Source organism: Chromobacterium sp. S0633 (genome assembly GCF_024158805.1).
GTDB lineage: Bacteria > Pseudomonadota > Gammaproteobacteria > Burkholderiales > Chromobacteriaceae > Chromobacterium.
In genome coordinates this window covers 56,426-167,988 of the sequence record NZ_JAMZGH010000004.1, presented here as the reverse complement: position 1 = coordinate 167,988, position 111,563 = coordinate 56,426, and the positions used below count along the sequence as shown (strand labels likewise).

The following is a 111,563-nucleotide window of genomic DNA, read 5'->3' as shown; positions in this document are numbered from 1 at the left end:
ATGCCCTTGCGGAAGCCGGCTTCGCCCAGCAAGGTGTGATACATGCGCACCACTTCCGCGCCTTTTTCATACACCGTCATGGTGTAGAAATTATTCATCTCGATATAGCTGTCCGGGCGGATGGGATGGGAGGTGGGGCCCGCGTCCTCCGGGAACTGATGAGCGCGCAGGCCCTTGACGTCCTCGATGCGCTTGACCGCGCGGCTGCTCATGTCCGCGCCGAACTCCTGGTCGCGGAACACGGTCAGGCCTTCCTTCAGCGACAGCTGGAACCAGTCGCGGCAGGTGACGCGGTTGCCGGTCCAGTTGTGGAAGTATTCATGGCCGATCACCCGCTCCACGCCCTGGAAGTCGGCGTCGGTGGCGGTGTCCTTGCGCGCCAGCACGTACTTGGTGTTGAAGACGTTGAGGCCCTTGTTCTCCATCGCGCCCATATTGAAGTCGCCGACGGCGACGATCATATAGATGTCCAGATCGTATTCCAGGCCGAAGCGCTGCTCGTCCCACTTCATCGAGTGCTTCAGGGACTCCATCGCGTGCTGGGTCTTGTCCTGATCGGCCGGTTCGGTCCAGATCTCCAGCGCCACTTCGCGGCCGCGCATGGTGACGAACTTGTCCTTCAGCGCCGTCAGCTTGCCGGCCACCAAGGCGAACAGATAAGACGGCTTCTTGTACGGGTCCACCCACTTCACCCAGTGGCGCTTCTTGTCCACCATGCCCTCGCCCACCTTGTTGCCGTTGGAGAGCAGCACCGGGAATTTGTGCTTGTCCGCCATGATGGTGGTGGTGAACTTGGCCATCACGTCGGGACGGTCCAGGTAATAGGTGATTTTGCGGAAGCCTTCCGGCTCGCATTGGGTGAACAGATTGCCGTTGGACGCGTACAAGCCCATCAGACTGGTGTTGGCCGCCGGATCGATCTCGGTTTCCACTTCCAGGATGAAGCTGTCCGGCACTCCGCGCACGGTCAGTTGATCGTCGGCCAGCGCGTAGCCGCCTTCGCCCAGGCGTTCGCCGTCCAGCGTCACCGCCACCAATGCGGCGCTGCCGTCCAGCACCAGATCGTCCTGGCGCGCGGCCTTGTCGTTGCGGGTCACCACCAGACGCGCGTGCACGCGGGTGGCGTCGTCTTCGATGTCGAAGCTCAGATCGACGCGGTCGATCAGAAAAGCGGGGGCTGCGTAGTCGTTGCGGTACTTGACTTGCGGCTGTTGAGCCATGTCTACGTCTCCTTCGATGCCGGCTGCGCCGGTCTTGGCTGGAGGGGGACGACGCCGGGCAGCGGCGCCGACCCGATGAATATTAGCGGCGCAGCCACTGCGCGCCGCCGTCCTGCAACAGCAGGCGGCAGGCGTCGGCAGGAGCGGCTTGCAATTCCACTTGCGCGCTGATCAGTTCGTCGCGGCGGAACCAGTGCAGTTTCAGCTTATCGCCGGGCTGGTAGCGCGCCAGCGCCTTGTCCAGGTCCACGGCCTTGAGCTTGTCTATGGCCACGATCACGTCGCCGCCGGACAGGCCGGCGCCTTGCGCCGCGCCGCCGTCGTAGACATTGAGCACGCGCACGCCCTGGGCCTCGGCCACGGCCTTGACCCCCAGGCTGGCCGGCGCAGGCTTGCCGCTCAACGCCAGGCCGCCGCGGTCGCCGGCGTTGGCCGCCGGCTCGAAGCGCAGCTCCACGCCCTGGGCCGCCAACAGTTCGGCCAGCGGCAGGGACTCAACGCCGCGCAGCGCGCGATCGAAAAAGGCCTTGAGGTCCAGGCCGGTGACGGCCTGCGCCTGGCTTTCCCACTCGTCCTCGGCCAGGCCCTTGCCGTCGTCCAGCCATTTGCGCCACAGCGCGCGCATCACGTCGTCCAGCGACTGACGGCCCTGGCTGTCGCTGCGTATGGTCAGGTCCAGCGCCAGCGCGGCCAGCGCGCCCTTGGTGTAATAGCTGACGATGCTGTTGGGGCTGTTTTCGTCTTGCCGATAGTACTTGGTCCACGCTTCGAAGCTGGATTGCTCCAGCGTCTGCTTCAAGCGGCCGGCGCCGCGCTCGACGCCGCTGATGGTTTCCGCCAGCAGGCCCAGATAGCGCTTCTCGTCTATCAGGCCGCAACGCACCAGGCTCAAGTCGTCGTAATAGGAAGTGATGCCCTCGAAGGCCCACAGCAGACGGGTATAGCCTTCCTGGTTCAGATCGTAGGGAGTGAACGCCGCCGGCTTCATCCGCTTGACGTTCCAGCTGTGGAAATATTCGTGGCTGATCAGACCCAGCAGCTTCAGATAGCCGTCGCCGATCTCCTCGACGCCCTGCTGCGGCAAGTCGTCGCGATTGGCCACCAGCGCGGTGGAGGCGCGATGCTCCAGGCCGCCGTAGATGTCCTTGCCGACGAAAAGCATGAACACGTAGCGCTCGAAGGGCGCCGGCTCGCCGAACAGCTTGATCTGGTATTCGCAGATTTTCTTGGCGTCGCGCGCCAGGCGCTTGAGGTCGGCGCGGAAGCGGCCGGAGACGACGAATTCGTGCGGCACGCCGCAGGCTTTGAAGCTGACGCGTTCGAAAGCGCCCAGTTCCACCGGGTGGTCGATCAACTCGTCGTAAGAGGCGGCCTGATAGCCGCCGAAGCCGGTTTTCTTGTCCGCGCCGCGCGCCGGCAAGCTGGTCGCCACCTTCCAATCGGCGTAGGCCTTGCCTTCCGGCGGCAGGATCTCCACCTCGCAAGCCTCGTTCTCGTAGCCGTCCGCCGCCAGGAAAACGCTGCTGCCGTTATAGAAGCCGCGCTGCGCGTCCAGATAAGCGCCGCGCACCGACAGATCAAACGCATAAACTTTATAGCGTAGAACCAACGAGCCCTTGACTGGCGCGGCTTGCCAACTGTTTTTTGTCAGCTGGACCAGCCGCACCGCTTTTCCCGCGGATTCCGCGCGAATTTCCACAATATGTTTGGAGAACTCCCGGATCATGTAACTGCCGGGAATCCACGCCGGCAATGAGAAAATCTGGCCATTCTTGGCGGGCCGGGAAACGGTCAGGACGACCTCGAAAAGGTGCGCCTCCGGGGCGCTCGGACATAGGGTGTAGCGGACGGAAACGGTCATGATCTGCCTGCAATCGTTGCAAAACCTTCTGATTTTAGCACTTGCCGCGGGTAAACGCTGCGTTTTATGACATCTTGATCCAGGTCAAGAAGGCTGGGCCGCCAGACAATACAATCTCGGTCAGTAGCAACAGTATTTGCAAGAACTGTCACGCTCGCTTGAGACATAAATAAAGACAAATGGGAAAGCGACATCCCCCGGCCGTCCAAACTGGCCCGATATGGGTAATTGATTTAGAATGCCGGGTTAACTAAATGGGGAAATTGCGCTGTCGCAATACGGGATGAACTGCTAATACAGACATCAGTACCGCTGCGATCTGGGTCAAGCGCTTGATTTTAATAAAAGTCGTTTTCCCTGCGGCATCGTCTGGATACAGTCACATCGGTACAGATGGGGACAGTTTCCCGGACTTCAAGCCGCCGATTAGATATGTCACGTTCTGAGTTAGCAACCTTGGAGAAAACCCTAAATGGAAACGCAATCCACTTATAACTATAAGGTGGTGCGCCAATTTGCCATCATGACCGTCGTGTGGGGCATTGTCGGCATGTTGGTGGGCGTCATCATTGCGGCCCAACTGGTCTGGCCCGAATTGAACTTCGGCCCCTGGTTCCACTTTGGCCGCCTGCGTCCTCTGCACACCAATGCGGTCATCTTCGCCTTTGGCGGTTGCGGCCTGTTCGCCACCTCCTATTACGTGGTGCAGCGTACCTGTAACGTCCGGCTGATCTCCGACAAGCTCGCCGCCTTCACCTTCTGGGGCTGGCAGCTGGTGATCGTGCTGGCCGCCATCACCTTGCCGCTGGGCCTGACCACCAGCAAGGAATACGCCGAGCTGGAATGGCCGATCAAACTGCTGATCGCGGTGATCTGGGTTGTTTACGCCATCGTTTTCTTCGGCACCATCGCCATCCGCAAGGTCAAGCACATCTACGTGGCCAACTGGTTCTACGGCGCCTTCATCCTGGCCGTGGCCCTGCTGCACATCGTCAACTCCGCCTTCGTGCCGGTGTCGCTGTGGAAATCCTACTCCGCCTACTCCGGCGCCGTGGACGCCATGGTGCAATGGTGGTACGGCCACAACGCCGTGGGCTTCTTCCTGACCGCCGCCTTCCTGGGCATGATGTACTACTTCATCCCGAAACAGGCCGGCCGTCCGGTTTACTCCTACCGCCTGTCCGTGGTGCACTTCTGGGCGCTGATCTTCACCTATATGTGGGCCGGTCCTCACCACCTGCATTACACCAGCCTGCCTGACTGGACCCAGTCCGTAGGCATGGTGTTCTCCCTGGTGCTGCTGGCTCCGAGCTGGGGCGGCATGATCAACGGCATCATGACGCTGTCCGGCGCCTGGCATAAGCTGCGCACCGATCCGGTGTTGAAATTCCTGGTGGTTTCGCTGTCCTTCTACGGCATGTCCACCTTCGAAGGCCCGATGATGTCGATCAAGACCGTCAACGCCTTGTCCCACTATACCGACTGGACCATCGGCCACGTGCACTCCGGCGCGCTGGGCTGGGTGGGCTTCATCACCATCGGTTCCATGTACTACCTGATTCCGCGCCTGTTCGGCCGCGAATCCATGTTCAGCCTGAAGCTGGTTGAAGCCCATTTCTGGCTCGCCACCGTCGGCGTGGTGCTGTACATCGCCGCGCTGTGGATCTCCGGCGTGACCCAGGGCCTGATGTGGCGCGCGCTGAACCCGGACGGCACCCTGACCTACGCCTTCGTAGAGGCGGTCAAGGCCACCTATCCGTACCACTTCGTGCGTCTGCTCGGCGGCTTCCTGTACCTGCTCGGCATGTTCCTGATGGCCTACAACACCTTCCGCACCGTAACCGCGGGCCGTGCCGTAGACGCCAAGATCCCGGCCATCACCGCCCACGCTCATTGAGGCGCAAGGAAACATCATGGATAAGATACAAAAACTGATCGAAGAACACGTCGGCTATCTGATCGTGTTTACCCTGCTGGTCGTCAGCGTGGCCGGTCTGGTGGAAATTCTGCCGCTGGCCTTCCAGAAATCGACCACTCAGCCGGTGGCCGGCGTCAAGCCCTACACCGCCGTGCAGCTGGCCGGCCGCGACATCTACATCCGCGAAGGCTGCCATACCTGCCACACGCAGATGATCCGTCCGTTCCGCGCTGAAACCGAGCGCTACGGCCACTACTCCGTGGCCGGCGAATCGGTGTACGACCACCCCTTCCTGTGGGGCTCCAAGCGCACCGGTCCGGACCTGGCCCGCGTGGGCGCCCGTTACTCCGACGAATGGCACCGCGTGCACCTGATCAACCCGCGCGACGTGGTTCCCGAGTCCAATATGCCGGCCTTCCCGTGGCTGGCCAAGAATCTGGCCGACGCCGACATTGTGCCGACCAAGATGAAGGCGCTGCGCCTGGTGGGCGTTCCCTATACCGACAAGGACATCGCCGAGGCCAAGGCCCAGGTGGAGGGCAAGTCGGAAATGGACGTGCTGGTCGCTTACCTGCAAGGCCTGGGCCTTGCCTTGAAGAACGTTCGTTAAGCCATGGACTGGGTAACCATCGGACGCTCGCTGTTCACGGTAGTGTGCTTTGCATTCTTCATCGTGGTGCTGGGCATCGCCTACAGCAAGCGCTCCAAGAACCGGTATGAGGACGCGGCCAACCTGCCCTTCCTCGACGACGACAAGGTGCAGGAAGCGGAACAAGACCAAGCTTCCAACGGAGCAAGAAAATGAGTGATTTCGTGAGCGAATTCTGGAACATCTGGATCACCGCGATCGTGCTGGGCGGCCTCGTCTGGCTGACCTATCTGGTGTTTTCGCAATCCAAGATCAAGGTGCAAAAGGGCGAACAGGTGGAGATCACCGGCCACGTGTGGGACGGCGACCTCTCCGAGTACAACCACCCGCTGCCGCGCTGGTGGATGCTGATGTTCTACGTGACCCTGGCCTTCGCCGTGGTCTATCTGATCCTGTATCCCGGCCTCGGCACCTGGAAAGGCGTGTTCGGCTGGACCTCGGTAGACCAGTACAAGAAGGAACGCGCGCAGGCGGAAGCCAAGTATCAGCCGCTGTACGACCAGTTCCTGAAGCAGGACGTCAAGGCCGTGGCCGCGGATCCCAAGGCTCAGGAAATGGGCAAGCGCCTGTTCCAGACCTACTGCGTGCAATGCCACGGTTCCGACGCCCGCGGCGCCAAGGGCTTCCCCAACCTGACCGACAACAAGTGGCTGTGGGGCGGCGACATCAAGACCATCCACACCACCATCTCCGAAGGCCGTCACGGCCAGATGCCGGCCTGGGGCGCGGCGTTCGGCGAGGAAAAGGTCAAGGACGTGGCCAACTACGTGCTCTCCCTGTCCAAGCGCAAGCATGACGCGGAGCGCGCGGTGCGCGGCAAGGAAACCTTCGCCACAGTCTGTATCGCCTGCCACGGCGCGGACGGCAAGGGCAACCCGCAGCTGGGCGCGCCCAACCTGACCGACAACAACTGGCTGTACGGCGGCAGCGAGAAAACCATCATCGAAACCATCACCAACGGTCGCAACAACCAGATGCCGGCCTGGAAAGACTTCCTGGGTGAAGGCAAGGTGCATCTGTTGACCGCTTACGTCTGGGGCTTGTCCAACAACCCCAAAGCGCCGCAATAACCGGTGCCGACCTACTGCCCGCTCACGCGGGCAGTATTCTTTCGCGAGGATGTTATATGATTTCATATAACATCTCCGCTCCGACGCAGCCGCGCATTTCGCCAAGTCCATGCCGCGCATGGCTTTGGCCAAATCCGCAGAGAAGGAAACGCCCATGTCCGATTCGCTCAAGGAAATTCCGATCAAGGTCGAACCGCCGCGCCAGGCCGGCCAGCAGCCCGACGCCACCGAGACCGTTTCTCTGTACGAGTCGCATACCAAGATTTATCCGCGCGCCGTCAAAGGCCTGTTCAACAATCTGCGCGTGCTCTTCGTCATAGGCACCCAGCTGGTCTTCCTCGGCCTGCCCTGGCTGAGCTGGAACGGACGCCAGGCGCTGCATTTCGACCTGATCGAACGCAAATTCCACCTGTTCGGCCTCACCATCTGGCCGCAGGACTTCGTCTATCTGGCCGCGCTGCTGATGTGCTGCGCCTTCGCCCTGTTCACCTGGACCACCATCGCCGGCCGGCTGTGGTGCGGTTATTCCTGTCCGCAGACGGTCTACACCGAAATCATGCTGTGGATAGAGCAATGGGTGGAAGGCGACCGCAACAAGCGCATCAAGCTGGACAAGTCGCCGATGAGCTTGCGCAAATTCCGCCTCAAATTCACCAAGCACGCCTTGATGATCCTGTTCTCGCTGTGGACCGGCTTCACCCTGGTGGGCTACTTCACGCCGATCCGCGATCTGGTGGCCGCCGCGCCGCGCTTCGACTACGGGCCCTGGGAAGCGTTCTGGATGTTCTTCTACGCCGGCTTCACCTATCTGCTGGCCAACTTCATGCGCGAGCAGGTCTGCAAATACATGTGCCCGTACGCGCGCTTCCAGAGCGTGATGTTCGACGCCGACACTCTGATCATTTCCTATGACGAAAAGCGCGGCGAACCGCGCGGCGCGCGCAAGAAAGGCAGCGACCCGAAGGAACAGGGTCTGGGCGCCTGCATCAACTGCAGCATCTGCGTTCAAGTCTGCCCGGTGGGCATAGACATCCGCAACGGCCTGCAATACGAGTGCATAGGCTGCGCGGCCTGCATCGACGCCTGCGACGAGGTGATGGATAAAATGGCCTATCCGCGCGGCCTGATCCGTTACACCACGGAAAACGCGCTGGAAGGCAAATACCCGGAAAAGGCCATCGCCTCCCGGCTCAAGCGCCCGCGCGTGATACTGTATACGCTGGTGCTCAGCGTCGTCATCGCCACCTCCATCGGCTCCATGCTGATGCGCAAGCCCTTCAAGGTGGACGTGCTGCGCGACCGCGCCTCGCTGGTGCGCGAAACCGATGCCGGCTGGCTGGAAAACACCTATATCATTAAAATTATCAATACTACGGAACAGAATCAGCATTTCAGGATCACAGCATCGGGCTTGCCCGGCCTGAAAGTGCAGGCCGACCGCAAGGACATCGCCGTCGCGGCCACCGGCAACACCGACGTCACCGTCCACGTCCAGGCCGATCCGCAGTACGCGACCAAGGGCAGCCACGAGATCCGCTTCCTGATCGAGTCCATCAACAACCCTTCCCTGCAAGTGGAAGAGAAGTCCAGCTTCATCGGAGAGTAATACATGCAGCACACCCACCCTGCTCCGCGCCCCTGGTACCGCGAGCCCTGGCCCTGGATTCTGTTCGGCCTGCCGCTGATTTCCGTCATCGTCGGCGTGATGTTCCTCGCCACCGCGATCCGCACCGACGACGGCCTGGTCACCGACGACTATTACAAAAAGGGCAAGGCCATCAATATGGAGCTGCGCCGCGACAAGCAAGCCTTCAATATGGGCCTGAGCGCGCAGCTGATGGTGGGCTCGGATCAGCGCACGCTGCGGCTGATCACCACCAGCAAGGTGGCGCTGCCCGCCACCATCACCATGCGCATGGTGCACCCGGCTCAGGACGACTTCGACCAACAAGTGGATATGCGCCAAGTCGGCTCCAATCTCTACCAGGCCACGCTGCCGACGGTTCCGGTCAAGGCCAACCACTGGTACATCCTGCTGGAAGACCAGGCCAAGCAATGGCGGCTGCAGGGCGAGTGGAAGCCGGCTGAAGGCCAGACCGTCTCGCTGGGCCACCCCAACCTGGAGCCGGCGGACTGATGATGACGCGATGGTTCCGCGCCCTGTGCGCGCTGACTCTGGGCCTGGCCATGAGCGCCGCCCACGCCGGCGGCTTCGTGCCCGCCTACCTGACCGGCAATATCGCGCCGCAGCAGAGCGCGACGCTGTCCCAGGCCAAGGACGTGCTGGTCAAGGTTCGCCTGCTGGATCAAAGCCGTCAGGACGCGCCGCCGCAGCTGCTGGCCGAGCAAATCCTGGAAAAGCCGCGCAGCATCCCGGCGGACTTCTCCCTGTGCTACGACAAGCAGGCGATCAAACCCGACGGCCGCTACGTGGTGGAAGGCCAGATCTTCGTTGACGGCGAACTGCGCTACAACAGCAGCCGCCAGACCGAGGTGCTGCGCGCCGGCGCCGACGAACACCCGCAGCTGAGGCTGGACACCGTCGGCGGCAATTAAACGCCGAAGCGCTCCGCCTCCCGGCCCTGCTTCCCACAGGGCTTTTTCTTTGTCCGCCGCCCCCGGCGCCCGATCAAGTGTTGCTGTTTTGCCTCAGCGCCGGCGAGCCCGGCCCTCAGCCTCCCCTCCAAGGCCGGCAGCGCCGCAAACACGCTTAAGCCCTTCTCCCGCCGGGATTTTCGACAATAGCCCGAATGTGAAGCCTCACAGCACCCATGTCATTTTGCTTACAAATAAATATGACAAATAAAGACAGTTAGTGACGCATTTACTCTATAAACACTGATTGTATGGCAACAAATATTAAAAAATTTTCACATCCAAACATTTCCTAGTTATTATCAAAAATTGCCTACAAAATCCAAGGCAAGTAAAAACTACAACAACACCTCACTCGATCTTGCTCGTTCAAGTGGTGTCACTCAAGTCACACAAGGAAATAATCTATGTCGACCACTTCGCATCCCAAAGGGCTCTATCTGCTTTTTGTGACCGAAATGTGGGAGCGCTTCAGCTATTACGGCATGCGCGCCATTTTCGTGCTGTTCATGATCAAGGCTCTGATGTTCGACAAGGCTCACGCCGCCGACATCTACGGCACTTATACCGGCCTGGTCTACCTGACTCCGCTGATCGGCGGTTATATCGCCGACCGCTACTGGGGCAACCGCCGTTCCATCCTGGTGGGCGGCGTGCTGATGGCCATTGGCCAGTTCATGCTGTTCTTCTCCGGATCGCTGCACGACAGCAATGTGCAAAGCGCCTCCTGGCTGCTGTACGGCGGCCTGGGCATGCTGATTGCCGGCAACGGCCTGTTCAAGCCGAACATTTCCTCGATGGTGGGCCAGCTCTATCCTGAGGGCGACAAGCGCGTCGACTCCGCCTTCACCATCTTCTACATGGGCATCAACGCCGGCTCGCTGATCGCGCCGCTGGTCTGCGGCACCCTGGGCGACACCGGCCACCCGGCCGACTTCAAATGGGGCTTCATGGCCGCCGGCTTCGGCATGCTGCTGAGCCTGGTCGTGTTCTCGCTGTTCAAGAACAAATACCTGGTGACCCCGGAAGGCAAGCCCATCGGCATGGCGCCCAAGCGCCACCACGACAGCGGCGAAAAAGTGGTTCACGCCCCGCTGACCCGCATAGAAAAAGAGCGCCTGGCGGTGATCCTGATCGTGTCCGCCTTCGTGATCTTCTTCTGGTCCGCCTTTGAGCAAGCCGGCGCCTCGCTGACCTTCTTCGCCGAAGAGCAGACCAACCGCAACCTGCTCGGCTTCACCGTGCCGGCCTCCTACTTCCAGTCCATCAACCCGATTTCGGTGGTGATCTTCGCGCCCATCTTCGCCCTCATCTGGACCAAGCTGGGCCACAACAACCGCGAGCCGAACTCCCCGGTGAAAATGGCGCTGGGCCTGTTCTTCCTGGCGCTGGGCTATCTGGTGATCGCCTTCGGCGTGGAAGGCCTGGAACCGGGCGTCAAGGTCAGCATGCTGTGGCTGGTCAGCCTGTACGTGCTGCACACCTTCGGCGAACTGTGCCTGTCCCCGATCGGCCTGTCCCTGGTAGTGAAACTGTCCCCGGCCCGCTTCACCGGTCTGATGATGGGCATCTGGTTCCTGTCCAACGCCGCCGCCAACAAGTTCGCCGGCACCCTGTCTGAACTGTACCCGGACCCGAGCAAGCCGGTGCCGCACTTCCTCGGCTACGCCATCAGCAATCTGCACGACTTCTTCATGCTGTTCGTGGCCATGGCCGGCGTCAGCTCGCTGGTGCTGTTCGCGCTGTCCTACAAACTGAAAAAAATGATGCACGGCCTGCAATAAGGCCAAGCGTCGCCGGCCGGGCTCCCAGCCCGGCCCCGCAAGCAGCCGGCGGACGCCGGCTTTTTTTGCGCCGTCCCCGGCCAACACAGACCGGAGAAAAGGCTTTATCATACGGGGCTTCCAGATTCCGGCCCTTATTCGCCGCCGCGCCCGCGCGCGCCGACGGCCCTCCACCCCGAATGAAAAGATCAAGTCTCTCCTGGCAGCAAGGCGCCGTCGCCGTCCTGCTGCTGCTATTGCTGCTCCGCCTCGCCGGCATGTGGGCGATTCCGCTCACCGACACCACCGAGGCGCGCTACGGCGAAATCGCCCGCAAGATGCTGGAAACCGGCAACTGGGTGACCCTGTGGCACGATTACGGCATTCCGTTCTGGGCCAAACCGCCGCTGTCCAGCTGGCTGTCCGCCGCCGGCATGGGCCTGTTCGGCGTCAATGAAATCGCCGCGCGCCTGCCCTCGCTGCTACTGGCCGTCGCCACCCTGGGCCTCAGCGCCCACCTGATGCGCTGCCGCAGCGGCGGAGACGCCGCCATGGCCGCCGCGCTGATCCTGGCCAGCGGCCTGCTCTTCCTCGGCGCCGCCGGCACGGTGATGACCGATCCGGCGCTGCTCTTCTGCGTGACCCTGAGCCAGGTCGCCTTCTGGCACGCTCTGGCGCGCGACAGCCGCCGCTGGGGCTATGTCTTCTTTGTCGGCCTGGGACTCGGCCTGCTGGCCAAGGGCCCGCTGGCCGTGGTGCTGGTGGGCATGCCCATCTTCTTCTGGGTCTTGCTGCGCAATCAATGGCTGGCGCTGTGGCGCAAGCTGCCGTGGATCGGCGGCGTCTTGCTGATGTTCGCCGTCGCCGCGCCCTGGTACGCGCTGGCGGAACAACGCACCCCGGGCTTCCTCGATTACTTCATCATGGGCGAACACGTCAGCCGCTTCCTGGATTCCGGCTGGAAAGGCGACAAATACGGCTTCGCCCACGCCACACCGCGCGGCATGATCTGGCTGTACGCGCTGGGCGCCATCTTTCCCTGGTCCGTCGCCATGCTGGCCTGGCTGGTCCGCCACGGCGCCAAGCTGCCGCGGCTCTGCCGCGACGACGATGGCTGGCTGCTTTATCTCTCGCTGTGGACGCTGATGACGCTGCTGTTCTTCACGATGTCCGGCAACATCATCTTCCCCTACTCCCTGCCCATGCTGCCGGGCTGCGCGCTGCTGTTCGCCGAGCTCTGGCGTCGCGCGCGCGCCGACGACGCGAAGCGCAGCGCGCTGCCCTGGATCGCCGCGATCGGCGGCGTGGTGCTGTTGGCGCTGCTGGCCTTCAACCACTACGACGGCAACCGCTACCTGCGCACCCAGAAACAGGTGATCGCCGCTTGGCGCGCGCAAAACCCGAGCGCGGACAGCGCCTTGGTCTATTGGGCCGGCCGCCGCGAATTCTCCGCCGAGTTCTACTCCCACGGCCGCGCGCGCACCACGCAGGACCCGCAGCAACTGCGCGCCTGGCTGGCGGGCAAACCCGGCAGCTTCATCGTGGCCGACGAAAACGAGCTGGCGCGGCTGCCGGCCGACATCCGCGCCCGCTTCGCGCCGCTGGGCCGCTTCCAGGTCATGAACGACACCATGCTGCTGCTCGGCGACGCCCCGGGCGCGCGGCAAGCCCACCACGAGGACGCTCAGCATGACTGAGGCTTTTGTGCCGCCCTATCTATTGGCCCAACGCGCCAAGGAGCGCCCGGCCGATCCGCTGGTCAGCTGCGTGGTGCCGGCCTACAACGAATCCGCCAACATCGTGCCGATGCTGCAAACCCTGCATCAGTTGCTCGCCGACGCCGGCTACCGCCACGAACTGGTGGTGGTGGACGACGGCAGCCGCGACGACACCGTGGAACAGGTGCTGACCCATGCCGCCGGCCTGCCGGTGACGCTGATCCAGCTGTCCCGCAACTTCGGCAAGGAGATCGCGCTCACCGCCGGCGTCGACCACGTTCAGGGCGACGTGGCCGTGCTGATAGACAGCGATTTCCAGCATCCGCCGGAAATGGTGCCGGTGTTCCTGCAGGAATGGCGCCAAGGCTACGACATGGTCTACAGCGTGCGCAGCAGCCGCGAGGACGAGCCGCTGGCCAAGCGCCTGTTCACCCGAGCCTTCTACCAACTGGCCAATAGCGGCAGCCGCCACAAGATGCCGGCCGACACCCAGGACTTCCGCGTGCTGGACCGCTGCGTGGTGGAAGCGCTGCGCCAGATGCCGGAGCGCAACCGCTTCATGAAGGGCTTGTACCACTGGGTGGGCTTCACCCAGCGCCCGATGCCGACCCAGACCCGCGAGCGCCGCGCCGGCCAGAGCAGCTTCAACTACCGCCGGCTGCTGGACCTGGGCATCACCGGCCTCACCGCCTTCTCCAATATGCCGCTGCGCATCTGGACCGTGGTCGGCTGCCTGATTTCGCTGTGCTCCATCGGCTACGCCGCCTGGGAGCTGACCCACACCCTGCTGTTCGGCAACCCGGTCAGCGGCTGGCCCACGCTGGCGGTGGCGATCAGCTTCCTCGGCGGCGTGCAGCTGCTGTCCATCGGCATACTGGGCGAATACGTGGGCCGTATTTTCGACGAGGTCAAACAGCGCCCCACCTATCTGGTCAGCCGCATCAGCGGCCGCGGGCGGCCGGACGCCGGAGACGCAGGAGAATGAGCCGGGAGCTGTTCTGGTTCGGCGTGGTCGGCGTGTCCGCCATGCTGGTGCATTTCGGCGTGGTGGCCTGGCTGCTGGTGCCGCTGGGCATGGCGCCGCTGCAAGCCAATGTGCTGGGTTTTCTGATCGCTTTCCAGGTCAGCTACTGGGGCCACCGGCTGCAGACCTTCCAAGCCGCCCACATCCCCCACCGCCAGGCCTTGCCGCGCTTCTTCGGCGTCGCCTGCCTGAGCTTTCTCGTCAACGAGGCGATGTACGCGCTCTTGCTGCGCTTCACCCCGCTGAATTATCGCGCGGCCCTGTTGCTGGTGCTCGTCGTCGTCGCGGCGCTGACCTTCGCGCTCAGCAAGCTATGGGCCTTCCGTGAGCCGCCGTCGACACAGAAACTACACAGAAGCCCTTAATTTTCAGCACAAAGGGATATAAAACTTTACCCGCTTGTCGCGGTCACACTCCCATGACAAAACGACTGACACTCTGCGCCGACGACTTCGCCCAGTCCGACGCCATCAGCGCCGGCATTCTGGAACTGCTGGCCGCCGGCCGCCTGTCCGCCACCAGCGTGATGAGCCAGGCGCCCAGCTGGGCCAGCCGCGCTGCCGAGCTAAAAACCTTCGACGGCAAAGCCGACATCGGCCTGCATTTCAATTTGACTCACCCCTTTGGCGAGCAGGCGCGTCCCTTATCGCATTGGCTGATGAAGAGTCAATTGCGCCAGCTGTCGCGCCCGACGCTGCGTGATGCCGCCATCATGCAAATCGATCTGTTCTGCCAGCATTTCGGCCGGCTGCCGGACTTCATCGACGGCCACCAGCATGTGCATGCGCTGCCGGTGGTCCGCGACGCCTTGTTCGAAGCCGTTGCCCAGCGCTGGCAGGGCCAGACGCTGCCCTATTTGCGCTCTCCGGACCGCCTGGGCCACCCCGGCGACAACCGGCTCAAGGCGCTGGTGCTACGCAGCGTCAGCACCGGTTTCGACGACGGCGCTCGCGAACTGGGATTCAACACCACGCCCTGGTTCGGCGGCATGTACTCGCTGACGCCGCAAGCCGACTTCGCCGGCCTGATGCAGCAATGGCTGGCCCGCACGCCGGACCGCGGGCTGATCATGTGCCACCCCGGCCACCCGGCTCAAGACAAGGAAGACCCGATCGCCGCGACGCGGGACAAGGAATTCCGCTTCCTCTCCAGCCAGGCCTTCGTCGAACTCTGCGGACAATACGGCGTGGAATTGGCTCGCTTCGACCAGGCCGCGCCCGCTCCCGCGCCGATGGCGGCCTGAAAGCCGGACCCCGGCCCAGCCTAGCCGCTCACGCCGCCGGCCAGCCCAAATCCCAGGGTTGGCCCAAGTCCCGCAACGCCGCGAGGCAGGTCTCGGACAAGAAGGCCTCGCCTCGGCTCGGCGGGCAGACAAAGCTGAAACTTTCGCCCTCCAGTTCGAAGCGCAGCGCATAGGCGTGCAGATAGCCGCGATCCGCCGGCGTTCCGCCGTATAGCAGATCCCCCAGTATCGGCGCGGACTGCGACTTCAAGGCCACCCTCAGCTGATGGGTCTTGCCGCTGCGCGGCCGCAGCAGGAACAAGCGCAGACCCGGCTGCAGCGAATAGCTGAAGAACTGCGTCACCGCCGGGTTCTGCTGGCTGTTCAGCAAGCGCCAGGCGCCGCCTCGGCCCTTGGCCATATCGCCGGCCACCTTGCCCTGTTTCTTGCCCGGCTTGCGGTCCGACAAGGCCAGATAATATTTCTCTATCTCTCGCCCGGCGAAGGCTTCGCCCAGCCGCGCCGCCGTCTCGGCCGAGCGCGCCACCAGGATCAGGCCGGAAGTGATGCGGTCCAGCCGGTGCACCGGCCACAGCGCCTCGTCGCTCAAGCCGGCGCGCAAGGCCTCCATCAGGCCGGCCTCCTCGCCCTCGCGGTGGAAGCTGACGCCGGGCGCCTTGTCCACCAGATAAAAGCGGGGATCGCTATGCAATAGAGTGAACGCCGCCTCAGGCATCGGCGCCGTCCTGCTTGGAGGCCTGGCGCATGCGCTGTTCGGTTTCCATCCTCATCTTCTTGCGGATTTCCGCGTCGCGGAAACGGTGTTGCTGCTCCGTCGTTTCCAGCGTCAGCGGCGGCACCGGCACCGCCTTGCCGTTTTCGAACGCCACCATGGTGAAATAGCAGCTATTGGTGTGGCGCACCGTGCGCTTCTGAATATCCTCGGCCACCACCTTGATGCCCACCTCCATCGAGGTGCGGCCCACATGATTGACGCAGGCGAGAAAAGTCACCAGTTCGCCCACGTGGATGGCCTGCTTGAACAGCACCTGATCCACCGACAAGGTCACTACGTAACAGCCGGCGTAACGGCTGGCGCAGGCGTAAGCCACCTGGTCCAGCAGCTTCAACAGCACTCCGCCGTGGACATTGCCGGAAAAATTGGCCATGTCCGGCGTCATCAACACCGACATCACCAGTTCGCGCTGGCTCGCCTGATCCACCTGTTGCCCCATGCCATACTCCCAAAAGCGGACCTCGCCCGACGCCGGCCGGCGTGGTCCCGCAAAGATTCGAAACCGCGTATTCTGCGCCCTTAAGCTTGTTTTAAACAGTTTTTAGCGGAATTTCCGCCCCTGTCGCCGCCGCAACAGCTTTTGGACAAAAACCCCACATAGCGGCTAAACTGGAAATATCAAGCTAAGACGATGAATTCATGAGCATTTCCGGGATATCCAGCTACGGCGGCTATGGCGGCTACGCCTTGCAAGCCAGCCATGGCGCCAACTGCCAGTGCCCGGCCTGCCAGCAAAACCTGGCCAGCGCCGCGGCGCCGGCGGCGCCTGCCTCTGCGCCCGGAAACAACGCGGCCGATCCTAGCGCCGCCGATCAAAAAGAGCCAGCCCGGCCCAATGCCACGCTAGGCGCCGACGGCAAGCCCCTGGACGAGCCGCAGCAAAAACAAGTGGAAGCGCTCAAGGCGAGAGACAGCGAAGTGCGCCAGCATGAGCAAGCCCATCTGACCAGCGGCGGCGCGCTGGCCGGCGGCGGCGCCACCTACACTTATCAGCAAGGCCCGGACGGCAAGCAATACGCGATAGGCGGCGAGGTGGGCATCCGCCTGGCTCGGGGCAGCACGCCGCAGGAAACCATCTCCAACGCCCAAACCGTGCAAAGGGCCGCGCTGGCGCCGGCCGACCCCTCCGGCCAGGATCGCGCGGTGGCCGCGGCGGCCGCGCAGATGGAACAGCAGGCCCGCATCGAGCTGATGCAGCAACAGGCCGGCAAGCAAGGGATGAGTCCGCTGCAGGCGCGCCAACACGTCAACAGCCCCGAGCGGCAAGGCCCGGGGCTGGGGTCCAACATCGATACCTACGCCTGAGAACCTGTTCAAAATCCGCTGCGCTTCGGCGATACGGCGTTGAACAGGCCCTGAGAACCAGGCGCCGTTTCTATCACTCCGCCTTGCGCACGCCGCGCGCCAGCCTCAGGCCGTTGGCGATCACCACCAGACTGGTGCCCACGTCGGCGAACACCGCCATCCACAAGCTGGCCATGCCCAGCATCGCCAACACGAAGAACACCAGCTTGGTGAGCAGGGCCACCGCGATATTCACCTTCAACACCCGCGAGGTGCGCCGCGCGTGGCTGAGCATATCGGCCAGCTTGGCCAGCTTGTCGTCCATCAGCGCCACGCCGGCGGTTTCCAGCGCGCTGTCGGAGCCTGCCGCGCCCATGGCGATGCCCAGATCGGCGCGGGCCAGCGCCGGCGCGTCGTTGACGCCGTCGCCCACCATCGCCACCGTCTTGCCGGAGGCCTGCAAGCGGACAATGCGTTCCAGCTTGTCTTCCGGCAGCAAGCCGCCGTGCGCCTCGACAATGCCGGTCTGCGCCGCCACCGCCTGCGCCACCTGCTGGTTGTCGCCGCTCAACATCACGGTCGCCACGCCCAGCTTGGCCAATTGCCTCAAGGCCGCCGGCGCTTCCGGACGAATCCGGTCGGCCACCGCGATCACGCCCAGCGCGCGCTCGCCCTCCAGCAACACCAGCGCGCCCTGACCGGCCAGCTCCAACCGCGACAGCTCGGCTTGCAAGGCCTCGTTCAAAGCGCCCTGCTCCCGCGCCAGCCGGCTGCTGCCCAAGGCCAGCTTCCTGCCGTCCGCCAGGCCGCTGACGCCGCGCCCGGCCTGTTCGCTGACTTGCTCCGCCTCCGGCCAGGACAGGCCGCGGGCGCTAGCCGCCGCCAGCACCGCCTTGGCCAGCGGGTGGGTGGAATGCGCGTCCAGGGCCGCGGCCCAGCGCAGCAGCTGATCCTGATCCGCGTCGGCCAGCGCCACCACCTCGGTCACCTGCGGTTCGCCCTCGGTCAAGGTACCGGTCTTGTCGAAACACACCGCGTCTATCCTGGCCGCCGTTTCCAGCGGCGCGCCGCCCTTGATCAGCAAACCATGCTTGGCGGCGGAGGCCAGCGCGCTGACCACGGTCACCGGCGTGGCGATCACCAGCGCGCACGGGCAGGCGATCACCAGCATCACCAGCGCGTTGTAAACCGCCTCGCCCCAGCTCAGCCAGCCCAGCAAGGGCGTGGCCACGGCGAATAGCAGCGCGGCGACCAGCACGACCGGGGTGTAGATCTCGGCGAAGCGGTCGATGAAGCGCTGCGTCGGCGCCTTGCTGGCCTGGGCGTTGCGCACGGTATCGATGATGCGCGCCAGCACGCTGCCGTTGGCCGCCGCCGTGGTCAGCACTTCCACCACGCCGCTGCCGTTGATGCTGCCGGCGAACACCGCGTCGCCCGGCGATTTGTCCACCGGCAGGCTCTCGCCGGTGATCGGCGCCTCGTTGAAGGCGCTATGGCCCTGGTCGATGCGGCCGTCCAGCGGCACACGCTCGCCCGGACGCACCCGCACTCGGCTGCCCGGCGCCACTTCGGCGGCCGGACGCTCCACCCATTCCCCGCCGCTTTGCAACCAGGCGGTTTCCGGCGCCAGCGACATCAAGGCCTTCACCGCCTCGCCGGCGCGCGCCAGCGACATCGCCTCCAGGCGCTCGGCGATGGCGAACAGAAACAGCACCATCGCCGCCTCCGGCCACTGACCGATCAGCATCGCGCCTATCACCGCCACCGACATCAGGAAATGAATGTTGAGCGTGCGCGTGGACAAGGCGATCCAGCCCTTTTTCAAGGTGGGAATGCCGCCCAGCAAGATGGAGGCCAGAGCCAGCGCCGCGCTGCCCCAGCCCTGATCCGCGCCGCTGAGCCAGGCCACGCCTTCCGAACCCGCCGCAGCCAAACCGGACAAGGCCAGCAGCCAATTGCCGCGGCGCGAGGATTTGGGCTGCTCCACCGGCGCCGAGGCGTCCGTCAGCTCCACCGCCTTCATGCCCACCTTGGCGATGGCCTGTTTGACTCCGTCCAGATTGGGCAGATCGTGACGCACCAGCAGCACGCGTTCGATGAAGTTGAACTCCAGCGCGGCCACCCCCGTCATACCGCCCAGGGCTTTTTCAATCAGCTTGGCCTCGGTCGGGCAGTCCATCGCCTGGATGTGCAAGCGCGCCTGCTGCCGGCCGCCCTCGCCCAAGGACACCGCGCGCGGCGCTTCCGCGCCGTGGTCGTGGCCCGAGCAGGCCTTGCCCGCAGCGTCGTGGCTGTGATCGTGGTCATGCGCGGCGGCGGGCCGTTGGGCCGGCATCGCCGCCTCCAATTTATGGCCGCAGCAATCGTCCGCCGGGCGCGGATCGGGCTTGCCCTCTCCGCCGCGGCAAGAAGCATGGCCGGCATGCGGAGCAAGCTTGTTTCGCCTTCTTTGCGCTGGATGGAACATGGTGGCCTCCCTTGATCGGATTGATATAGCTTCATTGCAAACCCTATAGTCGCTACAAGGTCAAGCTTTTTTGCTAAAATATCCTCACCCGGCGGCACATCGTCGCCATCGCCCAACGGGGCGTCTTGCGGGAGAACTGAGATGCTGATTGGAGAACTGGCGCGCCAGACCGGCTGCGAAGTAGAAACCATCCGTTATTACGAGCGCGAAGGCCTGCTGTCCGCGCCGCTGCGCAGCGCCTCCGGCTACCGACGCTACAACGCCGAGCAATTGGGCGAACTGAATTTCATCCTGCACTGCCGCTCGCTGGGCATGTCGCTGGCCGACATCCGCCAGCTGGCCGCGTTCAAGGCCGACTCCTCGCTGGCCTGCGACGATATCAATCAATTGATAGACCGCCAGGTGAGCAAGGTCCATCAGCAAGTGGAAAGCCTGCGCCTGCTGGAACAACAGCTGCTGGCGCTGCGCGACCGCTGCCACGACCATCACACCGTGGCGGAATGCGGCATTCTGCAAACCCTGGTGGAGGCGTCCGAAGGCGAGCCCTGCGTCTGCCACACGCCCTTCGGCCAGGACCCGCACCCCCATCACCCTTCAGTGGAGAAGCAATGACCCGTTTGTTCAAGCCCGCCACCGCCGCCGCGACCCTGATCGCGCTGGCTCTGTCCGCCTGCACCACCAACCCGCAAACCGGCCAGACCGAGATCAGCAAGACCGCTCTCTACGGCCTGGGCGGCGCGGCGGCCTGCGGCCTGGTGGGCGCGCTGACTCATGGCGGCAAAGGCGCCCGCAATTCGGCGCTGGCCTGCGGCGCGATCGGCGCCGGCATCGGCGGCTATATGGATTACCAGGAAAAACAATTGCGCGAGAAGCTGAAGAACAGCCAGATCGCCGTCGAGCGCATCGGCGACCAGCTCAAGCTGTCCCTGCCCGACAACATCACCTTCCCCACCAACGGCTATCAGCTGAACGCCAGGGCGCAAAAACCGCTGGGCGACATCGCCGGCGTGCTGGTGCAGTTCCCGGACACCTCGATCACCGTGGCCGGCCACACCGACAGCAGCGGCGCCGCCGCCTACAATCAGACCTTGTCGGAAAAACGCGCCCAATCGGTGACCGAATACCTGCAAGGCCAGGGCGTCAACTCGGTGCGGGTGCGCACCATGGGTTACGGCGCGGCCCAGCCGGTGGCCAGCAACGCCAGCGACAGCGGCAAGGCGCGCAACCGCCGCGTGGAGATCATGATCACCCCGCAGCAAATGGGCTGAACGATCTTGATGCCCAACCCGGCTCCGGCCGGGTTTTTTATCGTCCATGCGCAGGGGAATAGGCAAAAAAAGGGGCCGACCCACTGGGTCGGCCCTAACAACGCTCGTTTGGGGAGATGAGGAGAAACCACCGCACGCCACCCCACGGGAATGCGGGTCACAACAAGTACACACACAAACTACAATAACAAACCTATCAGCGGCGCGGCGAACACCGTCGCCAAACCGCCCAGCATCATGGTCAGGCTGGCCACCACGCCTTCTTCGGCGCCCAGCTCGCTGGCCTTGGCGGTGCCGGCCGCGTGGGCGGCGGCGCCGAACAGAGCCCCGCGCGCCAGGCTGGAGCGCAGCGGCATCCAGGTCAGCATCACTTCGCCCAGCAACATGCCGCACACCCCGGTCATCACCACGAACACCGCGGTCAGATCCGGCGAGGCGCCGATGCCCGAGGCCGTGGCCAGGGCGAACGGGGTGCTGATCGAACGCGGCGCCAGGCTGCGCTGCAAGAGCTCGGACAAACCCAGCAGGCGCGCCAGCCAGATCGAGCTGAACACCGCCACCGGCATGCCCACCAGCACGCCGCAGCTCAGCGACAGCCAGTGACGGCGTATCATCGCCCGGTGCTCGTAGATTGGCACCGCGAAGGCCACCGTGGCCGGGCCCAGCATCCAGGTCAGCCAGCGGGTGTCTTCGAAATACACCCGGTACGGCACCTTGGCCAGGACCACCAGCGCAATCACCAACAGCGGCACCGCCAGAATCGGGGCGCTCCACCAATTGCGCTTTTTCAGATAAAACTTTTTGACCAGTCCGTACAAGACAACGGTAATCAGCAGACTGGCCAGTGCGATTTCATGCTCCATGCGTCTTCACCTGTTTCTGGCGGCCATGCCAGCGCAGGGCCACTTCCAAGCGGTAACATTTGTCCACCACCCAGGAGGTCGCCGCCATCACCAGCAAGGTGGACAGCACGATTACCGCCACGATCCGCAGCCCGGCGGCCAGGATCACGTCCGGGTACTGGATCACCGCCACCACGGCGGGGATGAAGAACAACAACATTTCGGCCAGCAACCAGCGGGCGCCGCTGCGGCACCAATCCAGCGGCAACCAGCCCAGCCAGAGCGCCGCCAGCACCAGGAACATCCCCAGCACGCCGGCAGGCACCACAGGCAGGAAATGGCTGCTCAACTGGCTGGCCGCTATCCACACCACGCTCAGCAAGGCCACCTGACCAACGGTCAGCGCCACTTGCTTGAATGCGGGAAGGTTCGGGTTTGCCATGATTGAGCCACTACACAACACAGGGAGTGTTTCGAGTATAGAGCGCCGACATGCATTCAAAAAATGAATTAAAATTATTTCACGCATTCCAATCTGGAATACATGATCCGGACAAGCACACATGGACATCCGCGCGCTGCGCTATTTCATCGAGGTGGTCAAACGCCAAAGCTTCACCAAGGCGGCCGAAGCCCTCTATGTGACCCAGCCCACCATCAGCAAGATGGTGCGCCAGCTGGAGGAGGAGCTGGGCTGCCCGCTGATCCTGCGCGAAGGCCGCAGCTTCCGCCTCACCGATGCCGGCCGGGCCACTTACGAGCGCGGCCTGGACGTGCTGTCGGCGATGAACCAGTTGAAAACCGAGCTGTCCGACTTGTCTGCGCTCAAGTGCGGCGAACTGGTGGTCGGCCTGCCGCCCATGGTAGGCGTGGCCTTCTTCGCGCCGGTGGTCAGCAGCTTCCGTCAACGCTATCCGCAGATCGAACTGAAGATGGTGGAGGACGGCGCGCTGGCCATCGAGAGCAGCGTGCGCAGCGGCGAACTGGAAATCGGCGTGGCGGTGCTGCCGGTGGACAATCAGGCTTTCGATCAATTCGCCGTGGTGCGCGACCCGCTGTGCCTGGTGGCGCCGGCCGGCTCGGAGTGGCGGGGCCAGAGCGTGGTGAGGCTGGAACAGATCGCCGGCCAGCCCTTCGTGCTCTACCCGCAGGATTTCACGCTGGCGCGCCGGGTCAGCGACGCCTTCCGCGAGCTGGGCCGCCCGCTGCACGTGGTGGGACGCAGCGCGCACTGGGACTTCATTGTGGAACTGGTCTCCGCCCATATGGGCGTCACCCTGCTGCCGCGCTCCATCGTGGAGCGGCTGGACCGCGCCGCCTACGACGTGATTCCGCTGGCCGAACCCAAGCTGGTCTGGCATCTGGCGCTGATCTGGCAAAAGAACGGATACTTGTCGCACGCCGCGCGCGCCTGGCTGGCGGTGACGCGCGATGTGCTGGGCGGTTTGGAATAAAGCCAGTCAACCCTAGGAAAACCGAATATGAAACGATATCTGAGCATCTCCCTGTTCGCCCTGCTGTTAAGCGGCTGCGCAGCGCTGAACTATCAGAAACCGCAGATCAGCATCGCCGACGTCAAACCCGGCAAGACCACGCTGTTCGAGCAAAGTTTCGAAGTCAGCCTGCGGGTCAGCAATCCCAATAATCTGGCCTTGAACGCCAAGGGCATAACGCTGGAGCTGAACGTGGCCGGAGAAAAGCTGGCCACCGGGCTCAGCAATCAAGCCATCGCGGTGCCGGCGCTGGGCGAAGGCATGGTCACCCTGCAATTGCACACCTCGCTGGCCGGCTGGCTGAAACAGATCGGCAAGGCGATGGAGGCCGGCAACGGCGGCAAGCTGGAATACCAGCTGAACGGCACGCTGGAGGACCTCAACGGCATGGGCCGGGTGCCTTTCCGCAGCAAGGGGGAATGGAAGCTGCCCGGCCAATAAGAACCGGTTACGATCCGCGGCGCGAGCCGTCGAGATCGTGAACATGCTCTACATGTCCGCAGCCCCGCCGTCCGGCGGGGCCGGAACTCACTGCCGCGGCACCGCCACGCAGTTGTTGCCGTCGAAGCTGACGGTCTCCACCAGCTGGCTCTTGGGATTGACCACGAAATTAGTGGTGCAGCTGTAATGGGTGGAACCGCCGCCTATCATGCCGGTGTTGACCCAGCGTCCCGGCGTTTCTATGGTCTTGGTCTGGCCGTTCTCGTTGTAAGTCACCTTGGCGCCCGGCTCGTACACGCGGTTCTCGCGCAGCGGCTCGCGCTGGGTGAATTCCTTGCTGTAGGTGTAGAGCATGTTGCCGTTCGGCATCTTCAGGGTTTTCTGCGGCGCGCCCCACTCCGCCAGCAATTGATTCACATCGCGCCCCTGCCAGTAATACGCCTTCTGCGCATAGCCTTCCTGGGTCGGAAAGGTGCCGCAGGCGGTCAGCAGCAGCGCCGACATCATCATCAGTCTTTTCATCCGAAATCCTTCAATCCCCGTTTCACTATCCATAGCATAACAAAACGCCGGCCCCTGAACGGAGCCGGCGTTGTATGACTGACCATGCGAAAGCGCGAGAGTTTCCTTACGCGGACAATCGCTGAGTCGGTTTAGAGCCGGAAGCGGTTGAAGGTGCTCTGCATGCCGCGGGCCAGGTCGTTCAAGGAGCCCAGGGTCTGCATCGCCGATTGCAGCGCGGAGTCGGAGTCGATGATCTGGTTGTTGATCGACTCGGTGCTCTGCGCCATCGCCGTGGTGGCGTTGTGCTGCTCGCTAGTGGACAAGGCCACGTCGCCGATCTTGTCCACCACCTGCTGCATCGCCTCGCTGATCGCGGTCAGGCGCGCGCGCGCCTGGGCGGTCAGGTCCACGCTGTTGTCCACCGCGCCGACGGTGCTGTTCATGTTCTGCACCGCCTTGCCGGTTTCGCCCAGAATGTTTTCCACCATCTGGCTGATTTCCACCGTGGCCTGGCCGGTGCGCTCGGCCAGCTTGCGCACTTCGTCGGCCACCACGGCGAAGCCGCGGCCCTGCTCGCCGGCGCGCGCGGCTTCGATCGCCGCGTTCAAGGCCAGCAGATTGGTCTGGTCGGCGATGTCGCGGATCACATTGGTGATCTTGGAGATTTCCTGCGAACGCTGTTCCAAGGACGCCAGCAGGCCGGACAGTTCGCCCACCGATTCGCTGGTGCGCGACATCTCGCTGCTGATGCGCTGCATATCGTTGGCGCTCTCGCGCGAATGCTCGCCGGTATTGCGCGCCAGGCTGTCGGTCTCGCGGGTGGCGTCGGCGATGTGGGAGATGCTCACCGTCACTTCTTCGATCGCCGCGGCGTTGGAGCTGGAGATGTCCGCCAACACGTGGGAATCGTCGGCCAGACGCTTCACCGCGCCGCTGACTTCGATCACGCCCTGAGTCAGTTGCCCGGCTTCGTCGCGCAGTTCGCGGAACATGCCGTTCAACCGCTGCACGAACTGGTTGAAGGCCTGCGCGGTCTGCGCCACCTCGTCTTCGCCGGCCACTTCGATGCGACGGGTCAGATCGCCTTCGCCCTGGGAGATTTCGCGCATCGCGTCGCGCACCTGGAACAGGCCCTTGAGCAGGCGGCCCAGATAGGCGGAGCTGAAGGTCAGCATCACCGCCAGCACGATGGCGACGGCGCCGGCGATCAGCCAGATGATGCCGTTGACCTGGGAGGAGATCACGTCTTCGTCCGCGGCCACGCCCATCACCCAGTCGGAACCCGCGATCGGACGCAAGGCCACCATATAGGCGCCGCCGTCTATGTCCACGCTCTTGGCCTGGTCGCTTTGCAACAGGCTGGCGAAGGCGGCTTCGTCCAAGGCCGGAATCACGCTGCCGATGGGCTTGAGTTCATTGCCCGGCTTGGGATAGGCGATGATCTTGCCCTGCTTGGTCAGCAGGAAGGCATGGCCCTTGCCGGCCAGCTTGATGTCCAGCACCGACTTGACCAGCTTGTCGATCAGGATGTCGCCGCCCACCACGATCTCCTGGCCCTTGACCTTGTCGGCGATGGTGATCACCAGCTTGTCCTTGGTTTCCGGCTCGGAATCCTTGTAGGGATCGGTGACGATCAGGCCGTCCTGGGCCTTGGACTGCTGGAACCACGGACGCTGGGCCGGCTGGTAGTCGGCGCTGGGCTTGGGACGCCCCGGCACCGAGTACTTCATGTCGCCGGTGACGCCGTTGCCGGCGTAGATCACATTGAAGCCGCCGCCCTTGGCCAGCTGCTGCAGATAGTAGCTGACCTGAGCGTCGTCGGCGTGGCTGAGGCTGGCGCTGATCAGATTCTTGCGGACCGACAGCCATTCGGACACGAAGCCGCCCTGTAGCTGGGCGACCTGATTGATCTCGCGCTCGGCCTCTTGGTAGGCATGGGAACGGATATTCAGGCAGGCGGTGATGGTGATGCTGAGCGTGGCGACCAGAATGGACACCGCTGTCAGCAGCGTGAGCTTGTGACGGATGGAGCGCATGATAAGCCGTTGCTGATAAAAGCGTTATTATCCGTCATACGAGATGTCATGCATTGTTAAAAATAACAATGTCTTTAAATATTTGCGCATGTTTTAAATCAAATTACCAGCTCAATCATGCATTTCAAATACTCGTAACGCCTGCGAAGCTTATCTTGCCGACGCTTGCGTCACAAAATGTCGACAATTTGCCCTAACCACGACAATTTCACCCCAATTTGAGCGATACTTGCGCCTGGGCGCGGCCACGGCAATGGGCGGCGCCCGGTTATTAGACAGAAAGGGGCCAAGATGAGTAAAAGCGGCGAACGGTCGCAAACCTTTCAGAACATCGTTGACGCCAGCTTGCAGCTGTTCAATCAGGAGGGCGAGCGCGTCATCACCACCAACCATATCGCCGAGCGGATGAATATCAGCACCGGCAAGCTCTACTATCACTTCCGCAACAAGGAAGAGATCATCAGCGAGCTCTACCAGCGCTACGTCAAGGGCATGGCCGAGCAGCTGTCCGCCGCGCTCCGGCACAGCAACTCGATAGAGGCGATGGTGGGGGCGATGGAAAAAACGCTGCGGCACATCTGGAGCTTCCGCTTCCTGCCCAAGAGCATGCCCAGCCTGTACTACCTACACCCGGAACTGGCGGAAAACCACCAGCAGCTGTCGCGCGGCCAATTGGCCGGCAAGCTGGCCCAGCTGTTCTCACGGCTGCGCGAAGAGGGCGTGCTGCTGGGCGACGACAAGCAGTTGGCGCACCTGGTCCAGCACTTTCAGATGGTGCAGACCGGCTGGGTGACCACGCTCAAGCACTCCGCCACGCCCAGCGAGCTGGAGCGCATGGTGAAAGACGGCTGTCGCAGCCTGCTCTATCTGCTGACGCCTTACGTCGATCCGCGCTACCGGCCGCCGTTCGACCGCGTCTGCGCGCGCTACGCCTGAACGGCGACGCATAAAAAAAACACCCCTGGCTGGCCAGGGGTGTTTTGTTTGCGGCTTGCTTGTAAGCGCTTAGATCATGCCCTTGCTTTTCAGCAGTTCAAACATGGTCTTGCCGATTTCCGCCGGGCTGCGGGTGTAGGCGATGCCGGCCTTCTCGAAGGCCTTGAACTTCTCTTCCGCCGTGCCCTTGCCGCCGGAGATGATGGCGCCCGCGTGGCCCATGCGCTTGCCCTTGGGAGCGGTCACGCCGGCGATGTAGCCGACCACCGGCTTGGTCACGTAGGACTTGGCGAACTCGGCCGCCTCTTCCTCGGCGGAACCGCCGATTTCGCCGATCATCACGATGGCGTCGGTGTCCGGATCATCCTGGAACAGCTTCAGCGCGTCGATGTGGCTGGTGCCCGGGATGGGGTCGCCGCCGATGCCGATGCAAGTGGACTGGCCAAGGCCCAGAGCGGTGGTTTGCGCCACGGCTTCATAGGTCAGGGTGCCGGAACGGGACACGATGCCGATGCGGCCCGGGTTGTGGATGTGCCACGGCATGATGCCGATCTTGCACTCGCCCGGGGTGATGATGCCGGGGCAGTTCGGGCCGATCAGGCGGATGCCGGCTTCGTCCACGGCCTTCTTCACGTAGAGCATGTCCAGGGTGGGCACGCCTTCGGTGATGCAGACAATCAGCTTCACGCCGCTGTCGATGGCTTCCAGGATGGAGTCCTTGGCGAAGGCTGCGGGCACGTAGATCACCGAGGCGTCGGCCTGGGTCTGACGCACGGCGTCCTTCATGGTGTTGAACACCGGCAGGCCCAGATGCTCGGAACCGCCCTTGCCCGGGGTTACGCCGCCTACGACCTTGGTGCCCACTTTCAGCGCCTGCTCGGCGTGGAAAGTGCCGTTCTTGCCGGTGAAGCCTTGCACCAGCACTTTGGTGTCTTTATTTACCAATACGCTCATTTTGTATTCCTCAGCTCAGTGCGGGTCTCAGGCAGCGGCCTTGACGGCGGCGACGATCTTCTCGGCAGCGTCGTTCAGACCCTGGGCGGAAGTCAGTTTCAGACCGGAATCGTCCAGGATCTTGGCGCCCAGTTCGGCGTTGTTGCCTTCCAGACGCACTACGACCGGCACGGTCACGTTCACTTCCTTCACCGCGGCGATGATGGCTTCGGCGATCATGTCGCAACGCACGATGCCGCCGAAGATGTTGATCAGCACGCCCTGCACCGAGGTGTCGGCCAGGATCAGCTTGAACGCTTCGATCACGCGCTCCTTGGTGGCGCCGCCGCCCACGTCCAGGAAGTTGGCCGGCTGGCCGCCCTTCAGCTTGATGATGTCCATGGTGGCCATCGCCAGGCCGGCGCCGTTCACCATGCAGCCGATATTGCCTTCCAGCGCCACATAGTTCAGATCGAACTCGGAAGCCTTCACTTCGCGTTCGTTTTCCTGGCTCTTGTCGCGTTGCGCCAGCAGTTCCGGGTGACGGTACAGGGCGTTGGAGTCCAGGTTGATCTTGCCGTCCACGCAGGCCAGCTGGCCGTTTTCGCGCAGCGCCAGCGGGTTCACTTCGAACAGGGCGAAGTCGTTTTCAACAAAGGCCTTGTAAGAACCCAGCATCAGCTTGGTGAAGGCGGCAACCTGCTCGCCCTTCAGTTCCAGCGCGAAAGCGGCGTCGCGGGCCTGGAACGGCTGCATGCCCACCAGCGGATCAACCTCGATCTTGATGATCTTTTCCGGGGTTTCCTCGGCGACCTTCTCGATTTCCACGCCGCCTTCGGTGGACACCATGAACACCACGCGCTGGCTGCCGCGGTCAACCACGGCGCCCAGATAGAGTTCGCGCTGCACCGGGTACATGTCTTCGCACACCAGCACGCTGTTCACCGGCTGGCCGGCGGCGTCGGTCTGGTAGGTCACCAGATTCTTGCCGATCAGGCCCTTGGCCACTTCGGCGGCTTCTTCGCGGCTTTTCACCACTTTCACGCCACCGGCCTTGCCGCGGCCGCCGGCATGCACCTGGGCCTTGACGACGGCGAATTTGCCGCCCAGTTTGTCATAAGCGGCAGCGGCTTCTTCCGGCGTGGCGGCCAGAATGCCCTGTTGCACCGGCAGGCCGTATTTGGCCAGCAGCTCTTTCGCTTGGTATTCGTGCAGGTTCATCTATGGTTTCCTTTCGGAGAAATGGATGGCGGGCTGAAACCGACGCCCCTATTTCTTTGAGTCGCTTGTAAACCTTGAATGTATCTGGCGCGCGGCGCTTACCCCCCAGGCTAAACGCCGCCGCCGCATACTCCGTCAACCGGCCCCCGAGGAGGCCGTTTTGCCGGGCCGTGCGCGATTGTACACGACCCGGCCAACGCTTAGCCGTGCAAAGCGCGCTTGTCGGCGGCCAGAGCGGCTTCGTGTATCACTTCCGACAAGGACGGGTGGGCATGGACAATGCGCGCCAGGTCTTCGCTGGCGGCCTTGAACTCCATCGACACCACGCCTTCGCTGACCAGCTCGGACACCATCGGGCCTATCATGTGCAGGCCTAGGATGCGGTCGGTCTTGGCGCAGGCCAGGATCTTGACCGTGCCTTGCGCCTGGCCCAGACCCAGCGCGCGGCCGTTGGCGCCGAAACCGGAGCTGCCCTTCTTATACTCAACGCCCTCGGCTTTGAGCTGTTCCTCGGTCTTGCCGACCCAGGCGATCTCCGGAGAAGTGTAGATCACCCACGGAATCACGCCGAAGTCCACGTGCGGCTTCTGGCCGGCGATGCGCTCGGCCACGGCCACGCCCTCTTCCGACGCCTTGTGCGCCAGCATCGGGCCGCGCACCACGTCGCCGATCGCCCAGACATTGGGCAGATTGGTGTGGCAATGGTCGTCCACCGCCACAAAGCCGCGCTCGTCCAGCTGCAGGCCCACCGCATCGGCGCCCAGGCCCTGGGTGTTGGGCACGCGGCCGATGGAAACGATCAGCTTGTCGAACTCGGCCTTGACCGCTTCGCCGTTCAGTTCGTAATTGACGGTGACGCTCTTCTTGCCGGCCTTCACTTCGCCGATCTTGACGCCCAGCTTGATGTCGAGGCCGGTGTCCTTGGTCAGGGTCTTGAAGGCTTCTTTGGCGATCTGCTGGTCGGCCGCGGCGAGGAAGGTCGGCATCGCTTCCAGGATGGTGACTTCCGCGCCCAGACGCTTCCAGACCGAGCCCATTTCCAGGCCGATCACGCCGGCGCCGATCACGCCCAGGCGCTTGGGCACGTCCGTCAGCGCCAACGCGCCTTCGTTGTCCAGCACCAGCTTGTTGTCGGTGGCCAGGCCCGGCAGCGCGCGCGGGCTGGAACCGGTGGCCACGATCACGTGGCCGGCTTCCAGGGTGTCCACCACCTTGCCGCCGTCGCTGACCTCGATCACCCATTTCTCGCCCTGGCGGCCCTTGAAGGCGGCCAGACCGTGAATATTGGCCACCTTGTTCTTTTTGAACAGGAAGCTGATGCCGGCGGCGTTCTTGGTGATGATGTCGGTCTTGCGCGAAATCATCTGCGCCACGTCCATCTTGGCGCCGGAGACGCTGATGCCGTGCTTGGCGAAATCGTGCTGCACCGCGTGGAAGTTTTCAGACGACTGCAGCAGCGCCTTGGACGGGATGCAACCGACGTTCAGGCAGGTGCCGCCCAGCGACGCCTTGCCTTCCGGGTTCTTGAATGCGTCCACGCAGGCGGTGTTGAAGCCCAGCTGGGCGGCGCGGATGGCGGCCACATAGCCGCCGGGGCCGCCGCCGATCACCACTACATCAAACGATTGGCTCATCTTGTTTTCCTTTGTCGGTGGCGGGCGCGCGGCCCGCCGGCTGCCGGGTCTACTTGCCGACCTTCAGCAGCAGAATGCCGAATGCGATCATGAACAGACAGAGAATGCTTTTGCCGATCAGGCTGTACAGGTCTTCGCGCACGCCGTTTCGGCGTTTTTTCCAGGTCAGCCAGCCTATGGCCACGCCGGCCAGGATGGCGGCGATTCCGTAAAACCAGTCGGGCAACTGCATTCAAGCTCCATTCATCGCAAGACAGGCCGGGAGCGCGCTCCCGGCCGCGGGTGATTACAAGTCGAGGATCAGGCGGGCCGGATCTTCAATCGCGTCCTTGATCGCCACCAGGCTCAGCACGGCTTCGCGGCCGTCGATGATGCGGTGGTCGTAGGACTGGGCAAGATACATCATCGGGCGCACCACCACTTGACCGTTCTCAACCACGGCGCGCTCCTTGGTGGCGTGCATGCCCAGGATGGCGGACTGCGGCGGGTTGATGATGGGGGTGGACATCATCGAGCCGAAGGTGCCGCCGTTGGAGATGGTGTAGGTGCCGCCGGTCAGTTCTTCCACGGTCAGCTTGCCTTCCTGGGCGCGCTTGCCGAATTCGGAGATCTGCTTCTCGATGTCGGCCAGGCTCAGCTGGTCGGCGTTGCGGATCACCGGCACCACCAGGCCGCGCGGGCTGCCCACGGCCACGCCGATATCGAAGTAGCCGTGATAGATGATGTTGTTGCCATCCACCGAGGCGTTGACGATGGGGTATTTCTTCAGCGCGGCGACCACGGCCTTGACGAAGAAGCCCATGAAACCCAGCTTGATGCCGTGTTCCTTCTCGAAGCGGTCCTTGTACTTGGCGCGCAGGTCCATCACCGGCTTCATGTTCACTTCATTGAAGGTGGTGAGGATGGCGTTGGTCTGCTGCGACAGGATCAGACGCTCGGCCACGCGCTGACGCAGGCGGGACATCGGCACGCTCTGTTCCGGACGGTCGGACAGGATGGCGGCGACATTGACCGCGGCCGGGGTGGCGGACAGCGCGGCGCCGGCGGCGGCCGGAGCCAGCACCGGGCCGGCCTGGGCCGGAGCGGCTTGCTTGGCGGCCTGCACGTCTTCCTTCAACACGCGGCCGTCGCGGCCGGAACCGGCCACCTTGGACAGGTCCACGCCGGTTTCGGCGGCCAGCTTGGCGGCGGACGGCATGGCGGCTCCGCCTGCCGGTGCGGCGGCGGGCGCCGGGGCGGCTGCCGGAGCCGGCGCGGCGGCTGCGGCCGGAGCCACGTCGCCGGCCTTGGCGGCGGTGTCGATCTTGGCGATCAGCTGGCCGGACACCACGGTGGCGCCGTCTTCCACGATGATTTCAACGATCACGCCTGCCTGGGGCGCCGGCAGTTCCAGCACCACCTTGTCGGTTTCCAGGTCGATCAGGTTCTCGTCGCGGCTGACGGCTTGGCCAACCTTCTTGTGCCAGCTCATCAGCGTGGCTTCGGATACGGACTCGGGCAGTTGCGGGACGGTGACTTCAATCAGCATGTTCTTCTCCATGTAGAGGCAGCCCTCCGGCTGCCTCGAACTCATTCAGTGGTTATTTGGCGACCGACATGGCTTCTTCAACGAAAGCCTTGAGTTGGGCGACGTGTTTGCTCATATAGCCTACGGCCGGGGAAGCGGACGACGGACGGCCGGCGAAGGACAGCGACTGCTTGGCGCCCAGCAGGCCTTCCAGGCGGTGGCGGATCTGATACCAGGCGCCCTGGTTGCGCGGCTCTTCCTGCACCCACATCACTTCGCGCGCCTGCGGGAAGCGCGCCAGTTCGGCGGCCACCTGCTCGGTCGGGAACGGATACAGCTGCTCGATGCGGACGATGGCGATATCGTCGTCCAGGCCGCGCTCCTTGCGGGCGGCGGCGAGGTCGTAATACACCTGGCCGGCGCACAGCAGCACGCGCTTGACCTTCTTGGCGTCCTGCACCACCGCGTCGCCGATCACCGGGCGGAAACCGCCGCTGGTGAACGCTTCGATCGGGCTCATCGAATCCTTGAAGCGCAGCAGGCGCTTGGACAGGAAGATGACCAGCGGCTTGCGATACGGGCGCAGCACCTGGCGACGCAGCATGTGGAACATCTGCGAGGCTTCGGACGGCATCACCACCTGCATATTGTGCTCGGCGCACAGTTGCAGCCAACGCTCCAGGCGCGCGGACGAGTGTTCCGGGCCCTGGCCGTCGTAGCCGTGCGGCAGGATGGTGGTCAGGCCGCACAGACGGCCCCACTTGGTCTCGCCGGAGGAAATGAACTGGTCGATGGCCACCTGGGCGCCGTTGGCGAAGTCGCCGAACTGGGCTTCCCAGATCACCAGCTGATCCGGAGCGGAACAGGCATAGCCGTATTCATAGGCCAGCACCGCTTCTTCGTTCAGGATGGAGTCGATCACCAGGAAATCGGCCTGGTTGTCCGACATATTGCGCAGCGGCACATAGCTGCCCTGGTCCCAGCTCTCGCGGTTTTGGTCGTGCAAGACCGAATGACGATGGGAGAAGGTGCCGCGGCCAGAGTCTTCGCCGGACAGGCGCACGCCGAAGCCATTGGTCACCAGGCTGGCGTAAGCCAGGGTCTCGGCCATGCCCCAGTCCGCGTTCTGCTCGCCGGCGGCCATCGCCTTGCGCGCGGCCAGCACCTTCTGCACCGTCGGATGCAGCTTGAAGCCGTCCGGCAGCGAGGTGAACTTCTCGGTCAGGCGCTGGATGTCGGCCTGCGGCAAGGAGGTGTCGGTCGGATGCGCCCAGTGGGTGCCCAGGTACTGGCTGAAGTCCAGCGCGTGTTCGCGCTTGTAATTGGTCAGCGCGGTCTGCTCCACGTGCTCGCCCTTGTCCAGCGCGTCGCGGTAGGCCTGGATCTGAGCGTCGGCCTCTTCCGCCTTCAGCACGCCTTCCTGCACCAGACGCTCGGCGTACATCGCGCGCACGCCTTGGTGCTTGGCGATCTTCTTGTACATCATCGGCTGGGTCAGGAACGGGTCGTCGCCCTCGTTGTGGCCCAGTTTGCGATAGCACACCAGATCGATGACCACGTCCTTCTTGAAGGTCATCCGGTAGTCCAGCGCGGCCTGCATCACATAGCAGACGGCTTCCGGATCATCGCCGTTGACGTGGAAGATCGGCGCTTCGATCATTTTGGCCACGTCGGTGCAATACATGGTGGAGCGGATGTCGCGGGTGTCCGAGGTGGTGAAGCCCACCTGGTTGTTGATCACGATGTGTATCGTGCCGCCGGTGCCGTAGCCGCGGGTCTGCGATAGGTTGAAGGTGCCCTGGTTGACGCCCAGGCCGCCAAAGGCGGAGTCGCCGTGGATCAATACCGGCACCGCGGTCTTGCGTTCCGCGTCCTTGCGGCGTTCCTGCCGCGCGCGCACCGAGCCCTCCACCACCGGGTTGACGATTTCCAGGTGCGAGGGGTTGAAGGCCAGCGACACATGCATCGGGCCGTCGGCGGTCGGGATGTCGGAGGAGAAGCCCATGTGGTACTTCACGTCGCCGGAGGCCATTTGCTGGGCGGCCTTGCCTTCGAATTCGGCGAACAGGTCGCGCGGCAGCTTGCCCAGGGTGTTGACCAGCACGTTCAGACGGCCGCGGTGGGCCATGCCGATGATCAGTTCCTGCACGCCCTGGCCGGTGGCGTTCTGGATCAGGTGATCCAGCGCGGCGATGGCGGACTCGCCGCCTTCCAGCGAGAAGCGCTTCTGGCCGACGTATTTGGTGTGCAGATAGCGTTCCAGCGTCTCGGATGCGGTGATCTGCTTCAGGATGCGCTGCTTCTTGGCCGCGTCGTAATGCGGCGTGGACAGATCGCCCTCGAAGCGCTTTTGCACCCAATGCTTTTCATCCGACTTGGTGATGTGCATGTACTCGACGCCGATATTGCCGCAGTAGGTCTGCTTCAGGCGCGCCAGGATGTCGGACAGCGGCATCTTCTGCGGGCCCACCAGCGAGCCGGCGTTGAATTGCACCGCCATGTCGGCGCCGGTCAAGCCATGGGTAGCCGGGTCCAGTTCGCGCACCAGCTCCTGGTCCATGCGCTTGAGCGGGTCCAGATTGGCCTGGCGGCTGCCCAGCACGCGGTAGGCGGAAATCAGTTTCAGCACCCCCACCTGCTTTTGCATGGTGTCCCATTCAGCCCCGCTGCTGGCGCGCTGGCCGGCGGCCGGCTTCTTGGCCAGCTGAATGAAGGATTCCTGGATCGGCATGTGCGGCACATCGCGTTCGGCAGCGCCCGGCGCTTGCGCCAGCTTGTCGAAATAGTCGCGCCACTCGTTCGGAACGGAGTTGGCGTCAGCGAGGTACTGTTCGTACAGCTCCTCGATGAACGGTGCATTCCCACCGAACAGGTAAGAATGGCTGTACATGGATTGCATCATGGGGCTACCCTTTGTCGTTTCTGTTCGGAATCCGGCCAGCTACGCCCTGGCGCGAACTCCCTGTTGCTGCATGGGGAAAACGCTATCGGAAAAACTTTTTGTTGTGCTTCCCATAACATTCTGACCCTGCCCCGGCCCGCCGTCGGGCCGGAAAAAAAGGCTGGCTGAAGCCCTGCTCCAGCCAACCCTCGTTCCTGCTTACTTGCGCTTCTCCACCGGAATGAAATCGCGGCGGGGGGCGCCGGTGTACAACTGACGCGGACGGCCGATCTTCATCGCCGGGTCGGAGATCATTTCGCTCCAGTGGGCGATCCAGCCCACGGTGCGGGCCAGCGCGAAGATCGGGGTGAACATCGACACCGGGATGCCGATGGCCGACAAGACGATGCCGGAGTAGAAGTCCACGTTCGGGTACAGCTTACGCTCGATGAAGTAGGGATCGGACAGCGCGATCTTTTCCAGTTCCATCGCCAGCTTGAACTTGGGATCGTTGTGCAGGCCCAATTCGTTCAACACTTCGTCGCAGGTCTGCTTCATGATGGAAGCGCGCGGGTCCATGTTCTTGTACACGCGGTGGCCGAAGCCCATCAGCTTGTAGCGCTTGTCCTTCACGCCTTGCATGAAGTCGGCCACGTTTTCCACGCTGCCGATTTCATCCAGCATCTTCAGCACGGCTTCGTTGGCGCCGCCATGGGACGGGCCCCACAGGCAGGCGATGCCGGCGGCGATACACGCGAAGGGGTTGGCGCCGGAGGAGCCCGCCAGACGCACGGTGGAGGTGGAGGCGTTCTGCTCGTGATCGGCGTGCAGGGTGAAGATGCGGTCCAGCGCGCGCGCCAGCACCGGGTTCACCTTGTACTCTTCGCACGGGGTGGAGAACATCATGTGCAGGAAGTTTTCCGCGTAGGTCAGGCCGTTTTTCGGGTAGGAGAACGGCAGACCCTTGTTGTAGCGGTAAGCTTGCGCGGCGATGGTCGGCAGCTTGGCCACCAGGCGATGCGCGGAAATGCGGCGATGCTCAGGATTGGAGATGTCCAGCGAGTCATGGTAGAAGGCGGACAGCGCGCCCACCACGCCCACCATCACCGCCATCGGATGCGCGTCGCGACGGAAGCCCTTGAACAGGCTCATCAGCTGATCGTGCAGCATATTGTGGCGCATGATGCCGCGCTCGAAGTCCTTGCGCTGCGCCGCGGTCGGCAGTTCGCCGTTCAGCAGCAGGTAGCAGACTTCCAGGTAATCGCTCTTCTCGGCGAGTTGCTCGATCGGGTAGCCGCGATAGTAGAGCTGGCCCAGATCGCCGTCGATGAAGGTGATGCCGGACTCGCAGCTGGCGGTGGCCAGGAAGCCCGGGTCGAACGTGAACATGCCGGTTTTGGAGAAGGTGCGGATGTCGACGACATCCGGCCCCAAAGTGCCGCTCTGGACCGGCAAATCCAGAGTTTCCTTACCCTCGTTGTATGTGAGCGTTACTTTGCGATCAGTTTCCACAGCAATACTCCCAGTCGGTTTATGGTCGTTGTAATTGGGGTGATGCACAGCCGTCAGAGCGAACGGAGAATCGCCACGATGCCCATCTCTTCCGGGTCGTCCAGATCGGCCTTGCCGCTGACGACGTCCAGAAAATCGGTATCGGGCAAATCCAGCAACCGCCGATAAGCCTCAATCTCGGCGGGGGCGAGCTGGTCGAAGGGGCCGGCGAAGAATTTCTCCAGCACCAGATCCAGCTCCAGCAGCCCCCGCCGGGACCGCCAACGGATCCGCTTGAGTTCAATCGGATCGTAGGCGGTCATACTGCACGCTTGACCATCAGGTCCTTGATCTTGCCAATCGCCTTGGTCGGATTCAGGCCCTTAGGACACACGTCCACGCAGTTCATGATGGTGTGGCAACGGAACAGGCGGTACGGGTCTTCCAGGTTGTCCAGGCGCTCCTTGGTCGCTTCGTCGCGGGTGTCCGCGATAAAGCGATAGGCGGCCAACAGGCCGGCCGGACCGACGAACTTGTCCGGGTTCCACCAGAAGGACGGGCAGGACGTCGAGCAGCAAGCGCACAGAATGCACTCGTACAGGCCGTCCAGTTCCTTACGGTCTTCCGGCGACTGCTTGCGCTCGCGTTCCGGCGGCGGCGTGTCGTTGATCACATAAGGCTTGATCGAGTGGTACTGCTTGAAGAACTGGGTCATGTCCACGATCAGATCGCGGATCACCGGCAGACCCGGCAGCGGACGCAGCTCGATCGGCTGTTTCAGGTCGCGGAAGTCGGTCAGGCAGGCCAGGCCGTTCTTACCGTTGATGTTCATCGCGTCGGAACCGCACACGCCTTCGCGACAGGAGCGGCGGAAGCTCAGCGTGTCGTCCTTCACCTTCAGCTTGACCAGCGCGTCCAAGAGCTTGTGCTCGGTGGAGTCCATCTCCACGCTGATGTCCTGCATATACGGCTTGGCATCGGTTTCCGGATTGTAGCGGTAGATGCGGAATTTGACGGTTTCGGTAGTCATCTTGATGGAACCCTTAGTAGGAGCGGGTCTTCAGCGCGATCGTATCGACCGACAGCGGCTTCAGATTGACCGGCTTGTAATCCAGACGGTTGGCTTCGCGATACCACAAGGTATGCTTCAGCCAGTTCTTGTCGTCGCGGCCGTTCGGGGTTTCCTCGGTGTCCTTGGCGTCGTCGCGCACATGGGCGCCGCGGCTCTCGGTGCGGGCGTTGGCCGAGATCATGGTGGCCTTGGCCACTTCGATCAGGTTCTCCAGCTCCAGCGCCTCGATGCGGGCGGTGTTGAAGACATTGGACTTGTCGGAGATCTCGGTGCGCTGCACCATCTTCTCCACTTCCAGAATCTTCTCCACGCCTTCGGCCAGCATGTCCTTGAAGCGGAACACGCCGCAGTGCGCCTGCATGGTGCGCTGCATGGCTTCGCGCGCGTCGTTGACTTGCACGCCGCCGGTCTGCTGATTCAGGCGCTCGACGCGGGCGATGGAGCGCTCGACATCGGCCAGCGCCAGTTCCGGCAGGTCTTCCGGATGCTGCTTGATGAACTCGATCATGGAGTTGGCCGAGCTCTTGCCGAACACCAGCAAGTCCAGCAGCGAGTTGGTGCCCAGGCGGTTGGCGCCGTGCACCGACGCGCAGGCGCATTCGCCGGCCGCGTAGAAGCCCTGCACTTTTTCGCCCTGCACCACCACTTCGCCGTGGTAGTTGGTGGGAATGCCGCCCATCTGGTAATGGCAAGTCGGTACCACCGGAATCGGGGCCTTGATCGGGTCCACGCCGGCGAACTTGATCGAAATCTCGCGGATGCCCGGCAGCTTGGACATGATCACTTCCGGATCCAGGTGAGTGATGTCCAGCAGCACGTGATCCTTGTTCGGACCGCAGCCGCGGCCTTCGTTGATCTCGGTCACCATCGCGCGCGACACCACGTCGCGGGACGCCAGGTCCTTGGCGTTGGGCGCGTAGCGCTCCATGAAGCGTTCGCCCTGCGCATTGCGCAGAATGCCGCCTTCGCCGCGCACGCCTTCGGTGATCAACACGCCGGCGCCGGCCACTCCGGTCGGGTGGAACTGCCAGAACTCCATGTCTTCCAGCGGGATGCCCGCGCGGGAAGCCATGCCCAGGCCGTCGCCGGTATTGATGAAGGCGTTGGTGGACGAGGAGAAGATGCGGCCGGCGCCGCCGGTGGCGAACAAGGTGGCCTTGGCCTGGAACACGACGATTTCCGAGGTTTCCATTTCCATGGCGATCACGCCCTGGACATTGCCGTCGGCGTCGCGGATCAGGTCCAGCGCCATCCATTCAACGAAGAAATGGGTATTGGCGCGCACATTGCGCTGGTATAGCGCGTGCAGCATGGCGTGGCCGGTGCGGTCGGCTGCGGCGCAGGCGCGGCGCACCGGCTTTTCGCCGAAATTCGACATATGGCCGCCGAACGGGCGCTGGTAGATGGAACCGTCGGCGTTGCGGTCGAACGGCATGCCGAAGTGCTCCAGCTCCACCACCACCTTGGGCGCTTCGCGGCACATGAATTCGATGGCGTCCTGATCGCCCAGCCAGTCCGACCCCTTGACGGTGTCGTACATATGCCAGTGCCAATGATCTTCCTCAGAGTTGCCGAGAGAAGCGGACACGCCGCCCTGGGCGGCAACGGTGTGGGAGCGGGTCGGGAATACCTTGGACAGCACCGCTGTCTTCAGGCCGGCCTCGGACAATTGCAAGGCCGCGCGCATGCCTGCTCCGCCTGCCCCAACGATAACGGCGTCGAAATGACGAACAGGAATACCCATTACAGCCCCCAGACCACTTTAACGGAATAGATAAAACAGGAAACCAGCCAGACGATGGTGAACACGTGCAGCGCCAGGCGTACGCCCACCGGCTTCACATAGTCCATCCACAGATCGCGGATACCCACCCATACGTGCAGGAACAGAGCGATCAGGCTCACCTGAGTCAGCAACTGCACCCAGAACTGGCCGAAGAACGCCTTCCAGCCTTCGTAGCCGGACGGCATGGTCAACAGGAACAAAGCCAAAGCCACGGTGTAGATCAACATGATCACCGCGGTGACGCGCTGCATGATCCAATCGCGCAGGCCATAGCCGGCGCCGACGACATTGCGATTTACCATAGAGCAACTCCCAGAACCACGGTCAGCGCCAGGCTGACGGCCACGACGGTCTTGGCGGTGGCGCGGGCGGTCTGCAGTTCGAGACCTTTATGAATATCGAGGAAGAGGAAACGGATACCGGCACAGAAGTGGTGCATATACGCCCACAACAGGCCGAGCAACACCAGCTTCATCAGCGGGTTGCCCACCACGGCGCGGTAGGTTTCGAACGATTCGGCCGAACTCAGCGAACCGTGCAACAGGTAAATCAACAGTGGGAGAGAAAAGAACAGCGCAACACCGCTGATCCGGTGCAAGATCGAGACGATGCCGGGAATCGGCAATCTGATCTTGGCCAGATCCAGGTGCTTTGGTCGTTGCTTCTGCATATGGCTTCCTTGGATGTTTTTAGAACCAAGAGGTTACACAACAGACGGTCCGCTACGAGACCGCCCGCTTGAAGGGCTCCGTTGTTGTTATGGCTGGATGCCCGTCATTACCGCTCATGCCGCACCAGGAATATCGCGGTGCAATATGACCCGGGGATTCTAGCAAAACTGGCTGGCCGCGGCCCGTTTTTCGCCGCCGGCCCAGCCGTCCACGTCACGTCAAAAGCCCGCCGCGTCAAGCCCGGCGGGCGGTGTAAGCCCAGTTGTGCGTCAGACAGTAACGCTGCCGCCACTCCAGCGGCACGCCCTCCATCGAGCCGGAAATCCGGATCAGGCTCAAGGCCGGCGCCTCGGCCACCATGCCGGTGACGCCGAGCAGCGCGCTCTCCTCGCGCGGCAACATCAACGCGCGAAACTGCTCGCACAATACTTTCAAACGGATGCCGAAACGCTGCTGCAGCGCCTGGTACACCCCGGACGAGCCACGCAGCCATCGCGCGTCCAGCCCCTCGAACTCGTCGGCCGGCAAGAAGGCCTCGTCCACCGCGACCGGGATGCCGTGCCAACGCCACAGCTGCCGAACTCTCAATAAAGGCGCAGCGCGCCGCAATTGCAATGCCGCGGCCATGTCGTCGCTGGCGTTGCCCCGCGAAATGCCGAGGAACTCCCGCGCCAGATCGTCCGGCTGCTCGTTGAACAGGCCCGGCGTCAGCAGCAGGCCTTCGCCCCACTCGCTGGGCGCCGGCGCCACGAAAGTGCCCCTGCCCTGCGCGCGATACAGCAGGCCGTCGGCCACCAGTTCGCCCAAGGCCTTGCGCACCGTGCCCTGGCTTGCGCCCAGCTCGTCCGCCAAGTCCCATTCGCTGGGCAAGGCATCGTTCTCCTGCCATTCGCCATCGCCGATCCGGCGCAGCAATTGCTGCTTGATCTGGCTGTACAGCGGCTGTCTACGCAGCGGTCGATCTGTCATGTTCTCTGTTGTATCACCAAACAAATCAAGCGTAAATACAAGTCTTATATAAGATACAAGACTTTACTGGACCCATCAGCTTTTCTGATGAGGATTACACCCCCACTTTGGCTATACTCCGTGTTACACTCAGCCGCACAAAAGCATTCAATGCTGCAGAGCAACATCTGCATATCGTCATTATCGGATACATCAAAGGAGAGTCCGCCAATGAAAGCTCCCGTTCGCGTCGCCGTCACCGGCGCAGCCGGCCAAATCGGCTATAGTCTGCTGTTCCGCATTGCCAGCGGCGAAATGCTCGGCAAGGATCAACCGGTCATCCTGCAACTGCTGGACCTGCCGCAAGCCCAAACCGCCCTCAAGGGCGTGATGATGGAACTGGAAGACTGCGCCTTCCCGCTGTTGGCCGGCATGGTTGCCACCGACGACCCGAACGTGGCCTTCAAGGACGTCAAGGTCGCGCTGCTGGTGGGCGCCCGCCCGCGCAGCAAGGGCATGGAGCGCAAGGATCTGCTGGAAGCCAACGGCGCCATCTTCACCGTTCAAGGCAAGGCGCTGAACGACCACGCCGCCCGCGACGTGAAAGTGCTGGTAGTGGGCAACCCGGCCAACACCAACGCCTGGATCGCGATGAAGTCCGCTCCGGACCTGAATCCGAAAAACTTCACCGCCATGTTGCGTCTTGACCACAACCGCGCGCTGTCCCAGATCGCCGCCAAGACCGGCAAGCCGGTGGCCGCCATCGAGAAGCTGGCGGTATGGGGCAACCACTCGCCGACCATGTACGCCGACTACCGCTTCGCCAGCATTGATGGCCAGCCGGTCAAGGCCATGATCAACGACGAAGCCTGGAACCGCGACGTATTCCTGCCCACCGTGGGCAAGCGCGGCGCCGCCATCATCGAAGCGCGCGGCCTGTCTTCCGCCGCCTCCGCCGCCAACGCCGCCATCGACCACGTCCACGACTGGGTGCTGGGCAGCCAAGGCAAATGGGTGACCATGGGCATTCCGTCCGACGGCTCCTACGGCATCCCGGAAGGCGTGATGTACGGCTTCCCGGTTGTATGCGAAAATGGCGAATACAAGATTGTGCAAGGTCTGGAAATCGACGAGTTCAGCCGCGAGCGGATGAACTTCACCCTGGCCGAACTGGAAGAAGAGCGCGCCGCCATCGCTCACCTGTTTGGCTGATCCATCCCAAGTCTTTTCAGCAAAAGCGCACCTTACGGTGCGCTTTTTTGTCTTTGATCAAGACCCGATTTCCCGACTGCCTATATTTAACAGACTGCCATTTGGAGTTGAGCATGATTGAAGTCGAAGTACTGAACCAAATCGCGGCCAAGATAGACGACCTGGCCACCCGTGGCGCCGACATCCGGGGGTATCTTTGACTACGACGGTAAAAAAGACCGTCTGGAAGAAGTTTCCCGCCTGACCGAAGACCCGGACATCTGGAATGATCCCAAGCGCGCCCAGGAACTGGGCCGCGAGCGCAAACAGCTGGAAGACGTGGTGCTGGTGATCGACGAGATCAGCGCCATGGTCGGCGACAGCGCCGAATTGTTCGAGATGGGCCGCGCCGAAAACGACGACGACACTATCCTGGCCGTGCAGGCCGATCTGGACACCGCCGAAGCCAAGCTCGCGCAGCTGGAATTCCGCCGGATGTTCCACGATCCGATGGACCCGAACAACTGCTTCCTGGACATCCAGGCCGGCGCCGGCGGCACCGAGGCCCAGGACTGGGCCGGCATGCTGCTGCGCATGTATATCCGCTACGCCGAACGCAAGGGCTTCAGCGTGGAAGTGCTGGAAGAGTCCGAAGGCGAAGTGGCCGGCATCACCAGCGCCACGCTGAAGATCAGCGGCGAATACGCCTATGGCCTGCTGCGCTCGGAAGTGGGCGTGCACCGCCTGGTGCGAGTATCGCCGTTCGACTCCAACGCGCGTCGCCACACCTCCTTCTCCTCGGTCTTCGTCTATCCGGAAGTGGATGACAGCTTCGAGATCGACATCAATCCGGCCGATCTGCGCGTCGATACCTACCGCGCCTCCGGCGCCGGCGGTCAGCACATCAACAAGACCGACTCCGCCGTGCGCATTACCCACAATCCCACCGGGATCGTGGTGCAGTGCCAGAACGACCGCTCCCAGCACCGCAACCGCGACGAAGCGATGCAGATGCTGCGCGCCAAGCTGTACGAACTGGAACTGAAAAAGCGCAACGAGGCCAAGCAGGCGCTGGAAGACACCAAGACCGATGTGGGCTGGGGCCACCAGATCCGCTCCTACGTCTTCGACCAGTCCCGCATCAAGGACCTGCGCACCAGCTACGAAGTGGGCAACATCAAGGGCGTCATGGATGGCGACCTGGACGGCTTCATCGAAGCCAGCCTGAAACAGGGCGTCTGAACCTAAAACCCGCTTAACCCGGCCGCCGCCCGCGCGGCGGCCAACAGCCATTGCATTGAACTACGGAGTGAACATGTCTGAACACGAGCAAGCATCGCCCAGCCAGGACGAAAACCAGATCATGGCGGAACGCCGCCAAAAGCTGAAGAGCATCCGCGAACAGCGCATCGCCTTCCCCAACGACTTCAAGCGCAGCCACTTCGCGCAAGTCCTGCAGGACGCGCACGCCGGCAAGGAAAAGGAAGCGCTGGAAGCCGAAAAGATCGAGGTTGCCGTCGCCGGCCGCATGATGTTGAAACGTGTGATGGGCAAGGCCAGCTTCGCCACGCTGCAAGACGGCAGCGGTCGCATCCAGGCCTATATCTCCAATGACGGCGTGGGCGAAGAACAGCACGCCGAGTTCAAGCACTGGGACCTGGGCGACATCGTCGCCATCAAGGGCGTGCTGTTCAAGACCAAGACCGGCGAACTGACGGTGCAGGCCAGCGAAGTGCGCCTGCTGTCCAAGAACATCCGTCCGCTGCCGGAGAAATTCCACGGCATCACCGATCAGGAAACCAAGTACCGTCAGCGCTACGCCGACCTGATCATGAACGAGGACAGCCGCCAGACCTTCATCAAGCGCTCCAAGATCATCCAGAAGGTGCGCGACGTGATGGTGGGCGAAGGCTATCTGGAAGTGGAAACCCCGATGATGCACCCGATCCCGGGCGGCGCCGCGGCCAAGCCTTTCGTCACCCACCACAATGCGCTGGACATGCCCTTGTACCTGCGCATCGCGCCTGAGCTGTATCTGAAGCGCCTGGTGGTGGGCGGTCTGGAGCGCGTGTTCGAGATCAACCGCAACTTCCGCAACGAGGGGATGAGCACGCGCCACAACCCCGAGTTCACCATGATCGAGTTCTACGAAGCTTACAGCGACTACCAGCGCATGATGGAAATGACCGAAGCCATCATCCGCGAATGCGCGCTGGTATCCTGCGGCTCCACCACCGTCAGCTACCAGGGCAAGGAAGTGGATCTGGGCAAACCGTTCGACCGCTTCACCATCGTCGGCGCGATCAAGCACTACAACCCGCAATACACAGATGCCCAACTGGACGACGCGGCCTGGGTGGCCAGCGAGATCAAGCGCCTGGGCGGCAAGCTGCCGCCGGCGCCGGGCCTGGGCAGCCTGCAACTGGCGCTGTTTGAAGAATGCGCCGAAAGCCTGCTGTGGAACCCGACCTTCATCATCGACTACCCGGTGGAAGTGTCCCCGCTGGCGCGCGGTTCCGACAGCAAGCCGGGCCTGACCGAACGCTTCGAGCTGTTCATCGTCGGCCGAGAGCACGCCAACGGCTACTCCGAGTTGAACGATCCGGAAGACCAGGCTGCGCGCTTCCTGTCCCAGGTGGCGCAGAAGGACGCCGGCGACGACGAGGCGATGCACTACGACGCCGACTACATCCGCGCGATGGAATACGGCCTGCCGCCGACCGGCGGCTGCGGCATCGGCATCGACCGCCTGGTGATGCTGCTGACCGACGCGCCGTCCATCCGCGACGTCATTCTGTTCCCGCAGATGCGTCCGGAATAAGCGCTTCAAGCCTACGGCTCGACCCAGCCGCCCGCCTTCCGGCGAGCGGCTTTTTCTTTTCCCCCTCTGCCGTACCCTGCTTTTCAAACGCAGACAAGAACCTCGGCACAAGGCCCCGCTGACCAGGGCTGCCGGCTACTCGGCCCCAAGCGGCTCCGGCCCGCGCGCAAAGCCCGCATGATTGAGCTCGCTGAGCGCCAGGTTCACGTCGAAAATCCTGCCGCTGACCTCGGTCACCCCCAAGGCTTTCAGTCTTGCGCTGTGCATGCGCAGATAAGCTTGCGCCGTTTCTTCGCTGGCAAACAGATAAATGCCGCCAGCCTCTTGCCGGTCCGGGCTCTCCGTCCATATTTTCCAGATGAAGCCGGGCTCCTGATTGATGGACGCCGCCAGCTCTTGCAAGCGGCTTGCCATCTCGTCGCCGAAAGGACCGGAAAAATCAAAGTGGACTTGCAGAAGTTTTTGCATGAAAGCGTTTCCTATAGAAGACAAGACTCGCGGCAACGCAGGGCGCCTTGCCAGGCCGTCCATCGCAGCCGGGAAGTTTTGCTTTTGTTTGCTAAACCTCCTTTCCGCCAACAATAGACATCATTCCGTCCTTCAGCTTCGCGCATGCGCAATAGTGTCGGACGATATTGGCAGTACAACACTCGCTTGTACGACTAAAAGGACATTCGCCATGAAACGTCTATTCGCATTCGCCGCGCTGAGCGCCTCGGCATGGCTCTGCGCCATGCCGGCCCAGGCCGGCGTCTCCATCACCATCGGCCAGCCCGGCTTCTACGGACAACTCAGCCTGGGCGGTTTCCCGCCTCCGCAGCTGATCTATCCGCAACCGGTGGTCATCCAGCCCGCCCCGGTGGCGGTGGCGCCGATGTATCTGCGGGTGCCGCCCGGCCACATGAAGGATTGGCGTCGCTACTGCGGCCGCTACGGCGCCTGCGGCCGCCCGGTCTACTTCGTTCGCGACGAGTGGTACCGCCAAGTCTATGTGCCGCGTTATCAGCAGGTTCAACGCGGCCATGAGTACAGGCGCGAACACGAACGCCACGGCTGGCATGGCGACGACGATCACGACCATGGCCGCGGCCATGAGCGCGACCGCCGCGACTGGCGGCGAGACCGCTAAAACCGCGCTCAGCGCTGCACCGTCGCCATCACCTCGGACGCGTAGCGCAGGCCGCTGACGGCCTCCGGCGGAAAGACCGCGTCGATTTCCGCCCGCTCCGCCGGACTCAGTGCCAGCGTCAGCGCGCCCAGATTGTCGTCCAGATTGCGGATGCGGCGCGCGCCGGGAATGGCGACGATGTGATCACCGTGCGCCAGCACCCAGGCCAGCGCCAATTGCGCCGGCGTGCAGCCCTTGGCTTCGGCCAAGGCCTTCACCCGGTCCACCAGCGCCAGATTGCGGCGGAAATTCTCGCCGAGAAAGCGCGGATTGCCGCGCCGGTAGTCGTCGGCGTCGAAGTCGTCCGGGCTTCGGATCGCCCCGGTCAAAAAACCGCGCCCCAGCGGGCTGTAGGCGACGAAACCGACGCCCAGCTCCCGGCACAAGTCCAGCGTTTGCTGCTCCGGGTCCCGCGTCCACAGCGAGTATTCGCTTTGCAGCGCGTGGATGGGATGGACGGCGTGCGCGCGGCGCAAGGTGTCGGGCGCCGCCTCGGACAGGCCCAGGTAACGGACCTTGCCGGCGCGCACCAGCTCCGCCATCGCGCCCACCGTTTCTTCGATAGGCACTTGCGGGTCCACGCGGTGCAGATAGTAAAGATCGATGACGTCGACGCCCAGCCGCTTGAGACTGCCTTCGCAACTGCTGCGCACGTATTCCGGCCGACCGTTGACGCCGCGCGCGGCCGGATTGGCCGGGTCCATCACGATGCCGAACTTGGTGGCCAGCACCACCTCGCTACGGCGCGACTTCAGCAGCTGCGCCAGCAATTCCTCGTTGCGGTAAGGTCCGTACATATCCGCGGTGTCCAGCAGATTGACGCCGCGATCCAGCGCGTGATTCAGCGTGCGCAGCGATTCCGCGTCGTCATGCGCGCCGTAGAAAGCGCTCATGCCCATGCAGCCCAAGCCCAAAGCGGAAACGGAGGGGCCGTTACGGCCCAGGATACGTTGTTTCATGCCAGCCATCCTTCGCGGTCGGTTAAGATGCCTGAAGCATATGCGCTTGCCTCCATCGGAAAAACCGGCTTAATCTGCATGCATTACGTAGAAAATCTTCACAATGCCGCAAAACTCCCTGCACGCCTTGCAAGCCTTCCGCCTCATCGCCCAGCACGGCAGCTTCACCCGCGCCGCCGCCCAGCAAGAGGTCACCCCCTCGGCGCTGAGCCAGACGCTGCGTCAATTGGAGGCGCAACTGGGCGTGCGCCTGCTGAACCGCACCACCCGCAAGGTTGGGCTGACCGAAGCCGGCCAGGCGCTGCTGGCGCGGATCAGGCCGCTGCTGGAACAGTTGGACGGCGCGCTGGAAGACACTCGCCAATGGCAAGGTCAGCTCAGCGGCACCCTGAAGTTGACCTTGCCGCATACCGCCGCCGCCCTGCTGCTGTATCCCTTGCTGGCCGGCTTCATGCGCGCGCATCCGCAGCTAAAGCTGGAACTGGACGTGAACAATCAATTGGTGGATATCGTGGAGCGCGGTCTGGACGCCGGCCTGCGCTTCGGCGAGAGCCTGCAACAGGATATGCAGGCGGTGGCGGTCAGCGCCCCGCTCCGCTTTTGCGTAGCGGCCAGCCCGGCTTATTTGCAAACGCGCGGCGTACCCGCGCATCCGGCCATGTTGCGACAACATGATTGCCTGCGCTATCGCTTCGCCAGCAGCGGCCAGATCTACCGCTGGCAATTCGTCGACGCCGGCCGGCCGTTCGAAGTCGCGGTGCAAGGGCCGCTAACCGCCAACGACACCGCGGCGGCGCTGCACGTCGCGCTGGGCGGACTCGGCCTCGCCTATCTGCCGCAGGCGATGGCCGAACCCCATCTGGCGGACGGCGGCCTGATCGCCGTATTGGAAGAATGGATGCCGCCGGCGGAGGCCTTCTACCTGTATTACCCGCACCACCTGCATCAGCCGGCGAAACTGCGGGCGTTCATCGACTACCTGAGACAGGCGATGACCGCCCGTTGACGGCCCGCCGGCCTCACCCCGCCCGACAGCAATTGCGCCCCGCCGCCTTGGCCTGATACAAGGCGGCGTCCGCGCGCTGCAGCAAGACCTCCACTTCCAGGCCCGGCTGCGCGCAGACATGGCCTATGCTCAGGGTCAAGGGCACCGGATGCTGCTGCCATTGCAGATTGGCGGCGGCGAGCCGCTGCCGGGCCTGTTCCGCCAAGGCCGCGGCCTTGGCCTGATCGGCGTCCGGAGCCAGCAGCAGAAACTCTTCCCCGCCCCAGCGCGAACAGAGCAAGTCCGGAAACGTCTCGCTCAGCAAGCGCGCCGCTTCCACCAGCACATAGTCGCCGCCGTCATGGCCGAAATGGTCGTTCACCAGTTTGAAATGGTCGATATCGCACAACAAGACCGCGAACGGCCGGCGCGTCTGCAGCCATTGCAGCCAGGCGGCCTCCATCTGACGCACCGCCTCGCGGCGGTTGATCAAACCGGTGAGAAAATCCGTGCGCGACAACCTGACGTTCTCGTCCATCGCGCACTTGAGGTCGTCCACGTCGCGGAAAGTGACGATGTGCCAGTTGGGCAGCAGATCGGCATGCAGTTGCGCGGTGACGATGAACCAGCGCAGGCGGCCGTCGGCGCAGCACACCCTCACCGTCATCTCCGCCAGGTTGCGGCCCAGCGCCAGGCTGTCCTTCACCGCCTGCAGCCAGCTCTGCTCCACCTCCAAGCGGTAGGCCGGATCGGGATAAGCCAGACGAAACCAGGCCTCCATGTCCGGCATCTGCTCCAGCGTGTAGCCTATCTGCTGCAGGAAAGCGCGGTTCAGATAGCGATGCACGCGCCGGCCGGGCTGGTCCAGCTTGGCGTCGGATTCCGAGATCAGGATGGGAATGGGCACGAAGTCCAGGCTGCGCGACAGCACTTCCTTGCCGACATCCACCGCCTCGTCGCCAATCTTGAAAGTCATCCGCGCGCTCCCGTCCCTGCCCTTGGGTCAGCTCACTCCTGCGGCAACAGGCAGTCCTGGGCCAGCAGTTTGACGAACTCGTCCGCCGGCAGCGGCCGGGCGATCAAGTAGCCTTGCACGTATTCGCAGCCTTCGCGTTGCAGGAAGTGCCATTGCTCTATCGTCTCCACCCCTTCCGCCACCACCTTCATATTCAGGTTCTTGGCCATATTGATGATGGCGCGGGCAATGGCGGTGTCGTCGGCGTCGTGCGGGATGTCGCGCACGAAAGAACGGTCGATCTTCAGCTTGTCCGCCTTGAAGCGCTTCAGATAAGACAGGCTGGAATAGCCGGTGCCGAAGTCGTCGATGGACAGCTTCAGCCCCATATTCTTCATATTGTCGATGGCCTGTATGGTGGCCATCGCGTCTTCCATCACCACGCTCTCGGTCACCTCGATGTCCAGCGCGTGACCGGGCAGGCCGTTGGTGGCCAGCGCCGAGGTGATCTGATCCGCCAGATCGGACTGGCGGAACTGCAAGGCGGACAGATTGATGGCCAGGGTCAGTTCCGGCAGACCCTGGCTGCGCCAGGCGGCCAGCTGGCGCGTGGCCTCGCCTATCACCCAGTTGCCGATCTGCACGATGAAGCCGCGCTCCTCCGCCACCTCGATGAAACGCACCGGCCCCAGCACGCCCAGCGACGGATGGTTCCAGCGGATCAGCGCCTCGGCGCCTATGATGCGGCCGCTGGCCATTTCCACTTGCGGCTGATAATGCAGCACGAACTCCTCGCGCTCCAGCGCGAAGCGCAGCTGGCTTTCAATCGCCAGGATTTCGCGGGCGCGGGCGTTGAGGTCGGCGGTGTAGAACTTGTAGCTGTTGCGGCCCGAGGATTTGGCGTGATACATCGCCGCGTCGGCGTTGCGCACCAGGGTCTCGTAGTCGCGGCCGTCGTCCGGGTAGACGCTGATGCCGATGGACGGCGTGATGGTGATCACATGATTGTGCAACTCTATCGACGCAGTGAAGGCGTCGCGGATGCGCTCCGCCGCCATCGCCGCCTCGCCCGGATCGGAAATCACCGGCAGCAGCACGATGAATTCGTCGCCGCCCTGGCGCGCCAGCATCTCTCCCGGCCCCAGCACGCCCTTGATCCGGTCCGCCGCCACCTGCAGCAGGGTGTCGCCGGCGGTGTGGCCCAGCGATTCGTTGACGGTCTTGAAGCGGTCCAGGTCCAGCAGCAGCAAGGCCAGCCGCTCGTTGTCGCGGCCGGCGTTGTGGATAGCCAGCTCCACCCGGTCCTGCATGTGCACGCGGTTGGGCAAGCTGGTCAGCACGTCGAAATGGGCGAGGAACTGGATGCGCTCGTCGGCCGCCTTGCGTTCGGTCAGATCGCTGAAGATGGCCACGTAATGGGTGATTTCGCCCAGGCTGTTGCGCACCGCGTTGATCGCCAGCCATTCCGGGAACACCTCGCCGTTCTTGCGGCGGTTCCACAACTCGCCCTGCCAGGAGCCGTGGTCGGCGATGGACTGCCACATCTGTTCGTAGAAGGGCTGGTCGTGGCGGCCGGAGGACAGCACGCTGGTCTTCTGGCCCAGCACCTCGTGCTGGGTGTAGCCGGTGATCTCGGTGAAAGCGCGGTTGACGCTGCGGATGCGTTTGTCCGCGTCGGTGATCATGATGCCTTCCACGGTGTTCTCGAACACCTTGGCGGCCAGTTGCACCCTCTCCTCCGCCGCGCGTTTCTCGGAGATGTCGCGCACCATGCGCCATACCGCGTTGATGCGTCCGAAGGCGTCGCGCATCGCCACGGTCTTGACGCTGACCGGCACCGGATTGCCGAAACGGTTGATATAGGTGGCCTCGAACTCGTCGCAGTAGCCGAAGCGCAATACCTTGTTGTCCAGATTGAAGCGCTCCAGCGCCTCGCTCTCCGGCCCCACCAGCGTCCAGAAATTCTGCAGCTTGAGCTGATCCAGGCTGTAGCACATCAGGTTGAGGAAGGCGGGGTTGGCGTCTATCACCTGGCCATCCAGCGAGCTGATCACAATGCCGTCGAGGTTGGACCAGAACAGCTCGCGGTATTTGTTCTCGGAGCGGCGCAGCGCGTCCTCCACCTCGCGGCGGCGGGAAATGTCCGCTTCCAGCGCCAGCGTCTTGGCGCGCAACTCGTCCAGCAAGCGCTTGAGTTCCGCGCGGGTCCATTCCAAGTGTTTGCCCAGATGGCCGATCTCGTCGCGGCGCTGCCATTCGAACGGCCGGTCCAGCTTGAGTTCGGCCAGCAAGCGCGCCTGTTCGGTCAGGGCCTTCATCGGGCTGAGGAAACGCGAGTGCAGAATGCTCATGATCAGCAGAATGGACAACACCAGCTGCGCCGCCAGAATCATCAGAATATTCTTGATCTGGTTGTTGAGCGCGATGGCGAGGTGTTCATTGTCGAATTCCAGCGTCACCTGGCCGATTTCCTCGCCGCGGTAGATCACCGGTTTTTCCACAAAGGAGACACTGCCGATGCGGCGCTCCGCGCGCACCGAAGACAGAAAGATCTGATTGGACTGGGTGTCGGTGACGCGGATGGAAACCACCCTCGCGTCTTCCATCACCGAAGCGATCAACGGGTTGCCGGCCTGGCGGCTCAGATTCCACAAAGGCTCCTGCATGCCCAGAGCGACGATGTCCAGCAGGCGTTTTTGATCGGTTTCCAACTGGGCGGTCAACGCGTCCCGTTGAATATTAAAACTCAGATAACTGATGATGGACGCGGGAATCAGCAAGCCCAGCACCACGGCGATGAGAAAGACAGCCCTGAGGGAAAGGCCGGTACTGGCTGTGGATTTATCGTCAGCGTGGTGTGCCATGTTTGCGTTTATTATCGCTCGCCATTAGCCGCAGGCAATTGAGCCCATGCGTCAGTTGTTCATATTTTCAAAAGTATACACCGGATAATCGCGGCAAAATGCTGGAATATTCACTAGTCATCGCCTTGTCAAGCCCGGATCCGGCAAGCCTTGCGCCAGCCTGCTTCGCCGCCGCTTCCCGCGCTCCGTCATTGCCTTGCATTTAGCCTCGGCCTACAATCCACGTCACTTCAAAATCGCGCCAGGATTGCCCCATGTCCCAGTCCCGTTATGACAAAATTATCACCGCCCGCTGGATCATTACCGTCGAGGAAGACGGAGAAATCCTGGAAAACCACGCCATTGCTCTGAAGGATGGCAGGATTGCCGCGATTATTCCAGCCGACCAAGCCGGCGCGCTGGAGGCGGATCAACGCGTGGAATTGCCCAACCACGTGCTGATGCCGGGCCTGATCAATCTGCACGGCCACTCCGCGATGACGCTCTTGCGCGGCCTCGCCGACGACAAGGCGCTGATGGACTGGCTGACCAATCATATCTGGCCGGCCGAGGGCAAACACGTGCGCGACGATTTCGTGTTCGACGGCGCGCTGCTGGCGATGGGGGAAATGATCCGCGGCGGCACCACCACCATCAACGACATGTATTTCTATCACGGCGCGATGGCCCGCGCCGGCCTGGCCTCCGGCATGCGCACTTTTGTCGGCTGTTCCATCCTGGAGTTCCCCACCAATTACGCCAGCAACGCCGACGACTACATCAGCAAGTCCCTGGCCGAGCGCCGCCAGTTCCTGGGCGAAGAACTGATCACCTTCACCCTGGCCCCGCACGCGCCCTACACGGTGTCGGACGACACCTTCGCCAAGGTTGTGACGCTGGCGGAACAGGAAGACATGCTGATCCACTGCCATATCCACGAAACCGCGGACGAGGTCAGCAACAGCGTCAAGGAGCGGCACCAGCGCCCGCTGGCCCGCCTGCAACAGCTGGGCCTGCTGTCGCCGCGCCTGATCGCCGCCCACATGGTGCATCTGAACGACGAGGAAATCGAACTGGCGGCCAAGCACGGCGTGTCGGTGGCGCACAATCCCTCGTCCAATATGAAGCTGGCTTCCGGCATCGCCCCCATTCCCAAGATGCTGCAGGCCGGCATCGCGGTGGGCATAGGCACCGACGGCGCCGCCTCCAACAACAAACTGGACATGCTGGCGGAAACCCGGCTGGCGGCGCTGCTGGCCAAAGTGGGCACGCTGGACCCCACCTCGGTGCCCGCCGCCGCCGCCATCCGCATGGCTACGCTCAACGGCGCGCGCGCGCTGGGCATCGCCGACAAAGTCGGCTCGATCAAGACCGGCAAGCAGGCCGACCTGATCGCCATCGATCTGTCCGCCATCGAAACCGCGCCGGCCTTCGACCCGATCTCCCACGTGGTCTACGCGGCCGGCCGCGAACAAGTCAGCCATGTCTGGGTCAAAGGTCAGGCCCTATTGGAACAACGCCAACTCAAAACTCTGGACGAAGCCGCGCTCAAGGCGCGCGCGGAAGATTGGCGTCATCGCATTCTGGCGAAATAATCATGATTAATGTAGACGAAACCGAAATCGACAAATTCAGCCAGCTGGCGCACAAGTGGTGGGACATGAGCGGCGAGTTCAAGCCGCTGCATGAAATCAATCCGCTGCGCCTGGACTTCATCGACGCGCGCGCGGCCATCGCCGGCAAGCAAGTGCTGGACGTGGGCTGCGGCGGCGGCATCCTGGCGGAAAGCATGGCCGCGCGCGGCGCCGGCGTCACCGGCATCGACCTGGCCAAGAAATCGCTGAAAGTGGCTCAGCTGCACAGCCTGGAGTCCGGCGTGGCGGTGGATTACCGCTGCGTGGCGGTGGAAGAACTGGCGGAGGAAGCGCCGGCCAGCTTCGACGTGGTCACCTGCATGGAAATGCTGGAACACGTGCCGGACCCGCAAAGCGTGGTGCGCAGCTGCGCCAGCCTGGTCAAACCCGGCGGCTGGGTGTTTTTCTCCACGCTCAACCGCAACGCCAAATCCTATCTGCTGGCGGTGATCGGCGCCGAATACGTGCTGAACATGCTGCCACGCGGCACCCATGAATACGCGCGCTTCCTCAAGCCTTCGGAATTGTCGCGCATGGCCCGCAACGCCGGTCTGGAGCTGGATGTCGTCCGCGGCATGAGTTACAACCCGCTGACGCGCATCTACGCGCTGGGCGACGATACCGCCGTCAATTATCTGATGGCCTGCCGTCGTCCCGAATAAGCGGCAAGAAAAAAGGCCTTCGCCATGGGCGAAGGCCTGAATCACACTCCCGGTTCCACACCGGACACAACCCGCTAAAGTTCGCAAACGCCGCGCCGGCTTCGACGCCCTCGCGGGACGGCCCGCTTACGGCGGCGTTCGGCTTGCGCCGCTCGTCGCCTGCGAGGCTGCTGTTCCCGCTCGGGCCGGCCGCCGGCCGGGTCCGCAAGACGGCGGAAATGCCTCTCCGTCGCCTCTCGCCTATTTTGATAGCCCCTCTCGTGTCAGCCATTTCAAACAAGCGTTTTAATCGTATGATTGATATGATGAATGCGCAAGTAAAACCTTCGCAACGCTTGTCTAGTGCGGCAAGTTGACAACAGTCGACGCCAAAACCGCTGATAATGTTTTGATAACAACAATCTGTCGGACAAACTACTGCCAGACAAACGTTGCAGTTTGATTGCCGGCGCATATCAAACATAGGAAAATAATAATATTCTATTCCGGAGAGCAAGATGACGTTCAAAGCGAACGACTCACTGACCGAACAAATTGCCCAATACCTGGGCAAACAAATCATACAAGGCACGATGCAAGCCGGAGAGCGCATCCAGGAATTGCGCATTGCGTCGGAACTGGAAGTCAGCCGCGGGTCCGTACGCGAAGCTTTATTGATTTTGCAACGCCGCCATCTGGTGGAGATTTTCCCGCGTCGCGGCGCGGTGGTGTCCAGCATCACCGGTCAGGATGTGCGCCATTTCTTCGAACTGTGGTTCCTGCTGCTGGATCAAGCGGTCTGTAACCTCGCCACCTCCTGGCAAAACGACGACCTGGCCCACTTCTTCGAAGTCACCACCCAGTTAGCCGAATGCAACCGCAAAGACGATTTGCACGGCTTTTACGACCACGGCGTCGATTTTCTCGACACCCTGTACCGCTACGCCGGCAACCGCTATCTGGAACACACGCTGAAGGACTTACTGCCGCTGACTCAGCGCTGCCTGTTCGCCATTCTGCGCGCCGGCAAGAGCCAGATGGACCAGACCCAGCTCTTCCTGGAAAACCTGCTCAAGACCATCATCGCCCGCGACACCGCCAGATTGCGCCAGATGGTGGCCGAGTTCGGCCAGCAATACAGCCAACTGGCGCAAAGCGCCGCCGAATCGCTAGCCGGACGCCATTAAGGCCCACCGCCCGGCCAAAGCCCGGGCGGCGTCCAGCACCAGCTCCTTCCCCGCATCCCTGCGCTTGCCGGCGCGCCAGGCCATGGTGACCTCCCACTGCCAGGTCGGCAGGTCGGCAATGCTCAGCCGTCGCAAAACGCCGTCGGCCAGATCGGACTGAATCGACAGCTCCGGCATGAAACACAGAAAACCGTGACGCAAGGCCAACTCCCTGGCCGCCGACGCCGGCTGGATCGCATGGATGGGCTGGGCCACGGTGCGCGCCAGCCGCAGCCGGCGTATCAACTCATCGCACTCCACGCCCCAGTATTGGGGCGCGATCCGGTAGGACGCCACCTCCTCCAAACTCAGCGGCTGCTCCCGCTCCGCCAAGGGATGCCCGGCCGCCGCCACCGCCACGATGGGAGAGCGCCACAGCGTTTCCATCTGAATGCCCGCCATCGCCGGACACCGCAACACAAAGCCGACCTGCACCAGGCCGGACAACAGGTTCTGCATGATTAGCGGCGAGTGATCGGTGTCGCAGCGGATTTCCAGCGGCGCCTCGGCCAGGTCCAGCAATAAAGGGCCGAAAACCGCCGAAGTCAGCGACGGCAGGCAAGACAGCCGCAGGCAGGGCAAGGCCGGCGTGCCCTGCAGGATCTCCCTCCCCTGCTCCAAGGCCGACACCGCCTGCTGCGCCGATGGCAAAAAGGCCAGGCAGGCCGCTGTGGGTTCCGCGCCACGACGGTGGCGATGAAACAGGCAAGTCCCCAGCTCCTGCTCCAGCAATTGCACCCGCTGACTGACCTGGGGCTGCGACCAGCCGCGCTTGGCGGCGGCCTGGCTGAAGCTGCCCAGCTCGGCGATATCCAGCAATAGGCGCAAATCGGAGAGCGCGATAGACATAAGAAAATCCAATATTAACTATTACGGATTAGTCAGTTTCAGAATATCAGGAGCCTTCATAGAATGACATGAAAATAAGGAGATTTCATGGCGCTGCTAAAGCGGGCCCGGACCTTGGGCAAAGGCTTCATCCTGCTGGACAATCTGATCGTGGTATTTGGTTTCTTCATGGTCTTTCCGCTGATCAGCCTGCATTTCGTCGATCAACTGGGCTGGACCGCGGCCGCGGTGGGCTTTGGGCTGGGTTTGCGCCAGTTCACCCAGCAAGGACTGGGCTTGTTCGGCGGCTCCCTGGCCGACCGTTTCGGCGCCAAACCGCTGATCGTGGCCGGCATGCTGCTGCGAGCCGCCGGCTTTGCCGCCATGGCGCTGGCGAACGCGCCGTGGCAGCTCTGGCTGTCCTGCCTGCTCTCCGGCCTGGGCGGCACGCTGTTCGATCCGCCGCGCTCCGCGCTGGTGGCCAAATTGACACGACCGCGCGAACGCAACCGCTTCTATTCGCTGCTGATGATGCAGGACAGCGCCGGCGCGGTGGGCGGCGCCTTGTTCGGCTCCTGGCTGCTGCAATTCGACTTCCACTGGGTATGCCTGGGCGGCGCCGTCGCGTTTTTGGCGGCGGCGGCGGCAAACGCCTGCCTGCTGCCGAACTACCGCGTCGCCGCCCGGCGGGCACCCGCGCTGGCCTCCATCCGCATCGTGCTGAACGATCATCGTTTCCTGAAGCTGGTGCTCACGCTCAGCGGTTATTACCTGCTCAGCGTGCAGATCATGCTGTTGCTGCCCATCGCCATCAAGCAATTGACCGGCACCGCCCAGGCCGTGGGCTGGATGTACGGCCTGGAAACCGCCTTGTCGCTGAGCCTGCTCTATCCTTTGGCGCGGCTGGGCGAACGCCATTTCCGCCTGGAAACCCGGGTACTGGCCGGCATCGCGTTGATGAGCCTCAGCCTGGCCTGCATGGCCGTGGCGCGGCAGCCGCTGACCGCCTTCCTCATCCTGGCCGCCTTCTTTCTCGGCACCCTCATCACCGAACCGGCGCGGGAAACCCTGGTGGCCAGCCTGGCCCGTCCGGAAGCCAGAGCCAGCTATATGGGCGCCAGCCGGCTGGGCCTGGCCCTGGGCGGCGGCGGCGGCTTTCTCGCCGGCGGCTGGCTCTACGACTTTGCCCAAAGCCGGCATCAAGCCGGCCTGCCCTGGCTGCTGCTGGCCGCCGCGGGCGCGCTCACCTTCATTGCGCTGGCGCGCCAGTTTGGTCCCGCCGCGCCGCGGACGCTCAAACAAGCGGCCTGACAACAACAAAAGCCCGCCGGATGGCGGGCTTTTCATCAATCAGCTGGGCTGTTTGCCTTGCGACAAACAGACAGTAAAACCGGTGTTACGCGTTCTGAATATTGGACGCTTGCTTGCCCTTCGGACCGGACACCACTTCAAAGCTTACACGTTGCCCTTCTTTCAGGGTTTTGAAGCCTTGCATGTTGATGGCCGAGAAGTGAGCGAACAAATCCTCGCCGCCTTCATCCGGAGTAATGAAGCCAAAGCCTTTAGCGTCATTGAACCACTTAACGGTACCTAATGCCATTCTTACTTCCTTGCAAAAAAAGGCTGGTGAAGCCGACCAACTTAGAGCTTAATAAGAGTTGTCTGGCTTGCCTAGCGCAAAAAAATGCCAAACAGTTAAGCCAAGCACCAGCTGCATTTCTACGCAACCCGCCGCTCATCGTCAAGTCGTAGAGGAAAAGTGCCAGTCCCCTTGAAAAAAACTCTCGGGGAACCCAAATTGAAGTAAGACGCAGATTCCACGAAAGCCGACATGTCTACGCAGTTCAAGGACGATGCCATACAAGAGGCGTCCCGGGTTAGGGAAAACCCACCCCCGATGTATAAGGTCTTGTTATTGAACGATGATTTTACCCCGATGGATTTTGTGATCCAGGTCCTCCAGCAGTTCTTCTACATGAACCGCGAAAAGGCCACTCACATCATGCTGCAAGTCCACACGCAAGGTCACGGCGTGTGTGGCGTTTATACCAAAGACGTGGCTGCAACAAAGGTCGAGCAGGTGTTGCAATATGCGAAAGCGCACCAGCATCCGCTCCAGTGCGTTATGGAGGAAAACTGATGATTGCCCAGGAGCTTGAAGTAAGCCTGCACATGGCGTTCATGGACGCAAGGCGCAAGCGCCACGAGTTCATCAGCGTGGAGCATCTGTTACTCGCGATGACCGACAACCCGTCGGCCGCCGAAGTACTGCGCGCATGTGGAGCCAACATCGACCAGCTGAAAAAACAGCTGGGCGATTTCATCGATGAGCACACCCCCACCGTGCCCGGGGAGGCGGAGGTGGAAACTCAACCCACTCTCGGCTTCCAGCGCGTGATACAGCGCGCGATCCTGCACGTGCAGTCTTCCGGCAAAAAAGAGGTGACCGGGGCTAACATCCTGGTGGCCATCTTCGGCGAGAAGGACTCCCACGCGGTGTACTATCTGCACCAGCAAGGCATTTCGCGGCTGGACGTGGTGAATTTCATTTCTCACGGAATCACCAAGCAGCGCTCGCAGCAGCAGCCGCAGGAGCCGCGCGACAGCAGCGGCGAAGCGGAGAGCGAGGAGCAGGCCACCGGTCCGGGCGGCGCGCTGGAAAACTACACGCTGAACCTCAACCAGCAGGCGCGCGACGGCAGGATAGATCCGCTGATCGGCCGCGAGTCCGAGCTGGAGCGCACCGTGCAGATTCTGTGCCGTCGCCGCAAGAACAACCCCTTGCTGGTGGGCGAGGCCGGCGTGGGCAAGACCGCCATCGCCGAAGGCCTGGCGCGCCGCATCGTCAACGGCGAAGTGCCGGAGATTCTGGGCAAGTCCACCGTCTACGCGCTGGACATGGGGGCGCTGCTGGCCGGCACCAAATACCGCGGCGATTTCGAACAGCGGCTGAAGGCGGTGATCAAGCAATTGACCGAGGACAGCAACGCCATTCTGTTCATCGACGAGATTCACACGCTGATCGGCGCCGGGGCGGCCTCGGGCGGCACGCTGGACGCGTCCAACCTGCTGAAGCCGGCCTTGTCCAACGGCAGCCTGCGCTGTATCGGGGCGACCACCTACAACGAATACCGCAGCATCTTCGAGAAGGACAACGCGCTGTCGCGCCGTTTCCAGAAGATCGACGTCAACGAGCCGACGGTGGAGCAGACCGTGGAAATCCTCAAGGGGCTGAAATCCCGCTTCGAGGCCCACCACGGCGTCAAGTACACCCAGTCCGCGCTGTCCACCGCGGCGGAGCTGTCGGCGCGCTTCATCAACGACCGCCATCTGCCGGACAAGGCCATCGACGTGATCGACGAGGCCGGCGCCGCGCAGAAGATTCTGCCCAAGTCCAAGCAGAAGAAGGTCATCAACAAGACCGAGATCGAGGACATCGTCGCCAAGATCGCGCGCATTCCGCCCAAGACCGTGTCGTCCGACGACAAGAACGTGCTGAAGAACCTGGAGCGCGATCTGAAAAACGTGGTCTTCGGTCAGGAAAAAGCCATCGAAGGGCTGGCCAGCGCCATCAAGATGACGCGTTCCGGCCTGGGCAATCCGCAAAAGCCGATCGGTTCCTTCCTGTTCTCCGGTCCCACCGGCGTCGGCAAGACCGAAGTGGCGCGACAACTGGCCTATATCCTGGGCGTGGAACTGATCCGCTTCGACATGTCCGAGTACATGGAGCGCCACGCGGTGTCTCGGCTGATCGGCGCGCCTCCGGGCTATGTCGGCTTCGAACAGGGCGGCCAGCTGACCGAGGCGGTCAACAAGCATCCGTACGCGGTGGTCTTGCTGGATGAGATCGAAAAAGCGCATCCGGACATCTACAACGTGCTGTTGCAGGTGATGGACCACGGCACCCTGACCGACAACAACGGCCGCAAGGCAGACTTCCGCAACGTGGTGATCATCATGACCACCAACGCGGGCGCGGAGTCCCTGTCCAAGCCGACGCTGGGCTTCACCCAGACCAAGGCGGCCGGCGACGAGATGGGCGACATCAAGAAACAGTTCAGTCCGGAATTCCGCAACCGCCTGGACGCCATCATCCCGTTCAAGATGCTGGACGAGCAGATCATCCTGCAAGTGGTGGACAAGTTCCTGATGCAGCTGGAGCAGCAGTTGGCGGAGAAGCGGGTGGACATCCACTTCACCGACGAGCTGCGGCGCTACCTGGCGAAGAACGGCTTCGATCCGCTGATGGGCGCCCGCCCGATGGCGCGTCTGATCCAGGACACGCTGCGCAAGGCGCTGGCCGACGAGTTGCTGTTCGGCCGTCTGGTCACCGGCGGCGAAGTCACCGTCACCGTGGTGGACGACAAGGTGGAGCTGCAGTTCGACCACCAGGCCTTAGCGCCCGAACCGGCCTGATCTTGATACGGCAATACGCAACGCCCGCTGACGCGGGCGTTTTTCTTTTCATCTCAACCGCGAGGATGATGTTTGGCGTGCAGCTGTTTCAAGCGCTCGCGCGCCACATGGGTATAGATCTGCGTGGTGGAAATGTCAGAATGCCCCAGCAGCAGCTGCACCACGCGCAAATCCGCGCCGTGGTTGACCAGATGGGTGGCGAAGGCGTGACGCAACACGTGCGGGCTCACCGCCGGCAAGCCCTGGCGCTTGGCGTACTGCGAGATCAGATGCCAGGCCATCTGCCGCGTCATGCCCGCCTTGCGCTGGGTCACGAACACCGTGTCGCAGACCGCGCCCGCCAGCAAAACCGGCCTCGCCTCGGCCAGATAACGCTGCAGCCACTCCTGGGCCAGCTCGCCCAAGGGCACCAGTCTCTCCTTATTGCCCTTGCCCATGGTCTTGACCAGGCCGTCCAGCAAATTCACTTGTTGCAGAGTCAAGCCCACCAGCTCCGACACGCGCAAGCCGCTGGCGTAAAGCAGCTCCAGCATCGCGCGGTCGCGCAGGCCCAGCGGCGTGCCCACGTCCGGCGCTTCCAGCAAGGCTTCCACATGCCGCTCGGACAGGGATTTGGGCAAGCGCGGCCCCTGTTTGGGCGCGCGCAAGCGTGCGCAAGGGTCGTCGCCGCGCAAACCCGCCTGCGCCAGATATTGATAAAAGCGCTTCATCGCCGACACCATCCGCGCCCGGGTCGCCGGCTTCTCTCGGTCCACGCCCAGCAAGAGCGCCTGTTCCAGGTGCTCAGAAGCGGCCTCCGTCAGGCTAACGCCCTCGTCTCCCAGTCTCGCTGCCAGCTTGCCCAGATCGCGCCGATACGCGGCCAGGGTGTTCTTGGACAGGCCGTCGCTCAACCATAACTGGTCCAGAAACGCGTCGATGACCTCCTCGGCCGCCTTCATTGCTTCGCTGCTCGCATCCATTATTGTCGTCGTCCGCCGATATGCGCGTCAGGCCGCCGCCCGCGCGAAACATCCATACTGAATAATCCTCAGTCTTTGTCCGCCTCGCGGGCAAAACATTCCCCTGCTCCCCTTGAAGGCGAGCCCGGGCCTCGCTCAATGACCTCGACTCGCGCCGCAACAGACGCAAAGCGGCGCCTTGCGCGCGTCCCTCCGCTCAACAACCGAACTCATGCGCCAGCAGCCACTGCTTGATGTCCACGGTTTCCCGGCCCAAGGAGCGATTGAAGCCGCCCAGGCTGTTGCGGGCCACCACGCGGTGGCAAGGCACGATGATGGGCACCGGATTGCGCCCGCAGGCATTGCCCACCGCCCGCGCCGACGAGCCCAGCGCCGTGGCGATATCCTGATAGCGCGCCATCTGCCCGCAGGGAATCCGTTCTATCTCGCGCCAGACGCGCTGCTGGTGCTCGCTGCCCCGCAAACGATAAGGCAGGCTGAAGCCAAAGCGCGGATCGACGAAATAAGCGCGCAGCTGTTCCGCCACCTCCTGCTCCAGACTGCGCGGCTCCGGCGGCCTGAGGGCTTGCCGCTCGGCCAGGAATTCCAGATTCACCAGCGCGCCGTCGAGACATACCATGCCCAGCTGCCCGAACGGCGCGTCGATCACCGCGCTGTATTCCATGTGTCCGCCTCCGGATAATAAAAAAGCGCAAGGCATCGCCTTGCGCTTTGAACTGTCATCAAGCCTAAGCCTGACTCGACAAGGCTTAGCCTTGCTTGCGAGCCGGCAGTTTTTCCTTGATGCGTGCGGATTTGCCGGTACGGCCGCGCAGGTAGTACAGCTTGGCGCGACGCACGTCACCACGGCGCTTCACTTCAACGGAAGCCACCAGCGGGGAGTAGGTTTGGAAAGTACGCTCTACGCCTTCGCCGGCGGACATCTTGCGCACGGTGAAAGCGCTGTTCAGACCAGCGTTTTTCTTGGCGATAACCACGCCTTCGTAAGCCTGCAGACGTTCGCGGTTGCCTTCCTTAACCTTCACCTGAACGACGATGGTGTCGCCCGGGGCGAATTCCGGCAGGGTTTTGCCCAGGCGGGCGATTTCTTCTTGCTCGAGTTTCTGGATCAGATCCATGATTCACTCCTGGTTTTTCTGGAGATCTTGTTCCTGCTGGTACTCCGCCAGCAGCCGAGATTCCTGTTTTGTCAAAATACGGCCTTGCAGCAAATCCGGGCGACGTTGCATCGTCCTGCCCAGAGCCTGTTTCAGCCGCCATTTAGCGATCAGCGCATGATTACCGGACAACAGCACGTCCGGCACCCGCATGCCCTGATAGTCTTCGGGTCGGGTATAGTGCGGACAATCAAGAAGCCCGTCCACAAATGAATCTTCGTAAGCCGACTGCGCGTCGTTCAGGACGCCGGGCAGCAAACGCACCACCGCGTCCATCAGCACCATGGCCGGCAGCTCGCCGCCGGACAGCACGTAGTCGCCGATGGAAATCTCCTCGTCGACCTCGCGCTGGATCAACCTCTCGTCCACGCCCTCGTAGCGGCCGCACAGCAGGATCAGGCCCGCTCTTTGCGACAGCTCCGCCGCCTTCGCATGCGTCAGCGGACGGCCTTGCGGCGAAAGATAAATCACATGGCTGCGCTCGGCTCCGGCTTGCGCCTGCCTCGCCCTGGCCGCCGCGATGGACTGCGCCAGGGGCTCGATCTGCATCACCATGCCGGGGCCGCCGCCATAAGGCCGGTCGTCTACCCGGCGGTAGTTGTCATGCGTGAAATCGCGAGGATTCCAGGCCTGAAAACCCCAAATGCCCAAATCAAGCGCCCGCTGGCTAACGCCAAAGCGGGCAATGGAATCGAACATCTCCGGAAACAGCGTTACCGCGTCGATCTGCATCAGTAGTCCAGACCCCAGTCCACCTGGATCTTGCCTGCGGCAAGCTGAACTTCCAGCACATACTGATCCACGAAGGGAATCATGCGCTGGCCGTCCGCGCCTTGCACCACCAACACATCGTGCGCGCCGGTTTCCATCAATTCGCTGACTTTGCCCAGCACTTCGCCTTGCTGATTGACGACTTCCAGACCGATCAGATCGGCCCAGTAGTATTCGCCTTCCTCGGCGGCCGGCAACTCTTCGCGCGGCACGGCGATTTGCATGCCGCGCAGGGCTTCGGCCGCGTCGCGGTCTTCCACGCCTTCCAGCTTGGCGGCAAGCGCCTTGGGCTGGAGAGCGCCGTTTTCAAATGTGTACGGCTTCCAGTCGTTCTCCTTGCCCAGCCACCAGACCGGGTAGTCGAACAGACCGTCAGCGTATTCGGTGTCGGCCTGGACTTTCACCCAGCCCTTGACACCAAAGGCGCCACGCACAAACCCCATCACTACGAGATCTTCGTTGCGCATGCGCCTAGTCCGTCAGTTGATGTGTCAACGAACGCTTAGGCAGCGGCCTTCTGCTCTTTCAGCAGCTTGGCAACGGCGTCGGAAACTTGAGCGCCAACGCCAACCCAGTGGTTCAGGCGGTCCATGGTGAAACGCACGCGCTCTTGCTTCTCGTTGGCAACCGGGTTGTAGAAGCCAACGCGCTCGATGAAGCGACCGTCACGACGGTTACGGGAATCGGTCACCACGATGTTGTAGAACGGACGGTTCTTGGCGCCGCCACGTGCCAGACGAATCACTACCATTGTCGATTGTCCTTGAATAAAAACGGTATGAGAAAAGCCCACGATTTTAGGTCAGTTTTCCCTTATCTTGCAAGCGCTTAATGCAAGACGCCTGTCAAGCCCGCCGTTACAAGCTCTTGGACACCATGGTCAGGGCCCGGTCTTCCGGGTGCGGCTCCACGGAAAAGCCCAGCTTGTGCATCAGTTTCAACATGCCCTTATTGCCGGCCAACACCTCGCCGCGCATCACTTTCAGGCCCTGCTCCCGCGCCGCGTCGAACAAGGCGCTCATCAGAAGATAGCCTATGCCCTTGCCTTGCCAGCGGTCGGCCACCTCCAGCGCAAACTCGCAGCCCTCATTGTCCGGATCGGTGATGAAACGCGCCACCGCCAGCATTTCCTCGCCGTCTTTTTGTTCGCGCGTCATCGCCAGCGCCATCTCGCGGTCGTAATCCAGCTGGGTGAAACGCACCAACATGCTTTGCGACAATTGCTTGATGCTGGACAGGTAGCGGTTGTAGCGGCTCTCCTCGGACAGATTGCGTACGAACTCCTGTTGCATATCCGCATCTTCCGGACGCACTGGCCGCACCATCACATTGGTGCCGTCCTTCAATTTGGCGCACACCACCATATGGCTGGGATAAGGCATGATGGCCATATGGGCGTAGCGCTTCAAATCCGGCCGCCGCGGCCTGACGATGATGCGGGCGTCCAACGCGATCACGCCCTGCTCGTCGGCCACCAGCGGATTGATGTCCATCTCGCGCAGCTCGGGCAGCTCGCACACCATTTCCGACACATGCAGCAGCACATCCTCCAGCTCGTCCTGATCCACCGCCGGCAGGTTTTTGAACGCGCCCAGCAATTGGCCGATGCGGGTATGCCGGATCATGCTGGCCACCAGATAGCCGTTGAGCGGCGGCAGGGATAGCGCGCGGTCGTGCATCACCTCCACCGCGATGCCCCCGGCGCCGAAAGTGATCACCGGCCCGAAGGCTTCGTCGTGGGTAACGCCCACCATCACTTCGCGGGCGAAGCGGCGCTTGCGCATGGGCTGCACCGACACCCCGTCGATGCGCGCCTCCGGCCGCGCCTGGCGCGTGCGGCCGATGATGGCGTCGAACGCCTCGCGCAGCGTCGCCTCATTGCTGATGTTCAGCTCCACGCCGCCAACGTCCGACTTATAAATAATGTCCGGCGAATCGATCTTCAGCACCACCGGGTAGCCGATCTTGTCGGCCTGCTTGACCGCCTCGTTGGCGGTGCGCGCCAGCCGGGTGGGATTGACCGGAATCTGGAAGGCGGCCAGCACTTCCTTGGATTCGCGCTCGGACAGAATGTCGCGGCCGTCCTTCAGCGCCGAGGCGATCACCTTGCGCGCCTTGGCCACGTCCGGGTCGGCGCGCTTGCCCTCCAACGGCCCCGGCGTCTGCAACAGCAACTGCTGGTTGCGCTGATAAGCCGCCAGATTGCGGAACACTTCGATGCCGTACTCCGGCGCGCGGAAGTGAGCGCACTTGGCTTTGGAAAACAGTTCGCGGCTTTCCGACACCTTGGCGTCGCCCAGCCAGGACAGGAACAGCGGCTTGGCGGATTCGCGCTGCAAGCCGATCATCAACTGCGCCGTGGTCAGGTGGTCGGTGCCGGCCTGCGGGGTGAACACCACCATCACGCCATCCACATTAGGGTCGTCCAGACAGGCCTTCACCGCGGTGCGAAAACGCGAGGGACTGGCGTCGCCTATGATGTCCAGCGGGTTGCCGTGCGACCAATTGCGCGGCAAGACCCCATTGAGCAGTTCCACGGTGGAATCGGACAGCTTGGCCAGCTCCACCCGGTTGGAATAGGCGCTGTCGGCGGCCAGCACGCCGGGGCCGATGCCGTTGGTGACGATGGCCAGCCGCTTGCCGCCCACCCGGTAGTTGGCCGCCAGCACCTTGGCCGCCGTGAACAGCTGGGCGATGGTGTCGACGCGCAGCACGCCGGCGCGCGCCAGCGCGGCGTCGAACACATCGCCGCTCTCCACCAGATTGCTGGAATGCGTAACCCCGGTCACCGCGTCCTCATAGCGGCCGGACTTGATCACCACCACCGGCTTGGTGCGCGCCGCGGCGCGCAGCGCCGACATGAAGCGGCGCGCGTCGTGAATGTGGTGGACATGCAACAGAATGCCCTGGGTGAAGTTGTCCGCCACCAGGTAATCCAGAATTTCGCCGAAGCCGACGTCCAGCGCGTTGCCCACTGAAATCACGCTGGAAAAACCGATGCCCTTGCTGTCCGCCCAATCCAGCATCGCCGTGCACAGCGCCGACGACTGCGACACCAGCGCCAGATTGCCCGGCCTCACCTTGCTGGTGTAGTTGCTGGCGTTGAAGCCGGCCACCGGCCGCATCAGGCCCAGCACGTTCGGCCCCAGGATGCGGATGCCGAAATGGCGGCTGATGGACAGCGTCTCGTTGATGATCTCCCGCTCCAGCTGTTCGCTGTCGGCGAACTCCTTGGCCAGCAGCACCGCCTTGATGCCCTTCTTGCCGCAGTCTTTCATGATCGCAGGCAGGGTGCGGGTGGCGGTCACCACCACCGCCAGATCCACGGGCTCGCTGATCTGACGCACCGAAGCCACCGCGGGCACCCCGGCCACCACCTTGTGGTTGAGGTTGACCGGAAACAGCTTGCCCTGGAAGTTGCCCGCCAGCAGATTGGCGAACACCGCCTGCCCGATCGAGCCCGGCGTGTCGCTGGCGCCGATCACGGCGACGCTGCGCGGCGAAAACAACGGTGTCAGGTAATGCGGCCTCATTGATGCTTATCCTCGGAAATAATGGTAACCGGCACGGTTTTCCCCGCCGGCGGCGGTAACGGCCACTCCGGCTGCAAAGTCACATGATCGATGCCGTACTCGCGCGACAGCATGCGCTGGCAAGCCGCCAGAATGCGCGGCCAATCCTGCGGCGCGGCCACCTGCAAATGCGCGGACAAGGCCACGCGGTCCGCGGCCATGGTCCAGACGTGCAGATCGTGCACCGATCTCACCCCGGCGATGCCGCCCAGGGCGCGGCCGATGCGGTTGAAATCCAGCTCCGCCGGCACCTCCTCCATCAACACCGCCAGCGACTTGCGCAGCAGCCGCCAGGTAGACGACAGAATCAGACAGGCCACCAGCATGGACAAGATCGGATCCGCCGGCGTCCAGCCGGTCCAGTACACGATGGCCCCGGAAGCGATCGCCGCCAGCGAGCCCAGCAAATCCCCCATCACGTGCAGCAGCGCCGCCTTGCTGTTAAGGCTGTGCGCGCCGCGGCTCAGAATCCACACGGCCAGCACATTCACCAGCAGGCCGGCCACGGCGATGCCCATCACCCCCAGGCCGTTGACCGCGTGCGGCTCCAGCAAGCGCCGCACCGCCTCCACCGCGATGAAGACGATGACGCCGAACATGAACAGGCTGTTCAGAAACGCGCCTATCACCTCCGCGCGGCCATGGCCGAAAGAATGCGACTCGTCCGCAGGACGGCGGCCGATATGCGCCACCCACAAGGCCAGCAACAGCGAAATGGAATCGGTCAGCATATGGCCGGCGTCCGACAACAAGGCCAGCGATCCCGTCGCCCAGCCGCCCACCGCCTCCACGCAGGCGAAGCCTATCGTCAGCAGCGCCACCCAGCGCAAGGCGCGCATGCTGGCGGCGCGCGCCGCCGCGCCCGTCACCCCGCCGTGGGGATGGCGATGCGGGTGATTGTAATCGTGCTCGTCGTCATGCTCACCGCCCGCCGAGCCATCATCATGCAGACTGAACCTTGACGTCATCTTGACCTCCGGCAAGCCGAATCCATCGCACCCCGCTTCGCCGCAAGGGCCTAACAAGAATGGACTGGCGCGGACACTACAATATTGTTAATCTTTGCTGTTTAGCAATAGCTCTTTACTGCACCGCACAAAGTCGCCACGCGCCCCTTGCTCCAACAAGGCCGGATGGCGGCGGGAGTCGATCCATCATGACGAAACGCGTCGTCACGCTTGCCCATTACTATACCCAGCCTGAAATCCAGAAAATGGCCGACAAGGTTGGCGACAGCCTGGAACTTTCTTTGTACGCCAAGGAAGCCAATGCCGACATCATCGTTTTTGCCGGCGTGCGCTTCATGGCGGAAACCGCGAAAATCCTCAATCCCCAGGCGGAAGTGATTCTGCCCGACGCCGGTTCCACCTGTTCGCTGGTGACACAGACCGACGTCGCCGCGCTGGCCAAATGGCGCAAGCAGCACCCGGACCACGTGCACGTTTCCTATATCAACTCCAGCGCCGAGCACAAAGCGCTGTCCGACTGGATCGTCACCAGCCGCAATGTGGACGACATCATTGCCCACCTGTACGCCGAAGGCAAAAAAGTGATCTTCTCGCCGGACCGCAATATGGGCGGCTACCTCAACTATCAGTACGGCTACGACATGCCGCTGTGGTCGGCGGTGTGCGAGGTGCACGACAAATTCAACGAAGCGGCGCTGGACGAGGCCTTCGCGGTCGCCGGCGCGGAGAAATACCTGATCGCCCATCCGGAAAGCCCGCTGCCGGTGCTGAAGAAGGCCGATTACGTCGGCTCCACCTCCGGCATGCTCAACTGGGTCAAGCAATTCTCCGGCAGCCCGGACGCGGTGATCTTCGTCGCCACCGAAGACGGCATCCTCTACAACATGGGACTGGCCCGTCCGGATCTGGACCTGCGTCAGGCGCCGATCTACGCCGGCTGCCAATGCAACTCCTGTCCGTACATGAAGATGAACACCATAGAAGCGGTCAAGCGCGCTCAGCAGGGCGTGGGCTTGCGCATCGACTACCTCAGCCGGGAACAGATGGACGCGGCGCGGCTGCCGATCGAGCGCATGCTGGAATTCAGCCAGCGTTACTACGCCTGAGCCGCTTTCCCCAACCCGCCCACCGGCGGGTTTTGTTTGTCCGTCTTCCACGCCAGACTTTTCCGCGTCATCGTTGGAGCGATACAATCAGCCGGGCCACCTTTGCCGGCAAGAACAATAGAAAGACAGCATGAAGTTTCTCATCAGCAACGACGACGGTTATTTCGCTCCGGGACTGGCCATGCTGGCGCAAACCCTGTCCCGCCACGGCGAAGTCGTCGTTGTCGCGCCGGAGCGGGACCGCAGCGGCGCCAGCAACTCCCTGACCCTGGATCGCCCCTTGACCGTGCGCAAGGCCGCCAACGGCTTTCACTACGTCAACGGCACCCCCACCGACTGCGTGCACCTCGCGGTGACCGGCATGCTGGACTTCAAACCGGACATGGTGTTCAGCGGCATCAACCACGGCCCCAATATGGGCGACGACACCCTGTACTCCGGCACCGTGGCCGCCGCCACCGAAGGCTTCATGCTGGGCATTCCCTCCATCGCGGTGTCGCTGGCCGGCTATAGCGGCCAGCACTTCGCCAGCGCCGGCCTAGTCGTCGATCAACTGGTGGAACGCTGCAAGCGCACCCCCTTCCGCGAGCCGGTGCTGCTCAACGTCAACGTGCCCGACATCGCTCCGGAAGCACTGGGCCAATTGACCGTCACCCGCCTGGGCCGCCGCCACTGCGCGCAGCCGGTGATCAAGTCTCAGAATCCTCGCGGCGAGACGATATACTGGGTAGGACCGGTCGGCAATGTGCAGGACGCCGGCGCGGGCACGGACTTCGGCGCGCTGGCCAACAACGATATTTCAGTGACGCCGCTAATGCTGGATTTAACCGCCTATGGCCAACTAGACGGAATCAAAACATGGCTACACCACAGCTGACGCCGGGCCAGCCGGCCTACGGCATGCTTTCCGACCGCACCCGACGCCGCATGGTCGAGCGCCTGCGCCAGAACGGCGTGGCCGACGAACGCGTGCTGACCGCGATGTCGGACGTGCCGCGTCACCTGTTTGTAGACCAGGCGCTGGCCACCCGCGCCTACGACGACGTGTCGCTGCCCATAGGCCACGGCCAGACCATCTCCCAGCCTTTCACCGTGGCGCGGATGACGGAAATCCTGTTGAATGGCAAGAAACCGGGCAAAGTATTGGAGATAGGCACCGGCTGCGGCTATCAGACCGCGGTGCTGCTGAAGACCGGCGCCGAGGTCTACTCCATTGAACGCTTGGGCGTCATTCTTGACAAAGCCAGACGCAATTTGCGCGCCGCCAAGCTGGTGCACGCCCGCCTGGTCCACGGCGACGGCCATTTCGGCCTGGCCGAGGCCGCGCCCTTCGACGGCATCATCATGACCGCCGCCGCGCGCAACATCCCCCAGGCCCTGGTCGAACAACTCAACGACGGCGGCCGCATGATCATGCCGATAGGCGAAGAGGAACAGTACTTGTGGCTGATAGAGAAAACCGCGCAAGGCCTGCAGAAAAGCCGGCTGGACCCGGTGAAATTCGTACCCTTGCTTGCCGGACGCAGTTAAAACTGCAAAAACACAACAGTTTCTTTGTCCGACAATTTATCAAATCACTTAAACAGACTATAAAAAACAAAAGTATGCTAAAAATGCATTGCAGCTATGCATATATATTCACGGCTTCGATCGGCATCGCCCTGAGCGGATGCAGCAGCATCGCCCAGCAACCGGCCCCCGTGGAAAGCGCAACGCCGGCCGTCGCGCGCAGCGCGCCGCCTTCGGCGCCCGTCGCGACAGGCGGCAACAGTGCGGCGGTGACGACGCCGTACCAGGATAACGGAGGAGTGTCCGCCTCGGCGGCGGGCGCAACAACAAAAGAAAAGACCCATGTGGTTCAGCCGGGGGAAAACCTGTTCCGCATCTCTCTGAACAACGGCCTGAAATACAAGGACGTCGCGGCCTGGAACAACCTGCCGGACAACAACATCAAAGTAGGACAAGTACTGCGCTTGACCCCGCCCGGCGGCGACGCCCCTCCGGTGGCCAACGCCGGCCAGCCGACGGCCGGCGCCGCGCCGGTTCAGCCCAGCGCGCCGGTGGAAAGCGCAACTGTCCAAGCAGGCGGTGTCAAGGCCTACCCCAAAGCCCTGAAACTGCCATACAGCGCAGAAGCAGCAAAAACCCTGTCCGCCCAGAGCGAGGGAGGACCGGGCAACAACAAGAACGCTCAAGCCCCGATCAGCGCCGCCGGCTCGCCGGCGACGGCAAGCGCTCCGGCCAAGACCGAAGCGCCGGCGGCAACGCCGTCCAGCAAGCCCGAGGCCAGCAAGCCCGCGGCGAAAACGGACGAAGACGCGGTGCCGTGGCTGTGGCCGACCGAAGGCAAGATGATCCGGGGATATTCCGATAGCAGCAAGGGCATAGACATCAGCGGCCGCAGCGGCCAGCCGGTGTTGGCGGCGGGAGACGGCAAAGTGGTGTACAGCGGCACCGGCCTGCGTGGCTACGGCAAGCTGATCATCATCAAGCACAATAAATCCTTCCTGTCGGCCTACGCCCACAATAGCCAGTTGCTCGTAAAGGAGGGCCAGTCTGTCAAGCGAGGGCAGAAGATTGCCGAAATGGGCAATTCCGACGCCGACCAAGTGAAACTGCACTTTGAAATCCGCCGCCTCGGCAAGCCGGTGGATCCGATGCAGTACCTTGACCATAAGTCCTGACGGGCGGCCGGGGCCCCCGTCCAGGATCAGAAAGAGACGGGGGTAGAACATGAGTAGCGAACTCGACATTCTCGAAGAGCAAGAAATTCTCGACGAGGAAAGCAATGAGGAAGCCGTTGCCGAAGTGGAGGCAGAGGAAGTCGGCGAAGCGCAGCCGGTATACGAAGAAGTTGCCGACGTCACCCAAATCTACCTCAACGATATCGGCAACAACGCCCTGTTGACGCCGCAGGAAGAACTGGCTCTGGCCCGCCGCGTGGTGGCCGGAGAGTTCGAAGCGCGGCAGAAGATGATCGAACACAATCTGCGGCTGGTGGTGAACATCGCCAAGCATTACATCAACCGCGGCCTGGCGCTGTTGGATCTGATCGAGGAAGGCAATATCGGTCTGATGCACGCGCTGGAGAAGTTCGACCCCGAGCGCGGCTTCCGCTTCTCCACCTATGCCACCTGGTGGATACGCCAGAGCATAGAGCGCGCCATCATGAACCAATCTCGCACCATCCGCCTGCCGGTGCACGTGATCAAGGAGCTCAACGTTTATCTGCGCGCTTCGCGCCACCTGGAAAGCCAGATCGGCCGCGAGCCGACTCTGGACGAAATCGCCCACCTGGTGGGCAAGCCGGTGGACGATGTGCGCAAGGTGATGAACCTCAACGAGCGCATGGCCTCGCTGGACGCGCCGCTGGACATCGATCCGATGCTGTCTATCGGCGAGTCCATCCCGGACGAGCAGCACGACGAGCCGGAAATCCAGTTGCACAACAGCCAGCTGGAGCATTTCGTCCATGAATGGCTGGGCCAGTTGAACGAGAAGCAGAAACTGGTGATCGAACGCCGTTACGGTCTGAACGGCTACGAGATCTGCACGCTGGAGGAATTGGCCGCCGCGCTGAGCCTGACCCGCGAACGCGTGCGCCAGATCCAGATCGAAGGCCTGGAACAGCTGCGCCGCATCCTGCGCCGCAAGGGCATCTCCAAGGACTTCCTGTTGTAGCGCGCCAGCGTGGACCGCAGCCAGCAGCCCCCGGCTCCCCGGGGGCTTCGTCATTTCCGCGCCAGACGAAAACGGCGGCTGCGACGCAGCCAGTCCCGCTGCCGGGCGGCGTCCGCGGCGCGCGAACGATAACGCAAGGCCACGTATTCGCTCACCAGGGTTTTCAACTGCGCGTATTCCGCGGCCGCCAGGTCGGGCTTGGCGCGACGCAACAGCTCCAAGGGCCCGTCGCAAGGACCGGCCTCTATCCGCCGCCGGCGCAATTGCGCCAACAACAGCCGCCAGCCCCTCGCCATCGGCTCCTCGCGTCCACGCCCCCGCCGCCACCACCAGGCCAGCGGCAAACCCGCCAGCAAGACGCCGACGAACAGGGCCTGCAACACGCTGCTCGCGCTCACGCTCTCGCCCAGGCCCAAGCGTTGAAACACATTGCGCTGCCGCGCAGCGTCGTAGCCCACCACCCATTGCTGCCAGGCGAAACCCGCGGCCTGCCAGTTCTGGCGCAGATTGCGCAACCAGGCCGGCGGCAAACCCGCCATCCCGCGCTCCCTCAAGGCCGGCACGCTCTGCTCCGCCCCATCCGCCAGGCGCAGCGGCGCCACCGCGCTGGTGGGATCGACGCGCAGCCATTGCCGGCTTTCCGCCAGCCAAACCTCCACCCAGGCGTGCGCGTCGGACGACTTCACCTGCCAGAAACGCCCCACCGGATTGTATTCTCCGCCCTGATAACCGACGACAATCCGCGCCGGCATGCCCGCGGCGCGCGCCAGAAACGCCAGTGCCGACGCGTAATGCTCGCAAAAGCCCTGCCGGCTGGAAAACAGGAATTGATCGACCTCGTCTTGCCGGTCCAGCAAGGGCGGATTCAGCGTATAGCGAAAGCCCTGGCTTCGAAACGCTTGCAAGGCGGCCTGCGCGAAAGCGCCCTCCCCCCGCGCCGCCAGCTCTCGCGCCCAAGCGCGCGCGCGTGGATTGCCGGGCGGCAAGCGCAGGTAAAACGCGCGCTCGGACTCGGACAAAACCGCCTGATAACGCGCGCCTAAGCGGCTGACGGCGTAAAAACGCTGAGTCCTCCTGTCCTTGGCGTCCCCGCGCAACACCATGCCGTACCGCAAACGCGACGCCTCGTCCGGCAGCGGCACATCCAGCGCCGGCAAGCGCCCCTTGTCCGGCTCCAGCGTAACCGCGTACTCCACCGTCTCCCCGCCGCTGACGCCCTCCGCTCCCGCGCCGCTCGCCTCCCCGTCGCCGCTCCAACGGCTGCCGTCGAAGCGGTCCAGCAACAAGACCCGCCAGTACATCTGCTCCCGCGGCGGCGCCCGCTGCGGGAACACCGCGGAAAACGCCGGTTCCCGGCTCAGAATCAGCTGGCTGACGCTGCCGGGCTCCAGGCTGTCGCCCAGGCCGCTGACCGCCTGCCTGCCCGGTTCGCTGGGCATGCTCCACAAGGGGCCGGACAGCCGCGGCATGATCACGAACAAGACCAGCATCAAGGGCAGCGCCAAGCCCAGGGCCGACGCGGCGGAGCGCAAGCTGCCGCGCCATGGCGCGCCCTCCAGCGCCGCCATCGCGCCGGTCAGCGCCAACAAACTCACGGCCAGCCAGGCCGCGGCCAACGGCGACTGGTCGAACAGCAAGGGCATGGCGGCCAGAAACACCCCCAAGGCGATCAACACCCGCCAATCCCGCAACTGAGCGCACTCCTGCGCCTTGAACCCCAGCAGCAACAGCAAAATGCCGACGCCGCCCTCGCGCCCCACCAGGGTGCCCAGCGTGCGCCAGGACAGCCAGGCGGCCAGCAGCAAGGGGGGCAACAACCACCAGAACGCCGGAGGCGCTCTGCGCCGCCAGACCAAGGCCGCCTTGCCCAGCAATAAGGCGAAAGCCAAGGCGACCAGCCAAAACGGCAGATGCAGCCATAGCGGCGCGGCGCTCAAGGCCACCGCGGCCAGCGCCGGCCACACTCTGGCGCGATCAGGAACGCTCATCGCCGCGCTCCAGATACAGGGCCAGAGCCGTCAGCGCCAATAAACGCTGTTGCGGCTGCGGCCCCACGCTGCGCGCCGGCAGCTTCAACACATAGGGCTGGCGCTGGCGCTCGCACTGCTCCACGCGCCAGGCCAGGCGCGACAGCTTGAGCTCCACATCGCCGCCTCGACCGTAATCCTGCCAGTCCAAGGCCAGCAAGCCGGCCCGCCCTTCCCCGGCGAACTGCTTGCTGACCAGCGCGCCGCGGCGCGCCAGCACTTTCCAGGCGATGCGGCGCGGCGAATCCCCGACTCGATACGCGTCCAGATGGGAGAAGTCCTCCTCCTCGCCCGGCAGCTCGCAGGGCTGATCCCCGCCGCCCTGGCTGCGGCCGCGCTGGCCGTCCTGCAAGGGCGCGGGAAACAACAGCACCTGGGCCCTCAGCCTGACCCAGGCGCTGGCGCGCACCAGGCCGAACGGCGCCTCGCTCCAGACCTGGCAAGCCGGCAGGGCCATATAGCCGCGCCGGCTGCCGCAAACGCTCAGCTCCACCTCGAACTCCGCTCCGCCGGGCAGACGGTCAATCCGGGTTTCCATCCCATCCTCCAGCGCCAGGCTCAGTTGACGCTCGCCCTCGTCCTCATGCTTCAGCAAGACGCGGAAACGCGCGGCGTCGCCGGCGAAGACCGGCTCCGCGTCCAGCGCGCGCAGCTGCAGGCCGGCCAGCTGCCGGTAAGCCAAGAGCACGGCCACCAGCAATAAACCGGCCACCCAGAACGACAGCGCGTAAGCAAGGCTGACGTCGTAGTTCAAAGCGCCTATCCATACCGCCAGCGCCACCAGGCCCAGCGTCATGCCGAAACGGGTGGGCAGCAGATAGATACGGTTTTGCTCCAGCCGGCAATGCTGCTGCGGCGTCGCGCGGCGCAACATCCATTGCCGCAGACGGCGACGCGGATCAAGGAATGGGAACATGAGCGAGCAGGCCGCTGGCGGCGTCGCCGCCGTTGCCGCCGAGCAGGCGATGGCCGGCCACGCTGGGAAAAACCGCTTTCACGTCCTCCGGCAACACGTGATCGCGCCCTTCCAGCAAGGCCCAGGCGCGCGCCGCAGCCGCCAGCGCCAGACCGGCGCGCGGGCTCAGCCCCGAGGCGAAGCGGCTGTCGCGGCGCGTGGCTTCGACCAAGGCCAGCACATAGCCGGCCAAGGCCGGACTGACGGTCAGCTCCGCGGCCTGGCGCTGCAGCGCGATCAAGTCACCGGGACGCAGGGCCGGCACCAGCTTGGCCAGCAGCTGACGGCGGTCTTCGCCTTGCAGCAAGGCCAGTTCGGCCTCGCGCGGCGGGTAGCCCAGGGAGATGCGCATCAAGAAGCGGTCCTGCTGCGACTCCGGCAACGGAAAAGTGCCGGCCTGCTCGGCCGGGTTCTGGGTGGCGATGACGAAGAAGGGCTCGGGCAAGGGATAGGTGGCGCCGTCGACCGAAACCTGGCGCTCCTCCATTGCCTCCAGCAAGGCGGACTGGACCTTGGGCGAGGCGCGATTGATCTCGTCGGCCAGCAGCACCTGGGAAAACACCGGGCCTTGATGGAAGTGGAAGGAGGCGGAATCGCGCTGATAGATATTGACGCCGAGAATGTCAGAAGGCAGCAGATCGCTGGTGAACTGCACCCGGCGATACTCCAGGCCCAAGACCCCGGCCAGACCGTGGGCCAACGTGGTCTTGCCCACGCCGGGCACGTCCTCGATCAATAAATGCCCCCGGGCGATCAGACAGGTCAAGGCCAGGCGGATCGCCTGCGGCTTGCCCAGGATCAGCTGATTCAGTTGACGATACGCAATGGAGAGAGATTGCATTTGCACCTGCTAACGCGCACTATTTATCGATATCGGATATCCTGCGTTCATTGTACGCAACAAGGAATCGCACGTGTTGACCTGGCTGAAAAAACGCTTGCAGCGCTCAGGCCTCACCGCCTACATCTCCCATCCCGAATGCCTGCAACACAATATGGGCGTCGGCCACCCGGAATGCCCCGAGCGCCTGATCGCCATCCGCGATCAATTGATGGCCTCGCAGATTCTGGACGGGCTGCAAGAGATCGAAGCGCCGGAAGTCACCGAACAGCAACTGGCCCGCGTGCATCCGCCCCACTATCTCGAATACCTGGAATCCTGCTCTCCCAGCATAGGCACTTTTCGCGTGGACCCGGACACCGCGATGTCCGCCGGCACGCTGCAAGCCGCCCGGCGCGCCGCCGGCGCCGTGGTCAAGGCGGTGGAACTGGTGGCGGAGGACAAGGCGCCCAACGCCTTCTGCGCGATCCGCCCGCCCGGCCATCACGCCGAAAGCGGCAAGGCAATGGGCTTCTGCTTCTTCAACAATCTGGCGATCGGCGTCACCCATGCGCTGGCCCATTATCAGTTTGAACGGGTGGCGGTGATAGATTTCGACGTCCACCACGGCAACGGCACCGAGGAAATCCTGCGCGACGATCCGCGGGTCTTGATGGTGTCCATCTTCCAGCACCCCTTCTATCCCTATAGCGGCGACGAGCCGCTGGGCCCGAACATGCACAATGTGCCGCTCAAGGCCGGCAGCGGCGGCCGCGAGTTCCGCGAGGCGGTGGAAACGGTGTGGCTGCCGCTATTGCACGACTTCCAGCCGCAGATTCTTTTCATTTCCGCCGGCTTCGACGCTCATCGCGAAGACGATATGGGTTCGCTGGGACTGGTGGAGGCCGACTACGAGTGGGTGACCCGCCACCTGATGCAGATCGCCGACCTCTACGCCGACGGCCGCGTGGTCTCGGTGCTGGAGGGCGGCTACGATCTGTCCGCGCTCGGCCGCAGCGTGGCCGCCCATCTGCGGGTGCTGTCCGACGGCTGAAACAGACCGCGCCAAAACAAAAGGCCGTCCAAAAGACGGCCTTTTCATGGGCTAAGCAAGGCTCAGGAAGAACTCTTGTCCGTCCCCTTGTCGCCTATTTTGTCCTCTTGACCGGTCAAGAGCTTGATCAGATTGGACTTGTGGCGATGCACCACCAGGATGGCGATGATGATGCAGCTGCCGAAGTACACGCTCTGCGGCCCAACGATGAAGTAGGCGTACACCGGCGTCAGCACGCAGGCGACGATGGCGGACAGCGAAGAAATCTTCAGCACGAAGGCGACGAACAGCCAGGTGGCCAGCGCCGCCAGCGCCAGCCACGGGCTGAAGCCCAACAGCACGCCCACCGCGGTGGCCACGCCCTTGCCGCCCTTGAAGCCGAAGAACACCGGCCACATGTGGCCGATCAGCACCGCCAGCGCCGCCAGCGCGATCGCCTGCTCGCCCAGGCCGTATCGCGGCCCGAACCAGGCGGTCAGCGCCACCGCCACCCAGCCCTTGATCCCGTCGCCGAGCAGGGTCAGCGCCGCCGCCAGCTTCTTGCCGCTGCGCAGCACATTGGTGGCGCCGGGGTTGCCGGAACCGTAACTGCGCGGGTCGGCCATGCCCATGGCCTTGCTGACAATCACCGCGAACGAGAGCGAGCCGATCAGATAGGCCGCAACAACAAAGGCAAAAGCTGTCGTGGTCATGGTGTATCCATTAGAATAGAAGGCTTCGGATTTTACGGTATCGGGCGGCAAACCCCAACTCCCAGACAGACTGATGGACATCATATTCCTGCGCGAAGTGCGCGCCGACACCATTATCGGTGTCTACGAATGGGAGCGGAAAGCCCCGCAAACCATTGAAATTGACCTGGAAATCGGCATTCCCAGCGAAGCGCCCTGTCACAGCGACAATATCGGCGACACCATACACTACGGCGTGGTGGTGGAGCGGCTGCGCAAGGCGCTGTCCGAACAGCATTTCCTGCTGCTGGAAGCGCTGGCCGAATACATCGCCAAGGTGATCCGCGAAGACTTCGGCGCGCCCTGGGCGCGCGTCTCGGTCACCAAGCTGGGCATCCTGCCCGGCGTCAAGCGCGTCGGCGTCCTGATCGAACGCGGCCACCGCCCGCGCTGAAGCCGAGCCGCTGGGCATTGACGCCCGCGCCCCGGCGCTTGATGATGTTTAGATCACAGCGCCGGAGCGCCTCATGTCTCGCTTATCCGTCCCGGAATTCCAGAACCTGATCGATCAGGAACTGCCCTTGGTCCGCCTGTTCGGCATCCAAACCGAATCCATCGCCGACGGCGGCGCGGTGTTGCGCATGCGCTTCAACCCGGATCTGATCCGGCCGGGCGGCACCATCGCCGGCCCCGCCTTGATGGCGCTGGCGGACGCCACGCTGTACGCGGTGGTGCTGGGGATGATAGGTCGGGTGGAGCTGGCGGTGACCACCAGCCTCAACATCAACTTCCTGCGCAAGCCGCCGCCAGCGGACGTGATCGCGGAAGGCCGCATTCTGAAGCTGGGCAAACGTTTGGCGGTGGGGGAAGTCTTGCTGCTGTCGGCCGAGCTGGAAGAAGCGGTGGCCCATGTCACCGGCACCTACTCGATTCCGCCTCTGTCCGGAACCTGAAACGATGCCGGGACTTGGAGCGCATTCGCGGTCTTGTGGGCGAAAAGGAGGGGTGGAGCAGGCTCTCAGTCGGTGTTCACTTTCAAACGCAAGCCGAACTGCTTGGGCGTCAGACGCAAAGACAACTGGGCTTGCTTGTTCAGGTCCAGCACCGGAGATAGCGACAAACGGTTGCTGACCGCCTCCCGCTCAAAGCGCAGACCGCCGATGGAAATGTCCTTGCCGGCGTCCCGGGGCGCGGATTTGATCTCCCCGTCGGACGGAGAGGCGCAGGCCCAGGCTTGCGGCAGACACGCCGCCGCGGCGCCCGCGCCCGCCCACAGTCCCAGCCACAACAGCAACAGCTTGCACGCCATGCGCTCCATCTCCGCCAGATGAAATGCGAGAACCTTCTCTCATCATGGACAATGGCGCGCCGGCCGCAAGTTTTTTATTGATTGCGCATGAAGTCGGCGGTGTTGTGAAAAGCCTCGATCAGTTTTTGCTTCAACCAATCTTCGGCCACCAGTTCATCCACCGCGCGGCGCATGCAGGACATCCATTGATCGCGCGCCGCCTCGTCCACCGCAAACGGCATATGGCGCATGCGCAGCCGCGGGTGGCCAAAGGCCTCCATGTACAAGGACGGGCCGCCCAGCCAGCCGGACAGGAACATGAACAGCTTCTGGCGCGAACCGGCCAGATCCTGCGGATGCATGTCGCGCAGCGGCTTGACCGACGGGTCGCTGTCCATGATGTCGTAAAAGCGGTCCGTCAGCCAACGCACCACGCCTTCGCCGCCCAATAATTGATAGGGCGTCATTTCCCGCACTTCATCGCTCACGCTTCATTCCCCGTCGTCGGCCGCACCAGCGCGGCCGCTGTCCTGGCCCGCTCGCGGGCCTGTTCCACCGTCTCGGCCGTAGCCAGCGCCACGCCCATGCGGCGCTTCAAATAACTTTCAGGCTTGCCGAACAAGCGCAGGTCCGCGCCCGGCACCCGCAAAGCCTGGTCCACGCCGTCAAAGACGATGCCGGCCTCGTCCAGGCCGCCGTATATCACCGCCGACGCGCCGGCGCTGGAGATCTCCGCGTCCACCGGCAGGCCCAGGATGGCGCGCGCGTGCAGCTCGAACTCGGACCAGCGTTGGGTGGCCAGCGTCACCAAGCCGGTATCGTGCGGCCGCGGGCTCACCTCGGAGAACCACACTTGTTCGCCCTTGATGAACAGCTCGACGCCGAACAGACCGCGGCCGCCCAGCGCATCGGTCACCGCCTTGGCCACTTCGCGCGCGCGCAGCAAGGCCAGTTCGCTCATGGGCTGGGGCTGCCAGCTCTCCACGTAATCGCCGCTGCGCTGCAAATGGCCGACCGGCGCGCAGAAATGCGTGGCGATGCCGCCCGCGCCGTCCGCCGCGCGCACGGTCAGCTGGGTGATTTCGTAATCGAAATCGATGAAGCCCTCGACGATCACCCGGCCCTTGTCCACCCGGCCGCTGCTGGCCGCGTATTGCCAAGCCTGAGCCACGTCCTCCGGCCCGCGCAACAGCGACTGGCCCTTGCCGCTGGACGACATCACCGGCTTCACCAGGCAGGGGTAGCCGATGCCGTCGTCGATTGCGGCTTGCAATTCTTCCAAGCTGGAGGCGAAGGCGTACGGCGAGGTGGGCAGGCCCAGCTCCTCCGCCGCCAGCCGCCGTATCCCTTCGCGGTTCATCGTCAGATGGGCGGCGCGCGCGGTGGGTATCACCTCGGCCAGACCGTCCGCCTCGATGCGCAACAGCTCGTCGGTGGCGATGGCCTCGATCTCCGGCACGATCAGATGCGGGCGCACTTGCTCCACCAGCCGGCGCAAGGCCGCGGCGTCCGACATGTCGATCACGTGGCTGGCGTGGGCGACCTGCATCGCCGGAGCGCCGGCGTAGCGGTCCACGGCGATGGTTTCCACGCCCAGCCGCTGCAAGGCGATCACCACCTCCTTGCCCAGCTCCCCGCTGCCCAACAACATCACCCTGACGGCACTGCGACTTTGCGGCGTTCCGATACGCATGACGATCTTCCTTGCAAATGAATGGCTTGGCCCGCCGGCGGCGGGCGATGGGAATCCGAATCGGCGCGATTTTACCATGCGTCGGGCATCGGCTCGCTTCAGTTCAACCTATCGCTCAGGCGCGGCAGAACGCGAAATCCAGCGCCGGCGTTTCACCGCTGATGATCTCGGCCAGCGCCCGCCCGGAGCCGGCGCCCTCGGTCCAGCCCAAGGTGCCGTGGCCGGTGTTCAGATACAAGCGCCGCAAGCGGCTGGGGCCGATCAGCGGCACATTGCCCGGGGTGGCCGGCCGCAGGCCGCTCCAGAAACGCGCGCGCTCCCAGTCGCAGGCGTCGCCGAACAAGGCGCGGCCGCGCTGCAACAGCAAGTCGCAACGCCGCGGCTCCAGATGGGTGGAATAACCGGACAATTCGGCGGTGCCGGCGATGCGCAGCTCGTCGCCCAGCCGCGACACCACCACCTTGTGGGCTTCGTCGGTAATGCTGGTCAGCGGCGCGGCGGCGGCGTCCAGAATCGGCAGAGTGGCGGAATAACCCTTGGCCGGGTACACCGGCAAGCGCAAGCCGGCCTGCGCCGCCAACAAGGGAGAATAAGAACCTAGCGCCAAGACATAGGCGTCCGCCTCTAGCCGCTCGTAAGCGCCGTCGGCAGCGGTGACGGAGACGCCGCTCACCTCCCCGTCCGCGCGCTCCAGCGCGTTGACCCGGGTCTGGAAGCGGAACTCCACGCCCCGCATAGCGCAAGCCTGGGCCAGGGCGACGGTGAAGAGATGGACATTGCCGGATTCGTCGTCCGGGCTCCAGCACGCCCCGCTCAGTTCAGGCAGAATGCGCGCCAAGGCCGGCTCCCGCTCCAGCGCCTGCAACGGCGTCAGCAGGCTTTTCTCCACGCCCAGCGCTTGCAGCCGCGCGCAGCCGGCCTGGGCCTGGGCCCGTTCCGCATCGGAGAACAGCAGGGTCAGAATGCCCCGCTGCAATTGCTGGTAATCGATGCCCAGTTCCCGGCGCAAACCGCGCAGCGTGTCGCGGCTGTACAAGCCCAGCGCCACCATCTGGCGCATATTGCGCTGGCTGCGTCCCGGCAGGCATTCGCGCAGGAAATCCAGGCCCCAGCGCCATTGCTGCGCATCCAGCCGCGGCCGGAACAGCAGCGGCGCGTCGTCGCGCAACAGCCAGCGCAACACCCGCCACGGCGCGCGCGGATTGGCCCAAGGCTCGGACTGGCTGACTGAAATCTGGCCGCCGTTGGCGAAACTGGTTTCTCTCGCCGCGCCGCTGGCGCGGTCCACCACCACCACCTGGTGGCCCTTCTCCGCCAAAAACCAGGCGGTGGATACGCCGATGACGCCGGCGCCCAGGACAACTACTCGCATCGACTCTCCACAAAAGCCAATGGGCAAGACCCGCTTGCCCATTGGCCGTGCCAGCCGCGATCTGCCGTTACGGCTTCTTCGCGTGCTCGTAAACCGTCTTGCCGCGCAGATGGAAATAGTCCGACGCGAAATAGAAATTCTCGGAATGACCGACGAAGAGCAGGCCGTCCGGCTTCAGCAACGGCGCAAAGCGCTTGAGCACGCCGAACTGAGTGTCGCGGTCGAAATAAATCATCACATTGCGGCAGAAAATGGCGTCGAACTGGCGCTTGACCGACCAGTTGCTCTCCACCAGGTTCAAACGCTGGAAGGTGATCATATTGCGCAGCTGGGCCTTGGCCTGGAAGCTGCCGTCCGGCTGCTTGTCGAAATACTTGGCGGCGTAGCCCGGCGGCAGGCGCGCCACCTTGTCGGCGGCGTAAATGCCCTTGCGGCCGGTTTCCAGCACGCTGGTGTCCAAGTCCGTGGCCAACACGCTGATACGCGCGCCCGGCACCGCCTCCAGCGCGGTGATCGCCAGCGAGTACGGCTCTTCGCCGGTGGACGAGGCCGCGCACCAGATCGCCAGTTCTCCGCCGGCCGTCGCTTTTTTCTTAAGATGCTCGGCCAGCAGCGGGAAATGGTGTTCTTCGCGGAAGAAGAAAGTCAGATTGGTGGTCAGCGCGTTAACGAACTGTTCGAACTCGCGCTTGCCGCTGATCGACTCCAGGAAATCGACGTAGGCGGCGAAGCCGGGCAGCTTCAGTTCGCGGATGCGACGCACCAGGCGGCCGTAAACCATGTCTTTCTTCGACGGGTTCAACGAAATGCCCGCTTCCTTGTAGATCAGTTTGCGAATGCGCTCGAAGTCGGCGTCGCTAAACGCGAACTCACGGGTGAATTCGATCTTCGGCAAGACGACGGGTGGCGGCTTATTCATTTTGTTGTCCCCATAAAAAAGGCCCGGGCAAAAGCCCGAGCCTGTATTCTACCGCGTCCGGATCACACCGAGAACGACGAACCACAACCGCAGGTGGTGGTGGCGTTCGGATTGCGGATCACGAACTGGGAGCCCTCCAGGCTTTCCTGATAATCGATTTCGGCGCCGACCAGGTACTGGTAGCTCATCGGATCCACCAGGAAGGTCACGCCTTGTCTCTCTATAGCGGTATCGTCTTCATTTGCAATTTCGTCAAATGTGAAACCGTATTGGAAGCCGGAGCAGCCGCCGCCGGTCACGAAGACGCGCAGTTTCAGATCGGGATTGCCTTCCTCGGCGATCAGCTCCTGCACCTTGGAACAAGCGCTTGCGCTGAAGTTGATCGGGGACGGCATTTCAGTTGCAGCAGTAGTCATGTCAAACCTCGCAATTCAGTTCCGGGGCCTTGAGAAACCCGCCAACGGTCCGCTAGCGGCCTGGCTGCGTGCGCGCTGCGGTTTCTCAAACCCCTTCTAAAGCCGGCAGAGCGGCATTCACCCACTATTTTAGTCGGATATTGGGGCCGATGGCGAGTCTTCAAGCGAACTAGTTCTTTCCGGGCATGCGCCGACGCCTCAAGGCAGCAAGGGAACGATGTCCAGTCCGGCCCGCTCCGGCTGGCCGAACATCAGGTTCATGTTCTGCACCGCCTGGCCGGCCGCGCCCTTGACCAGATTGTCTATCACCGACAACACCACCACGGTATCCCCGCCCTGCGGCCTGTGCGCGGCGATGCGGCAGACATTGGCGCCGCGCACCGAGCGCGTCTCCGGGTGGCTGCCGGCCGGCAGCACGTCGACGAAGTGCTCGCCCTCGTAGCGGCGCTCGAACAACGCCTGCACGTCCACGTCGGCCTTCAGCCGCGCGTAAAGCGTGGCGTGGATGCCGCGTATCATCGGCGTCAGGTGCGGCACGAAGGTCAGGCCCACCGGCAGCGCGGCCGCCCGGCCCAGGCCCTGGCGGATTTCAGGCAAATGCCGGTGACCGGACACGCCGTAAGCCTTGAAGGAATCTCCCGCCTCGGCCAGCAAGGCGCCCACCTCCGCCTTGCGCCCTGCGCCGGACACGCCCGACTTGCAATCGGCGATCAGGCTGGAAAGCTCCACCGCGCCGGCTTCGATCAAGGGCAGGAAGCCCAATTGCACCGCGGTCGGATAGCAGCCCGGATTCGCCACCAGCCGCGCGCCGCGGATGGCCTCGCGGTTGATTTCCGGCAGACCGTACACCGCTTCGGCCACCAGGTCCGGCGAACCATGGCTCATGCCGTACCATTTTTCCCATTCGGCGACGTCCCGGATCCGGTAATCGGCGGCCAGATCCACCACCCGCACGCCGGCGGCCAGCAATTCTCGCGCCTCGTTCATCGCAATGCCGTTGGGTGTGGCGAAAAACACCACATCGCAATCCCGCAAGCGCGCTTCGTCGGGCGTGGAGAAGGCCAGATCGATGCGGCCTCGCAAGCTGGGGAACAGGTCGGCCACTTTCATGCCGGCCTCCTTGCGCGAGGTGACCGCGGTCACGCGCGCCGACGGATGGCCCGCCAGCAAGCGCAGCAGTTCGACACCCGTGTAGCCGGTGCCCCCGACGATTCCCACCTTGATCATGCCCATTCCTTTATGTAAAAGCGCGTCGCAAAAACGACAGTGTAGGCACTGCGATGCTGCCTTGCAATATGGATGGGATGGAAGCGGAGAAACGACAGGCAAGAAAAAACCGCCTGGCAAACGCAGGCGGTTTTCTTGAAAACAGAATTCGGCGAATTAACGCTTGGAGAACTGCTTGGCGCGGCGAGCTTTGCGCAGGCCGACTTTTTTACGCTCAACTTCACGAGCGTCGCGGGTCACGTAACCAGCAGCGGACAGAGCCGGCTTCAACGCGGTGTCGAAGTCGATCAGCGCGCGGGTGATGCCGTGACGGATCGCGCCGGCTTGGCCGGTTTCGCCGCCGCCGACAACGTTCACCTTGATGTCGAAGGACTCGAGGTTTTCGGTCAGCGCCAGCGGCTGGCGGATTACCATGCGGCCGGTTTCACGAGCGAAATATTCATCAACGGGCTTGCCGTTAACGATGATCTGGCCCGAGCCCTTTTGCATGAACACGCGAGCAACGGAGCTCTTGCGACGGCCGGTGCCGTAGTAGTATTTACCGTTCATTTCTACGCCTTAAAATCAGATTTCCAGCACTTTCGGCTGTTGAGCAGTGTGCGGATGCTCGGAACCGGAGTACACCTTGAGCTTCTTGATCATGGCGTAACCCAGCGGGCCCTTCGGCAGCATGCCTTTAACGGCTTTTTCCAGAACGCGCTCAGGGAACTTGTCTTGCAGTTCGGTGAAGCTGCGCTCGTAGATACCACCCGGGTAGCCGGAGTGACGGTAGTACTTCTTGTCTTGTGCCTTGGCACCGGTAACGCGCAGCTTCTCGACGTTGACCACGACGATGAAATCGCCGGTATCTACGTGCGGGGTGTATTCCGGCTTGTGCTTGCCACGCAGGCGACGGGCGATCTCAGCGGCGAGGCGGCCCAAAACCTTGTCGTTGGCATCGACCACAAACCAGTCGCGTTTAACCTCATGCGGCTTGGCAGAAAAGGTCTTCATGGAACTCTTCCATCGTAATTCTTGAAAGTTACGGATTCTATTACAGCCCCGATCCAGCTGTCAAACCCTTGTGAGACAACAGAAATCCGGCTACTTGACGGCGGTGCTCGCGCAGAGGGGAAAATGCAGGTGGAATAAGGGGGTTAGCGGCGGCGGGGCAAAAAAAAAGCGCAACATCTAGCTTTGTTGCGCCAAGTTCCACCTAAAGAAGGAGGATGGAGGAGACAACACCAAAACGCACACTTTGCATGCCACGTCCTGATGCAGGTTTCATTATCTGCATAGGTTTGCTTCATTGCAAGGCTTTTTGTGCATTGCACTATAAAGCGTGGCTTTTTACGCCACATCTGGCTGGAGTCTCTGTTAAATCAAGGACAAAAGCACTGCGGCACTGCAAGGAAAAAATAAGGCGATTTCATTTTTCACCCTGATTTCCCCGCCTGGCAACGCTATGGCGGGAGCCCAGCCCCCGCCATGCTGTCTGACAATCGGTAAAGGCTTACAGCTTGATCGCCGCCGCCAAAGCCACTTCCATCATGTCGCGGAAAGTGGTTTGACGCTCTTCGGCGCTGGTGGCCTCGCCGGTGGGGATGATGTCGGACACGGTCAGAATGCCCACCGCGCGCGCGCCGTATTGCGCAGCCACACTGTAGATGCCGGCCAGTTCCATCTCGATCACCTTGACCTGCATCTTGTCCAGCACTTCCAGCATATTGGGCTGAACGCCGTAGAACAGGTCGGCGGAGAACACATTGCCCACCGTCACCGGCTTGCCCTGCTCCGCCGCGGTGTCCACCACGGCGCGCAGCAGGCCGTAATCGGCGATGGCGGCGTAGTCGTGGTCGTTGAAGCGCATGCGGTTGACCTTGCTGTCGGTGGACGCGCCCATGGCGACGAACAGTTCGCGCAGCTTGATGTCCGGCGTCACCGCGCCGCAGGAACCGATGCGGATGATGTTCTTGACGCCGTAGTCCTTGATCAGCTCGGTGGTGTAGATGCTGGCGGACGGAATGCCCATGCCGTGGGCCATCACCGACAGACGCTTGCCCTGGTAAGTGCCGGTGTAGCCGAACACATTGCGCACCGTGGTCACCAGCTTGGCGTCTTCCAGGAAGGTTTCCGCGATCATCTTGGCGCGCAGCGGATCGCCGGGCATCAATACGGTTTCGGCAAAATCGCCCGGCTGGGCGTTGATATGCGGGGTCGCCATCGTCTTTAGTCTCCAGATTCAAAAGAGCCCCGGCGCACAGACGCCGGGGCGTGCGTCATTCAGCCTCGCCTCACAGGAAGGACTGGCCGTAATCCATAGGGCTCAGGCCCAGGTGGGCCGCCACGGTCTGGCCGATGTCGGCGAAGGTGGCGCGCTCGCCCAGCGAGCCCGCCGGCACCTTCTTGCCGTAGCACAGCACCGGAATATGTTCGCGGGTATGGTCCGTGCCTTCCCAGGTGGGGTCGCAACCGTGGTCGGCGGACAGGATCAGGATATCGTCGTCGCCCAGCGCCGCCATCACTTCCGGCAGCCGCGCGTCGAACTCCTCCAGCGCGCGGGCGTAGCCGGCGGTGTCGCGGCGGTGGCCGTAGCTGGAGTCGAAGTCGACGAAGTTGGCCATGATGATGGCCGGGCGTTCGCCATGGTCGCGCATCGCGCCCAAGGTGGCGTCCCACAGCTGGTCGAAGCCGGTGGCCTTGTGCTTGTGGGTGATGCCGACATGGGCGTAGATGTCGGCGATCTTGCCGATGGACACCACGTCGCCGCCGGCCTTGGCCAGCTTTTCCAGCACCGTGGTCGCCGGCGGTTCCACCGCCAGGTCCTTGCGGTTGCCGGTGCGCACGAACTGGCCCTTGCCCTCGCCCACAAAGGGCCGCGCGATGACGCGGCCGATATTGTAGGGCTCCAGCAGTTCGCGGGTGATCTTGCACAGCTGATACAGCCGTTCCAGCCCGAACGTCTCTTCATGACAGGCGATCTGGAACACCGAATCCGCCGAGGTGTAGAAGATGGGCTTGCCGCTCTTCATATGCTCCTCGCCCAGACGGTCCAGAATCTCGGTGCCGGAGGCGTGGCAGTTGCCCAGATAGCCGGGCAGCTCCGCCTTGGCGACGATGGCGTCCAGCAGCTCCTGCGGGAAGCTGTTGTCGTGATCGCTGAAATAGCCCCAGTCGAACAGCACCGGCACACCGGCGATTTCCCAATGGCCGGACGGCGTGTCCTTGCCGCTGGACAGCTCGCGCGCATAGCCGTAAGCCGCCACCGGCTCGGCCGGGTCCATGCCTTCCGGGAAATAGCCGGAGGACAAGCGGCAGGCGTGGCCCAAGCCCATGCGGGACAGATTGGGCAGGGTCAGCGCGCCGTGACGGCCGACGTTGGCGCGGCCGGCGGCCGCCTCCATGGCGATGTGGCCCAGCGTATTGCTGCCGGCGTCGCCGAACTGCGGGGCGTCGGCGGCGGCGCCGATGCCCAGCGAGTCCAGAATCAGAATGATGGCTCGTTTCATATTGCCGCTCCGGGATTACTGCTGGCGAATCTTCTGATAGACCAGCGGCAGCGCGGAAGGTGCCGCGTCTGCCAGTTGGATCGCCGCCTTGAGGCGGCGCTCCGCGTCGGCGAAGCTGTTTTCGTCGGCCGCATGAATATAAGCCAAGGGCGCGCCGGCGTCGATGCGCTGGCCCAGCTCGACGAAGCGGGACAGACCAACGCGGAAGTCCAGCTCGTCGCTGGGCAGGCGGCGTCCGCCGCCCAGCGCGCACACCGCCATGCCGATGCCGCGGGTGTCCATGCCGCCGACGAAGCCGGCGCGTTCCGCAAACACCGGGCGCACGATGGGCGCGGCCGCCATATGGGAATCATAGTTCTCCATGAAGTCGGCCGGGCCGCCCAGCGCGGCCACCATGCGGCCGAAGATCTCGGCGGCGCGGCCGGAATCCAATGCGGTCTGCAGCTTGTCGCGCGCCTCGGCCTCGTCCTTGGCCAGCTTGCCCACCACCAGCATTTCGGCGCACAGCGCCATGGTGACCTCATGCAAGCGCGGATTGCGCTCGTCGCCCTTCAGATAACGCACCGCCTCGCGGGTTTCTATACTGTTGCCGGCGGTCCAGGCCAGGGGCTGGCTCATTTCGGTGATCAGCGCGCTGGTGGCCACGCCGGCGCCGTTGCCCACCTTGACAATGCGCTCGGCCAGCTCCACGGATTTCTCCATCGTCGGCATGAAGGCGCCGGTGCCGGCCTTCACGTCCATCACCAGGGCGTCCAGGCCGGCTGCCAGTTTCTTGGACAGGATGGACGCGGTGATCATCGCCACCGATTCCACCGTCGCAGTCACGTCGCGCACCGCGTAAACGCGGCGGTCGGCCGGCGCCAGGTCAGAAGTCTGACCGATGATGGCCACGCCCACGTCCTTGACCACGCGGCGGAACTCGTCCGGGCTGGGGAAGGGGTTGTAGCCGGGAATCGCCGACAGTTTGTCCAGCGTGCCGCCGGTATGGCCCAGGCCGCGGCCGGAGATCATCGGCACGAAGCCGCCGCAGGCGGCCACCATGGGCCCCAACATCAGCGACACCACATCGCCGACGCCGCCGGTGGAATGCTTGTCCACCACCGGGCCGGGCAGGTTGAGATCGCCCCAGTGCATGCGGCGGCCGGAGTCGCGCATCGCCAGCGCCATGTGCACGTTTTCTTCCAGCGCCATGCCGTTGAAGTACACCGCCATGGTCAGCGCGGAGATTTGGCTGTCCGCCACGCTGCCGTCGGTGATGCCGGCGACGAACTGCTGGATGTCCTGTTGCGACAGCGCCTGGCCGTCGCGTTTCTTGCGAATGATTTCCTGAGGCAAAAACATGGCATTCTCCCTGCCTTGCGCCTGCCGCGGCGAAACGCGCCGCGAGCAATAAATAATGGCCGGGACCCACGCCACGGCCATTGTTTGAAACAGCGAGCGATCAATAGCCGCTGATCGGCTTGACCTCGCCCCCTTCAATCTCCGCCTGCAAATTGCCCAGCAGGCCGGAAGCGCCGAAACGGAAGCGCTCGGCGCTCACCCAACCCGCGCCCAGCAGATGCTCGGCCAAGTCCAGGTATTCCGCCGCCTCGGCCGCGGTGCGCACGCCGCCTGCGGCCTTGAAGCCGCAAGCGCCGCCGGTTTCGCGGATGGCGGACAGCATCACGCCGGCCGCTTCCAGCGTGGCGTTCACCGGCACCTTGCCGGTGGAGGTCTTGATGAAATCGGCGCCGGCCTGGATCGAGATCAGGCTGGCCTCGCGGATCAGCGCCTCGTCCTTCAGCTCGCCGCTCTCAATGATGACTTTCAGCGTCTTGCCTTCGCAGGCGTCCTTGCAGGCCGCCACCAGTTGCGCGCCCACCTCGCGGTTACCGGCCATCAGCGCGCGGTACGGAAACACCACGTCGACTTCGTCCGCGCCGTAGGCGATCGCGGCGCGGGTTTCCGCCACCGCGACGGCGATGTCCTCATCGCCGGCCGGGAAGTTGGTGACGGTGGCCACTTTGACCTCGGGGCAGCCGGCCTCGCGCAGGGTTTTCTTGGCGATGGGCACGAAGCGCGGATACACGCAGACCGCAGCCACGGTACCGGCGTCGCTCTTGGCCTTGCGGCACAGCGCGGCGACCTTGTCGTTGGTGTCGTCGTCGTTCAGCGTGGTGAGATCCATCAGGAACAGGGCGCGGCGGGCCGCGGCGATCAGTTCGGACATGAGCTAACAAACCTTTCAAAATTGAACGGCCAGGCGCGCTCGCCAAGCGTTCCAAAACTTCAGCGCCGCCGGCGGGCGGCGGCGCAAAAAAACCATTATGAAAATTTCTTTAAGTCAAAGCAATGCACAGCCACAGTGAACTTGTGCCAACGCAAACTCGGCCGCGCCTTAGAACGTGTTTACGATCTCGCGAGCAAGAGCGAGACAAGGCATTGCGGCTGAGAAAGCGGAATGTACAAGCGGTACATGAGCATTTCGAAGTTGTTTTCAACACCGTATCGCCGAAGCGCAGCAGGCTTTGAACAGGTTCTTACAAACGCCGCGCCTCCTGCACCCCGCTCAACTCCATCATCCGCGACAGCACCCGGCTGATGTCCTGCACCTGGCGCACCTCCACGGTGAAACGCATGCGGGCGCGAGTGTCTCGCGACAGGGTGTTGACGCCGATCAGGTTCAGCTTCTCGCGCGACAGCACATCGGACAGATCGCGCAGCAGGCCGGGCCGGTCCATGGCGATGATTTCGATGTCGATGGGGAAGACGCTGCTGCGCTGGTCGCCCCATTCCGCGGCGATCAGCCGCTCCGGCGCTTCCACCGACAGTTTTTTCAGCGTCAGGCAGCTCGTGCGGTGAATGGAAATGCCGCGCCCCTTGGTGACGAAGCCCATCACCCCGTCCGGCGGCGCCGGCTTGCAGCACTTGGCCAGCACCGTCATCAGATTGTCCACGCCCTCGATCAACACGCCGCCCGCGTCATGGCCGCCCTTGCTGGCCTTGACCAGGCTTTCCGGCGCCACGTCCGCCGGCGGCGGCGGCGCGAAGCTGACGATGGCGTTGGACACCACGCGCGTGGTCAGCTCGCCGTGGCCCAGCGCGCCGTACACTTCCTCCAGCTTGTCGTAGCCCAGCTTCTCCGCCAACGCGCCCAGATTAGGCTGCATATGGCTGTGGCGCGCCAGCTCGCGCTCGAACAACATCTTGCCGGTCTCGCGCACGGTGTCGGCGTTGAGCAGGCGGATGTGCTGGCGGATCTTGGAAATGGCGCGATGGCTCTTCACCCAGCCGTCGTGCAGCCAGTTCACCGACGGCCCGCCCTCCTTGGCGGTGATGATCTCCACCCGCTGGCCGTTTTGCAGCGGCGTGGACAAGGGCACGATCTGCCCCTCCACCTTGGCTCCGCGGCAGCGATGGCCCAGATTGGTGTGCACCGAATAGGCGAAATCGATGGGGGTGGCGCCAAACGGCAAGGCCATCACCCGGCCCTGCGGCGTCAGCACATAGATGGTGTCGGCGAACAGCTCGGTCTTGAACGCCTCGGCCAGGCCCTCGCGGTCCGACATCTCCTCGCGCCAGTCCAGCAACTGGCGCAGCCAGGAGATTTTCTCCTCATAGGCCGCGTCGCCCTTGCCGCCCTCCTTGTAGCGCCAATGCGCGGCCACGCCGAACTCGGCGTGCTCGTGCATCTCGAAGGTGCGGATCTGCACCTCCACCGCCTTGTCCTCCGGCCCGATCACCGCGGTGTGCAGGCTGCGGTAATTATTGGCCTTGGGATGGGAGATGTAGTCGTCGAACTCGCCGGGAATCGGCTGCCAGGTGCCGTGAATGATGCCCAGCGCCGTATAGCAGTCCGGCAGCCGCTCCACCAGGATGCGCACCGCGCGGATGTCGTAGAGCTCGGAGAAATCCAGCTTTTTCTTCTTCATCTTCTTCCAGATGGAGAAGATGTGCTTGGGCCGGCCGGCTACCTCCGCCTTGACGCCGGCGTTCTTCAGCTCCGCGCGCAGGGTGTCCAGCAGCCGGTCGATATAGTCGATGCGCTCCAGCCGGCGCTCGTCCAATAATTTGGCGATGCGCTTGTAGCTGTCCGGCTCGGTATGGCGGAAGCCCAGGTCCTCCAGCTCCCACTTGATCTGCCACACCCCCAGGCGGTTGGCCAGCGGCGCGAACAGATCCAGGGTCTCGGTGGCGATGCGGCGGCGCACCGTCTCATCCTCCACCTCGGCCAGGTAGTGCATGGTCTGGGTGCGCCAGGCCAGCTTGATCAGCACCACGCGGATGTCGGCCACCATGGCCAGCAGCATCTTGCGCATGGTTTCCGCCTGGCGCGCGCGCTCTTCCGGCGTGGACAGCTTGTCGATGCGCGCCAGCTCGGTGATGCGGCGCACGCCGTTGACCCCCTCCACCAGCACCGCCACCGTGGGATTGAAGGTTTCGCAGAGCCAGGGCTGCCAGTCCTCGCGGTAATCCGAAGCGGCGAACATCAAGGTGGCGACGATGGCGTCCGGCAACAGATTCAGATCCGCCACGATGGCGGCGGCGGCCACCGCGTGACTGAACAAGTCCTCGCCGGTCTGGGCCATGGTCTTGCCGCAGTACAAGGCGCGCGCCTCGTCCAAGGCGCGAGTGAGCATCGCCTGCTCTTCTCCGCTCAGCGAAGAAGACAAGCCCTCCAGCCAGCGTTGCGGATTGGCCGCGTCTGCCAGGGTGTCAGCCATCGAACGAACTACGGAAACCATATCAACCCAGTAACTCAATCAAATCGTGTTTCGACAGCGCTCGGCTACTCGGCCAAACGCAACAACAGCCGGCGCACCGGCGCCGGCACCCCGGCGTCCGGGGCGGCGGACAAGGGCAGCCACTGCCCGCTGTCCTCCATCGCCGCCTCCGCGCGCAACGCATCCAAGCGCAGCGGCACCGGCGTAATGATCAATCGGTAATGCGTAAACACATGCTCCAGTTCCGGCCAGGCCGGCAACACGTCGCCGTGGCCGTTGCGCGCCAGCCAGTCCTCGATCTGCAACGAAGTCTCAAACTCCGGCAAGGACAGCAAACCGCCCCAAATGCCGCTGGGCGGCCGCCGCAGCAGCCACACCTTGTCGCCATGGGTGGCCAGCAACATCACCGTATGGCGCGTGGGCACCGTCTTCTTCGGCCGCGGCGTCGGCAGCTCGCCGGTGCGGCCCTCGCGCGCCGCCGCGCAGCCGTCCACCATGGGACAGACGGTACAGGCCGGTTTGCCGCGGCTGCACACCGTGGCGCCCAGGTCCATCAAACCTTGAGTGTAGGCGCTCATCAGCGCCGCATCCTGCGGCAGCAACGCTTCGGCCAATCGCCACAAACGTTGTTCCACCGGCTTCTCGCCGGGGAAGCCGTCGATGCCGAAGCAACGGGTCAGCACGCGCTTGACGTTGCCGTCCAGAATGGTTTCCCGCCGGCCGAAAGCGAAAGAAGCAATCGCCGCGGCGGTGGAACGCCCCACGCCGGGCAGGCGCTCCAGTTGCTGGCGCTCGGCCGGAAAGCGGCCGCCAAACTCGGCCATCACCATTTGCGCCGCCTTGTGCAGATTGCGCGCCCGGCTGTAATAGCCCAGGCCGCTCCACAAGGCCAGCACGTCTTCCTGCGGCGCGGCGGCCAGCGCCGTCACGTCCGGAAAGCGGGCGAGGAAGCGCGGGTAATATTCCAGCACGCTTTTGACCTGAGTCTGTTGCAGCATGATCTCGGACAGCCAGATCCGGTACGGGTCGCTGACCTGCCACGGCAGATCATGGCGTCCATGCGTTTTTTGCCAGGCGGTCAGGCGCGCGGCGAAGGAGCTGTGCAGCATCGTCTATCATCTTGAATCGAACCGGATATGGTAGCGGAAAGCCTCGCTGTCACCAAGCAGCCTCCGGACAAATAAGTTAAAATCAAAGAATTGCTTAAAAGTCTGCTTACTCAAGGAAGTTCCATGTCCAGTTTCCGTTCCCGCCAGCGTGCCAATATGCGCCGCGAATTCAATAGCCGCGACAATGAGGCCAGTTCGCCGGCAGGCGGAGACAGCCCGGCCGGCAAAAGCCCCGTGATCCAGAAGAAAGCGCCTTCGGCCGACGCCGCGCCGCGCGCGCCCTATTCCGGCCCGCGTCCGGGCAACGCCAAGCCCAATTGGCAAGACCGCGGCCCAGGACAGGGACAAGGCCCGCGCGACGGCGGCAAGCGCGGCCCCTATCAGGGACGCGACCAACAGGCCGGGCGCGACAAGCCGTATGGCAACGACCGCCGGCCGCAAGGCCAGCAGCGCTTTGAGCGCAACGAAGGCCAAGACAGCTTCAATAAGGATCGCTTCAATAAAGAGCGCGGCAACAACTGGCAGCCGCGCAGCTTCGCCCGCGACGGCGAAGAACGCCCGCAAGGCAGCGGCCCCAAGAAGCCCTTCCATCACCGCGAAGACCGCGAACCGCGCGACTACAGCCGCGACCGCGGCCCATCCGGCCGCAAGCCGCTGAACGCCGCCGCGGACGTGGAGCCGGAACGCAAACCGTATAGCCGCGACCGCGGCCCGTCCGGCCGCAAACCGCTGCATCTGGAGCGGGACGGCGAACAAGGCGCGCCGCAGGGCAAGCCGCGCTGGCAGCAACGCGACGGCGAACGCCATGTCGATCAGCCGCGCAAGCCGTTCAATCCTTCCAGCGATCGCGAACAGCGCTTCCGCCGCGACGACGCCGAACAGGCGCCGCGCAAGCCTTGGCAGGAACGCCAGCACAGCGAGCAGCGCGAAGAGGGTCCGCGCAAACTGTTCGGCAAGCCGGCCAATCGCGACAACAACTTCCGCCGCGACGACGCCGAGCAGGCGCCGCGCAAACCGTGGCAAGAACGCCAGCACGGCGACCGCGACCAGCGCTTCCAGCGTGATGACGCCGAACACGCGCCGCGCAAACCCTGGCAGGAACGCCAGCACGGCGACCGCGACAACCGTTTCCGCCGCGACGACGCCGAGCAAGCGCCGCGCAAGCCGTGGCAGGAGCGCGAGCACGGCGACCGCGACAACCGTTTCCGCCGCGACGACGCCGAACACGCGCCGCGCAAACCGTGGCAGGAACGCGAGCACGGCGACCGCGACAACCGTTTCCGCCGCGACGACACCGAACAAGCGCCGCGCAAACTGTTCGGCAAATCCGCCGAACGCGACAACCGCAGCCACCGCGACGACGCCGAACCAGCGCCGCGCCAGGACCGTCCGCAAGGCGAACCGGCCGAGCGTAGCGAAGGCGGCACGCGCAAGCTGTTCAGCAAGCCGTCCTACCGCGACGACGCCGAACGCGCGCCGCGCCAAAGCTGGCAACAGGAAGAGCGCCCGCGCCACGAGCGTCGCGAAGGCGAAGCCCGTCAGTTGTTCGGCAAGCCGGGCGCCGGCAGCCTGAAACCGCTGGGCGACCAGCACCGCGTGGAAACCCGCGGCGAGCATCGCCACGCCGACGCGCCGCGCCACGCGCCGACCGAACGCCAGGCCCCGAGCCTGACCCAGGTGCGCGACAGCGTGCTGTCCTTGTTCGCCCCCTGCCCGCGCGGCCTGGAAGCCATCCTGGCCGACGAGTTGCGCGGCCTGGGCGCGCGCGACATCGCCACCGCCGACGGCGGCGTGGCCTTCGCCGGCGACCGCGATCTGCTGATGGCGGCCAACCTGCACAGCCGCACCGCCAGCCGCGTGCTGCTGCAACTGGCCCAGGGCGGCTACCGCAATGAACAAGACATCTACCGCCTGGCGATGAATGTGGACTGGCCGCGCTGGTTCGACGTGTCCAACAGCATCAAGCTGAAGACCGACGCCATCCGCTGCCACTTCAAGAGCCTGGACTTCATCTCGCTGAAGGTGAAGGACGCGATCTGCGACCGCTTCCGCCAGGCTCAGCTGGGCCGGCCCAATGTCGACACCCGCCACCCGGACGTGCGCGTCCACGTCTTCCTGACCGAAGACAGCGCCACCATCTACCTGGACACCAGCGGCGAACCGCTGTTCAAGCGCGGCTGGCGCCAGGAAACCGGCGACGCGCCGCTGCGTGAAAACCTGGCCGCCGGCATCCTGATGCTGACCGGCTACAACGGCAGCCAGCCGCTGCTGGACCCGATGTGCGGCAGCGGCACCTTCCTGGTGGAAGCCGCCGACATCGCGCTGAACCGCGCGCCGGGCCGCCAACGCAAATTCGCCTTCCAGAAACTGCGCGGCTTCGATTCCGCCAGCTGGGAAAAACTGCTGCTGGACGCCCAGCACGCGGAAAAACCGCTGGCCAAGCTGGCGATCAACGGCTCCGACCGCGACCAGGCCATCATCAACGTTGCCAAGGACAACTTGGAACGCGCCGGCCTCTCCGGCCTGGTGGAACTGCAAGCGATGGACGTGCTGGACGCCCGCCCCAACGGCGAAAACGGCATCCTGGTAGCCAACCCGCCCTACGGCGTGCGCATGGACGAACTGGACCAGCTGGCCGAGTGGTATCCGCTGCTGGGCGACTGGCTGAAAGCCCACTTCGCCGGCTGGCACGCCAACCTGTTCAGCGGCGACCTGCGCCTGGCCAAGCTGATCCATCTGTCGCCCAAGCGCCGCACCCCGCTGTACAACGGCTCGCTGCAATGCCGGCTGTTCGTCATCAATATGGTGGAAGGCAGCGCCCGCAAGGAAAAACCGGGCGAGCAGGCCGAAACCATCGAGCAGGACGATCACGCCGCGGAGTAACACAGCGCGCGAACAGCAAAACGGCGAGCCATGGCTCGCCGTTTTTCATGGAGCACTCCCGCGGAGGCCCCAAGATTGCACCATGCGGTGTTTAAGCCGTTTTGAGGTCCATGGCCTCCGCCCGCTCCTCGATCGCCGCCTCCACCCATTCGTTCAAGCTCTTGGACTCGGCCGACGCCGCTGCCGCCGCCATTTCATGCAAGCGCGGCGCAATGCGCACATTGAATTTTCCCGAATAGGTTTTAAGAGGCTGCAGCCCCTTCTCGCGGCATGCGTCCAGATACACGCGCAGCGATATTTCGGCTTCTCGTTTGAGGCTTGCGACATCGCCTGCATAAAAATCCGCTCCGCCGCTCAAGCCCAGAAACTCGCCGCGAAACATGTCGATTTCCGGGTCATAGCTGATCACAGCTCGGTAGCCTTCAATCTGTAGAATATTCTTCATGGTGTCACCCCGTTGGTTTCCAGCCATTTTCTAATTGCGGCCACCGCTCCCTTGTCCGTATCCGGAGAAGGATGGGGCCGATGAAACACCCTCACCACACCGAATAAGGCAACGCAGATATCCCTCCCTTCACGCTCCTCAATCTCAGACCCTATTCACGAACTGCTGCGCGTCGGCGATACGGCGTTGAAACCGGCTTCGAAATGCTCATGTACCAAATGTACATTCCGCTTTCTCAGCCACTTTCGCCTTGTCTCGCTCTAGCTCGCGAGATCGTGAATAGGCTCTACACCCGGCTCCTGAAACAAAGCCTCAATATCGCTCCACCGGATATTGGCGCTGACTGGACGCGTGAAGATCAACTGCAAGGTGATCAAGTGTTTTCGTTTCACACTCAACTGGTACCATAAATCAGTACCAAAATCAATGTCATCGGATAAGACCGACAACACAGCACAGCTGGACGCTGCCGCTTGACCCCACCCAGCCCATCGGCAACAATCGCCGCGTGCCGTTTCACTTAACGGCGCTGGGTGTGAGAGCCCATATAAAGGAAAAAGGGGGATGCCACTGTGTAACAGTCGCGTCCGAAACGCTATTGCCTTGCCATCCGGCGGGCCGTGGCGGGGAGGCCTTAACGGCCTACCGGTTTCCTTTTTCCCGGTCTCTCAACCTCGTCACGCGCCTGCCAGCCCGTTTGAGAGCGAGCCCGCAGGCGGACCACGAAAAAGGAGCGTTCCCCATGTTGGTTCTACCCTTGTTCAGCTATCCCCCGCCCCGCGACACGCCGGCCCGCGCCCCGCTTCCGGAGGCTCAGCCATGAATCCCGTCCCCAGCCTCATCGAACTAGACCGCCTGATCCAGCAGCTGCACGCGCAGCGCCTCTGCGAACCCGAACTGGAACGGCTGGCGCAATGCAGCCGACACCTCCACGACATCTGTCACACCGCCTCGCTGGAACTGGGCCAGATCAGCAGCGCGCTGGCCGGGCTGCTGACGCTGCTGGACCAGTCCGAGATCGAGCATCTGGCGCGCGAGCAGATGTATTGTCTGCTCGAGCCCTTCGCTCGGCGCTTGCAACAAGCTTATGAAGCCTTGCAGGAACTGAGCTGATCTCGTCAACGCCCGCCAGCCCTGCCTGGCGGGCAGACTGAGGCGGCAAGCCAAACGAATAAAACCGTCGCAATCCGGACTAACCCATTCGGCATCGCCGTGAGATAATCCCGCCCGGACGCGCGCTTAAAAATCCAGAGCCTTACGCACAGGGCCTGCGCGCCATTGACACCACTCAACGCTGCAAGCACACACCATGCAAACCTCTTTCCTGTCCGCCACCGTCCTGCTGATCCTGATCACCGATCCGCTGGGCAATATTCCGCTGTTCATCGCCGCGCTCAAGCAGGTCAAGCCGGAACGCCGCCGCCGCGTGGTCTACCGCGAATGCCTGATCGCCTTCCTGGTGCTGTCCGCCTTCATGTTCTTTGGCCGCAACTTCCTGGACCTGATGCATCTGACCGATGATTCGATGCGGGTGGCCGGCGGCGTGATCCTGTTCCTGATCGCCATCAAGATGATCTTCCCCGGCGAGGGCAGCGTGTTCGGCGGCGACAAGATGCACGGCGAGCCCTTCATTGTGCCGATCGCCGTGCCGCTGATCGCCGGCCCGTCGGCGATGGCCACCGTGCTGCTGATGTCCACCCGCGAGCCGGAGCGGATGCTGGAATGGCTGGGGGCGCTGACCATCTGCATGCTGGTGACGCTGCTGGTGTTTCTCTTCTCCGGCAAGCTGCAAAAGCTGCTGGGCGAGCAGGCGATCACCGCGCTGGAACGGCTGATGGGCCTGGTGCTGACCGCGATCTCGATCGAGATGCTGCTGGGCGGCGTGGCGTCCTACATCAAACAATTCCACTGAGCTTCGCGCTCCTAGGCGGCCCAGCCTAACGGTAATGTTTGCGCAGCGTGTCCACCACGCCGTCGCGCTGCATATTGAGCAGCGTCTTGTTGAGCTTCAGCACGATGCGCTCATCCATTCCCGGGTTGCAGGCCAGATACATTTGCACCGTGTTGAAGCTGAACAGCAGTCGGATGGGCAGCCGGTTGGCGGAGGCGATGTAGGCGCCGCTGAACTCGCCGCTGGCCCAAAAGTCGATATGGCCGGCCACCAGCTTTCTGGCGTTCAAATCGTCCGCTCTCGCCAGCTCCAGCTTGAAACCCAGATCGGCCAGATACTGCGACATCCCCGAGCCCTTGTAGCTGCCTATGGTGAAGCCGCGCGCGTCGTCCAGCGCGACCACCCCCGCCGGACTGTGAGGGCCGGCGAACAGGCTCCAGGAGTTGCTGACCAGCGGCCCCACCCATTTGAACTGACTCTCCCGGCTGGGCGTGCGCGAAGTCGAGTAAACGCAGCTATTGTCTTCCTGCTGGGCGATGGCGTAGGCGCGCAGCCAGGGCAGCAACTCCATGCTGTACGGGATGCCCGCGCGCTGGAACATTTCGCGCAGGATGTCGGTGGACAAGCCGCCGATCTTGCCCTCCTCCAACGCGATGTTGAACGGCGGGTAATCCTCGGTCAGCAAACGGATGCGGGGCGATGTCGACTCCGCCCGGCCGCAGACGGCGAGCGCGCCCAGCAACAGGGCGGCGTGGACAAAGGCGAGCTTCATGGCGGCATACCTCCCGCGGAATTCTGACGACGCGTCTTACCAAGCATAGAAGCTGACGGCTGGCCAACAGCGGCGATTTACTTCGTGTTGGGGTTATCCCGCATAGGGATATCGGCAATTCGTCCCCGCGCTTCCTCTTGCTAGCATCCGCAATCATGGGCCGTTAAGAGCCCGCTTTTGATTGCATAACAACTTCGGCCCGCCCCGAGCCGAAGTCAGACAACGCTACAGGGACCGCGATGCAGACCAAAACCCCCCTCTACCAGCGCCTTTATTTCCAGGTGCTGCTGGCCATTTTCCTCGGCGTGATGCTCGGCGCCTTCGTTCCCGATCTGGGCGCGAAGATGAAACCGCTGGGCGACGCCTTCATCAAACTGATCAAGATGATGATCGCCCCCATCATCTTCGCCACCGTGGTGGTGGGCATCGCCAAGATGGGCGATATGAAGGAAGTGGGCCGCGTGGGCGTGAAAGCGCTGTTCTACTTTGAAGCCGTCACCACGCTGGCGCTGGTGATCGGCCTGGTGGTGGTCAATGTGCTCAAGCCCGGCGCCGGCCTCAATGTGGACCCCAGCACGCTGGACGCGCACTCGGTGGCCAAGTACGCCGCCAACGCCAAGGAAATGAGCAGCATTGATTTCCTGATGCACATCATTCCGGATACGGTGGTGGGCGCGTTCGCCAACGGCGAAATCCTGCAAGTGCTGACCTTCTCGGTGCTGCTGGGCCTGGCGCTGACCAAGATGGGCGACAACGGCAAGACCATCGTCCACATCCTGGACGAGTTCTCCCACGCCTTGTTCGGCGTGATCAATATGCTGATGAAGCTGGCTCCCATCGGCGCCTTCGGCGCGATGGCCTTCACCATCGGCAAATACGGCGTGGGTTCGCTGAAACAGCTGGGTTTCCTGATGCTCTGCGTCTACCTGACCTGTTTCGCCTTCGTCTTCGTGGTGCTGGGCACCATCGCCAAGCTCAACGGCTTCAGCCTGTGGCGCTTCCTGATTTACATCAAGGAGGAGTTGCTGCTGGTATTGGGCACGTCTTCATCCGAGTCCGCGCTGCCGGGCATCATGAAGAAGCTGGAAAACCTGGGCTGCTCCAAACCGGTGGTGGGCATGGTGATTCCCACCGGCTACTCCTTCAATCTGGACGGCACCTCCATCTATCTGACCATGGCAGCCATCTTCATCGCCCAAGCCACCAATGTGGAGCTGACGCTGGCGGAGGAGCTGGGCCTGCTCGGCGTGCTGCTGCTCACGTCCAAGGGCGCGGCGGCGGTGACCGGCGGCGGCTTCATCACCCTGGCCGCCACGCTGGCCACGCTGGGCGGCAAGCTGCCGGTATCCGGCCTGGCGCTGCTGATCGGCATCGACCGCTTCATGTCCGAGGCCCGCGCCATCACCAATCTGATCGGCAACGGCGTGGCCACCATCGTGGTGGCGCGCTGGGAGAAGGCGCTGGACGAAGAACGCATGCGCCGCGTGCTGGCCGGCGAGCCGGTGCTGCCGGAGGAGCCGGCCGTCGCGCCGCTGCCGGCGCAACTGGCCGCCGCGGAAGCCGCCCGGTCCTAAGCTTTTGTTTTCCCAGCCCTTACAGCCTGCGTTCGCGCAGGCTTTTTTTATGCTCTTAGCACAGCGGCGGCTTGATTTTGCCGCTGCGTGGTCCACGATAGAAGCATGGGCATTGGGAGACGAGAATGAGCGACTTCATGTTGCAATACGGCGATGAGTTGTTGCCGGTGGAGGGGGACTTTCCCGAAGTGGGCGCCTATCTGCCCAGCTTCATGCTGGTGGGCGACGGCAAGCAGGACGTGTCGCTGGAAGGCCTGGGCGGCGTGCCCAAGCTGATTTTGACCCTGCTGTCGCTGGACGAATACGAGCATGGCGGCCAATACCTGCTGCAGGAGACGCGGCGTTTCCTGGAGCGCTGGCCGCAAATCAGCCTGGCGGTGATCACCGTGGATTCGCCGTCTTCGCTGGCGCGGGCCCGGCGCGAGCACGGCCTGCCCCACGTCACCCTGCTGTCCACGCTGCGCGGCCGCGATTTCCACAAACATTACGGGGTGCTGATCCGAGAATATCCGCTCAGCGGCTACACCGCGCCCGCCCTGCTGCTGGCCGACGGCAGCAACACCATTCATTACGCCGAGCGGCTGCGCAACACCCAGGATCTGTTCGACTTCGACAAGATCAACCACTTGCTGCGCGAAGCCGAGGAACAGGCGCTGGAGGCGCAGCAGGAACTGGAGCATGAGGAGCAGTTGAAGGACGAAGGGCCGTCACAGTAAGCCCCCAATAACGACACGGGCCCGGCCTGCTTGCGCAGCGCCGGGCCCGTTCGCGTTGCAGGGGGACAACGGTTTACGGCAGCACTTCCACCAGCTTGGCGTCCACCTTGGTCGACGTCAGTTCCTTGTCCACTTCGCCGACGATGCGCAGCTTGCTGTTCGGGTCGATCTTTTGCGCCGGCAGGCGTTTCTGGCTGATCTTCACCGTCATGGAGCCGGTGGCGTCGCGGAATTCGTAACGCTTGTGGTCGATCTGACGAACGATCTTGCCTTCCAGGGTGACCGGGGTGTCGTCGGCGGCTTTCTGCGCGGCGGCCACAGTGGTGACGGCGGCCGGCACGCCGGGGCCGGCGAATTCCGCCTGGGCGGCGAAGGGCAGGGACAGCGCGGCGGCGGTGAGCAGAACGGTGATGGTTTTCATGTTTGGACTCCTAGTGTGTTGTCGATGTCTGGATTACAACACGGCAGCCTTAACCGAAACTTAAAGCCAGCTTGTCGCCCAATACGCGCCGGGAAGGCTCCAGATCCACCGCATAGCCTTGCTTGGCCAATTGCAGCCTATCGCCGTAGTGCCGGCCTTCGGCCTGAATCCGTTGTTCAATGCCTTGCAAGGATTGCTTGAGCGCCGCGCCCAGGCGATCCAGCTTCCCATCCAGCTCCGCGCCTTGGCGATTATTGAATTGCCGGCTGCCCGCGACAATGGCGCCCCAGCGCTGGCAATCGGCGCGCAAAGCGCCCAGATCCGGATACACGCCTTGTTCCAACGCGCGATTGGAGCAGGCGGTCAGCACTTGGGCCAGCGCGGAGGCCTCCTTGGCCGGCCTGGCGTCCAGATAACGCGGGATGACGATGTCCAACGAGGCTTTGACGGGAGTGCTACGAAATAACTGCATGACGGGCTTCCTATTGGCGTTCATGAATCGATGCGCTCAAGCATAGCCCCGCGTCCGCGCCCGCCGCTTGCAAGAAGCGCCGGACAAAACAAAACCGCCCGGCAAGCGGGCGGTTTGAAAGCGGTGAAACAGGGATTAGCTGTTCAGTTCACGCGCCAGGTACAGCCAGGTTTCCACCACGGTGTCCGGGTTCAGGGACACGGTTTCGATGCCCTCTTCCACCAGCCACTTGGCGAAGTCCGGATGGTCCGACGGGCCTTGGCCGCAGATGCCGATGTACTTGCCCTGCTTGCGGCAGGCCTGGATCGCCATGTGCAGCATGACCTTGACCGCTTCGTTGCGCTCGTCGAAGGTGGAGGCGATCGGGCCGCCGGAGTCGCGGTCCACGCCCAGCGTCAGCTGGGTCATGTCGTTGGAGCCGATGGAGAAGCCGTCGAAATGCTGCAGGAACTTGTCGGCCAACACGGCGTTGGTCGGCAGTTCGCACATCATGATCAGGCGCAGGCCGTTTTCGCCGCGCTTGAGGCCGTTGGCGGCCAGGATCTCCACCACTTGCTCGGCTTCGGACAGGGTGCGCACAAAGGGAATCATCACTTCCACATTGGTCAGACCCATCACGTCGCGCACTTTCTTGATGGCGCGGCATTCCAGTTCAAAGCAATCGCGGAAGGATTCGGCCACATAGCGGGCGGCGCCGCGGAAACCGATCATCGGGTTTTCTTCGTGCGGCTCGTACAGCTGGCCGCCGATCAGGTTGGCGTACTCGTTCGACTTGAAGTCGGACATGCGCACGATGACCTTTTTCGGATAGAAAGCCGCGGCCAGGGTGGACACGCCTTCGGCGATCTTGTCCACGTAGAAGTCCACCGGGCTGGCGTAACCGGCGATGCGGTCGCTGATGGTGGCTTTCAGATCCGCCGGCAGCTTGTCGAACTCCAACAGCGCTTTCGGGTGGATGCCGATCTGACGGTTGATCACGAACTCCATGCGCGCCAGGCCCACGCCTTCGTTCGGCAGCTGCGCGAAGTCGAAAGCCAGTTCCGGATTGCCCACGTTCATCATGATCTTGACCGGGGCCTTGGGCATCTTGTCCAGTTCCAGGTCGATCACTTCCACGTCCAGCAGGCCGTCGTAGATATTGCCGGTGTCGCCTTCGGCGCAGGACACGGTCACCTGCATGCCTTCGGACAGCACCTGGGTGGCGTCGCCGCAGCCCACCACGGCCGGGATGCCCAGCTCGCGCGCGATAATGGCCGCGTGGCAGGTGCGGCCGCCGCGGTTGGTGACGATGGCGGCGGCGCGTTTCATCACCGGTTCCCAATCCGGGTCGGTCATGTCGGTCACCAGCACGTCGCCCGGCTTGACGCGGTCCATCTCGGACGCGTCCTTGATGGTGCGCACCACGCCCTGGCCGATCTTCTGACCAATGGCGCGGCCTTCGCACAGCACTTGCGATTTGCTGTTCAGGCGATAGCGGCGCAGGGTGTCCTTGCGGTCTTCCTGCGACTTCACCGTTTCCGGACGCGCCTGCAGGATGTAGAGCTTGCCGTCGTGGCCGTCGCGGCCCCATTCGATGTCCATCGGGCGGCCGTAGTGCTTCTCGATGATCAGCGCGTATTCGGCCAGTTCAGCCACTTCGGCGTCGCTGATGGAGAATTGCTGGCGCTCCGCCGGGGACACGTCCACGGTCTTGACCGAGCGGCCGGCTTGCGAGGCGTCGGTGAACTCCATCTTGATCAGCTTGGAGCCCATGGTCTTGCGCAGCACCGCCGGACGGCCGGCTTTCAGCGTCGGCTTGTGCACGTAGAATTCGTCGGGGTTTACCGCGCCCTGCACCACGGTTTCGCCCAGGCCGTAGGACGCGGTGATGAACACCACGTCGTCAAAGCCGGATTCGGTGTCGATGGTGAACATCACGCCGGCCGCGCCGCAGTCGGAACGCACCATGCGCTGCACGCCGGCGGACAAAGCCACTACGTCGTGCTCAAAGCCTTTGTGCACGCGGTAGGAAATGGCGCGGTCGTTATAGAGGGAGGCGAAAACGTGTTTCATCGCATCCTTGACATTGTCAAGGCCGCGGATATTCAGGAAGGTTTCTTGCTGGCCTGCGAACGAGGCGTCGGGGAGGTCTTCTGCGGTGGCGGAGGAACGGACTGCAACGGAGATGTCGGCGCCGCCGGCATCGGCCACCATCTGATCCCAGGCCTCTTTGATATCGGCGTCAAGCTTGGCGGGGAACGGGGTATCGATGATCCATTGCCGGATTTCCTTGCCGATTCGGGCCAGTTCGCTGACATCGTCGATGTCCAGCTTGGCCAGCGCGGCGCTGATCTTTTCGGCCAGGCCGTTGTGCTGCAGAAAATCCCGGTAAGCCTGCGCCGTGGTGGCAAAGCCCCCCGGGACGCGAACCCCGGAGCCAGCCAGTTGGCTGATCATTTCACCAAGGGAGGCGTTCTTGCCGCCTACCTGCTCCACATCGGTCATGCGCAGTTTCTCGAACCAGATGACGTAGTTCTCAGCCATCACTTCACTTCCTGTGTTGGATTGGGACGATAGGGCCGCATTCTAGCCGAATTACGTGCCAGATGCGTAGCGTCTTTTGCAGCGCAACACGGGTTTTCGGCCGAACGAGGACAAGCATTGCAACAGAATCAATAAGTTGACGGACATTCCTGATGAAAATGATTGTCAAAACCGTGTAATTTACGCACTACATGATTGGCCGGCTCTCGCCGCGGGTTTCTTCGCGGCCTTTCAGAGTATAGAATCCCTTGAACCCCGGGCGCCCCAGCAATGCGCGGCAGGCGCGGTTCCGGCCTCGTTCACTCGCAATACAGGTGTTTGCATGCCCCACCATCTCCGCTCCGCCTTCTTCGTTTCCGATCGCACCGGCATCACCGCCGAATCGCTGGGGCACACGCTGCTGACCCAGTTCGACACCGTGGAATTCAAGCGCGAGACCATTCCCTTCGTCGACACCGTGGAAAAAGCGCAGGCGCTGGCCGAGGTCATCCGCCAGGTGTCGGAAACCGATCACCTGAAGCCGCTGGTGTTCACCAGCATCATCAACCCGGACGTGCGCAGCGCGCTGCAGGTTGAGAACGCGGTGATGATAGATTTCTTCGATACCTTCATCGGCCAGTTGGAGCAGGAAATCGGTCAGCGCGCCTCGCTGAGCGTGGGCAAGGCCCACGGCATGGTCAACGAGGAGAAGTACGATCACCGCATCGAAGCGGTCAACTTCTCGCTGAACCACGACGACGGCGTCAAATTGAAGGATCTGCACGAGGCGGACGTGATCCTGGTGGGCGTGTCCCGTTCCGGCAAGACGCCGACCTGCCTGTATCTGGCGCTGCAATACGGCATCCGCGCCGCCAACTACCCGCTGACGCCGGAAGACCTGGGCAGCCCGACCTTGCCCAAGCTGCTGCTGCCGTTCAAGGACAAAATCTTCGGCCTGACCATCGATCCGGCGCGCTTGCATCACATCCGCTCCGAGCGCCGGCCGGACTCCAAATACGCCAGCATGGACAATTGCCGCCGCGAGGTGAACGAGGCCGAATCCATGTTCCGCCACCACGGCGTGCCCTTCATCAGCACCACCCACAAGTCCATCGAGGAAATCGCCTCCACCATCATGCATAAGGCGGCGCTGGGCCGACGCTTCTAAGCACCTGTTCACTGCCTGCCGCGCTTCGTGAGACGCGGCGCGGTGGGCACCGCTTCGAAATGCTCACGTAGCACCCATACATTCCGCTCCCTCAGCGGTTTTCCCTTGTCTCGCTCTTGCTCGCGGGACTTTGAACCGACGCTAAGCCCAGCCTTCAAGCCCCGAAAACAGCCGGCATCGTCCGGCTTTTTTCATGCCGTCGCGCTGCCTACCCCACAGCCAATATCCATATAGCACTTTGTTTATTATCACTTTTTTACAATTCAGGCCGGAACATATAGCAAGCAGGCGCTCTCCAACAGGCATCTTGAATCCACTGCCGGACTATTCCGATGCATATCGTCGCCATCGCCGCCCCGCCCAGATCCGCTGTCTCGCCGTTGAAGGAAGTGGGCGCCGTCGCCGCCAAGACCGACAGCCGCGCCGCCGCCAGCGACCCGCGCAAGGAGATGGCGGAGTTCCTAGCCCCTCATCCGCAATCTCCCGCGCTCAACGGGGACGCCCCGCCCCGCGGCGAGTCTTTCGAGCGGCTGCTGCGCCAGGCCCAGAGCGCGGTCGGACGCAAGGACGCTTCGCCTTATTCCGAAGACCTGATGCCGCCGGCCGGCAGCCTGTTGCACGTGGTGGCGTGAACGCGGCACTTGACGCTGCTTTGCCCGCCGTGCTCTGATAAAGCCCATGAACTACGCAACCGCATCCGCAAGCTTCTTTTGGTGGTGGCGCCTGAACTAAGGCGGCGCCGGCGTTTGCATACCCAAAACCCGGAAGCTGCCGATACGGCGGCATAGGGTTTCCAGCAGTACTCCTCCCCCCGGATCGGCAGTTTCCAACAAGCTCAAGCTTACTGGAGACCACTGTTATGAATCTGGACAGCATCACAGCCAAAGACATCATCCTGACCGGCGACCGCACCACCGGACAATTGCATCTGGGCCACTACGTCGGCTCGCTGCGCAACCGCGTGATCCTGCAAGACCGTTGCCGCCAGTTCCTGCTGCTCGCCGACGCCCAGGCGCTGACCGACAATATGGGCAACTATCTGAAGGTCCGCGACAATGTGCTGCAAGTGGCGCTGGATTATCTGGCGGTGGGCATAGACCCGGAAAAAAGCACCGTCTTCATCCAGAGCCTGGTGCCGGAGCTGACCGAGCTGTCTTCCTACTATCTCAATCTGGTCACCGTGGCGCGTCTGGAGCGCAACCCCACCATCAAGGACGAGATCAAGCAGCGCGGCTACGAGCGCGACATCCCCGCCGGCTTCCTCACCTACCCCGCCGCCCAGGCCGCCGACATCACCGCCTTCAAGGCCAGCATCGTGCCGGTGGGCGAAGACCAGATTCCGATGATTGAGCAGACCAACGAGATCGTGCGCCGCTTCAACGGCAGCGTGGATCGGGCGGTGCTGGTGGAAGCGCGGGCGGTGGTGCCGGAGCAAGGCTCGCGTCTGCCCGGCATCGACGGCAAGGCCAAGATGTCCAAATCGCTGGGCAACACCATCACTTTGTCGGCCACGCCGGACGAGATCCGCCAGGCGGTGAAGATGATGTACACCGACCCCAATCACCTGCGCGTGGCCGATCCGGGCCAGGTGGAAGGCAATGTGGTGTTCACCTATCTGGACGTGTTCCATTCCGACACGGAGCAGGTGGCGGAATGGAAGGAGCATTATCGCCGCGGCGGCCTGGGCGACACCGTGATCAAGAAGCAGTTGGAAGAATGCCTGCAGACCCTGCTGGAGCCGATCCGCGCCCGCCGCGAGCAGTACGCGCGCGATCCGGCGGCGGTAATGGCGATGCTGAAGACCGGCACCCAGCGCGCGCGCGAAGTGGCGGCCGCCACGCTGGCCGAGGTTAAGGCGGCGATGGGCTTGAACTACTACTAAGAGCCTTTTTACGATCTGCTGCGCGTCGGCGAGACCGCGTTGAAAACACACTCTTTTAAGAGGAGAGCACCGCATGGAACAAGTCTACCAATGCCAAAATCTGGAAGAGGTGCGCGGCCAGATCGACCGCATCGACCGCGCGCTGGTGGCGCTGATCGCCGAGCGCGGCCTTTACGTGCGCCAGGCGGCGGCGTTCAAGCACAGCCGGGAAGAAGTGGAAGGCGGCAAACGCGTCGATCAGGTGATGCGCCGCGTCGAGCGTCTGGCCGGCGAACTGGGCGCCGACGCGGCGCTGACCGCAGCGGTTTACCGCACGATGATAGAGTACTTCATCGCCGATGAAATGGCGGCCTTCCGCGCCAAAGCGGCTGCCGATTGAGGCGGAGGCCGGCTTTCCCTACAATCGCTTCCATCCGCTGACCGCCGGCCGCCCTCCGCGGCCGGCGTTTTTCCCGCGGCCGGAGAACCTGAATGAACAAGATTGCCCTGTTGCTGCTCGCCTGCCTGACCGCGCCCGCGATGGCCGAGGAAGTGGGCGAGGTGTCCACCACCTTCAAGCTGCTCAGCCCCAACGACAAGGTGGTGGTGGAAGCTTTCGACGACCCGGCGGTGCAAGGCGTGGCCTGCTATATCTCGCGCGCCAAGACCGGCGGCTACAAGGGCGCGCTGGGCCTGGCCAAGGACCCGTCCCGCTTCTCGGTGGCCTGCCGCCAGGTGGGCGCGATCAAGTTCTCGCGGCCGCTGCCCAAGCAGGAGCAGGTGTTCAAGGAAGGCGCGTCCTTCATCTTCAAGCATGTGCGGGTGGTGCGCATCGTCGACGCCAAACGCAATACCCTGACCTACCTCAGCTATTCCGACAAGCTGCTGGACGGCAGCCCGGACAATGCGCTGACCGCGGTGGCGGTGCTGGATCAAAAGATCCCGCTGCAACCCTGAAATAAAAGCGATTGATTATTAACGATTTCTTTGCATGACGGGCATCAGCTAAACGGCAGCTCAACGCGCAAGCCGTCATAGCCGACCTCCACGCCGGGCGGACATTCGGCGCTGAGCGCGCCGAATTCCAGCCTGTGGGTCATGTGGATCAGCACCGTGCGTTCGGCGCCGATGCGCTCGGCCCAGGCAAAGGATTGCCGCACGCCGAGGTGGGACGGATAGGGGTCGTGGTTCAGGCAGTCCAGGAACAAGAGCTTCAGCCCCTGCAACAAGGGCAGGCTGCTGTCAGGGATGTCCGACACATCGGTCAGCCAGGCCATGTCGCCGACGCGCCAGCCGAGGCAAGGCCAGGAGCCGTGTTGCATGGGCACGGGCGTCAGCGTGACGCCGCCGCAGTCCACCGGCCCGTCCACCTGCTGCGGCAGCAGCACCGGCTTGTCCCACATCTTGGACGGCGGCAGCAGCGCGTAGTCGAAACGGCTCTTGATATTGTCCAGAGTGAAGGCGTTGCCGTAGAGCGTGATCGGCCCCTTCTTCACGTAGCAGAAGGCGCGCAGGTCGTCGATGCCGTTCAGGTGGTCGGCGTGCGGATGGGTGTACAGCACCGCGTCCACCTGGCTCAGCCCTTCGCGCAGCGCCTGCTGCCGCAGGTCCGGCCCGGTGTCGATCAACAGCCCCTGGCCGGCCGCCTTGATATAGGCGCTGGCGCGGGTGCGGCGATTGCGCGGATCCGGCGAACGGCAGGTGACGCAGTCGCAGCCTATGGCCGGCGTGCCGGAACTGGAGCCGCAGCCCAGGATGGTGACTTCAAGCGAACCCAATGGCGTTTCCCAAGTAATAAGGCATCAGCGGCAGCGCTCGGGGCGCTCCGCCTTCTCGCGCACCCAGCCGCCGTCGCAGCGGACATTGCCGTCGGCGTCTTGCTGGCAGCCGCCGCGCGGCTGCTTGGCGCAATACGGATTGCCGTCGCGCGACAGCAGGCAGGCGCCGGGGCCGGCGTAAGTGACGCCGTTGGCGCGCACCA

109 protein-coding genes (2 of these 109 running past the window's edge) are annotated in these 111,563 nt (G+C 63.3%); 47 read left to right on the top strand and 62 right to left on the bottom strand.

Translation table 11 applies throughout. From position 1 onward, the window contains the following. Window positions 1-1,220, bottom strand: partial view of an aminopeptidase N gene (pepN, locus tag NK214_RS04260; protein WP_253313821.1) — the start only. 1,405 nt of this gene lie to the left of the window's left edge; only the first 1,220 of its 2,625 coding nucleotides appear in the window; the start codon lies at window positions 1,218-1,220; the stop codon falls past the left edge of the window. An 82-nt stretch (window positions 1,221-1,302) separates the two neighbouring features. Further along, complete coding sequence (locus tag NK214_RS04255; RefSeq protein ID WP_253313820.1) at window positions 1,303-3,081, bottom strand: M61 family metallopeptidase; 1,779 nt, start codon at window positions 3,079-3,081, stop codon at window positions 1,303-1,305. 472 nt (window positions 3,082-3,553) lie between these two features. Between NK214_RS04255 and ccoN the strand changes: the two genes are divergently transcribed. The 12 genes from ccoN to NK214_RS04195 all read left to right on the top strand — a co-directional run bounded on the left by ccoN (window position 3,554) and on the right by NK214_RS04195 (window position 15,061). Next, window positions 3,554-4,978 carry a cytochrome-c oxidase, cbb3-type subunit I gene (ccoN, locus tag NK214_RS04250; protein WP_107798190.1) on the top strand — a complete coding sequence of 475 codons (1,425 nt, stop codon included), beginning with the start codon at window positions 3,554-3,556 and terminating at the stop codon, window positions 4,976-4,978. Window positions 4,979-4,994: 16 nt separating this feature from the next. Beyond that, window positions 4,995-5,609 carry a cytochrome-c oxidase, cbb3-type subunit II gene (gene ccoO / locus NK214_RS04245; RefSeq protein ID WP_019102681.1) on the top strand — a complete coding sequence of 205 codons (615 nt, stop codon included), beginning with the start codon at window positions 4,995-4,997 and terminating at the stop codon, window positions 5,607-5,609. 3 nt (window positions 5,610-5,612) lie between these two features. Continuing rightward, entirely contained in the window at window positions 5,613-5,804 is a 192-nt protein-coding gene (locus tag NK214_RS04240; RefSeq protein WP_048410958.1) for a cbb3-type cytochrome c oxidase subunit 3, read from the top strand. Then, the gene (gene ccoP / locus NK214_RS04235) at window positions 5,801-6,718 is read left to right on the top strand and encodes a cytochrome-c oxidase, cbb3-type subunit III (protein WP_019102683.1); all 918 of its coding nucleotides are present in this window, start codon (window positions 5,801-5,803) and stop codon (window positions 6,716-6,718) included. The genes NK214_RS04240 and ccoP overlap by 4 nt, the downstream gene beginning before the upstream one ends. Window positions 6,719-6,872: 154 nt before the next feature. Further along, window positions 6,873-8,324 carry a cytochrome c oxidase accessory protein CcoG gene (gene ccoG / locus NK214_RS04230; protein ID WP_107798189.1) on the top strand — a complete coding sequence of 484 codons (1,452 nt, stop codon included), beginning with the start codon at window positions 6,873-6,875 and terminating at the stop codon, window positions 8,322-8,324. Window positions 8,325-8,327: 3 nt separating this feature from the next. Next, complete coding sequence (locus NK214_RS04225) at window positions 8,328-8,855, top strand: FixH family protein (RefSeq protein WP_253313819.1); 528 nt, start codon at window positions 8,328-8,330, stop codon at window positions 8,853-8,855. Between the two features lie 2 nt (window positions 8,856-8,857). Further along, entirely contained in the window at window positions 8,858-9,274 is a 417-nt protein-coding gene (locus tag NK214_RS04220; protein ID WP_253313818.1) for a YbaY family lipoprotein, read from the top strand. Window positions 9,275-9,720: 446 nt separating this feature from the next. Continuing rightward, entirely contained in the window at window positions 9,721-11,097 is a 1,377-nt protein-coding gene (locus NK214_RS04215; protein WP_107798187.1) for a peptide MFS transporter, read from the top strand. A gap of 179 nt (window positions 11,098-11,276) precedes the next feature. Further along, window positions 11,277-12,773 carry a glycosyltransferase family 39 protein gene (locus NK214_RS04210; RefSeq protein WP_253313817.1) on the top strand — a complete coding sequence of 499 codons (1,497 nt, stop codon included), beginning with the start codon at window positions 11,277-11,279 and terminating at the stop codon, window positions 12,771-12,773. Further along, window positions 12,766-13,779 (top strand): glycosyltransferase family 2 protein, encoded by a 1,014-nt coding sequence (locus NK214_RS04205; RefSeq protein WP_107798185.1) that lies wholly within the window; start codon window positions 12,766-12,768, stop codon window positions 13,777-13,779. The genes NK214_RS04210 and NK214_RS04205 overlap by 8 nt, the downstream gene beginning before the upstream one ends. Next, window positions 13,776-14,183, top strand: a complete 408-nt coding sequence (locus tag NK214_RS04200; RefSeq protein ID WP_107798184.1) for a GtrA family protein — start codon at window positions 13,776-13,778, stop codon at window positions 14,181-14,183. Before NK214_RS04205 ends, NK214_RS04200 begins: the two co-directional genes overlap by 4 nt. A 53-nt stretch (window positions 14,184-14,236) precedes the next feature. After that, window positions 14,237-15,061 (top strand): ChbG/HpnK family deacetylase, encoded by an 825-nt coding sequence (locus NK214_RS04195; protein ID WP_227106991.1) that lies wholly within the window; start codon window positions 14,237-14,239, stop codon window positions 15,059-15,061. Window positions 15,062-15,089: 28 nt separating this feature from the next. On the opposite strand, the gene NK214_RS04190 is transcribed toward NK214_RS04195, so the two are convergent. Both NK214_RS04190 and NK214_RS04185 read right to left on the bottom strand, forming a co-directional pair. Next, window positions 15,090-15,776 carry a TIGR01621 family pseudouridine synthase gene (locus NK214_RS04190; protein WP_253313816.1) on the bottom strand — a complete coding sequence of 229 codons (687 nt, stop codon included), beginning with the start codon at window positions 15,774-15,776 and terminating at the stop codon, window positions 15,090-15,092. Continuing rightward, entirely contained in the window at window positions 15,769-16,275 is a 507-nt protein-coding gene (locus NK214_RS04185) for an acyl-CoA thioesterase (RefSeq protein WP_199225795.1), read from the bottom strand. Before NK214_RS04185 ends, NK214_RS04190 begins: the two co-directional genes overlap by 8 nt. A 200-nt stretch (window positions 16,276-16,475) precedes the next feature. On the opposite strand from NK214_RS04185, the gene NK214_RS04180 reads away from it, so the two are divergent. After that, entirely contained in the window at window positions 16,476-17,141 is a 666-nt protein-coding gene (locus tag NK214_RS04180) for a putative metalloprotease CJM1_0395 family protein (protein WP_253313815.1), read from the top strand. Window positions 17,142-17,214: 73 nt separating this feature from the next. Here NK214_RS04180 and NK214_RS04175 read toward each other — a convergent pair whose 3' ends face one another. Then, window positions 17,215-19,455: a heavy metal translocating P-type ATPase gene (locus NK214_RS04175; protein ID WP_227106987.1), complete on the bottom strand. Its 2,241-nt coding sequence runs from the start codon at window positions 19,453-19,455 to the stop codon at window positions 17,215-17,217. Between the two features lie 273 nt (window positions 19,456-19,728). Here NK214_RS04175 and NK214_RS04170 point away from each other — a divergent pair, with 273 nt between their 5' ends. Next, complete coding sequence (locus NK214_RS04170) at window positions 19,729-20,199, top strand: Cd(II)/Pb(II)-responsive transcriptional regulator (RefSeq protein WP_107798179.1); 471 nt, start codon at window positions 19,729-19,731, stop codon at window positions 20,197-20,199. Further along, window positions 20,196-20,855 carry an OmpA family protein gene (locus NK214_RS04165; protein ID WP_107798178.1) on the top strand — a complete coding sequence of 220 codons (660 nt, stop codon included), beginning with the start codon at window positions 20,196-20,198 and terminating at the stop codon, window positions 20,853-20,855. The genes NK214_RS04170 and NK214_RS04165 overlap by 4 nt, the downstream gene beginning before the upstream one ends. 179 nt (window positions 20,856-21,034) lie before the next feature. Here the strand turns inward: NK214_RS04165 and NK214_RS04160 are convergent, their stop codons facing one another. Both NK214_RS04160 and NK214_RS04155 read right to left on the bottom strand, forming a co-directional pair. Then, window positions 21,035-21,718, bottom strand: coding sequence for an LrgB family protein (locus NK214_RS04160; RefSeq protein ID WP_253313814.1), 684 nt, complete (start codon window positions 21,716-21,718; stop codon window positions 21,035-21,037). Next, the gene (locus tag NK214_RS04155; protein WP_253313813.1) at window positions 21,708-22,139 is read right to left on the bottom strand and encodes a CidA/LrgA family protein; all 432 of its coding nucleotides are present in this window, start codon (window positions 22,137-22,139) and stop codon (window positions 21,708-21,710) included. The genes NK214_RS04160 and NK214_RS04155 overlap by 11 nt, the downstream gene beginning before the upstream one ends. A gap of 121 nt (window positions 22,140-22,260) precedes the next feature. On the opposite strand from NK214_RS04155, the gene NK214_RS04150 reads away from it, so the two are divergent. Continuing rightward, window positions 22,261-23,151 (top strand): LysR family transcriptional regulator, encoded by an 891-nt coding sequence (locus NK214_RS04150; RefSeq protein WP_253313812.1) that lies wholly within the window; start codon window positions 22,261-22,263, stop codon window positions 23,149-23,151. Window positions 23,152-23,178: 27 nt separating this feature from the next. After that, complete coding sequence (locus NK214_RS04145) at window positions 23,179-23,631, top strand: LEA type 2 family protein (protein WP_253313811.1); 453 nt, start codon at window positions 23,179-23,181, stop codon at window positions 23,629-23,631. 87 nt (window positions 23,632-23,718) lie between these two features. Here the strand turns inward: NK214_RS04145 and NK214_RS04140 are convergent, their stop codons facing one another. Continuing rightward, on the bottom strand, window positions 23,719-24,153 hold the full coding sequence (locus NK214_RS04140; protein WP_227106984.1) for a hypothetical protein: 435 nt from the start codon (window positions 24,151-24,153) through the stop codon (window positions 23,719-23,721). 131 nt (window positions 24,154-24,284) lie between these two features. Continuing rightward, window positions 24,285-26,171, bottom strand: a complete 1,887-nt coding sequence (locus NK214_RS04135; RefSeq protein WP_107798173.1) for a methyl-accepting chemotaxis protein — start codon at window positions 26,169-26,171, stop codon at window positions 24,285-24,287. A 291-nt stretch (window positions 26,172-26,462) separates the two neighbouring features. Here NK214_RS04135 and NK214_RS04130 point away from each other — a divergent pair, with 291 nt between their 5' ends. Next, window positions 26,463-27,107 (top strand): TetR/AcrR family transcriptional regulator, encoded by a 645-nt coding sequence (locus NK214_RS04130; protein WP_081544319.1) that lies wholly within the window; start codon window positions 26,463-26,465, stop codon window positions 27,105-27,107. Between the two features lie 69 nt (window positions 27,108-27,176). On the opposite strand, the gene sucD is transcribed toward NK214_RS04130, so the two are convergent. The 13 genes from sucD to NK214_RS04065 all read right to left on the bottom strand — a co-directional run bounded on the left by sucD (window position 27,177) and on the right by NK214_RS04065 (window position 41,272). After that, window positions 27,177-28,061, bottom strand: coding sequence for a succinate--CoA ligase subunit alpha (gene sucD, locus NK214_RS04125; RefSeq protein WP_043592732.1), 885 nt, complete (start codon window positions 28,059-28,061; stop codon window positions 27,177-27,179). Window positions 28,062-28,088: 27 nt separating this feature from the next. Next, complete coding sequence (gene sucC, locus NK214_RS04120) at window positions 28,089-29,261, bottom strand: ADP-forming succinate--CoA ligase subunit beta (protein WP_048411387.1); 1,173 nt, start codon at window positions 29,259-29,261, stop codon at window positions 28,089-28,091. A 200-nt stretch (window positions 29,262-29,461) separates the two neighbouring features. Further along, entirely contained in the window at window positions 29,462-30,895 is a 1,434-nt protein-coding gene (gene lpdA, locus NK214_RS04115) for a dihydrolipoyl dehydrogenase (RefSeq protein WP_253313810.1), read from the bottom strand. A gap of 49 nt (window positions 30,896-30,944) precedes the next feature. Next, window positions 30,945-31,127 carry a hypothetical protein gene (locus NK214_RS04110; protein ID WP_048411385.1) on the bottom strand — a complete coding sequence of 61 codons (183 nt, stop codon included), beginning with the start codon at window positions 31,125-31,127 and terminating at the stop codon, window positions 30,945-30,947. Between the two features lie 54 nt (window positions 31,128-31,181). After that, window positions 31,182-32,423, bottom strand: a complete 1,242-nt coding sequence (gene odhB, locus NK214_RS04105; RefSeq protein ID WP_081544315.1) for a 2-oxoglutarate dehydrogenase complex dihydrolipoyllysine-residue succinyltransferase — start codon at window positions 32,421-32,423, stop codon at window positions 31,182-31,184. Window positions 32,424-32,475: 52 nt separating this feature from the next. Then, on the bottom strand, window positions 32,476-35,304 hold the full coding sequence (locus tag NK214_RS04100) for a 2-oxoglutarate dehydrogenase E1 component (RefSeq protein ID WP_107798171.1): 2,829 nt from the start codon (window positions 35,302-35,304) through the stop codon (window positions 32,476-32,478). Window positions 35,305-35,502: 198 nt separating this feature from the next. Next, window positions 35,503-36,795 carry a citrate synthase gene (gene gltA / locus NK214_RS04095; protein ID WP_107798170.1) on the bottom strand — a complete coding sequence of 431 codons (1,293 nt, stop codon included), beginning with the start codon at window positions 36,793-36,795 and terminating at the stop codon, window positions 35,503-35,505. Window positions 36,796-36,848: 53 nt separating this feature from the next. Continuing rightward, window positions 36,849-37,097, bottom strand: a complete 249-nt coding sequence (locus NK214_RS04090) for a succinate dehydrogenase assembly factor 2 (RefSeq protein WP_107798169.1) — start codon at window positions 37,095-37,097, stop codon at window positions 36,849-36,851. Beyond that, window positions 37,094-37,804 carry a succinate dehydrogenase iron-sulfur subunit gene (locus NK214_RS04085; RefSeq protein ID WP_107798168.1) on the bottom strand — a complete coding sequence of 237 codons (711 nt, stop codon included), beginning with the start codon at window positions 37,802-37,804 and terminating at the stop codon, window positions 37,094-37,096. Before NK214_RS04085 ends, NK214_RS04090 begins: the two co-directional genes overlap by 4 nt. 13 nt (window positions 37,805-37,817) lie before the next feature. Next, window positions 37,818-39,590: a succinate dehydrogenase flavoprotein subunit gene (gene sdhA, locus NK214_RS04080; RefSeq protein WP_253313809.1), complete on the bottom strand. Its 1,773-nt coding sequence runs from the start codon at window positions 39,588-39,590 to the stop codon at window positions 37,818-37,820. Further along, on the bottom strand, window positions 39,590-39,934 hold the full coding sequence (gene sdhD / locus NK214_RS04075; protein WP_043592734.1) for a succinate dehydrogenase, hydrophobic membrane anchor protein: 345 nt from the start codon (window positions 39,932-39,934) through the stop codon (window positions 39,590-39,592). The genes sdhA and sdhD overlap by 1 nt, the downstream gene beginning before the upstream one ends. Further along, a complete protein-coding gene (sdhC, locus tag NK214_RS04070) occupies window positions 39,928-40,302 on the bottom strand; it encodes a succinate dehydrogenase, cytochrome b556 subunit (protein ID WP_019103264.1) in 375 nt (124 codons plus the stop codon). Before sdhC ends, sdhD begins: the two co-directional genes overlap by 7 nt. 235 nt (window positions 40,303-40,537) lie before the next feature. Then, a complete protein-coding gene (locus NK214_RS04065; protein WP_048415654.1) occupies window positions 40,538-41,272 on the bottom strand; it encodes a GntR family transcriptional regulator in 735 nt (244 codons plus the stop codon). Window positions 41,273-41,482: 210 nt separating this feature from the next. Between NK214_RS04065 and NK214_RS04060 the strand changes: the two genes are divergently transcribed. From NK214_RS04060 to lysS, 3 genes are all read left to right on the top strand, one after another. Further along, entirely contained in the window at window positions 41,483-42,463 is a 981-nt protein-coding gene (locus NK214_RS04060; protein ID WP_048411376.1) for a malate dehydrogenase, read from the top strand. Between the two features lie 116 nt (window positions 42,464-42,579). Then, window positions 42,580-43,684, top strand: a protein-coding gene (gene prfB / locus NK214_RS04055; RefSeq protein WP_253313866.1) for a peptide chain release factor 2 whose coding sequence is annotated in 2 segments (ribosomal slippage) — window positions 42,580-42,660 and window positions 42,662-43,684 — 1,104 coding nt in all. Because the reading frame shifts where the segments join, the coding sequence is not laid out codon by codon here. Window positions 43,685-43,757: 73 nt separating this feature from the next. Further along, window positions 43,758-45,263 (top strand): lysine--tRNA ligase, encoded by a 1,506-nt coding sequence (gene lysS / locus NK214_RS04050; RefSeq protein WP_253313808.1) that lies wholly within the window; start codon window positions 43,758-43,760, stop codon window positions 45,261-45,263. Between the two features lie 135 nt (window positions 45,264-45,398). Here the strand turns inward: lysS and NK214_RS04045 are convergent, their stop codons facing one another. Further along, window positions 45,399-45,731, bottom strand: a complete 333-nt coding sequence (locus NK214_RS04045; protein ID WP_253313807.1) for a monooxygenase — start codon at window positions 45,729-45,731, stop codon at window positions 45,399-45,401. A gap of 211 nt (window positions 45,732-45,942) precedes the next feature. Between NK214_RS04045 and NK214_RS04040 the strand changes: the two genes are divergently transcribed. Continuing rightward, on the top strand, window positions 45,943-46,392 hold the full coding sequence (locus NK214_RS04040) for a hypothetical protein (protein WP_253313806.1): 450 nt from the start codon (window positions 45,943-45,945) through the stop codon (window positions 46,390-46,392). An 8-nt stretch (window positions 46,393-46,400) separates the two neighbouring features. On the opposite strand, the gene NK214_RS04035 is transcribed toward NK214_RS04040, so the two are convergent. Then, on the bottom strand, window positions 46,401-47,390 hold the full coding sequence (locus NK214_RS04035) for an aldo/keto reductase (RefSeq protein WP_253313805.1): 990 nt from the start codon (window positions 47,388-47,390) through the stop codon (window positions 46,401-46,403). A gap of 103 nt (window positions 47,391-47,493) precedes the next feature. Between NK214_RS04035 and NK214_RS04030 the strand changes: the two genes are divergently transcribed. Beyond that, window positions 47,494-48,396: a LysR family transcriptional regulator gene (locus NK214_RS04030; RefSeq protein ID WP_227106932.1), complete on the top strand. Its 903-nt coding sequence runs from the start codon at window positions 47,494-47,496 to the stop codon at window positions 48,394-48,396. Window positions 48,397-48,409: 13 nt separating this feature from the next. On the opposite strand, the gene NK214_RS04025 is transcribed toward NK214_RS04030, so the two are convergent. Together NK214_RS04025 and NK214_RS04020 are read right to left on the bottom strand one after the other, a co-directional pair. Further along, entirely contained in the window at window positions 48,410-49,351 is a 942-nt protein-coding gene (locus NK214_RS04025) for a sensor domain-containing diguanylate cyclase (protein WP_107798159.1), read from the bottom strand. 32 nt (window positions 49,352-49,383) lie between these two features. Beyond that, a complete protein-coding gene (locus tag NK214_RS04020; RefSeq protein WP_107798158.1) occupies window positions 49,384-52,194 on the bottom strand; it encodes a bifunctional diguanylate cyclase/phosphodiesterase in 2,811 nt (936 codons plus the stop codon). A 254-nt stretch (window positions 52,195-52,448) separates the two neighbouring features. Here NK214_RS04020 and NK214_RS04015 point away from each other — a divergent pair, with 254 nt between their 5' ends. The 3 genes from NK214_RS04015 (at window position 52,449) to NK214_RS04005 (ending at window position 55,635) form a co-directional block, all read left to right on the top strand. Continuing rightward, window positions 52,449-53,768: a TRZ/ATZ family hydrolase gene (locus NK214_RS04015; RefSeq protein WP_107798157.1), complete on the top strand. Its 1,320-nt coding sequence runs from the start codon at window positions 52,449-52,451 to the stop codon at window positions 53,766-53,768. 2 nt (window positions 53,769-53,770) lie between these two features. After that, a complete protein-coding gene (gene ubiG, locus NK214_RS04010; protein WP_107798156.1) occupies window positions 53,771-54,469 on the top strand; it encodes a bifunctional 2-polyprenyl-6-hydroxyphenol methylase/3-demethylubiquinol 3-O-methyltransferase UbiG in 699 nt (232 codons plus the stop codon). A 497-nt stretch (window positions 54,470-54,966) separates the two neighbouring features. Next, complete coding sequence (locus tag NK214_RS04005) at window positions 54,967-55,635, top strand: GntR family transcriptional regulator (RefSeq protein ID WP_107798155.1); 669 nt, start codon at window positions 54,967-54,969, stop codon at window positions 55,633-55,635. Here NK214_RS04005 and NK214_RS04000 read toward each other — a convergent pair. Continuing rightward, complete coding sequence (locus NK214_RS04000; protein ID WP_253313804.1) at window positions 55,618-56,523, bottom strand: LysR family transcriptional regulator; 906 nt, start codon at window positions 56,521-56,523, stop codon at window positions 55,618-55,620. The genes NK214_RS04005 and NK214_RS04000 overlap by 18 nt on opposite strands. Window positions 56,524-56,610: 87 nt before the next feature. Here NK214_RS04000 and mdtH point away from each other — a divergent pair, with 87 nt between their 5' ends. Further along, the gene (gene mdtH / locus NK214_RS03995) at window positions 56,611-57,813 is read left to right on the top strand and encodes a multidrug efflux MFS transporter MdtH (protein WP_227106926.1); all 1,203 of its coding nucleotides are present in this window, start codon (window positions 56,611-56,613) and stop codon (window positions 57,811-57,813) included. An 85-nt stretch (window positions 57,814-57,898) separates the two neighbouring features. Here mdtH and NK214_RS03990 read toward each other — a convergent pair whose 3' ends face one another. Continuing rightward, entirely contained in the window at window positions 57,899-58,102 is a 204-nt protein-coding gene (locus tag NK214_RS03990; RefSeq protein WP_019101271.1) for a cold-shock protein, read from the bottom strand. A 231-nt stretch (window positions 58,103-58,333) separates the two neighbouring features. On the opposite strand from NK214_RS03990, the gene clpS reads away from it, so the two are divergent. Beyond that, window positions 58,334-58,642: an ATP-dependent Clp protease adapter ClpS gene (clpS, locus tag NK214_RS03985; protein ID WP_019101854.1), complete on the top strand. Its 309-nt coding sequence runs from the start codon at window positions 58,334-58,336 to the stop codon at window positions 58,640-58,642. Then, window positions 58,642-60,918, top strand: a complete 2,277-nt coding sequence (clpA, locus tag NK214_RS03980) for an ATP-dependent Clp protease ATP-binding subunit ClpA (RefSeq protein ID WP_227106924.1) — start codon at window positions 58,642-58,644, stop codon at window positions 60,916-60,918. Before clpS ends, clpA begins: the two co-directional genes overlap by 1 nt. Before the next feature lie 53 nt (window positions 60,919-60,971). Here the strand turns inward: clpA and xerD are convergent, their stop codons facing one another. The 8 genes from xerD to NK214_RS03940 form a co-directional block, all read right to left on the bottom strand. Continuing rightward, window positions 60,972-61,880, bottom strand: coding sequence for a site-specific tyrosine recombinase XerD (gene xerD, locus NK214_RS03975; RefSeq protein ID WP_370646544.1), 909 nt, complete (start codon window positions 61,878-61,880; stop codon window positions 60,972-60,974). 196 nt (window positions 61,881-62,076) lie between these two features. Continuing rightward, window positions 62,077-62,544: a methylated-DNA--[protein]-cysteine S-methyltransferase gene (locus NK214_RS03970; RefSeq protein ID WP_107798150.1), complete on the bottom strand. Its 468-nt coding sequence runs from the start codon at window positions 62,542-62,544 to the stop codon at window positions 62,077-62,079. Window positions 62,545-62,629: 85 nt separating this feature from the next. Continuing rightward, window positions 62,630-62,998, bottom strand: coding sequence for a 50S ribosomal protein L19 (rplS, locus tag NK214_RS03965; protein WP_019102875.1), 369 nt, complete (start codon window positions 62,996-62,998; stop codon window positions 62,630-62,632). Between the two features lie 3 nt (window positions 62,999-63,001). Then, window positions 63,002-63,769, bottom strand: coding sequence for a tRNA (guanosine(37)-N1)-methyltransferase TrmD (gene trmD, locus NK214_RS03960; protein WP_048415670.1), 768 nt, complete (start codon window positions 63,767-63,769; stop codon window positions 63,002-63,004). Further along, complete coding sequence (gene rimM, locus NK214_RS03955; protein ID WP_253313803.1) at window positions 63,769-64,275, bottom strand: ribosome maturation factor RimM; 507 nt, start codon at window positions 64,273-64,275, stop codon at window positions 63,769-63,771. Before rimM ends, trmD begins: the two co-directional genes overlap by 1 nt. 35 nt (window positions 64,276-64,310) lie before the next feature. Beyond that, complete coding sequence (gene rpsP, locus NK214_RS03950) at window positions 64,311-64,559, bottom strand: 30S ribosomal protein S16 (RefSeq protein WP_019102878.1); 249 nt, start codon at window positions 64,557-64,559, stop codon at window positions 64,311-64,313. A gap of 106 nt (window positions 64,560-64,665) precedes the next feature. Then, window positions 64,666-67,341 (bottom strand): bifunctional acetate--CoA ligase family protein/GNAT family N-acetyltransferase, encoded by a 2,676-nt coding sequence (locus NK214_RS03945; RefSeq protein ID WP_107798148.1) that lies wholly within the window; start codon window positions 67,339-67,341, stop codon window positions 64,666-64,668. After that, on the bottom strand, window positions 67,338-68,348 hold the full coding sequence (locus NK214_RS03940; RefSeq protein ID WP_227106919.1) for a cation diffusion facilitator family transporter: 1,011 nt from the start codon (window positions 68,346-68,348) through the stop codon (window positions 67,338-67,340). Before NK214_RS03940 ends, NK214_RS03945 begins: the two co-directional genes overlap by 4 nt. A 188-nt stretch (window positions 68,349-68,536) precedes the next feature. Here NK214_RS03940 and nadA point away from each other — a divergent pair, with 188 nt between their 5' ends. From nadA to rpoS, 5 genes are all read left to right on the top strand, one after another. Further along, window positions 68,537-69,454, top strand: coding sequence for a quinolinate synthase NadA (gene nadA, locus NK214_RS03935; RefSeq protein ID WP_107798147.1), 918 nt, complete (start codon window positions 68,537-68,539; stop codon window positions 69,452-69,454). 130 nt (window positions 69,455-69,584) lie between these two features. Beyond that, window positions 69,585-70,331: a 5'/3'-nucleotidase SurE gene (surE, locus tag NK214_RS03930; RefSeq protein ID WP_253313802.1), complete on the top strand. Its 747-nt coding sequence runs from the start codon at window positions 69,585-69,587 to the stop codon at window positions 70,329-70,331. Beyond that, entirely contained in the window at window positions 70,313-70,984 is a 672-nt protein-coding gene (locus NK214_RS03925; RefSeq protein ID WP_019102883.1) for a protein-L-isoaspartate(D-aspartate) O-methyltransferase, read from the top strand. Before surE ends, NK214_RS03925 begins: the two co-directional genes overlap by 19 nt. Continuing rightward, the gene (locus tag NK214_RS03920) at window positions 70,897-72,138 is read left to right on the top strand and encodes a peptidoglycan DD-metalloendopeptidase family protein (RefSeq protein WP_253313801.1); all 1,242 of its coding nucleotides are present in this window, start codon (window positions 70,897-70,899) and stop codon (window positions 72,136-72,138) included. Before NK214_RS03925 ends, NK214_RS03920 begins: the two co-directional genes overlap by 88 nt. A 49-nt stretch (window positions 72,139-72,187) precedes the next feature. After that, a complete protein-coding gene (rpoS, locus tag NK214_RS03915; RefSeq protein ID WP_019102885.1) occupies window positions 72,188-73,135 on the top strand; it encodes an RNA polymerase sigma factor RpoS in 948 nt (315 codons plus the stop codon). 50 nt (window positions 73,136-73,185) lie between these two features. Here rpoS and NK214_RS03910 read toward each other — a convergent pair whose 3' ends face one another. Genes NK214_RS03910 through NK214_RS03900 form a run of 3 tightly spaced genes read right to left on the bottom strand, consistent with a single transcriptional unit; the run spans window position 73,186 to window position 76,958 of the window. After that, window positions 73,186-75,123, bottom strand: coding sequence for a DUF3488 and transglutaminase-like domain-containing protein (locus tag NK214_RS03910; RefSeq protein WP_253313800.1), 1,938 nt, complete (start codon window positions 75,121-75,123; stop codon window positions 73,186-73,188). Further along, complete coding sequence (locus NK214_RS03905; protein WP_253313799.1) at window positions 75,110-76,078, bottom strand: DUF58 domain-containing protein; 969 nt, start codon at window positions 76,076-76,078, stop codon at window positions 75,110-75,112. The genes NK214_RS03910 and NK214_RS03905 overlap by 14 nt, the downstream gene beginning before the upstream one ends. Next, the gene (locus tag NK214_RS03900; RefSeq protein WP_081544285.1) at window positions 76,062-76,958 is read right to left on the bottom strand and encodes a MoxR family ATPase; all 897 of its coding nucleotides are present in this window, start codon (window positions 76,956-76,958) and stop codon (window positions 76,062-76,064) included. The genes NK214_RS03905 and NK214_RS03900 overlap by 17 nt, the downstream gene beginning before the upstream one ends. A gap of 73 nt (window positions 76,959-77,031) precedes the next feature. Here NK214_RS03900 and NK214_RS03895 point away from each other — a divergent pair, with 73 nt between their 5' ends. Beyond that, complete coding sequence (locus NK214_RS03895) at window positions 77,032-77,991, top strand: histone deacetylase family protein (RefSeq protein ID WP_107798142.1); 960 nt, start codon at window positions 77,032-77,034, stop codon at window positions 77,989-77,991. Between the two features lie 62 nt (window positions 77,992-78,053). Here the strand turns inward: NK214_RS03895 and plsY are convergent, their stop codons facing one another. Beyond that, window positions 78,054-78,683 carry a glycerol-3-phosphate 1-O-acyltransferase PlsY gene (plsY, locus tag NK214_RS03890; RefSeq protein WP_107798141.1) on the bottom strand — a complete coding sequence of 210 codons (630 nt, stop codon included), beginning with the start codon at window positions 78,681-78,683 and terminating at the stop codon, window positions 78,054-78,056. Window positions 78,684-78,756: 73 nt separating this feature from the next. Between plsY and NK214_RS03885 the strand changes: the two genes are divergently transcribed. Next, complete coding sequence (locus tag NK214_RS03885; protein WP_048415680.1) at window positions 78,757-79,116, top strand: dihydroneopterin aldolase; 360 nt, start codon at window positions 78,757-78,759, stop codon at window positions 79,114-79,116. A 73-nt stretch (window positions 79,117-79,189) separates the two neighbouring features. Next, window positions 79,190-79,615, top strand: coding sequence for a PaaI family thioesterase (locus NK214_RS03880; protein WP_107798140.1), 426 nt, complete (start codon window positions 79,190-79,192; stop codon window positions 79,613-79,615). Between the two features lie 65 nt (window positions 79,616-79,680). Here NK214_RS03880 and NK214_RS03875 read toward each other — a convergent pair whose 3' ends face one another. From NK214_RS03875 to mutY, 15 genes are all read right to left on the bottom strand, one after another. Then, window positions 79,681-79,971, bottom strand: a complete 291-nt coding sequence (locus NK214_RS03875) for a hypothetical protein (RefSeq protein WP_253313798.1) — start codon at window positions 79,969-79,971, stop codon at window positions 79,681-79,683. A gap of 74 nt (window positions 79,972-80,045) precedes the next feature. After that, complete coding sequence (locus NK214_RS03870) at window positions 80,046-80,438, bottom strand: group II truncated hemoglobin (protein ID WP_227106904.1); 393 nt, start codon at window positions 80,436-80,438, stop codon at window positions 80,046-80,048. Continuing rightward, window positions 80,435-81,643, bottom strand: coding sequence for a formate-dependent phosphoribosylglycinamide formyltransferase (gene purT / locus NK214_RS03865; RefSeq protein ID WP_253313797.1), 1,209 nt, complete (start codon window positions 81,641-81,643; stop codon window positions 80,435-80,437). Before purT ends, NK214_RS03870 begins: the two co-directional genes overlap by 4 nt. 115 nt (window positions 81,644-81,758) lie before the next feature. Then, on the bottom strand, window positions 81,759-83,015 hold the full coding sequence (locus NK214_RS03860) for a D-amino acid dehydrogenase (protein WP_235084377.1): 1,257 nt from the start codon (window positions 83,013-83,015) through the stop codon (window positions 81,759-81,761). Between the two features lie 67 nt (window positions 83,016-83,082). After that, complete coding sequence (locus tag NK214_RS03855; RefSeq protein ID WP_107798136.1) at window positions 83,083-83,934, bottom strand: CheR family methyltransferase; 852 nt, start codon at window positions 83,932-83,934, stop codon at window positions 83,083-83,085. Between the two features lie 62 nt (window positions 83,935-83,996). After that, window positions 83,997-84,329 carry an iron-sulfur cluster insertion protein ErpA gene (gene erpA, locus NK214_RS03850; protein ID WP_197083112.1) on the bottom strand — a complete coding sequence of 111 codons (333 nt, stop codon included), beginning with the start codon at window positions 84,327-84,329 and terminating at the stop codon, window positions 83,997-83,999. 219 nt (window positions 84,330-84,548) lie between these two features. Next, window positions 84,549-85,577: an N-acetyl-gamma-glutamyl-phosphate reductase gene (argC, locus tag NK214_RS03845; protein WP_253313796.1), complete on the bottom strand. Its 1,029-nt coding sequence runs from the start codon at window positions 85,575-85,577 to the stop codon at window positions 84,549-84,551. 156 nt (window positions 85,578-85,733) lie between these two features. Then, a complete protein-coding gene (rpsI, locus tag NK214_RS03840) occupies window positions 85,734-86,126 on the bottom strand; it encodes a 30S ribosomal protein S9 (RefSeq protein ID WP_019102900.1) in 393 nt (130 codons plus the stop codon). A gap of 15 nt (window positions 86,127-86,141) precedes the next feature. Continuing rightward, window positions 86,142-86,570, bottom strand: coding sequence for a 50S ribosomal protein L13 (gene rplM, locus NK214_RS03835; protein ID WP_019102901.1), 429 nt, complete (start codon window positions 86,568-86,570; stop codon window positions 86,142-86,144). Window positions 86,571-87,069: 499 nt separating this feature from the next. Next, window positions 87,070-87,780 (bottom strand): purine-nucleoside phosphorylase, encoded by a 711-nt coding sequence (deoD, locus tag NK214_RS03830; protein ID WP_043632219.1) that lies wholly within the window; start codon window positions 87,778-87,780, stop codon window positions 87,070-87,072. Between the two features lie 70 nt (window positions 87,781-87,850). Beyond that, a complete protein-coding gene (locus NK214_RS03825) occupies window positions 87,851-89,065 on the bottom strand; it encodes a phosphopentomutase (RefSeq protein ID WP_107798134.1) in 1,215 nt (404 codons plus the stop codon). A gap of 15 nt (window positions 89,066-89,080) precedes the next feature. After that, window positions 89,081-90,406: a thymidine phosphorylase gene (gene deoA, locus NK214_RS03820; protein WP_107798133.1), complete on the bottom strand. Its 1,326-nt coding sequence runs from the start codon at window positions 90,404-90,406 to the stop codon at window positions 89,081-89,083. Between the two features lie 100 nt (window positions 90,407-90,506). Next, window positions 90,507-91,274 carry a deoxyribose-phosphate aldolase gene (gene deoC, locus NK214_RS03815; protein ID WP_253313795.1) on the bottom strand — a complete coding sequence of 256 codons (768 nt, stop codon included), beginning with the start codon at window positions 91,272-91,274 and terminating at the stop codon, window positions 90,507-90,509. A 310-nt stretch (window positions 91,275-91,584) separates the two neighbouring features. Next, the gene (locus NK214_RS03810) at window positions 91,585-93,789 is read right to left on the bottom strand and encodes a bifunctional (p)ppGpp synthetase/guanosine-3',5'-bis(diphosphate) 3'-pyrophosphohydrolase (protein WP_107798131.1); all 2,205 of its coding nucleotides are present in this window, start codon (window positions 93,787-93,789) and stop codon (window positions 91,585-91,587) included. Between the two features lie 44 nt (window positions 93,790-93,833). Further along, window positions 93,834-94,874 carry an A/G-specific adenine glycosylase gene (gene mutY / locus NK214_RS03805; RefSeq protein ID WP_253313865.1) on the bottom strand — a complete coding sequence of 347 codons (1,041 nt, stop codon included), beginning with the start codon at window positions 94,872-94,874 and terminating at the stop codon, window positions 93,834-93,836. 126 nt (window positions 94,875-95,000) lie between these two features. Between mutY and NK214_RS25150 the strand changes: the two genes are divergently transcribed. Beyond that, window positions 95,001-97,760, top strand: coding sequence for a THUMP domain-containing protein (locus NK214_RS25150; RefSeq protein ID WP_371926184.1), 2,760 nt, complete (start codon window positions 95,001-95,003; stop codon window positions 97,758-97,760). A gap of 91 nt (window positions 97,761-97,851) precedes the next feature. Here NK214_RS25150 and NK214_RS03795 read toward each other — a convergent pair whose 3' ends face one another. Further along, window positions 97,852-98,205, bottom strand: coding sequence for a type II toxin-antitoxin system HicB family antitoxin (locus tag NK214_RS03795; RefSeq protein ID WP_081544270.1), 354 nt, complete (start codon window positions 98,203-98,205; stop codon window positions 97,852-97,854). Between the two features lie 819 nt (window positions 98,206-99,024). Here NK214_RS03795 and NK214_RS03790 point away from each other — a divergent pair. Both NK214_RS03790 and NK214_RS03785 read left to right on the top strand, forming a co-directional pair. After that, window positions 99,025-99,318, top strand: a complete 294-nt coding sequence (locus tag NK214_RS03790; protein ID WP_253313794.1) for a DUF1484 family protein — start codon at window positions 99,025-99,027, stop codon at window positions 99,316-99,318. A gap of 196 nt (window positions 99,319-99,514) precedes the next feature. Further along, window positions 99,515-100,117: a MarC family protein gene (locus NK214_RS03785; RefSeq protein ID WP_019100349.1), complete on the top strand. Its 603-nt coding sequence runs from the start codon at window positions 99,515-99,517 to the stop codon at window positions 100,115-100,117. Window positions 100,118-100,142: 25 nt separating this feature from the next. Here NK214_RS03785 and NK214_RS03780 read toward each other — a convergent pair whose 3' ends face one another. Next, the gene (locus NK214_RS03780) at window positions 100,143-100,868 is read right to left on the bottom strand and encodes an ABC transporter substrate-binding protein (RefSeq protein WP_253313793.1); all 726 of its coding nucleotides are present in this window, start codon (window positions 100,866-100,868) and stop codon (window positions 100,143-100,145) included. 239 nt (window positions 100,869-101,107) lie between these two features. Between NK214_RS03780 and NK214_RS03775 the strand changes: the two genes are divergently transcribed. Then, window positions 101,108-102,442 carry a dicarboxylate/amino acid:cation symporter gene (locus tag NK214_RS03775; RefSeq protein ID WP_227106888.1) on the top strand — a complete coding sequence of 445 codons (1,335 nt, stop codon included), beginning with the start codon at window positions 101,108-101,110 and terminating at the stop codon, window positions 102,440-102,442. Between the two features lie 125 nt (window positions 102,443-102,567). Beyond that, complete coding sequence (locus tag NK214_RS03770; protein WP_199225794.1) at window positions 102,568-103,158, top strand: thiol peroxidase; 591 nt, start codon at window positions 102,568-102,570, stop codon at window positions 103,156-103,158. A gap of 73 nt (window positions 103,159-103,231) precedes the next feature. Here the strand turns inward: NK214_RS03770 and NK214_RS03765 are convergent, their stop codons facing one another. The 3 genes from NK214_RS03765 to ppsA form a co-directional block, all read right to left on the bottom strand. After that, window positions 103,232-103,579: a NirD/YgiW/YdeI family stress tolerance protein gene (locus NK214_RS03765; protein ID WP_253313792.1), complete on the bottom strand. Its 348-nt coding sequence runs from the start codon at window positions 103,577-103,579 to the stop codon at window positions 103,232-103,234. A 49-nt stretch (window positions 103,580-103,628) separates the two neighbouring features. Further along, window positions 103,629-104,051: a hypothetical protein gene (locus NK214_RS03760; protein ID WP_146176563.1), complete on the bottom strand. Its 423-nt coding sequence runs from the start codon at window positions 104,049-104,051 to the stop codon at window positions 103,629-103,631. Between the two features lie 135 nt (window positions 104,052-104,186). Further along, window positions 104,187-106,574 (bottom strand): phosphoenolpyruvate synthase, encoded by a 2,388-nt coding sequence (gene ppsA / locus NK214_RS03755; RefSeq protein WP_107798125.1) that lies wholly within the window; start codon window positions 106,572-106,574, stop codon window positions 104,187-104,189. Between the two features lie 322 nt (window positions 106,575-106,896). Here ppsA and NK214_RS03750 point away from each other — a divergent pair, with 322 nt between their 5' ends. The 5 genes from NK214_RS03750 to NK214_RS03730 all read left to right on the top strand — a co-directional run bounded on the left by NK214_RS03750 (window position 106,897) and on the right by NK214_RS03730 (window position 110,539). Then, on the top strand, window positions 106,897-107,721 hold the full coding sequence (locus NK214_RS03750; RefSeq protein WP_048415701.1) for a pyruvate, water dikinase regulatory protein: 825 nt from the start codon (window positions 106,897-106,899) through the stop codon (window positions 107,719-107,721). Window positions 107,722-108,053: 332 nt separating this feature from the next. Next, window positions 108,054-108,353, top strand: coding sequence for a hypothetical protein (locus NK214_RS03745; RefSeq protein ID WP_227106886.1), 300 nt, complete (start codon window positions 108,054-108,056; stop codon window positions 108,351-108,353). A gap of 227 nt (window positions 108,354-108,580) precedes the next feature. Then, window positions 108,581-109,603 (top strand): tryptophan--tRNA ligase, encoded by a 1,023-nt coding sequence (gene trpS, locus NK214_RS03740; protein ID WP_235084383.1) that lies wholly within the window; start codon window positions 108,581-108,583, stop codon window positions 109,601-109,603. A 73-nt stretch (window positions 109,604-109,676) separates the two neighbouring features. Next, window positions 109,677-109,982 (top strand): chorismate mutase, encoded by a 306-nt coding sequence (locus tag NK214_RS03735; RefSeq protein WP_107798122.1) that lies wholly within the window; start codon window positions 109,677-109,679, stop codon window positions 109,980-109,982. 92 nt (window positions 109,983-110,074) lie between these two features. Continuing rightward, window positions 110,075-110,539 (top strand): CreA family protein, encoded by a 465-nt coding sequence (locus NK214_RS03730; protein ID WP_107798121.1) that lies wholly within the window; start codon window positions 110,075-110,077, stop codon window positions 110,537-110,539. 44 nt (window positions 110,540-110,583) lie between these two features. Here the strand turns inward: NK214_RS03730 and NK214_RS03725 are convergent, their stop codons facing one another. Both NK214_RS03725 and NK214_RS03720 read right to left on the bottom strand, forming a co-directional pair. Beyond that, window positions 110,584-111,360: an MBL fold metallo-hydrolase gene (locus NK214_RS03725; RefSeq protein WP_107798120.1), complete on the bottom strand. Its 777-nt coding sequence runs from the start codon at window positions 111,358-111,360 to the stop codon at window positions 110,584-110,586. A gap of 24 nt (window positions 111,361-111,384) precedes the next feature. After that, window positions 111,385-111,563, bottom strand: partial view of a hypothetical protein gene (locus NK214_RS03720; protein ID WP_107798119.1) — the 3' end only. It continues 214 nt past the right edge of the window; 179 of the gene's 393 nt are visible here — the last part of the coding sequence; the start codon falls outside the window, past its right edge; the stop codon is at window positions 111,385-111,387.

What these genes read in the sequence shown, in the direction of transcription:
- NK214_RS04255 (WP_253313820.1), bottom strand. Translation starts at nt 3,081, where the DNA reads ATGACCGTTTCCGTCCGCTACACCCTATGTCCGAGCGCCCCGGAGGCG.
- ccoN (WP_107798190.1), top strand. Translation starts at nt 3,554, where the DNA reads ATGGAAACGCAATCCACTTATAACTATAAGGTGGTGCGCCAATTTGCC.
- ccoO (WP_019102681.1), top strand. Translation starts at nt 4,995, where the DNA reads ATGGATAAGATACAAAAACTGATCGAAGAACACGTCGGCTATCTGATC.
- NK214_RS04240 (WP_048410958.1), top strand. Translation starts at nt 5,613, where the DNA reads ATGGACTGGGTAACCATCGGACGCTCGCTGTTCACGGTAGTGTGCTTT.
- ccoP (WP_019102683.1), top strand. Translation starts at nt 5,801, where the DNA reads ATGAGTGATTTCGTGAGCGAATTCTGGAACATCTGGATCACCGCGATC.
- ccoG (WP_107798189.1), top strand. Translation starts at nt 6,873, where the DNA reads ATGTCCGATTCGCTCAAGGAAATTCCGATCAAGGTCGAACCGCCGCGC.
- NK214_RS04225 (WP_253313819.1), top strand. Translation starts at nt 8,328, where the DNA reads ATGCAGCACACCCACCCTGCTCCGCGCCCCTGGTACCGCGAGCCCTGG.
- NK214_RS04220 (WP_253313818.1), top strand. Translation starts at nt 8,858, where the DNA reads ATGACGCGATGGTTCCGCGCCCTGTGCGCGCTGACTCTGGGCCTGGCC.
- NK214_RS04215 (WP_107798187.1), top strand. Translation starts at nt 9,721, where the DNA reads ATGTCGACCACTTCGCATCCCAAAGGGCTCTATCTGCTTTTTGTGACC.
- NK214_RS04210 (WP_253313817.1), top strand. Translation starts at nt 11,277, where the DNA reads ATGAAAAGATCAAGTCTCTCCTGGCAGCAAGGCGCCGTCGCCGTCCTG.
- NK214_RS04205 (WP_107798185.1), top strand. Translation starts at nt 12,766, where the DNA reads ATGACTGAGGCTTTTGTGCCGCCCTATCTATTGGCCCAACGCGCCAAG.
- NK214_RS04200 (WP_107798184.1), top strand. Translation starts at nt 13,776, where the DNA reads ATGAGCCGGGAGCTGTTCTGGTTCGGCGTGGTCGGCGTGTCCGCCATG.
- NK214_RS04195 (WP_227106991.1), top strand. Translation starts at nt 14,237, where the DNA reads ATGACAAAACGACTGACACTCTGCGCCGACGACTTCGCCCAGTCCGAC.
- NK214_RS04190 (WP_253313816.1), bottom strand. Translation starts at nt 15,776, where the DNA reads ATGCCTGAGGCGGCGTTCACTCTATTGCATAGCGATCCCCGCTTTTAT.
- NK214_RS04185 (WP_199225795.1), bottom strand. Translation starts at nt 16,275, where the DNA reads ATGGGGCAACAGGTGGATCAGGCGAGCCAGCGCGAACTGGTGATGTCG.
- NK214_RS04180 (WP_253313815.1), top strand. Translation starts at nt 16,476, where the DNA reads ATGAGCATTTCCGGGATATCCAGCTACGGCGGCTATGGCGGCTACGCC.
- NK214_RS04175 (WP_227106987.1), bottom strand. Translation starts at nt 19,455, where the DNA reads ATGCCGGCCCAACGGCCCGCCGCCGCGCATGACCACGATCACAGCCAC.
- NK214_RS04170 (WP_107798179.1), top strand. Translation starts at nt 19,729, where the DNA reads ATGCTGATTGGAGAACTGGCGCGCCAGACCGGCTGCGAAGTAGAAACC.
- NK214_RS04165 (WP_107798178.1), top strand. Translation starts at nt 20,196, where the DNA reads ATGACCCGTTTGTTCAAGCCCGCCACCGCCGCCGCGACCCTGATCGCG.
- NK214_RS04160 (WP_253313814.1), bottom strand. Translation starts at nt 21,718, where the DNA reads ATGGAGCATGAAATCGCACTGGCCAGTCTGCTGATTACCGTTGTCTTG.
- NK214_RS04155 (WP_253313813.1), bottom strand. Translation starts at nt 22,139, where the DNA reads ATGGCAAACCCGAACCTTCCCGCATTCAAGCAAGTGGCGCTGACCGTT.
- NK214_RS04150 (WP_253313812.1), top strand. Translation starts at nt 22,261, where the DNA reads ATGGACATCCGCGCGCTGCGCTATTTCATCGAGGTGGTCAAACGCCAA.
- NK214_RS04145 (WP_253313811.1), top strand. Translation starts at nt 23,179, where the DNA reads ATGAAACGATATCTGAGCATCTCCCTGTTCGCCCTGCTGTTAAGCGGC.
- NK214_RS04140 (WP_227106984.1), bottom strand. Translation starts at nt 24,153, where the DNA reads ATGAAAAGACTGATGATGATGTCGGCGCTGCTGCTGACCGCCTGCGGC.
- NK214_RS04135 (WP_107798173.1), bottom strand. Translation starts at nt 26,171, where the DNA reads ATGCGCTCCATCCGTCACAAGCTCACGCTGCTGACAGCGGTGTCCATT.
- NK214_RS04130 (WP_081544319.1), top strand. Translation starts at nt 26,463, where the DNA reads ATGAGTAAAAGCGGCGAACGGTCGCAAACCTTTCAGAACATCGTTGAC.
- sucD (WP_043592732.1), bottom strand. Translation starts at nt 28,061, where the DNA reads ATGAGCGTATTGGTAAATAAAGACACCAAAGTGCTGGTGCAAGGCTTC.
- sucC (WP_048411387.1), bottom strand. Translation starts at nt 29,261, where the DNA reads ATGAACCTGCACGAATACCAAGCGAAAGAGCTGCTGGCCAAATACGGC.
- lpdA (WP_253313810.1), bottom strand. Translation starts at nt 30,895, where the DNA reads ATGAGCCAATCGTTTGATGTAGTGGTGATCGGCGGCGGCCCCGGCGGC.
- NK214_RS04110 (WP_048411385.1), bottom strand. Translation starts at nt 31,127, where the DNA reads ATGCAGTTGCCCGACTGGTTTTACGGAATCGCCGCCATCCTGGCCGGC.
- odhB (WP_081544315.1), bottom strand. Translation starts at nt 32,423, where the DNA reads ATGCTGATTGAAGTCACCGTCCCGCAACTGCCCGAGTCCGTATCCGAA.
- NK214_RS04100 (WP_107798171.1), bottom strand. Translation starts at nt 35,304, where the DNA reads ATGATGCAATCCATGTACAGCCATTCTTACCTGTTCGGTGGGAATGCA.
- NK214_RS04090 (WP_107798169.1), bottom strand. Translation starts at nt 37,097, where the DNA reads ATGACCGCCTACGATCCGATTGAACTCAAGCGGATCCGTTGGCGGTCC.
- NK214_RS04085 (WP_107798168.1), bottom strand. Translation starts at nt 37,804, where the DNA reads ATGACTACCGAAACCGTCAAATTCCGCATCTACCGCTACAATCCGGAA.
- sdhA (WP_253313809.1), bottom strand. Translation starts at nt 39,590, where the DNA reads ATGGGTATTCCTGTTCGTCATTTCGACGCCGTTATCGTTGGGGCAGGC.
- sdhD (WP_043592734.1), bottom strand. Translation starts at nt 39,934, where the DNA reads ATGGTAAATCGCAATGTCGTCGGCGCCGGCTATGGCCTGCGCGATTGG.
- sdhC (WP_019103264.1), bottom strand. Translation starts at nt 40,302, where the DNA reads ATGCAGAAGCAACGACCAAAGCACCTGGATCTGGCCAAGATCAGATTG.
- NK214_RS04065 (WP_048415654.1), bottom strand. Translation starts at nt 41,272, where the DNA reads ATGACAGATCGACCGCTGCGTAGACAGCCGCTGTACAGCCAGATCAAG.
- NK214_RS04060 (WP_048411376.1), top strand. Translation starts at nt 41,483, where the DNA reads ATGAAAGCTCCCGTTCGCGTCGCCGTCACCGGCGCAGCCGGCCAAATC.
- lysS (WP_253313808.1), top strand. Translation starts at nt 43,758, where the DNA reads ATGTCTGAACACGAGCAAGCATCGCCCAGCCAGGACGAAAACCAGATC.
- NK214_RS04045 (WP_253313807.1), bottom strand. Translation starts at nt 45,731, where the DNA reads ATGCAAAAACTTCTGCAAGTCCACTTTGATTTTTCCGGTCCTTTCGGC.
- NK214_RS04040 (WP_253313806.1), top strand. Translation starts at nt 45,943, where the DNA reads ATGAAACGTCTATTCGCATTCGCCGCGCTGAGCGCCTCGGCATGGCTC.
- NK214_RS04035 (WP_253313805.1), bottom strand. Translation starts at nt 47,390, where the DNA reads ATGAAACAACGTATCCTGGGCCGTAACGGCCCCTCCGTTTCCGCTTTG.
- NK214_RS04030 (WP_227106932.1), top strand. Translation starts at nt 47,494, where the DNA reads ATGCCGCAAAACTCCCTGCACGCCTTGCAAGCCTTCCGCCTCATCGCC.
- NK214_RS04025 (WP_107798159.1), bottom strand. Translation starts at nt 49,351, where the DNA reads ATGACTTTCAAGATTGGCGACGAGGCGGTGGATGTCGGCAAGGAAGTG.
- NK214_RS04020 (WP_107798158.1), bottom strand. Translation starts at nt 52,194, where the DNA reads ATGGCACACCACGCTGACGATAAATCCACAGCCAGTACCGGCCTTTCC.
- NK214_RS04015 (WP_107798157.1), top strand. Translation starts at nt 52,449, where the DNA reads ATGTCCCAGTCCCGTTATGACAAAATTATCACCGCCCGCTGGATCATT.
- ubiG (WP_107798156.1), top strand. Translation starts at nt 53,771, where the DNA reads ATGATTAATGTAGACGAAACCGAAATCGACAAATTCAGCCAGCTGGCG.
- NK214_RS04005 (WP_107798155.1), top strand. Translation starts at nt 54,967, where the DNA reads ATGACGTTCAAAGCGAACGACTCACTGACCGAACAAATTGCCCAATAC.
- NK214_RS04000 (WP_253313804.1), bottom strand. Translation starts at nt 56,523, where the DNA reads ATGTCTATCGCGCTCTCCGATTTGCGCCTATTGCTGGATATCGCCGAG.
- mdtH (WP_227106926.1), top strand. Translation starts at nt 56,611, where the DNA reads ATGGCGCTGCTAAAGCGGGCCCGGACCTTGGGCAAAGGCTTCATCCTG.
- NK214_RS03990 (WP_019101271.1), bottom strand. Translation starts at nt 58,102, where the DNA reads ATGGCATTAGGTACCGTTAAGTGGTTCAATGACGCTAAAGGCTTTGGC.
- clpS (WP_019101854.1), top strand. Translation starts at nt 58,334, where the DNA reads ATGTCTACGCAGTTCAAGGACGATGCCATACAAGAGGCGTCCCGGGTT.
- clpA (WP_227106924.1), top strand. Translation starts at nt 58,642, where the DNA reads ATGATTGCCCAGGAGCTTGAAGTAAGCCTGCACATGGCGTTCATGGAC.
- xerD (WP_370646544.1), bottom strand. Translation starts at nt 61,880, where the DNA reads ATGGATGCGAGCAGCGAAGCAATGAAGGCGGCCGAGGAGGTCATCGAC.
- NK214_RS03970 (WP_107798150.1), bottom strand. Translation starts at nt 62,544, where the DNA reads ATGGAATACAGCGCGGTGATCGACGCGCCGTTCGGGCAGCTGGGCATG.
- rplS (WP_019102875.1), bottom strand. Translation starts at nt 62,998, where the DNA reads ATGGATCTGATCCAGAAACTCGAGCAAGAAGAAATCGCCCGCCTGGGC.
- trmD (WP_048415670.1), bottom strand. Translation starts at nt 63,769, where the DNA reads ATGCAGATCGACGCGGTAACGCTGTTTCCGGAGATGTTCGATTCCATT.
- rimM (WP_253313803.1), bottom strand. Translation starts at nt 64,275, where the DNA reads ATGCGCAACGAAGATCTCGTAGTGATGGGGTTTGTGCGTGGCGCCTTT.
- rpsP (WP_019102878.1), bottom strand. Translation starts at nt 64,559, where the DNA reads ATGGTAGTGATTCGTCTGGCACGTGGCGGCGCCAAGAACCGTCCGTTC.
- NK214_RS03945 (WP_107798148.1), bottom strand. Translation starts at nt 67,341, where the DNA reads ATGAGGCCGCATTACCTGACACCGTTGTTTTCGCCGCGCAGCGTCGCC.
- NK214_RS03940 (WP_227106919.1), bottom strand. Translation starts at nt 68,348, where the DNA reads ATGACGTCAAGGTTCAGTCTGCATGATGATGGCTCGGCGGGCGGTGAG.
- nadA (WP_107798147.1), top strand. Translation starts at nt 68,537, where the DNA reads ATGACGAAACGCGTCGTCACGCTTGCCCATTACTATACCCAGCCTGAA.
- surE (WP_253313802.1), top strand. Translation starts at nt 69,585, where the DNA reads ATGAAGTTTCTCATCAGCAACGACGACGGTTATTTCGCTCCGGGACTG.
- NK214_RS03925 (WP_019102883.1), top strand. Translation starts at nt 70,313, where the DNA reads ATGGCTACACCACAGCTGACGCCGGGCCAGCCGGCCTACGGCATGCTT.
- rpoS (WP_019102885.1), top strand. Translation starts at nt 72,188, where the DNA reads ATGAGTAGCGAACTCGACATTCTCGAAGAGCAAGAAATTCTCGACGAG.
- NK214_RS03910 (WP_253313800.1), bottom strand. Translation starts at nt 75,123, where the DNA reads ATGAGCGTTCCTGATCGCGCCAGAGTGTGGCCGGCGCTGGCCGCGGTG.
- NK214_RS03905 (WP_253313799.1), bottom strand. Translation starts at nt 76,078, where the DNA reads ATGTTCCCATTCCTTGATCCGCGTCGCCGTCTGCGGCAATGGATGTTG.
- NK214_RS03900 (WP_081544285.1), bottom strand. Translation starts at nt 76,958, where the DNA reads ATGCAATCTCTCTCCATTGCGTATCGTCAACTGAATCAGCTGATCCTG.
- plsY (WP_107798141.1), bottom strand. Translation starts at nt 78,683, where the DNA reads ATGACCACGACAGCTTTTGCCTTTGTTGTTGCGGCCTATCTGATCGGC.
- NK214_RS03885 (WP_048415680.1), top strand. Translation starts at nt 78,757, where the DNA reads ATGGACATCATATTCCTGCGCGAAGTGCGCGCCGACACCATTATCGGT.
- NK214_RS03880 (WP_107798140.1), top strand. Translation starts at nt 79,190, where the DNA reads ATGTCTCGCTTATCCGTCCCGGAATTCCAGAACCTGATCGATCAGGAA.
- NK214_RS03875 (WP_253313798.1), bottom strand. Translation starts at nt 79,971, where the DNA reads ATGGCGTGCAAGCTGTTGCTGTTGTGGCTGGGACTGTGGGCGGGCGCG.
- purT (WP_253313797.1), bottom strand. Translation starts at nt 81,643, where the DNA reads ATGCGTATCGGAACGCCGCAAAGTCGCAGTGCCGTCAGGGTGATGTTG.
- NK214_RS03860 (WP_235084377.1), bottom strand. Translation starts at nt 83,015, where the DNA reads ATGCGAGTAGTTGTCCTGGGCGCCGGCGTCATCGGCGTATCCACCGCC.
- NK214_RS03855 (WP_107798136.1), bottom strand. Translation starts at nt 83,934, where the DNA reads ATGAATAAGCCGCCACCCGTCGTCTTGCCGAAGATCGAATTCACCCGT.
- erpA (WP_197083112.1), bottom strand. Translation starts at nt 84,329, where the DNA reads ATGCCGTCCCCGATCAACTTCAGCGCAAGCGCTTGTTCCAAGGTGCAG.
- argC (WP_253313796.1), bottom strand. Translation starts at nt 85,577, where the DNA reads ATGATCAAGGTGGGAATCGTCGGGGGCACCGGCTACACGGGTGTCGAA.
- rpsI (WP_019102900.1), bottom strand. Translation starts at nt 86,126, where the DNA reads ATGAACGGTAAATACTACTACGGCACCGGCCGTCGCAAGAGCTCCGTT.
- rplM (WP_019102901.1), bottom strand. Translation starts at nt 86,570, where the DNA reads ATGAAGACCTTTTCTGCCAAGCCGCATGAGGTTAAACGCGACTGGTTT.
- deoD (WP_043632219.1), bottom strand. Translation starts at nt 87,780, where the DNA reads ATGGCGACCCCGCATATCAACGCCCAGCCGGGCGATTTTGCCGAAACC.
- NK214_RS03825 (WP_107798134.1), bottom strand. Translation starts at nt 89,065, where the DNA reads ATGAAACGAGCCATCATTCTGATTCTGGACTCGCTGGGCATCGGCGCC.
- deoA (WP_107798133.1), bottom strand. Translation starts at nt 90,406, where the DNA reads ATGTTTTTGCCTCAGGAAATCATTCGCAAGAAACGCGACGGCCAGGCG.
- deoC (WP_253313795.1), bottom strand. Translation starts at nt 91,274, where the DNA reads ATGTCCGAACTGATCGCCGCGGCCCGCCGCGCCCTGTTCCTGATGGAT.
- NK214_RS03810 (WP_107798131.1), bottom strand. Translation starts at nt 93,789, where the DNA reads ATGGTTTCCGTAGTTCGTTCGATGGCTGACACCCTGGCAGACGCGGCC.
- NK214_RS25150 (WP_371926184.1), top strand. Translation starts at nt 95,001, where the DNA reads ATGTCCAGTTTCCGTTCCCGCCAGCGTGCCAATATGCGCCGCGAATTC.
- NK214_RS03795 (WP_081544270.1), bottom strand. Translation starts at nt 98,205, where the DNA reads ATGAAGAATATTCTACAGATTGAAGGCTACCGAGCTGTGATCAGCTAT.
- NK214_RS03790 (WP_253313794.1), top strand. Translation starts at nt 99,025, where the DNA reads ATGAATCCCGTCCCCAGCCTCATCGAACTAGACCGCCTGATCCAGCAG.
- NK214_RS03785 (WP_019100349.1), top strand. Translation starts at nt 99,515, where the DNA reads ATGCAAACCTCTTTCCTGTCCGCCACCGTCCTGCTGATCCTGATCACC.
- NK214_RS03780 (WP_253313793.1), bottom strand. Translation starts at nt 100,868, where the DNA reads ATGAAGCTCGCCTTTGTCCACGCCGCCCTGTTGCTGGGCGCGCTCGCC.
- NK214_RS03775 (WP_227106888.1), top strand. Translation starts at nt 101,108, where the DNA reads ATGCAGACCAAAACCCCCCTCTACCAGCGCCTTTATTTCCAGGTGCTG.
- NK214_RS03770 (WP_199225794.1), top strand. Translation starts at nt 102,568, where the DNA reads ATGAGCGACTTCATGTTGCAATACGGCGATGAGTTGTTGCCGGTGGAG.
- NK214_RS03765 (WP_253313792.1), bottom strand. Translation starts at nt 103,579, where the DNA reads ATGAAAACCATCACCGTTCTGCTCACCGCCGCCGCGCTGTCCCTGCCC.
- NK214_RS03760 (WP_146176563.1), bottom strand. Translation starts at nt 104,051, where the DNA reads ATGCAGTTATTTCGTAGCACTCCCGTCAAAGCCTCGTTGGACATCGTC.
- ppsA (WP_107798125.1), bottom strand. Translation starts at nt 106,574, where the DNA reads ATGGCTGAGAACTACGTCATCTGGTTCGAGAAACTGCGCATGACCGAT.
- NK214_RS03750 (WP_048415701.1), top strand. Translation starts at nt 106,897, where the DNA reads ATGCCCCACCATCTCCGCTCCGCCTTCTTCGTTTCCGATCGCACCGGC.
- NK214_RS03745 (WP_227106886.1), top strand. Translation starts at nt 108,054, where the DNA reads ATGCATATCGTCGCCATCGCCGCCCCGCCCAGATCCGCTGTCTCGCCG.
- trpS (WP_235084383.1), top strand. Translation starts at nt 108,581, where the DNA reads ATGAATCTGGACAGCATCACAGCCAAAGACATCATCCTGACCGGCGAC.
- NK214_RS03735 (WP_107798122.1), top strand. Translation starts at nt 109,677, where the DNA reads ATGGAACAAGTCTACCAATGCCAAAATCTGGAAGAGGTGCGCGGCCAG.
- NK214_RS03730 (WP_107798121.1), top strand. Translation starts at nt 110,075, where the DNA reads ATGAACAAGATTGCCCTGTTGCTGCTCGCCTGCCTGACCGCGCCCGCG.